The 80,849-nt window shown below is 42.6% G+C and carries 78 protein-coding genes (1 of these 78 only partly in view); 55 read left to right on the top strand and 23 right to left on the bottom strand.

Annotation, left to right across the window (positions count from 1 at the left end):
- The coding region (gene ahpF / locus ACS72_RS04290) for an alkyl hydroperoxide reductase subunit F (protein ID WP_048881331.1) at positions 1–1,467 on the bottom strand (1,467 nt) is incomplete at its 3' end.
- Positions 1,468–1,700: 233 nt separating this feature from the next.
- Here ahpF and ACS72_RS04285 point away from each other — a divergent pair.
- Together ACS72_RS04285 and ACS72_RS04280 are read left to right on the top strand one after the other, a co-directional pair.
- Complete coding sequence (locus ACS72_RS04285; RefSeq protein ID WP_048881330.1) at positions 1,701–1,919, top strand: DUF1653 domain-containing protein; 219 nt, start codon at positions 1,701–1,703, stop codon at positions 1,917–1,919.
- 30 nt (positions 1,920–1,949) lie between these two features.
- Positions 1,950–2,540, top strand: coding sequence for an O-methyltransferase (locus tag ACS72_RS04280; RefSeq protein ID WP_048881329.1), 591 nt, complete (start codon positions 1,950–1,952; stop codon positions 2,538–2,540).
- A gap of 24 nt (positions 2,541–2,564) precedes the next feature.
- Here the strand turns inward: ACS72_RS04280 and ACS72_RS04275 are convergent, their stop codons facing one another.
- Positions 2,565–2,771, bottom strand: coding sequence for a KTSC domain-containing protein (locus ACS72_RS04275; protein WP_004892722.1), 207 nt, complete (start codon positions 2,769–2,771; stop codon positions 2,565–2,567).
- Between the two features lie 311 nt (positions 2,772–3,082).
- Here ACS72_RS04275 and ACS72_RS04270 point away from each other — a divergent pair, with 311 nt between their 5' ends.
- Positions 3,083–4,174, top strand: coding sequence for a putative zinc-binding metallopeptidase (locus tag ACS72_RS04270; RefSeq protein ID WP_048881328.1), 1,092 nt, complete (start codon positions 3,083–3,085; stop codon positions 4,172–4,174).
- A 65-nt stretch (positions 4,175–4,239) separates the two neighbouring features.
- On the opposite strand, the gene ahpC is transcribed toward ACS72_RS04270, so the two are convergent.
- Complete coding sequence (ahpC, locus tag ACS72_RS04265; protein ID WP_004815527.1) at positions 4,240–4,803, bottom strand: alkyl hydroperoxide reductase subunit C; 564 nt, start codon at positions 4,801–4,803, stop codon at positions 4,240–4,242.
- A 715-nt stretch (positions 4,804–5,518) separates the two neighbouring features.
- Here ahpC and hrpA point away from each other — a divergent pair.
- The 5 genes from hrpA to ACS72_RS04240 all read left to right on the top strand — a co-directional run bounded on the left by hrpA (position 5,519) and on the right by ACS72_RS04240 (position 15,230).
- The gene (hrpA, locus tag ACS72_RS04260; protein ID WP_048881334.1) at positions 5,519–9,340 is read left to right on the top strand and encodes an ATP-dependent RNA helicase HrpA; all 3,822 of its coding nucleotides are present in this window, start codon (positions 5,519–5,521) and stop codon (positions 9,338–9,340) included.
- A 30-nt stretch (positions 9,341–9,370) separates the two neighbouring features.
- A complete protein-coding gene (locus tag ACS72_RS04255; protein WP_004892730.1) occupies positions 9,371–10,483 on the top strand; it encodes a beta-ketoacyl-ACP synthase III in 1,113 nt (370 codons plus the stop codon).
- Positions 10,484–10,498: 15 nt separating this feature from the next.
- Positions 10,499–11,266, top strand: coding sequence for a lysophospholipid acyltransferase family protein (locus tag ACS72_RS04250; protein WP_048881327.1), 768 nt, complete (start codon positions 10,499–10,501; stop codon positions 11,264–11,266).
- A gap of 149 nt (positions 11,267–11,415) precedes the next feature.
- Complete coding sequence (locus ACS72_RS04245) at positions 11,416–13,461, top strand: hypothetical protein (RefSeq protein WP_048881326.1); 2,046 nt, start codon at positions 11,416–11,418, stop codon at positions 13,459–13,461.
- Positions 13,462–13,514: 53 nt separating this feature from the next.
- Positions 13,515–15,230, top strand: a complete 1,716-nt coding sequence (locus tag ACS72_RS04240) for an AAA family ATPase (RefSeq protein WP_048881325.1) — start codon at positions 13,515–13,517, stop codon at positions 15,228–15,230.
- A gap of 359 nt (positions 15,231–15,589) precedes the next feature.
- Here ACS72_RS04240 and ACS72_RS04235 read toward each other — a convergent pair whose 3' ends face one another.
- Positions 15,590–16,042 carry a DUF441 domain-containing protein gene (locus ACS72_RS04235; RefSeq protein ID WP_048881324.1) on the bottom strand — a complete coding sequence of 151 codons (453 nt, stop codon included), beginning with the start codon at positions 16,040–16,042 and terminating at the stop codon, positions 15,590–15,592.
- Between the two features lie 140 nt (positions 16,043–16,182).
- On the opposite strand from ACS72_RS04235, the gene ACS72_RS04230 reads away from it, so the two are divergent.
- The gene (locus tag ACS72_RS04230) at positions 16,183–16,890 is read left to right on the top strand and encodes a pseudouridine synthase (RefSeq protein WP_004815537.1); all 708 of its coding nucleotides are present in this window, start codon (positions 16,183–16,185) and stop codon (positions 16,888–16,890) included.
- 10 nt (positions 16,891–16,900) lie between these two features.
- Here ACS72_RS04230 and ACS72_RS04225 read toward each other — a convergent pair whose 3' ends face one another.
- The 3 genes from ACS72_RS04225 to ACS72_RS04215 form a co-directional block, all read right to left on the bottom strand.
- Positions 16,901–17,344, bottom strand: coding sequence for a GNAT family N-acetyltransferase (locus ACS72_RS04225; protein WP_048881323.1), 444 nt, complete (start codon positions 17,342–17,344; stop codon positions 16,901–16,903).
- A 92-nt stretch (positions 17,345–17,436) separates the two neighbouring features.
- Positions 17,437–17,781 carry a type II toxin-antitoxin system RelB/DinJ family antitoxin gene (locus tag ACS72_RS04220; protein WP_048881322.1) on the bottom strand — a complete coding sequence of 115 codons (345 nt, stop codon included), beginning with the start codon at positions 17,779–17,781 and terminating at the stop codon, positions 17,437–17,439.
- Between the two features lie 114 nt (positions 17,782–17,895).
- Positions 17,896–18,798: a pseudouridine synthase gene (locus ACS72_RS04215; RefSeq protein WP_048881321.1), complete on the bottom strand. Its 903-nt coding sequence runs from the start codon at positions 18,796–18,798 to the stop codon at positions 17,896–17,898.
- A gap of 127 nt (positions 18,799–18,925) precedes the next feature.
- Here ACS72_RS04215 and tsaE point away from each other — a divergent pair, with 127 nt between their 5' ends.
- From tsaE to hfq, 4 genes are all read left to right on the top strand, one after another.
- Positions 18,926–19,405, top strand: coding sequence for a tRNA (adenosine(37)-N6)-threonylcarbamoyltransferase complex ATPase subunit type 1 TsaE (gene tsaE / locus ACS72_RS04210; RefSeq protein WP_048881320.1), 480 nt, complete (start codon positions 18,926–18,928; stop codon positions 19,403–19,405).
- The gene (gene mutL / locus ACS72_RS04205; RefSeq protein WP_048881319.1) at positions 19,395–21,386 is read left to right on the top strand and encodes a DNA mismatch repair endonuclease MutL; all 1,992 of its coding nucleotides are present in this window, start codon (positions 19,395–19,397) and stop codon (positions 21,384–21,386) included. The genes tsaE and mutL overlap by 11 nt, the downstream gene beginning before the upstream one ends.
- 6 nt (positions 21,387–21,392) lie before the next feature.
- Positions 21,393–22,337, top strand: a complete 945-nt coding sequence (miaA, locus tag ACS72_RS04200) for a tRNA (adenosine(37)-N6)-dimethylallyltransferase MiaA (protein WP_048881318.1) — start codon at positions 21,393–21,395, stop codon at positions 22,335–22,337.
- A 92-nt stretch (positions 22,338–22,429) separates the two neighbouring features.
- The gene (gene hfq / locus ACS72_RS04195; protein ID WP_004815549.1) at positions 22,430–22,951 is read left to right on the top strand and encodes an RNA chaperone Hfq; all 522 of its coding nucleotides are present in this window, start codon (positions 22,430–22,432) and stop codon (positions 22,949–22,951) included.
- 115 nt (positions 22,952–23,066) lie between these two features.
- Here hfq and ACS72_RS04190 read toward each other — a convergent pair whose 3' ends face one another.
- Positions 23,067–24,371, bottom strand: coding sequence for a peptidylprolyl isomerase (locus ACS72_RS04190; protein WP_048881317.1), 1,305 nt, complete (start codon positions 24,369–24,371; stop codon positions 23,067–23,069).
- Entirely contained in the window at positions 24,371–26,830 is a 2,460-nt protein-coding gene (locus ACS72_RS04185; RefSeq protein WP_048881316.1) for an LPS-assembly protein LptD, read from the bottom strand. The genes ACS72_RS04190 and ACS72_RS04185 overlap by 1 nt, the downstream gene beginning before the upstream one ends.
- Positions 26,831–26,951: 121 nt before the next feature.
- On the opposite strand from ACS72_RS04185, the gene ACS72_RS04180 reads away from it, so the two are divergent.
- The 29 genes from ACS72_RS04180 to ACS72_RS04040 all read left to right on the top strand — a co-directional run bounded on the left by ACS72_RS04180 (position 26,952) and on the right by ACS72_RS04040 (position 49,417).
- Positions 26,952–27,965, top strand: a complete 1,014-nt coding sequence (locus ACS72_RS04180; protein WP_048881315.1) for an aminoglycoside phosphotransferase family protein — start codon at positions 26,952–26,954, stop codon at positions 27,963–27,965.
- Entirely contained in the window at positions 27,966–28,655 is a 690-nt protein-coding gene (murU, locus tag ACS72_RS04175; protein ID WP_048881314.1) for an N-acetylmuramate alpha-1-phosphate uridylyltransferase MurU, read from the top strand.
- An 85-nt stretch (positions 28,656–28,740) separates the two neighbouring features.
- Positions 28,741–29,373, top strand: a complete 633-nt coding sequence (gene rsmG, locus ACS72_RS04170) for a 16S rRNA (guanine(527)-N(7))-methyltransferase RsmG (protein ID WP_048881313.1) — start codon at positions 28,741–28,743, stop codon at positions 29,371–29,373.
- Between the two features lie 25 nt (positions 29,374–29,398).
- Complete coding sequence (locus ACS72_RS04165) at positions 29,399–30,181, top strand: ParA family protein (protein WP_004815561.1); 783 nt, start codon at positions 29,399–29,401, stop codon at positions 30,179–30,181.
- The gene (locus tag ACS72_RS04160) at positions 30,178–31,065 is read left to right on the top strand and encodes a ParB/RepB/Spo0J family partition protein (RefSeq protein WP_004815563.1); all 888 of its coding nucleotides are present in this window, start codon (positions 30,178–30,180) and stop codon (positions 31,063–31,065) included. Before ACS72_RS04165 ends, ACS72_RS04160 begins: the two co-directional genes overlap by 4 nt.
- A 29-nt stretch (positions 31,066–31,094) precedes the next feature.
- Entirely contained in the window at positions 31,095–31,733 is a 639-nt protein-coding gene (locus ACS72_RS04155; RefSeq protein WP_048881312.1) for a MotA/TolQ/ExbB proton channel family protein, read from the top strand.
- A gap of 8 nt (positions 31,734–31,741) precedes the next feature.
- Positions 31,742–32,164, top strand: a complete 423-nt coding sequence (locus tag ACS72_RS04150; RefSeq protein ID WP_004815566.1) for a biopolymer transporter ExbD — start codon at positions 31,742–31,744, stop codon at positions 32,162–32,164.
- The gene (gene msbA / locus ACS72_RS04145) at positions 32,164–33,891 is read left to right on the top strand and encodes a lipid A export permease/ATP-binding protein MsbA (protein WP_004815568.1); all 1,728 of its coding nucleotides are present in this window, start codon (positions 32,164–32,166) and stop codon (positions 33,889–33,891) included. Before ACS72_RS04150 ends, msbA begins: the two co-directional genes overlap by 1 nt.
- A 2-nt stretch (positions 33,892–33,893) precedes the next feature.
- Entirely contained in the window at positions 33,894–34,898 is a 1,005-nt protein-coding gene (gene lpxK / locus ACS72_RS04140; protein ID WP_048881311.1) for a tetraacyldisaccharide 4'-kinase, read from the top strand.
- 12 nt (positions 34,899–34,910) lie between these two features.
- On the top strand, positions 34,911–35,672 hold the full coding sequence (kdsB, locus tag ACS72_RS04135; protein WP_048881310.1) for a 3-deoxy-manno-octulosonate cytidylyltransferase: 762 nt from the start codon (positions 34,911–34,913) through the stop codon (positions 35,670–35,672).
- A gap of 14 nt (positions 35,673–35,686) precedes the next feature.
- Positions 35,687–36,670 carry a hypothetical protein gene (locus ACS72_RS04130; protein ID WP_004815574.1) on the top strand — a complete coding sequence of 328 codons (984 nt, stop codon included), beginning with the start codon at positions 35,687–35,689 and terminating at the stop codon, positions 36,668–36,670.
- Between the two features lie 17 nt (positions 36,671–36,687).
- A complete protein-coding gene (locus ACS72_RS04125) occupies positions 36,688–37,029 on the top strand; it encodes a PilZ domain-containing protein (RefSeq protein ID WP_004892789.1) in 342 nt (113 codons plus the stop codon).
- Positions 37,030–37,055: 26 nt separating this feature from the next.
- Positions 37,056–37,829, top strand: coding sequence for a TatD family hydrolase (locus ACS72_RS04120; protein ID WP_048881309.1), 774 nt, complete (start codon positions 37,056–37,058; stop codon positions 37,827–37,829).
- 40 nt (positions 37,830–37,869) lie between these two features.
- Positions 37,870–38,484, top strand: a complete 615-nt coding sequence (locus ACS72_RS04115; protein ID WP_004892793.1) for a TetR/AcrR family transcriptional regulator — start codon at positions 37,870–37,872, stop codon at positions 38,482–38,484.
- A gap of 9 nt (positions 38,485–38,493) precedes the next feature.
- Positions 38,494–39,051: a type II secretion system protein gene (locus tag ACS72_RS04110; protein ID WP_004815582.1), complete on the top strand. Its 558-nt coding sequence runs from the start codon at positions 38,494–38,496 to the stop codon at positions 39,049–39,051.
- Positions 39,041–39,634, top strand: a complete 594-nt coding sequence (gspI, locus tag ACS72_RS04105) for a type II secretion system minor pseudopilin GspI (RefSeq protein WP_171249839.1) — start codon at positions 39,041–39,043, stop codon at positions 39,632–39,634. The genes ACS72_RS04110 and gspI overlap by 11 nt, the downstream gene beginning before the upstream one ends.
- Positions 39,631–40,266 carry a type II secretion system minor pseudopilin GspJ gene (gene gspJ / locus ACS72_RS04100; protein WP_048881308.1) on the top strand — a complete coding sequence of 212 codons (636 nt, stop codon included), beginning with the start codon at positions 39,631–39,633 and terminating at the stop codon, positions 40,264–40,266. Before gspI ends, gspJ begins: the two co-directional genes overlap by 4 nt.
- 9 nt (positions 40,267–40,275) lie before the next feature.
- Positions 40,276–41,223, top strand: a complete 948-nt coding sequence (gene gspK / locus ACS72_RS04095) for a type II secretion system minor pseudopilin GspK (RefSeq protein ID WP_048881307.1) — start codon at positions 40,276–40,278, stop codon at positions 41,221–41,223.
- 147 nt (positions 41,224–41,370) lie between these two features.
- Complete coding sequence (locus tag ACS72_RS04090) at positions 41,371–41,967, top strand: 6-carboxytetrahydropterin synthase (protein WP_048881306.1); 597 nt, start codon at positions 41,371–41,373, stop codon at positions 41,965–41,967.
- A 45-nt stretch (positions 41,968–42,012) separates the two neighbouring features.
- Positions 42,013–42,729 (top strand): uracil-DNA glycosylase, encoded by a 717-nt coding sequence (ung, locus tag ACS72_RS04085; protein ID WP_048881305.1) that lies wholly within the window; start codon positions 42,013–42,015, stop codon positions 42,727–42,729.
- Positions 42,726–43,850 carry an enoyl-CoA hydratase/isomerase family protein gene (locus ACS72_RS04080; protein ID WP_004892809.1) on the top strand — a complete coding sequence of 375 codons (1,125 nt, stop codon included), beginning with the start codon at positions 42,726–42,728 and terminating at the stop codon, positions 43,848–43,850. Before ung ends, ACS72_RS04080 begins: the two co-directional genes overlap by 4 nt.
- A 3-nt stretch (positions 43,851–43,853) precedes the next feature.
- Entirely contained in the window at positions 43,854–44,375 is a 522-nt protein-coding gene (tadA, locus tag ACS72_RS04075) for a tRNA adenosine(34) deaminase TadA (protein WP_048881304.1), read from the top strand.
- 51 nt (positions 44,376–44,426) lie between these two features.
- Positions 44,427–44,858: an SRPBCC family protein gene (locus tag ACS72_RS04070; RefSeq protein ID WP_048881303.1), complete on the top strand. Its 432-nt coding sequence runs from the start codon at positions 44,427–44,429 to the stop codon at positions 44,856–44,858.
- Between the two features lie 17 nt (positions 44,859–44,875).
- Positions 44,876–45,559 (top strand): (d)CMP kinase, encoded by a 684-nt coding sequence (gene cmk, locus ACS72_RS04065; RefSeq protein WP_004815601.1) that lies wholly within the window; start codon positions 44,876–44,878, stop codon positions 45,557–45,559.
- A 115-nt stretch (positions 45,560–45,674) separates the two neighbouring features.
- Positions 45,675–47,351 (top strand): 30S ribosomal protein S1, encoded by a 1,677-nt coding sequence (gene rpsA, locus ACS72_RS04060; protein ID WP_004815604.1) that lies wholly within the window; start codon positions 45,675–45,677, stop codon positions 47,349–47,351.
- Positions 47,352–47,514: 163 nt separating this feature from the next.
- The gene (locus ACS72_RS04055; protein WP_004815605.1) at positions 47,515–47,820 is read left to right on the top strand and encodes an integration host factor subunit beta; all 306 of its coding nucleotides are present in this window, start codon (positions 47,515–47,517) and stop codon (positions 47,818–47,820) included.
- Positions 47,821–47,835: 15 nt separating this feature from the next.
- Positions 47,836–48,201 (top strand): lipopolysaccharide assembly protein LapA domain-containing protein, encoded by a 366-nt coding sequence (locus ACS72_RS04050; protein WP_004815608.1) that lies wholly within the window; start codon positions 47,836–47,838, stop codon positions 48,199–48,201.
- Positions 48,202–48,451: 250 nt separating this feature from the next.
- Positions 48,452–49,132, top strand: coding sequence for an orotidine-5'-phosphate decarboxylase (pyrF, locus tag ACS72_RS04045; RefSeq protein WP_048881302.1), 681 nt, complete (start codon positions 48,452–48,454; stop codon positions 49,130–49,132).
- Between the two features lie 87 nt (positions 49,133–49,219).
- Entirely contained in the window at positions 49,220–49,417 is a 198-nt protein-coding gene (locus ACS72_RS04040; protein WP_004892820.1) for a hypothetical protein, read from the top strand.
- 154 nt (positions 49,418–49,571) lie between these two features.
- Here the strand turns inward: ACS72_RS04040 and ACS72_RS04035 are convergent, their stop codons facing one another.
- Both ACS72_RS04035 and ACS72_RS04030 read right to left on the bottom strand, forming a co-directional pair.
- Positions 49,572–50,480: a lysine exporter LysO family protein gene (locus ACS72_RS04035; RefSeq protein WP_048881301.1), complete on the bottom strand. Its 909-nt coding sequence runs from the start codon at positions 50,478–50,480 to the stop codon at positions 49,572–49,574.
- Between the two features lie 60 nt (positions 50,481–50,540).
- Complete coding sequence (locus ACS72_RS04030; RefSeq protein ID WP_048881300.1) at positions 50,541–52,025, bottom strand: NAD(P)/FAD-dependent oxidoreductase; 1,485 nt, start codon at positions 52,023–52,025, stop codon at positions 50,541–50,543.
- A 154-nt stretch (positions 52,026–52,179) separates the two neighbouring features.
- Here ACS72_RS04030 and ACS72_RS04025 point away from each other — a divergent pair, with 154 nt between their 5' ends.
- From ACS72_RS04025 to ACS72_RS04005, 5 genes are all read left to right on the top strand, one after another.
- Positions 52,180–53,187, top strand: coding sequence for an AraC family transcriptional regulator (locus ACS72_RS04025; RefSeq protein WP_048881299.1), 1,008 nt, complete (start codon positions 52,180–52,182; stop codon positions 53,185–53,187).
- 85 nt (positions 53,188–53,272) lie between these two features.
- Positions 53,273–54,424: a cell division protein ZapE gene (gene zapE, locus ACS72_RS04020; protein WP_048881298.1), complete on the top strand. Its 1,152-nt coding sequence runs from the start codon at positions 53,273–53,275 to the stop codon at positions 54,422–54,424.
- A gap of 361 nt (positions 54,425–54,785) precedes the next feature.
- Positions 54,786–56,951 carry a malate synthase G gene (locus ACS72_RS04015; protein ID WP_048881297.1) on the top strand — a complete coding sequence of 722 codons (2,166 nt, stop codon included), beginning with the start codon at positions 54,786–54,788 and terminating at the stop codon, positions 56,949–56,951.
- Between the two features lie 182 nt (positions 56,952–57,133).
- On the top strand, positions 57,134–58,579 hold the full coding sequence (locus tag ACS72_RS04010; protein ID WP_048881296.1) for an aldehyde dehydrogenase family protein: 1,446 nt from the start codon (positions 57,134–57,136) through the stop codon (positions 58,577–58,579).
- Between the two features lie 79 nt (positions 58,580–58,658).
- Positions 58,659–59,318, top strand: a complete 660-nt coding sequence (locus tag ACS72_RS04005; protein ID WP_048881295.1) for an SOS response-associated peptidase — start codon at positions 58,659–58,661, stop codon at positions 59,316–59,318.
- A gap of 93 nt (positions 59,319–59,411) precedes the next feature.
- Here the strand turns inward: ACS72_RS04005 and ACS72_RS04000 are convergent, their stop codons facing one another.
- Positions 59,412–59,876: a MarR family winged helix-turn-helix transcriptional regulator gene (locus ACS72_RS04000; RefSeq protein WP_004815629.1), complete on the bottom strand. Its 465-nt coding sequence runs from the start codon at positions 59,874–59,876 to the stop codon at positions 59,412–59,414.
- A gap of 825 nt (positions 59,877–60,701) precedes the next feature.
- On the opposite strand from ACS72_RS04000, the gene ACS72_RS03995 reads away from it, so the two are divergent.
- Together ACS72_RS03995 and ACS72_RS03990 are read left to right on the top strand one after the other, a co-directional pair.
- The gene (locus ACS72_RS03995) at positions 60,702–62,228 is read left to right on the top strand and encodes a transporter associated domain-containing protein (protein WP_048881294.1); all 1,527 of its coding nucleotides are present in this window, start codon (positions 60,702–60,704) and stop codon (positions 62,226–62,228) included.
- A gap of 426 nt (positions 62,229–62,654) precedes the next feature.
- Positions 62,655–63,386, top strand: coding sequence for a hypothetical protein (locus tag ACS72_RS03990; RefSeq protein ID WP_048881293.1), 732 nt, complete (start codon positions 62,655–62,657; stop codon positions 63,384–63,386).
- A gap of 26 nt (positions 63,387–63,412) precedes the next feature.
- Here the strand turns inward: ACS72_RS03990 and thiM are convergent, their stop codons facing one another.
- From thiM to ACS72_RS03970, 4 genes are all read right to left on the bottom strand, one after another.
- A complete protein-coding gene (thiM, locus tag ACS72_RS03985) occupies positions 63,413–64,240 on the bottom strand; it encodes a hydroxyethylthiazole kinase (protein WP_048881333.1) in 828 nt (275 codons plus the stop codon).
- Between the two features lie 32 nt (positions 64,241–64,272).
- Positions 64,273–65,433 carry a hypothetical protein gene (locus ACS72_RS03980; protein WP_048881292.1) on the bottom strand — a complete coding sequence of 387 codons (1,161 nt, stop codon included), beginning with the start codon at positions 65,431–65,433 and terminating at the stop codon, positions 64,273–64,275.
- Positions 65,434–65,587: 154 nt separating this feature from the next.
- Positions 65,588–65,845 carry a hypothetical protein gene (locus ACS72_RS03975; protein WP_004815641.1) on the bottom strand — a complete coding sequence of 86 codons (258 nt, stop codon included), beginning with the start codon at positions 65,843–65,845 and terminating at the stop codon, positions 65,588–65,590.
- 255 nt (positions 65,846–66,100) lie between these two features.
- Positions 66,101–66,547 (bottom strand): hypothetical protein, encoded by a 447-nt coding sequence (locus ACS72_RS03970; protein WP_048881291.1) that lies wholly within the window; start codon positions 66,545–66,547, stop codon positions 66,101–66,103.
- A gap of 223 nt (positions 66,548–66,770) precedes the next feature.
- On the opposite strand from ACS72_RS03970, the gene pepN reads away from it, so the two are divergent.
- Both pepN and ACS72_RS03960 read left to right on the top strand, forming a co-directional pair.
- Positions 66,771–69,377, top strand: a complete 2,607-nt coding sequence (gene pepN / locus ACS72_RS03965; RefSeq protein WP_048881290.1) for an aminopeptidase N — start codon at positions 66,771–66,773, stop codon at positions 69,375–69,377.
- Positions 69,378–69,577: 200 nt separating this feature from the next.
- On the top strand, positions 69,578–69,787 hold the full coding sequence (locus ACS72_RS03960) for a hypothetical protein (protein ID WP_026056698.1): 210 nt from the start codon (positions 69,578–69,580) through the stop codon (positions 69,785–69,787).
- A 61-nt stretch (positions 69,788–69,848) separates the two neighbouring features.
- Here ACS72_RS03960 and ACS72_RS03955 read toward each other — a convergent pair whose 3' ends face one another.
- Complete coding sequence (locus ACS72_RS03955; protein WP_004815649.1) at positions 69,849–70,295, bottom strand: universal stress protein; 447 nt, start codon at positions 70,293–70,295, stop codon at positions 69,849–69,851.
- Positions 70,296–70,418: 123 nt separating this feature from the next.
- Positions 70,419–70,862: a universal stress protein gene (locus ACS72_RS03950; protein ID WP_004892860.1), complete on the bottom strand. Its 444-nt coding sequence runs from the start codon at positions 70,860–70,862 to the stop codon at positions 70,419–70,421.
- A 267-nt stretch (positions 70,863–71,129) separates the two neighbouring features.
- Between ACS72_RS03950 and ACS72_RS03945 the strand changes: the two genes are divergently transcribed.
- Positions 71,130–72,155 (top strand): alpha/beta hydrolase, encoded by a 1,026-nt coding sequence (locus ACS72_RS03945; RefSeq protein ID WP_048881289.1) that lies wholly within the window; start codon positions 71,130–71,132, stop codon positions 72,153–72,155.
- A gap of 10 nt (positions 72,156–72,165) precedes the next feature.
- Here ACS72_RS03945 and ACS72_RS03940 read toward each other — a convergent pair whose 3' ends face one another.
- The 4 genes from ACS72_RS03940 to ACS72_RS03925 form a co-directional block, all read right to left on the bottom strand.
- Positions 72,166–73,338 (bottom strand): benzoate/H(+) symporter BenE family transporter, encoded by a 1,173-nt coding sequence (locus tag ACS72_RS03940; RefSeq protein WP_048881288.1) that lies wholly within the window; start codon positions 73,336–73,338, stop codon positions 72,166–72,168.
- Positions 73,339–73,462: 124 nt separating this feature from the next.
- Positions 73,463–74,113 carry a leucine efflux protein LeuE gene (leuE, locus tag ACS72_RS03935; RefSeq protein WP_048881287.1) on the bottom strand — a complete coding sequence of 217 codons (651 nt, stop codon included), beginning with the start codon at positions 74,111–74,113 and terminating at the stop codon, positions 73,463–73,465.
- Positions 74,114–74,180: 67 nt separating this feature from the next.
- Positions 74,181–75,164 carry a transaldolase gene (gene tal / locus ACS72_RS03930; protein ID WP_048881286.1) on the bottom strand — a complete coding sequence of 328 codons (984 nt, stop codon included), beginning with the start codon at positions 75,162–75,164 and terminating at the stop codon, positions 74,181–74,183.
- A gap of 88 nt (positions 75,165–75,252) precedes the next feature.
- Complete coding sequence (locus ACS72_RS03925; RefSeq protein WP_048881285.1) at positions 75,253–76,143, bottom strand: LysR family transcriptional regulator; 891 nt, start codon at positions 76,141–76,143, stop codon at positions 75,253–75,255.
- A gap of 98 nt (positions 76,144–76,241) precedes the next feature.
- Between ACS72_RS03925 and aceI the strand changes: the two genes are divergently transcribed.
- Positions 76,242–76,673, top strand: a complete 432-nt coding sequence (aceI, locus tag ACS72_RS03920) for a chlorhexidine efflux PACE transporter AceI (RefSeq protein WP_048881284.1) — start codon at positions 76,242–76,244, stop codon at positions 76,671–76,673.
- A 72-nt stretch (positions 76,674–76,745) separates the two neighbouring features.
- Here aceI and ACS72_RS03915 read toward each other — a convergent pair whose 3' ends face one another.
- Positions 76,746–78,260 carry an acetyl-CoA C-acetyltransferase gene (locus ACS72_RS03915; protein WP_004815659.1) on the bottom strand — a complete coding sequence of 505 codons (1,515 nt, stop codon included), beginning with the start codon at positions 78,258–78,260 and terminating at the stop codon, positions 76,746–76,748.
- Positions 78,261–78,500: 240 nt separating this feature from the next.
- Here ACS72_RS03915 and ACS72_RS03910 point away from each other — a divergent pair, with 240 nt between their 5' ends.
- On the top strand, positions 78,501–79,892 hold the full coding sequence (locus ACS72_RS03910; protein ID WP_048881283.1) for a 3-oxoacyl-ACP reductase: 1,392 nt from the start codon (positions 78,501–78,503) through the stop codon (positions 79,890–79,892).
- A 203-nt stretch (positions 79,893–80,095) separates the two neighbouring features.
- Positions 80,096–80,849, top strand: partial view of a MaoC/PaaZ C-terminal domain-containing protein gene (locus tag ACS72_RS03905; protein ID WP_048881282.1) — the 5' portion only. 101 nt of this gene lie beyond the right edge of the window; the window shows 754 of its 855 coding nt (coding positions 1–754); it begins with the start codon at positions 80,096–80,098; its stop codon lies off the right edge, out of view.

Raw genomic sequence — 80,849 nt, 5'->3', positions numbered from 1 at the left:
TAGATTCAAATCAAATACACCTTTCACATTGGTTTCATTGCGCTCGTTAATCACAATCTCACCGCGGTTGCTTAACTCAACTTTGGTTTCTTTCAGGAAATCCGTATTCGGTAACAAACCGATCTGAACGAAGATCCCTGCAAGTTCAACCGTATGTTCTTCATCGGTCGCACGGTCTTTATATTTCAGTGCAGTTACCTGTGAACCATCACCCACTACTTCTGTTGAAAGCGCATTCTTGATCACCGTGGTGTTCGGCAAGCTGTTGAGTTTGTCCTGAAGTACCTGATCCGCACGTAGTTTGGTATCAAATTCCACCAGGGTGACATGCTCAACAATACCAGCAAGGTCGATCGCAGCTTCTACACCCGAGTTACCACCACCAATCACCGCAACACGTTTGCCTTTGAACAGTGGACCATCACAGTGTGGACAGTAGGCAACACCACGGGTTTTGTATTCCTGCTCACCCGGAACATTCATCTCTCTCCAGCGTGCACCGGTTGACAGGATTACAGTTTTAGATTCAAGCTTGGCACCATTTTCTAAAGTCACTTCAACCAGACCGTTGGCAGTTTCATCTGCACCCTTGATGTCAGATACACGTTGCAGGTTCATGATGTCGACACCGTATTCACGTACGTGGGCTTCCATCTCGGCAGCAAATTTTGGACCTTGGGTCTTTTGCACTGAAGTAAAGTTCTCAATGTCCATGGTATCCATGACCTGACCGCCCATACGTTCAGCCACGATCCCGGTTTTGATGCCTTTACGCGCTGCGTAGATTGCAGAGGTATTCCCCGCAGGACCACCACCAATCACAAGAACATCAAACGCTTCTTTGGCATTCAGCTTTTCCGCATCTTTGGCAGCAGAATCCGTATCCAGCTTGGCAATGATTTCTTCCAAAGTCATACGACCCTGACCGATGTGTTCATTGTCCTGGAACACCATAGGTACAGCCATGATTTTACGTTCTTCAACTTCTTCCTGGAAGAAAGCACCATCGATCATGGTTGCTGTTGTACCTGGGTTATAGATAGCAATCAGGTTGAGTGCCTGAACCACATCCGGACAGTTATGACAGCTTAAAGAGACAAACACATCAAAGTCGGACTTGATTCCTAAACCTTTGATCGATTCAAGAACTTCATTCGATACTTTCGGTGCATAACCCGAAGTTTGCAGCAATGCCAGAATCAGCGATGTGAACTCATGACCCATTGGCAGGCCTGCGAAGAAAACACGAGGCTGTTCACCGGCTTTAGCCACACCAAAACTTGGTGCACGTTTGTTGGTACCATCAAAACGGGCAGTCACTAAATCAGACAGTGCAGCGATTTCTTCTACAAGTTCTTTGATTTTTGCAGATTTATCCGAAGCATCTAAAGTGGCTACCAGTTCGATTGGTCCTTCAAGGCGTTCTAAAAGGGTTTTTAATTGGGCTGCTGTATTTTTATCTAACATTGCTAACGTCTCCAAAGGAGTAATAATTTATTCGATGAAAGAATATTAAGTGAAATAGGGGAATAGGTAAAACAGGTAGTTTTTATTTATTCAATCGGAAATTTAGATGAAATGGAAATTTCATCATTAATATCAAGTTTATATCGGGCTAATAATGGAATTTTCAAGTGATCTAGCGATATTGTGATAATTTTCAGTTAAGATGAATCTGCTTTAATCGAGTGAATAAAATAATGGAACTTCAACGCGGAATTTATCAGCATTACAAAGGTCAATTATACCAGGTTCTGCATGTCGCCACGCATAGTGAGACTGAAGAAAAGCTGGTAGTTTATCAATGTCTATACGGTGACTATTCAATCTGGGTGCGTCCACTCAGTATGTTCACTGAGGTGATAACTTTAGATGACGACCGTGAATTAGAGCGCTTTAAACTGATCACAGCACTATAAAACCTAATCATTTGAATAAGAGGGTAGAGCGTGGAACACAAAAGTCATTTTCAAAACTATGTTCGTGAATTATATGCTCGCTTTAGTGCGCATGATGCTGATCTAAGTGATCGGTTACAGCGCTATCGTAATATCGAACCTGCATCGGCACAGTTTCTCTCTATACTTATTCGTGCACAACAGTCTAAATGCGTGCTTGAGATCGGAACATCTACAGGTTATTCCACTTTATGGTTGGCCGAAGCTTTATCAAGCACGCAAGGTCGCATGGTGACTCTGGAAATTGATGCTGAGCGCTCGAAAGAAGCCCAGTTAAATGCTCAATATTTAAAGCTGGACAGTTATATCGATTTTCAGGTAATAGATGCATTGGATTATTTACAATCCTGTCAGCAGCAGTTCGATTTTATTCTGCTGGATGCTGAGCGAGATGCTTATGTTGAATATTGGAGCTACCTGCCGCAATTGTTGCAACGGCAGGGTGGGTTACTTGTAGTGGATAATGTACTTTCTCATGCAGAGCAGGTAGCAGTTTTCAGGGCATTGGTCGATCTGGATAAGCGTTTTGTTTCTTCTACAGTGGATATCGGTGCAGGCTTACTCCTGATTACTTTTCAATAATAGTTTCGAGTAAATAGCCGGGTTTTAATCACTGTAAATTCGGGTAAAATTAAGATCATATTCCAGGTATTTTTTCACAAAGGCCGCCTTGTCATGACGCCTGAGTAAGTTGTCATAAATATATTCGGGCACTGGATGATAAAGCTCGGTTAAACCATTGTCATAGAAAATTTTAAGCTGGCGGCTTGAAGGATTATATTTCCAGGAAATTACTGTTAAAAGTAGAGCCATACTACACCTCCAATAGACAGGAAGATTTAGATTTAATTCTTATTGGTCTATCTCTTGAACTTAATTCAAGGGCACTGAGTTCTATATAGTTGCTTTGTAAATTTATTTTCTTTCTTAGCCTTTCCAGGATGATCAATTCAATCAATAGCTCAGGGTAAAATCTTCATCAAGAAACGATACATTTCAATTAAGCAAAAAATATGCAAACTCTGGATACCTGTTGCAAGAAAATGCTACAAAAAATTTAAGGTAGTTAAAAAAAACTGCTTTAAGATGAGGAGAAAACAAGAACGAAGCAGAGTTATTTATACATGCAATTATTTAAGTGCTCCCACTGCCATCAACCTGTTTATTTTGATAATAATTACTGTACTGCATGTCAACATCTGCTGGGGTTTGATAGCTCGACCATGTTGATGGTGGCTTTAGAATCCAATGCAGATGGATCAATACTGACAGAACCAGATACACAGGCCAAATACCGTTATTGTGCTAATGCCGAGTATGCGGTATGTAACTGGGTGATTCCGCAAGAAGATCCGCATGACTTCTGTCTGGCTTGTCGCCTGAATCGTGTGATTCCCAATTTAAATGAACCCCAGTATCGACTGCGTTGGCATAAAATTGAACTCGCAAAACATCGCCTGGTTTATTCTTTATTGCGCTGGAAGTTGCCGTTGCAGTCTCGGCAGGAAAATCCTGAATCTGGTTTAGCTTTTGATTTTAAGGCCAATCCAAATAATCCTGATGAACCTAAAGTCATGACTGGACATGATAATGGAGTGATTACCCTTAATATTGCAGAAGCAGATGATGTCGAACGCGCCATGGAACGCAAGAATATGGAGGAGCTTTATCGCACCTTGCTTGGGCATTTTCGGCATGAAATTGGGCATTATTACTGGGATGTACTGGTAGATAACACCGAATTTCTGGAGCCTTGCCGGCAACTGTTTGGGGACGAGCGCATGGACTATCAGGAAGCTTTAGATCGGCATTATCATCAAGGATCACCCGCAGACTGGATGGAGCGTTATATTAGTACATATGCCACCATGCATCCTTGGGAGGACTGGGCTGAAACCTGGGCACACTATCTGCACATCGTCGATGTGCTGGAAACTGCCGATTCCTTCGGCATGCAGATCCATCCACATGTAGTAGAAGAACGTGATGATCAGTTCATGACCTTGGTAAAGCGGATAAATCCTTATTACACCTGTAATTTTGATGAAATTTATCAGGCCTGGTTACCCGTAGCTTTTGCCATGAATAGCTTGAACCGCAGTATGGGGCAGGATGACTTTTATCCTTTCCTGATTAATCCGATCGTGCAACAGAAATTGAAATTCATCCATGATGTGATTCAGACGACAGCTGGTGCACAGCGTAAAGTTGCCTGATACTGTTCAAATAAAAAAGCCACGCAAATGCGTGGCTTTTTTTAATCAGTGCAATCTAATACAGATTAGATTTTACCAACTAGGTCGATTGAAGGAGCAAGAGTCGCTTCGCCTTCTTTCCATTTAGCTGGGCAAACTTCGCCTGGGTGAGCGTGTACGTACTGAGCTGCTTTAACTTTACGAAGAAGTTCTTGAGCATCACGGCCGATACCACCAGCGTTGATTTCAACGATTTGGATTTTGCCTTCTGGATCGATAACGAAAGTACCACGGTCCGCAAGGCCGTCAGCTTCGATTAGAACTTCGAAGTTTTTAGAAAGAGTCCAAGTTGGATCGCCGATTAATGGGTACTGAATTTTACCAATTACGTCAGAAGTGTCGTGCCAAGCTTTGTGAGTGAAGTGAGTGTCAGTAGAAACACCATAGATTTCCACACCTAGTTTTTGGAATTCAGCGTAGTTATCAGCAAGGTCACCAAGTTCCGTTGGGCAAACAAAAGTGAAGTCAGCTGGGTAGAAGAATACTACAGACCATTTGCCTTTAAGGTCAGCTTCAGTAACTTCAACAAATTGGCCATTGTGGAAAGCAGTTGCTTTAAATGGTTTAACTTCAGTATTAATCAAGCTCATCATTGTCTCCATGATTGAGGTTAGTCTTTAATTTTGAATAAGAGTATCGAACTTTGGGTCTTAGCTAAAATGGTATTTTTACATTACAAAAATCGGAAAAACCGAATTATGTAACTGACTGCCAGTTTACCCAAGTCATCTTTATGTACATTCGGCATAGCCAGAGCTGCCTGGATGACAAAACATGTTTGGTCATCAACCTGCATAAGAACATGATGTTTTACGCGACAAAATTCAAGGGTAAAGCTTAAAAAAATCTTATTTTTTTCAAATAAATTGATTTAATTTGAGAATCTGAAGACTGCGAAGCTCCTGATTTTATAAATATCTTGTAGTTTGATGATATGTGAAAAGTAAATCGTATCAGTCGTAAGCAAAGGTGTCTTTTTTAAATAGCCTAAGCATTTTATGGCTTATTTTAAAATTTTGACTTGAAATGGATAGCTCTGGGTTTTGACTTGAAATGGATAGCTCTGGGTATTGAGAGAGAAGCCTGAGTATTTACTTGCTGGCAATATTTTAAAAATACGAATCAGCTCCAGATCCGAGCGCAATGTAAATCATAGCTTTTAGTCACGCTGCAACAACCAAATTACGATCTAAGTGCGCATAAGTACATTGGGAAAATGTATGAAAGTGAGTAGAATAGTATGTTTTAGAATAGTTGTAGGGCGCTGACTTGGCTGCGAAGGGTTTAAATGTCGAAAACTGGGTGATGGCACGTGACCTCCACCGTTTAAATCGTTTACATAAGGGTAAGGATGCCAATGAAAAACAATACCAAGAATTATTCGAAAAATCGCACTTAAAAGTTCTAGAACGTGTTGAACGTATTCCGAATATTAAGCTGAATCAGGATCTGCCGGTTACCCAGTACACTGACAAGCTAATTGCCGCGATTCAAAAGCATCAGGTGATTATTGTAGCCGGTGAAACCGGTTCTGGTAAAACTACACAGTTACCTCAAATTGCCATGCTGGCCGGACGTGGTCTGACCGGTCTGATTGGTCATACCCAGCCACGTCGTCTGGCTGCGCGTAGTGTATCGCAACGTATCGCAGAAGAAGTTGGGGAAAAGCTCGGCGAGTCAATTTCTTTTAAGGTTCGTTTTAATGAGCAGGGTTCGCAGGATTCTCTGGTTCGTTTGATGACGGACGGTATCTTGCTGGCTGAACTGGCCAATGACCGCTTCCTGACCAAATATGACACCATCATTATCGATGAAGCACATGAGCGTTCATTGAACATCGACTTTATCATGGGTTATCTAAAGCAGTTACTGCCACGTCGTAAAGATCTGAAGGTTATCATTACCTCAGCTACACTGGATGTAAACCGCTTTAGTAACTACTTTAATGGTGCACCAATCTTTGAAGTCGAAGGTCGTAGCTATCCGGTTGAACTGCGTTATCGTCCAATTTCTGAAATGACGATTGGCGGTAGTGATGACGATGAATTTGATGATTTTGAAGAAAACCTGCCCCGTGCAGTCGTAGCCGCCGTAGAAGAATGTTTTCAGGATGCGCAAGAGAAAGGTCATCCTGAACATGCCGATATCCTGATTTTTGCCAGTACTGAACAGGAAATTCGTGAGCTTCAGGAGACTCTGATCAAGCATGGTCCACGACATACTGAAGTTTTACCATTGTATGCACGACTGGCTTTAGCTGAACAGCAAAAAATCTTTAACCCCTCTGGTGGTGGTCGACGCATTATTATCGCGACCAACGTGGCGGAAACTGCACTGACAGTGCCGAACATCCGTTATGTAATTGATAGCGGTTTTGCCCGTATCTCGCGTTATAACTATCGCTCACGTGTACAGCGCCTGCCAATTGAAGCGATTTCCCAGGCCGCAGCGAATCAGCGTAAAGGTCGTTGTGGTCGTATTGCGCCGGGTGTGTGTATTCGCCTGTATTCAGAAGAAGACTTTTTAAGTCGTCCTGAGTTTACTGAACCGGAAATCAAGCGAACTAACTTGGCATCAGTCATCCTGCAAATGCAGAGTCTGAAACTGGGTTCACTGGAAGAATTCGATTTTATTGAGCCACCAGATCACCGTTTGGTAAATGATGGTCGTAAGCTCTTAATTGAGCTTGGAGCAATGTCCGAGAAGAAAAATGAGCTGACCAAGATTGGTTATCAAATGGCAAAAATGCCGATTGATCCACGTCTGGCACGGATGATTCTCGGTGGAGCGCATTTCGGCGTTTTGAATGAAGTATTGGTGATTGTTGCTGCGCTGGCTGTCCAAGACCCACGTGAACGTCCAGCTGACAAGCAGATGCAGGCTGATCAAAAACACGCGCTGTTCCGTGAAGCAGATTCAGATTTCCTGTTTTATATCAAGCTATGGGAAACCCTGCACGCCAATCGTGAAAATATGGGCGAGAACAAGCGCCGTACTTTTGCGCGGAATCATTTCCTCAGTTGGCTGCGCTTACGTGAATGGAAAAAAACTCATGAACAGTTGGTTGACCTCGCTAAGGGCTTAAATCTGTCTTTTAATGAAAAGAAAGCCAGCTATGAAAATCTGCATCGTGCCTTATTAACCGGTCTGTTGTCTTTCATTGCCAACAAGACTGATGAGCGTAATGTGTTTATGGCGGTGCGTCAGCAGAAGGCGCGTGTATTTCCGGCTTCGACCTTGCATAAGACCAATACCCCTTGGGTAATGGCCTTTGAAATGGTAGAAACCTCACAGGTGTATTTACGGACGCTTGCCAAAATTGAGCCAGAATGGATTCTGCTCGCTGCACGTGATCTGGTGAAACACCATTACTTTGAACCGCACTGGTCTAAAAAAGCCGGCGTAGTAAATGCATATGACCAGATTTCACTGTTTGGTCTGATCATTGAACCTAAGCGTCAGATCAATTATGAGAAAGTAGATCAGGAAGCTGCACATGAAATCTTCCTGCGTGATGCCCTGACCACAGGTCATCTGGGAATTACGCCACCATTCTTGAAGCATAATCTGCTCAAGCTTGAAGAAGTGGAACGGGTTGAAGACAAGCTGCGCCGTCGTGATCTGGTAGTGGATGAAGAAACCATTTATCAGTTCTATGCTTCCAAAGTGCCGCCAGAAGTGGCAAGTCGCCGTAGTTTCGAAGACTGGCGTGCTACGGTAGAACCTCAAGATCCGCGATATCTGTTTATTGATGATGATGCATTATGGTTGAATGACCGTCCGACCACGCAGCAGTTCCCGGACTATTTGCGTAATGGTGAGTTACGTCTGGCAGCCAGTTATCGTTTTGACCCAAGCCATGATGAAGATGGAGCGACCGTTCGTATTCCACTACAGGCTTTGCCTCAAGTGGATGAAAATCTCTGGTCTTGGGGAATTCCAGGCTGGCGTCAGGACCTGATCGAAGCTTTATTAAAAGCATTACCAAAAGATAAACGACGTAATCTGGTACCAATTCCGGATACTGCACGTAAGTTAATGGCACGTATTGATGCGACAGATTTGCAAAAGCATATCTTTAGCTTTCTGGCATTCCAGTTGCGTGGTGAACAGATTACCGAAAAAAACTTTTCACTGGAACGCGTTGAGCAGTATCTATTGCCTTTAATTAAGGTGATTGATGAGAAAGGCCGTGTCATTGAACAGGGCCGCGATCTGGAAGAGCTGAAAGCTCGTTGCCGTACTGAAACACATAGTCCAGTCAAACAGCTGAAAGGTGAATACAAAACTTTCCCGGAAAGCTTTGTATTTGAAGCTTCGCAAAAAGTGACAGGTGTGGTGGTGAAACAATACCAGGCTCTGGTACCCACTAAAGACTTTGCTGCCCTGGAACAGAAAGATGAATCTGGTGTGGTGATTCAGACCTTTAATGATCAGGCTGAAGCGATTCGTCAGCATCGTGCCGGGGTAATCCGTCTGGTGCATATGCAGCTCGGTGATCTGATTCGCCAACTGAAAAAACAGATTTCTAAACCACTGGCATTGGCCTATTCACCCTTGGGTGATAAAGCTAAACTGGAACAAATGTTAGTTTATGCCACACTCCAGATGGCAATAAAAGAGCTTCCTGTCAATGCGCAAGAGTTCCAAAAGTTGTTAGAAGATGTAAAAAAATCTTTCCTGACTTATGGTCAAGCTGCTTTACGGGATATTACCGATATTTATACCCAGTGGCAGGAAATACGCCGGAAATTGTTGGTTTTAGACGGTTCTGTGTTTGGCAAGAACATTGATGACATTGAGGATCAGCTAGATTTGATGAATCTTTCTGACTTTGTTTATTCTGTACCAGCGGATGTCTGGATTGAATTTCCACGCTATCTCAAGGCACTGATTTTGCGTCTTGACCGTTTGCCAAATAATTTACAAAGGGATGATTCTGCCATTGATCAAATTGACCCTTGGATGGAAAAATTGTTCCAGTTTAAAAATGACGCTCGCCTGAAAGAACTGTATTTCATGGTTGAGGAATTGCGGATCTCTTTATTTTCACAACCGATGAAAACTAAAGCACCGGTTTCTCCGAATCGCCTACAAAAAGTATGGGATCGTCTTGGAATCAGTTAACATATAGGTAATTTCTAAAAGGAGTTTTACATGGGCATCCGCATTACAGGTACTGGTCTGTTTCATCCAACAGATTTCATTACCAATGAAGAGTTAGTTGAAAGTTTAAATGCTTATGTGGAACAGTATAACCTCGAGAATGCTGACAAAATCGCTGCGGGCGAAATTGAAGAATTGCGTGGTTCGAGTGCAGAATTTATTGAAAAAGCTTCTGGCATCAAACGCCGTTATGTCGCTGAGAAAACTGGTATTCTGGATCCAAAACGTCTTCGTCCTTTACTGCATGAACGTTCAAATGACGAATTGTCTATTCAGGCAGAGTGGGGCGTAGCTGCGGCGAAACAGGCGATGGAAAATGCAGGTGTGACTGCAGAAGACATCGATGTTGTGATTCTGTCATGTTCGAATATTCAGCGTGCTTATCCAGCACTTGCAATTGAAATCCAGACCGCTTTGGGTATTCAAGGCTATGCATATGACATGAACGTGGCATGTTCTGCAGCGACTTTCGGGATTAAGCAGGCCGCTGATGCGATCAAGTCGGGCGCGCGTCGCGTATTAATGGTAAATGTTGAAATCACCTCTGGTCATACCGATTTCCGTTCACGTGACTGTCACTTCATCTTTGGTGATGTCGCTACTGCTTCAATCATTGAAGAGACTGAAACTAAAACTGGTTTCGAAATTGAAGATATTGAACTGTTCACCCAGTTCTCAAACAACATTCGCAATAACTTTGGTTACCTGAACCTAAGCGAAGTGGATGCTGATATCGATAACAACCGTTTCCGTCAGGACGGTCGTAAGGTATTTAAAGAAGTTTGTCCGCTGGTTGCGAAGATGATCACCAAGCAGCTGGAAAAGAACCAGATTGAACCGACCAATGTAAAACGTTTCTGGTTGCACCAGGCGAACGTGAACATGAATGAGCTGATTCTGAAACTGATCGTAGGTAAAGAACACGCAAAATCAGAACTGGTACCATTGATTTTGGACGAGTTTGCAAATACATCTTCAGCAGGTGTCATCATTGCATTGCACCGTACGGCAAATGAAGTAAATGACGGCGAATATGGGGTGTTATGTTCATTCGGTGCGGGCTACTCTGTAGGCTCAATCCTGGTGAAAAAGCACGTCGCTTAAGCGGGAGCAGACATCTTGCAGGTTAAGCATGATGCAGCCTGGATCAAACACTTAAGCGGATTGTCCAAACTGTATTTTACGCCGACCTTTTTCGGTGCTGAGCACATTGATGCTTCGCGACCTGCAATGTATGTCGGTAATCATTCGATCTATGGGGTATTTGATTCACCCATGATTATTGATTACCTGTACAACGAACATAAAGTGGCTGTGGTCAGTATTGCGGACCACAGCCACTTTTATATTCCGCTCTGGCGTGAAATCTTCAGGAAGTTTGGCGCGATTGATGGTGTGCAGGAATATGTGCGTGAAGTTATGCGCCAAGGTTATTCGATTCTGGTCTTTCCGGGTGGAGGACGAGAAGTGCTGAAACGCCAAGGCGAGCAGTACCAGCTGATCTGGAAACAGCGTTATGGCTTCTTAAGGCTGGCGCAAGAATTTGACTACGATATCATACCGTTTGCTGCTCTGGGCGGTGATGAAATTTTCGAAATTGGCTTTGATGCCCGTCAGGTTGTAGAACATAAATACTTTCAGAAATTACTCAAAGTTTCAGCGCTCAATAAACTTTTGCGTAAAGGGGATGTCATTCCTTCCTTGCCGAAAAGTCTTTTTCCAAAACGGTTACCTTTCTATTTTCAGTTCCAGCCAGCTTTATCTGTCTCTCATATCCAAAGCCAAGAAGATATGACACTATTCCGTGATCAGATTCAGCAACAGATCTATCAGGCAATTGAAGAATTAAAAAATATCCGGGCATCCGAGCTATCACCTAAATCCTGAAAAATAAAAATGAACTGGGTTTAAATGCGGGCTGTTTATCTGATTTATTTTATTTTGTGAATTATTTTTCTATATGAGCTATTTTACTGGTCTGTGTCAGATGACTTGAATATGCTTAAATGAGTTTATAGTCCATTTTAGGTGCGTGTATGGAACAGGAGAGTTTAGTACCGCAGTATCAGCAGCTCGCCAAGCAGTTGCTTCGTATTTCAGATTGCTTGCATGATATTTATCAGGATCAGTGGGACATTGTGGGGAATTTAAATGCCCAGAATATGTTCAAGCTGGATCATGAAAGATATCGGATCGTCTTGGCAAATGGCCTGTTTCATATCCAGCTGCATACGCCTCAGCATATTCAGCAGGGCACAGCGCAGTTGCTGGCAGAACTACATTTTAGTGTGCAGCATCACAAGTCAGACACTCTGGAAGAGTTCTTTTTACAGGATATCCATTTCCTGACTGGTGATTTAAAACCCCAGCATTCCCTATTCTTGCGTGATAAAGCACAACAGTTACGTAAGCTGCTGATCGAACAGGTCTATCAATGGGTCAATGGGCCTGCACGTGTGCTGAAATTCGTGCAGCAGCTTTCCTCTGTGCAGGCAGAAATCATTGATCATCTGATGAGAAGAGCAGGTCTGTATACCACGCCAGTAATGAGTGACTGTATCTTATACGGAAAAGAACCACCTCAAAACATCTTGCAGCAAATGCAGAAGATTTTTTCCTTAGAATATTTAGCGCCCGCTGACTTTCTTTCGATTCAGGGACTTATGCACAGTCTGGATGAATTCTGTTTTAGCGCAGCACAATTTTTGCATCCGGCAATCTACCGTATTATGAGTTTGTCCTTTGAGGAACGCTTTAATCTGCATGAACTGAATGATCATGTAAACGATATTGAACTCCTGTTCAGACATGCCTTGGAGCATAGCAATATGCTGGGTTTCGTGCGTTTGATGAACCGTGATACCTGGGGACAGGATGATCTGCTGAGCAAGAAGCATTTTCTGGAAAATAATCATCAGTTATGGCAGAAAAAGGTCGCGAAACTGCCGTTGTTTGACTGTAATCGGGCGATCAACTGGCTGTTCAAGCAGTCTGCTGAAGTGTTGGACTGGATTAGCACGAATATTCAGCACAGTAGTGTACGCGTTACAGTCACGGCGATCAGTTTCCTGAATACTCATCAGGTACATCCACAGGTGCTGCTGGCGACCTTGCAATATTTTCAATATGCTTCAGCGCGGTTATTTATTCATAGTGTGCATCAGTATGCCATACAGCATAAATGGTTCACGCATCCGGATAACAAATCCGTAGTATTAAAAGGAACACGTCAGCCGATTAATGACCACCGGATCGCTATCAGTCCGTCAATTCTGTATCTGGACGAGTGGATCGGCCTGATGCGCGAAGTAGTCAAGATGGATGATTGCACCACCAAGAAGGTATATATGGGTTTAAGCCGGGTCATGCAGGCCTATATGCAGCATTTACATAAAGCAACTTCTCATCTGCCTGAAGCGGTACAGCAATATATCCGGCCAGCTACTCAACAAAATCGCGATTTTTATACCGAGTTGCAGCGTTATCGGATTCAGTTGACTGAGTTTCGACAGCTGTTTTATCTGCAAGATGCCAATGTGCGCGAATCAATTTTTGACAGTTATGTACGTGACTATCTGGCAGAATATTTTGCTTTACATAAAAATATTCCAAAAAGTCTGACCTGGAAGGGCTTGTTTATTCAGGCGATTGCCTGGCATGACCAGATTCAGAAGCAGGAAATTATTGCCCGACTGAAAAAGGACTTTGCACTTAAGGACTGGAAAAGTCTGACGAATGAAGCACATTTCTATTATTTTGACTGGAAATTTGAAGAGCTAAAAAATATAGACCAGATTATTGAGGAAGCTCGGATTTTTCAGAACTGTCTGGCCGCCAGTTATGCACAGCGGATCATAGAAGGGGAATACGTTGCTTTTCATGTCAGTCATGCAGAATTATCTACGCCACTGCTCTTGGGTTGTCATATACACGATCAGGAAATTATTTTCGATCAGTTGGAATATCCCCATAACCAAAAAGCAGATCCGCAATATATCGATATGGCAATTCATTTCACCAGCTGGTTTAACAGACGACTGCATACGTCGTGTATAGATTCTGATTTGGACCTGAATACTTAACTTTTGCCGGAAAAGTCGTTAGGCTATAGCCGTTCTTTCACGGTATAGGTCATATGAAACAGGAAACTGCACTTAAGTTACTTAAAGCGGGCGAAAATGTATTTTTAACAGGCTCGGCTGGTGCAGGGAAAACCTATACCCTGAATCAATATATCAATTATTTGAAAGCACGTAAGGTATCTGTTGCGATTACAGCGTCTACAGGTATCGCGGCAACGCACATGAATGGCATGACCATTCATACCTGGGCCGGTATCGGGATTAAGGACTTCTTGTCAGAAGAAGACCTGAAGCGTATGAAAGAGCGCAAATATCTGAAAGAACATCTGGAAAATGCTCAGGTACTGATTATTGATGAGATTTCTATGCTGCATGCCAAGCAGCTAAATCTGGTTAATCAGGTATTAAAGTATTTCAAAGAATCTGATGAAGCTTTTGGTGGTATTCAGGTGATTGTTGCTGGCGATTTCTTTCAGTTGCCTCCAGTGGGCAAAAATGATGAACGCAACCGGGATAAATTCTGCTTTATGTCAGATGCCTGGGTTGAAGCCAAATTTCGCGTTTGTTATCTGACCGAGCAGCACCGTCAGGGCAATGATTATCTAAATGATATTCTAAATGCGATCCGTGCACAGGCGATTGGTACAGAACATCGAAATGCCTTGCAAGGAACACGTCATCAGGAGATTGGCGACACTTATACGCGTCTGTATACGCATAATATGGATGTGGACAGTATCAACTTCCGGCATTTAAATGAAATTGATAATGAGCCGCGCCAGTTTGATGCCCAGTGCGACGGCAATGACAAGTTGATCGAAACGCTGAAATCTTCAGTGCGTGCGCCAGAAACCTTAACGCTGAAAAAGCATGCTAAAGTCATGTTTGTCAAAAACAACTTTGATCTGGGCTATATCAATGGCAGTTTGGGTGAAGTTATTGGTTTTGAAGAAGATGATGAATTTGGGGTATTGCCTAAAGTCAAACTCACAGATGGGACGACGTTGCTGGTTGAACCAGAAACCTGGTCAGTAGACAATGAAGCCGGTAAGACTATTGCCAGTTTCCAGCAAATTCCCTTACGTCTAGCATGGGCGATTACGATTCATAAATCACAAGGTATGACCTTAGAAGCTGCCGAAATTGACTTGAGTCATACTTTTGAAAAAGGTCAGGGCTATGTGGCACTTTCGCGTTTAAAAACTTTAGATGGTCTACGTCTAAAAGGTTTTAATGAGCAGGCATTGGAGCTGGATAGTCTGGCAATTAAGGCAGACCGCCGTTTTCAGGAGTTGTCGAGTGAAGCCGAAGAACACTTTGAAAATATTGATTTAACCAAGCAGCACAATGCCTTTATCCGTCATTGCGGCGGTACGCTGAATGAAACTGAAATTCAGCGTAATGAAAAAAAACTGGCGAAAAATGGCGGCAAGCAGAATTATGCTGCCGCAACGCTGGATGAAACGCGTGAACTGTTTGAAGAAGGTTATGATATTGCCGATATCGCCACTGAGCGTGGCTTAACACCGGCAACGATTATTAACCATTTAGGTCGACTGCATAAAGAGCAAGGTTTAGATATATCTGTCGCTCATCCGGGTGAGGAAGTGGTTGAACAAGTGCGTAAGATCTATAAACGTCTGACTAAGCGACAGGATACCGATCATTTCAATGATGATGGGTCTATTAAACTGCGTCCGATTGTCGAGTTAACCAGTCCGCGTATGGGCTATGACCAGGTGCGTTTGGCGCTATTGTTTGTTGAATAAGAAAAGCTATTTGATATAAAAAAACTTCTATGAGCGTGATGGATTTCTAGCTTGTAGGGTAATTGTAGTAATTATTATCATTTGCTTATTCTTAGTTAATAAGTTCAAGATTTGGCATGTTGTAATTACCTTACTTTTGACAGGCCATGAGAAACATCGTTTCGCAAGATAAAAGCCCTTTATTGATCTGACAGCATATCCTGAGCAAGCTTTAACTACTGCTTTATAGCTTGCGCAAGGCAATCAATGTGCGACCTCAATGCCGCTATTCATATGATTTGATATCGAAATATTTTTAGAAATCCTGGGAGAATGGATGTTTGAGTTAGGGTTAACTAAATAGAAATTTTATTTCAAACTTATTGCGTACTAATCAATAATGATAAAATTCCTGCGGCAATTAACGGCCCGACTGGAACACCGCGTAATACTGCTACACCTGCTACTGTGCCTAATAATAGTCCGGCTACCACATCTGGCTGATTGGACATCAGCTTCACTCCACGTCCTCCCAGCCAAGCGACAAAGACACCAATGGCGATTGCCAGCAAAGACTTCCAGCTCAGGAAAGATTTGAGAATACTTTCTCCTGAAATTTTGCCACTGGCAATTGGTGTCAGAACACCAATGGTCAGAATAATAATACCGATATTTAAACCATGCGCCTGTACATAGGGCAACAAACTGCTGAGTGGCGTGATTTTTAAAACGATTAACACCGCTGCAGCAATGGTGACGGCACTATTATGACTAAAAATACCGCAAGCCAGTAAAAGTAAAAGAACAATCAGATTCAGATCAAGTTGCGACATAAGTGGGAGAGATAGAGTGAAAAATAAAGTTATTGTAGAGCTTTTCAACGCATGATACCTAGAAAACAGCGGAAGAAAACAAAATCCTGATTGTTTCAGGATAGAATGCACAGGTCTTCACTCGATACAGGTATGAATAGATGCTATTGGAAAAAATGTTGCAGTCACAAGGTTTTGGCTCACGTAAGTATTGCCAGCAACTGATCAAGAATGGCGCTGTGAGCATTCAGGGTGAAATCATTGATAACCCAAAGCATAAACTGGATCTGGATCAGCTAGAGTTCAATGTATATGACGATACTTATCAATATCGGGAAAAAGTCTATATTGCCTTAAACAAGCCACAAGGTTATGAGTGTTCGCATCAGGCAACCCATCATTTTAGTGTCTTTGAGCTGTTTGATGACTTGCTCATGAATCGTGGAATCCAGTGTGTAGGTCGTTTAGACCAGGATACGACAGGCTTGCTGTTACTGACTGATGATGGTCAATTTTTGCAGGCATTAACTCATCCTAAAAAGCATGTTGCCAAGGTTTACCAGATGGATACCGCAGACCCTGTTACGGATGAGCAGATCAAGCAGCTAGAACAAGGTGTTGAGCTACGTAATGAAAAAGGTATGTATGCTGCTACAGATGTCATTCGTCTTGAAGAAAAGCGCTTGCAAATGGCGGTTCATCAAGGTGTTTATCATCAGGTGAAACGTATGCTGGCAGCTGTGGGGAATAAAGTTGAAAAACTGCATCGGGCTCAAATAGGTCAATTGACTTTGAATGATTTGCCAGAAGGTGAGTGGATTTATTTAACTGAAGATCAAGTGATTCAAGCTAAATACCGTGCCGAATAAAGCGCTGGATTTACTTGAGAAAACAATGAAAAGTGACAAATTCATCATCTCGCATAAATCCCATTGATTCATAGAGTTTATGCGATTGGTGGTTGTTTTTCTGGGTGTCCAGGCTAATACGCAGTGCATTTTCATGTCGGGCAAATAAAATAGCGGTATCAATCAGTTGTCGTGCAGCGCCATGACGGCGATACAGTGGAGTGATATACACATCATCCAGCACATAAAACTTTGAACAAGCTACTGAGGAAAATCTTAAATAAAGCAGGATAAATCCGGTAAAAATATCATCCTTGGTGTTGATAAAAATCACCGTCTGTTGGTCTTCAAATCGCTGTTTTAGGAAATGATATGAAAGTTCCTGATTTGAGGAAGCTCCATAAAACTGGCGATATTCATCAAATAAAACGGAAAGCTGTTGCAGGTCTTCTACCTGAGCACGTCGAACAAGCATTAATTACTCCATGTTTTATTATTATGTATTCATGGAGCATAACGAAGTTTGGGAAAGTGTAGCGTATGAAATTGTTTGAAAATGCGACAGTGTTAAATTTTGTCACTTTCGCCCAGAATGGCATTCAGTTCTTCAAATAAATCAAAATGATCATCATCAGCATGTAGATCCAATGCTGCCTGTTCTGTAGTGTCTGCAATCAGGCCGGCAGTTACAGGTTTGGATTCACTTTGCTTCAGTTTGCGCAGCTTGATTAATTGTTCAAGGTTAATATTCTGATTTTCAATGGAGAAGGGGATGGATTTAGTCAGCACTACCTGTTTGAAAAACAAGCGGACTGCTTGAGCTGGTGTGATTCCCAATTGCTTAAATACGGCAAAGGCTTGTTTCTTTTCTTGAGAATCCAGGCGTATTTGGTAGACTTCAGTTTTTCTCATAATATATTCAAGACTTTAAAATACTTAACTTTTCGCATTCATTTTAATCCATTACATTTGAAATACAATCCTTATACGAATCAATTCTGAAAATAAATCGTAATGACAGCTGCATTACAATGTTAGTACTTGCTCAGAAGAAAACTGCATCAATTGCTGGGTAATAGGGTCAATAAACTGGATATGTCGGGCCAATAACTGTAAGGGCGCAGAAAAATCATTATCTGCTTTATGTGCAACGCTAGGATAAAACGGATCATTCAGAATCGGTATACCCAAAAAGTTTAAGTGCACACGTAATTGGTGCTGCTTGCCAGTATGCGGTTTCAGTTCGTATTTGGCTAAATGATCTTGCTGTTCTAATAAGGTGATTTCGGTTTCACTATTAGGCTCACCTTCTAAAACCTGCATAGTATAGAAAGGCTGACCTTTATCCATGCGTAAACGCACAATTTGCGGAAAGCGAAGTTCTTCACGATAACCTGCAATCGCATGATAGGTTTTCTGTACTTGGCGTGTAGCAAACAACTGCTGATAAAGTCCACGCGATGCTACATTTTTAGAGATAAGCACTACGCCAGCCGTCTCCCGATCCAGTCGGTGAATCGGAGTTAGGTGCTCAATCCCGGTCTGTTTCTTTAGACGAACCAGCAGGGTTTCCTGTACATATTGTCCGGTCGGGCTCATGGTCAGAAAATGTGGTTTATCAATCACCATAAAATGTTCATTTTCGAACAGGATTTGGTGTTCGAAAGGAACATGCACTTCGTGTGCCAGAAAGCGATAATAAAAACAGTGGCTATTCGCCTGATAGGGGCTATTTAGATTTAAGCTATTTCCCTGTGCATCATAAACCAGGCCCTCCTGAAAACGGGATTGCCATTCACTGGTCTGGATATGTGGAAACTGTGTACATAAATAGTCATAGACTGTTGCAGCAGTGGACGGTTGCAAGAAAACTTTGCTGGCACTGACGCCGTTGATCATCGGTGGGATAAATTCAGCAGAAGTATTCATGTGGGGAAGTGGATCTCATTCAGGAAACAAATGCTATGAAAAAATACAGTTTCTCATGCGGCGGAATAGGCTTTTAAACTGCGGCGATGCTATCATATTTGTTCCTTTGAATCATGTCGTGAGTCATATGCCTTATTCATTTACCGTCACCTTAAATCATGAAGAAGATACCCAACAGCTGGCTAAGGTATTGGCCGCGAATTTTAGTACGGGAGTGATTTATCTGATCGGTGATCTGGGAGCAGGCAAGACGACATTAACGCGCTATTATTTACAACAGCTCGGTCATCAGGGTTCGGTCAAAAGTCCAACCTATACATTGGTAGAACCTTATAATATTCAAGGGAAGGATATTTTCCACTTTGACCTGTACCGTTTAAATGATCCCTATGAACTGGAACTGATGGGTATTCGGGATTATCTTGAAACCCCAAATGCATTATTCTTGTTTGAATGGCCGTCTAAAGGTGGTAGTGAAATACCTGAAGCAGATCTGATCATTGAAATTCTTAAATCTGAAGATGAGTTGACTCGTACTGCAACGTTGACTTCATCAAACTCAGTATTACAGAAGGCTTTGGAGCAGCAATTCCCACATGTCGAATGATTTAAGCGCACGCCGTATCCGTTCACTTGATCCTGCACTGGCGAACCAGATTGCAGCGGGTGAAGTGATTGAACGACCTGCATCTGTAGTGAAAGAACTGCTCGAAAACTCGATTGATGCTGGTGCGACTGAACTGGTGATTCGTGTAGAACAGGGCGGTAGTACACTGATCGAAATTATTGACAATGGTCGAGGAATTCACCCGGAAGATTTAGCGCTGGCGGTCATGCGTCATGCCACCAGTAAAATTCAGACAGCAGAGGAATTGCATGCCATCACCAGTCTGGGTTTCCGTGGTGAGGCGCTGGCTTCGATTGCAGCCGTATCGCGTCTAACCTTGACCAGTAGCCAAAGCGAAGATGGCATTGGTTATCAGGTTGAAGTGAATGGTACTGCTTTTGACCATCAGGAAATTCAGGTAGTTGCCACTTCACGTGGTACCCATATCCGGGTGCAGGATCTGTTCTTTAATGTACCGGCACGTCGTAAATTTCTGAAAAAACCGGGCACCGAATTTGGTCATATTGAAGAGATTGTACGTCGTCTGGCACTGACCCATTTCGATATCCGTTTTGTGCTGGAACATAATGAAAGTATCAAGCTGAATCTGCCTGTGGCAGACAGTGGAGCATTACGTTTCCAGCGTGTGCAGCAGTTATTGGGGCGCCAATTTACTGAAAATGCTTACTGGATGGATGCAGACAGTATCAACATGCGTTTGTCTGGCTGGCTCGGTCATCCTTCGGATGCGCGTGCGCAAGCCGATATGCAATATGTCTATGTAAATGGTCGTATCGTAAGAGACAAGACCATTTCTCATGCATTGCGTATGGCGTATGACGGCATTCTGCATGGACACCAGCATGCAGCTTATTTGCTGTTTCTGGAGGTGGATCCGGAAAATATTGATGTCAATGTACATCCAACCAAACATGAAATCCGTTTCCTAAATCAGCGTGAAGTACATGAGTTTGTACGTTATTATGCCAAAGAAACGCTAGCACAGTTCCAGACCGCAACAGCTAATCTGGCTGATGCAATGAAAACTGAGGAACCTGTACCACTTACGCCTCAGCCGCGTTATCAGGAACAATTTAGCCTGCATCAGGCTGCACCGCAGTCCCCTCCTGAACCTTATGCAGTTCAGCAGCATCTACATCCTCGTAATACGCATCAATATATAGAAGCTGAAGCTTCAGATGTGTTGACTGACTTTGAATCATCGCGTCCACAAACTGTGCATTATGTGCAGGATTATACCAAGCCTTATAGTGGTTCACAGCAGCTTAACAATGCCTTACAAAGCTATTTGGCACCACTTAGAGTAAACTCCGAAACTGAGCAGCTGAGCCCTGAGCAGTCTTTTCAGACACATGTGCAGGCCAAAATAGATGAGCATCCTTTAGGCATTGCGATTGCACAGCTGCATGGGATTTATATCCTTGCACAAAACACAGAAGGTCTGATTATTGTAGATATGCATGCAGCACATGAGCGTATCGTCTTGCAGCAAATGAAGTCTGCCTGGGATAAACCGGAGTTCTGGACGTCGCAGCAGCTTTTAATTCCTAGAGTGGTGTCTATCAGTCGTATGCAGGCCATGCGTGTAGAAGAGTTGAAGGAACAGCTGGCCCGATTTGGTCTGGAGATTGACCAGTATGGTGATGAACAGGTGATCGTGCGCGGAGTTCCTGCGATCCTGCACAAGGCAGATTTTGATGCCTTGATTCCTGAATTGCTGGATGATCTGGACCCAACGGATCAGGCGCAAGGCCTGTTGCAAAAGCGTGATCAGATCCTGGCAGGCATGGCCTGTCATGGTGCGGTACGTGCAAACCGTATTTTAAGTCTGTCTGAAATGAATGCCTTATTGCGTCAGATGGAACAAACTGAATTTGCCAGCCAGTGTAATCATGGACGTCCAACATGGCGTGCTTTCCCACTGGCTCAACTAGATAAACTTTTTGCTCGAGGAGAGTAGTGGTACATGTCAAATCAATTGCCGGTCATCAACTTAATGGGACCAACTGCAAGTGGTAAAACCGCTTTGGCATGTGAACTCTATGAGCAAGGAAATTTTGAGCTGATTTCCGTCGATTCTGCACTGGTTTACCGGGAAATGGACATTGGTACAGCAAAGCCAACCAAAGCAGAATTAGAGCAATATCCGCATCATCTGATTGATATTATTAGTCCTTTAGAAGCCTATTCAGCAGCCAATTTTGTCGAAGATGCCTGTCGCCTGATTGATGATATGCATGCACGTGGCAAAACCCCAATTTTGGTTGGTGGAACAATGCTTTATTTCAAAGCATTGTTAGAGGGATTATCTGATAATCTACCCAGTGCAGATTATAAGGTACGTGCGGAAATTGAAGCAAAAGCCGAACGGGAAGGGTGGGAAGCAGTCTATGCGGAATTATGTACTGTAGACCCAGTCGCAGGGCAAAAATTTAAAGTAAGTGACAAACAGCGTATTATTCGTGCCTTAGAGGTTTATAAGCTAACTGGCCAAGCTATAACAAAACTACAAGCAGAACAACCAAAAAATCAACCATATCGTTACAGTTTTCATAATTACGCGCTAATCCCAGACCGAGTAGAATTACACAAGCGTATTGAAAAACGATTAGAAATTATGTGGGAAATCGGTTTTTTAAATGAAGTGGAAAGCTTGATGAAAAAATACGATTTTGATGAAAATCTTCCATCCATGCGTTCCGTTGGTTACCGTCAGGCGATCGAATTTATAAAAAACAGTGATCGAAGTGTTGAAAAACAGCGAGAAATGGAAGACAAAGCATTGTTTGCAACACGACAACTTGCTAAACGTCAATACACATGGTTAAGATCTTTGCAAGATAAGCATAAATTTACTACATATTTTACCGCACAGCAGGCTCAAGAAGACTTGCGAAACTGTTACGGATAAAGCAAAATTTACAGACTATCTTTTTTATAATTTTTAATTGAAAAATAAAGATAGTTTTTTGCGCTGATTTTAAAATTTTTTGGAGTTATAACATGTCTAAAGGTCAAACTTTACAAGATCCGTTCTTGAATTCCCTACGTAAAGAACGTATTCCTGTTTCTATCTTCCTGGTTAACGGTATCAAACTACAAGGTCATATCGAATCATTTGACCAATACGTTGTATTATTAAAAAATACTGTAAGCCAAATGGTTTACAAACACGCGATTTCTACCGTAGTTCCTGCACGTAACCCACGTCCTGCTGGTGCTCCTGCTGGTCCTCAAGGTGCTGGCTTTGGCGGTCAAGGTGGCTTTGGTGGCGGCCAACCTGGTGGCTTCGGTGGTCAAGGTGGCTTCGGTGGCGGCCAACCTGGCGGCTTCGGCGGTCAAGGTGGCTTCGGTGGCGGTCAACCTGGTGGCTTCGGTGGTCAAGGTGGCTTCGGTGGCGGTCAACCTGGCGGCTTTGGTGGTCAAGGCGGCTTCGGTGGTCAAGGTGGCTTTGGTGGTCAAGGTGCTGGCTTTACTGATGATGCAAAATTCGAAGATTCTCAAGATGACGAAAACAACCGTTAATCTGATTTAAGAATTCAAAAAACCTCTCGGAAATGAGAGGTTTTTTTATGGTAATAGTCTTATATAGATAATAAAAAAACCGGCCAAAAGCCGGTTTTTTTAAAGATGCTGAATATTAATTCTTTTTACGGTCCAGTTGTGGATCTTTGATCTCAACAAAGGCATTACTGCGTGTCTCACGTAACCAGCTATCCAGTTCTGTATCAAACTGACGTTCGCCTAAAAGCTGGCGTGCCATACGTTCCTGATATTCTGAAGTCATATCCTGTTGGCGCGTATCTGTCACCTGTAGAATATGCCAGCCAAACTGAGACTGGAACGGTTCGCTAATTTGGCCCACAGGCGTTTTTTTCATACGTTCTTCAAATTCTGGGACCATCACACCTGGATTCACCCAGCCTAGACTACCACTGTCACGTGCTGAACCAGGATCATTGGAGAAGGTAGCCGCCAGTACGGCAAAGTCTTCACCATTTTTTAGGCGGGTATACAGACTGTCAATCATCTGTTTGGCATTTTCAGGACTCACTACTTCGGAAGGCTGAATCAGAATATGACGCGTCTGATATTGTTGTACGAGTGCACGCTTTTCACCCGTTTTACGATCAATTAGCTTAAGGATGTGAGTACCATCGCGGGCTTCAATCAGTTCAGAAGTTTGACCAGGCTGAAGGCTGGTTACACGTGATGCGAGCTCATCTGGAATATCTGAAATATTACGGAAGCCCATGTCAGCAGCTTCAACTTTGACACCATCTTTGGAGTATTTCTTCTCAATTGCTTTCAGGTCGGTAGAGCTTTCTAACTCTTTCTTTACCTCTGCTGCAACTTGAGCTGTATTGTCACCAGAAACACGGACATGTTGTACATGAACCTGATTGCCGAGTAATGCCTGACCTTGCGGGGTTTTCAGGAAGTTTTCTACATCCTGATCGCTGATTTTGATACGGGAAGTCACAATCTGTTGGCGTAAACGGTTAATCGCAAGGTCTTCTGCAATACGGTTACGTAGAGCAGCATAAGTATTTGGTGCAATTGAATCCAGCTTTTGCTGGAAAGCTTCCAGGCTGGAAGAACCAGAGTCGCGTGCAACTTTTAATACTGCATCATTAAGCGCTTTTTCATCAGGACGAACATTATAACGCTTTACCTGTTCAAGTTGAGCCTGACGCAAAATCAGTTGTTCTAAAGCTTGTTGTTGCAGGATTTGTTGTGACGGTGCAGGCTTCTTTTGCTTTTCGAGTTGATGAGAAATCTCTGCAATGCTTTGATCCAGGTCACTGCGAAGAATCACGCTATTGTCGACAACAGCTACAACTTCATCCTTGGTCTGTGCAACAGCAAAAGTAGGTATTGCTGCAGAAAGGCATAGCGCAAGTGTGGTTGCTTTAAAAAAATGTTTTAACTGTTTTGTCTTCATTAACGTTCTGTCCAAGTCTGATTGATATTATTAAAGCCCAGAATACGGTTTTCCAGTAGTGATGCCAATTTATTGTTGAATCCACCCAGGCCTCTCAGGCTGAGTTCTGCCATGATCATGCGTTTTGGTTTAACACCAGCTTCATTGATGTCATCCAGATCATTGTAATATGAGCGGCCATAGACGGAAACACCCCAACAGCATGACTCATAGTTCACGCCAAGTAAATATTCACGTGCAACGTTGTTTTCCAGATCGTATTGAGCATGACCAATCAGACGCCAGTTATTGAAAACAGGCTGAATGAATGAACCAACCACTTGATCATAGCTTTTTTGACGGTCAGTAATTTCATTGCGATAGAAATAGCCTACATTGTAGAGATTACCTTGTTCACCAGTGTAATAGGCTTGCACATCGCGCTGTGCATTCTGACCATTCGACATCCATGCTGAGTTAAAGTTGACATGGAAATTATTGGAAAGCTGGCTGGATAGTTGAATTACAGGACCAGTATGCGTTTCACGGTCATATTCATCAATATCCCGTTCTAAAGTCACGCGACGGTCTTCGAAGAAGAAACTTTGGCCTATACTGGCACGCAGGCGTTCTAAACCAACATCATTGAACAGGCTGTAGCTTAAGCCTACGGATGCAAAGTTATTGTCTTCTAAACGGTCATGACCATAGAAACGACGTGGGCTGAATAGCTGATCATAGCTGATCGAAGCATTCACTGAGTCAAAATTTGGCTGACCTTCTTGATTCTCGTAAGGTGCGTAAGCATAAAACAGACGAGGTGTTAGTGTCTGTAAATAGCGTCCTTCTTTTTCAAAAATCAAACCAGCATCGAGAGTGAATTCTGGCACTACAATAGATTTATCTTCACTTGAAGAATTAGTTTGGTTCTGGTCTAAAAGATCAATCGTGTCCTTGTCATAGAAGGTATTAATGTTGCGCAAGGACAATTGAGGAAGCAGGAATAAGCCAGGCGTTCGATGATTATAGCGAACTGCCAGATCGTTATAGATACGTGTACCACTCGGTTCGTAACTGCCTGTAGCTGGATTTATATTATTAACATCTTTTTTGAAATAGGCAGTATCGTGATTGGCTTCGAATTGCCAGCCGAGTGGGTTGCCCGTTTTATAGTTAACCAGGAATTGTGGCAAACGCGCATAAGGACGGTCTTCATCTGCAACTTCTGGGTCTAGGGTCTGGAAATCTTCTACTTTTAACTGTGCTTTTAAGCCAGGAATACCATTTTTATAGTTAATTTCCCAAGCACGACGTAAATTCAGATCAGTTTTAGAATTTGGGTTGTTATTTAGATCTGAGAAGAAATCTTTATCTGAAGCATAGTTATATTCAAGATTAGTTGAGAACTGCTCGTTAATCTGCCAGTCATGACGGAAATGCAGGTCTTTACGGTCTTGATCGTCATAGCTACGATCTGAAGGTAAAATGCCCCCCCAGATTTGACCATAGCCAAAGTTCTCGGTTAAGTAACGGAACTGACCATCCAGCATTGCACCACGGTCAGCGATATAACGTGGTGTAATGGTAGCATCATAATTTGGTGCCAGATTTAGATATACTGGAACGCCTAGTTCTAAGCCACCATCATTGGTAAAACCAAAACTAGGGGTCAGAATTCCGGTGGTGCGACGATCATCAATCGGGAAGTTAAAATAAGGTACTGCAAGAACAGGCACATCTTTAACGTATATTTTGGTATTACGAGTTTCACCACGACCTGTTTCCTGATTCAGCTTGATGCGATCCGCCTGAATTTTCCAGGTTGGCTTCTGTTCAGGTGGGCAAGTGGTATAGGTTGCATTTTCCAGCTCAACTGTTTCAGTGGAAGTTCTGGCGATTTTTTCTGCACGCCCATGCGCATGTTGTTCTTCTGCAATATAAAAGCTGTTATTTAAGTCGCCTTGTTGGGTTTTTAGGTTGTAATTAATATCATCACTTTGTGAGAGCAGACCTGCTTGTGCCAGCTGTACTCGACCTTGAGCTTTGGCGTAGGTCTGGGTCTGGTCAATAGTCACTTGATCTGCACGAATCTGACGACCTTGCTGATCAATGATGACATTGCCTTCTAAGTAGGAATCGCCATTCGGATTATAGTGGCCATAGTCAGCAGTAACAGTAGAGGTTGCTTGATTTGGAGCAACTGCTTCAACTTCAGGTGAAACCGGAGTAATCCAGGTGCCTTGACAATAGGCAGAACTTAAATACTGTCCCTGTCGTTGTTGTGCTTCAGGCGTGGCTTTGTCAACATAATATTGAGAGAAAAATGCTTCACCAGGATAGGTTTCCTGTAAGCTTTGTTTAAGCTGCTGATTGTTGCTGTTGGATGAGTCATTTTCTGCAGCATAGCTTGAAATTGAGCTACCACATAACAAAGTTAAGATCGCAGTCGCTAAAGGATTATATTTAAACTGATGCTTCATTTGTCTCATTAACCAATCATGCTTTTATCGCAATTAATTATTGTCGCATCATAGAGAAAAAGTTGATAAGTAGCTACACTTAGTACTTTAAAAACTCAGCCTGTACTAGAATTTATTGCAAATGAATACTCAACGCGAACAATTGATACAATCTTGGATTGCTTCTGTACTCGGTTCAGATCAATTTGAAACTCATTTTTTAGCAGGCGATGCCAGTTTTCGTCGTTATGCACGAATCAAACTGAATAATAAAACATTTATGCTAATGGATGCACCACCAGAAAAAGAAGATTGTGTGCCTTTTGTGACGATAGATGAATTTTTTGATGCGAATGGTGTTCGCGTGCCGCACATTGTGGCGAAGGATCTGGAAAATGGTCTATTACTGCTCGAAGATTTCGGCAATGTGATGCTGTCTGATCTGCTTGATGACGCCACTGTCGATGCTTATTATGAACAGAGTTTTAAACAGTTAGTTCAGTTGCAGTCTATTCAAGGTATAGGGCATTTCCCTGAGTATTCTTATGAAAAACTGATCTCGGAAATGGAATTGTTAACTGACTGGATGTTACCGGCTTTAAAAATCATTCCGACCGCAGCAGAAAGTGCGCTGATTAAGCGCACCTTTGCCATTCTGGCGAATGCAGCATTAGCTCAACCTCAAGTGATTGTGCACCGTGATTTCCATAGCCGTAACCTGATGCAGATTGCAGGTGAAACAGATCTGGGCGTGATCGATTTTCAGGATGCCGTGATTGGTGCGGATACCTATGATCTAATCTCGATTACCCGCGATGCCTATGTGCAGTGGAATGCTGACCGTGTCTATCGCTGGTTTGAAACTTTCTATAACTTATTGCCGGCTTCTGCCAAAGAGGGTCGTGATTTTGGTCAGTTCAAGAAAGATGCCGACATGATGGCCATTCAACGTCATATCAAGATTTTAGGTATTTTTGTGCGCCTGTTTGAGCGTGATGGTAAATCGGGGTATTTGAAAGATTTGCCGCGTGTGATGTGGTATCTGCTGGAAGAAAGTAAACCTTATGCAGAATTGCAGCCATTTATGCAATTTATCAATGAGCGCGTATTGCCAGCCTTTGAAGAAAAATATGGTTCATATGAGGTGGCTGCATAAATGAAAGCGATGATTCTGGCTGCAGGCCTAGGTAATCGCATGCGCCCTTTAACCCTGCATACACCAAAGCCACTCTTGGAAGTGGGTGACAAGCCTCTGATCGTCTGGCATATCGAAAAGCTGGCGGCGATCGGTGTGAATGAAATTGTCATCAATACCGCATGGCTCGGTGAAAAGCTTGTGGAAGCTTTGGGTGATGGTTCGCAGTTTGGTGTCAAGATTTTATGGTCACATGAAGGTGAGGGGCTGGAAACTGCTGGTGGTATTATCAACGCTTTGCCTTTATTAGGGGGGCAGCCTTTTATTCTGGTGAATGGTGATGTCTGGACCACCATGGATTTTGCGCCATTATTGACAGTGGAGCTGGGTGAAAACTTGGCACATCTGGTATTGGTACAAAACCCACCTCAGCACCCACAAGGTGATTTTAGCCTGGCTGAAGGTAAAGCCTATACCTTTGATCAGAATGTTCAGGGTGAAAGTCTGACCTTTAGTGGTGTATCTGTGATTGCTCCGAAAATGTTTGCAGGTCTGGAAGCAGGTAAGCGTCCACTGGCGCCATTACTCAAAGAGGCGATGCTGGCAAATCAGGTTGCTGCATCAAAGCTGATGGGTAATTGGGTTGATGTAGGGACGCCAGAGCGTTTAGCTGCACTGGATGCTGAAATTCGTGAAGGGAAATATGCTTAAGTGAATATTCACTAAGCACTCCCTACTGTGCCAATATAGAGAAAGCGGTATACTTTCTTCTAATTTTTTCGAGCGTTAATTGTTTATGCATACGTTTTTTCAGGAATTAAAGCAGGGTAGCCAGGCTTTAGGTTTAGCATTGGGTGATGAAACTTTAAATTTATTACTCAAGTACCAGGACGCTTTGGTGCTGTGGAATAAGGCATACAATCTGACTGCCATTCGTGACCCGAAAGAAATGCTGGTCAAGCATCTGCTAGATAGCTTAAGCATTTTAAAGGATCTGCCATCAGGCCGTCTGCTCGATATTGGTACCGGCGGCGGGATGCCAGGCATGATCATTGCATTATGTCAGCCGGAACGTAACTGCGTACTATTAGATTCAAATGGCAAGAAAATCCGTTTCCTGAAGCAGTTTATTGCTGACCTGAAGCTAAAAAATGTGATTGCGGTGCAAACACGCGTTGAAAATGAAGACAGTATTAATGAGCTCGGTCAGTTTGATGTGATTACCAGTCGTGCCTTTGCATCATTGACCGATTTTGTAGACGCATCGAAACCTTATATGCATGAGCAAAGTATTATTGCTTCCATGAAAGGTCTGATTCCACAAGATGAAGTTAGTGCTTTAAAAGATGAATTCAGTTGTGAGATTATTGAACTAAAAGTTCCGCGCTTAGACGAACAACGTCATTTACTTTTATTAAAACGTATTTAAGATTTTCAAAGGAATTGGGGTCAACATGGCACAAATTATTGCGATTGCAAACCAGAAGGGTGGCGTTGGCAAAACCACAACCGCAGTAAATTTGGCGGCATCTCTCGCAGTATTAAAAAAACGTGTGCTGCTTGTGGATATGGATTCACAAGGTAATGCTACGATGGGCTCGGGCATTCAGAAAAATGACTTACTTTATTCAGTAACAGATGTGTTGCTTGGTGAAGTGCCGATTGAAACGGCAATTACCAAGGCGGAAGTTGGATATAAAGTATTAGGCGCCAACCGTGATTTGGCTGGTGTAGAGCTGGCAATTGCCGAACAGGAAGGCCGTGAATTTATTCTGCGTGATGCCCTACAGGAAATTGAAAAATCATTTGATTATATTATTGTAGATTGTGCACCAAGTTTAAGCTTGATTACCGTAAATGCTCTGGCTGCCGTCGATGGCGTGATTATTCCAATGCAATGTGAGTATTATGCATTAGAAGGATTGGCTGATTTGACTCAGACCATTGACCGGATTCAGCAGGCTTTAAATCCTGATCTACAAATCGTGGGTGTATTACGTACCATGTATGATGCGCGTAATGCACTGACACGTGATGTCTCTGAAGAATTACAACAATATTTTGGCAAGAAACTTTACGACACCGTGATTCCACGTAATATCCGTCTGGCTGAAGCACCAGCACATGGCTTGCCAGTGATTTATTTTGAAAAAAGTTCCAAGGGTGCAGTTGCTTACCTCAATCTGGCGGCTGAAATGTTAAAGAAAAGCAAAGTGAAAAAAGGAAGTAAAGCATGACCGTGAAGAAACGTGGACTCGCCAAAGGTCGTGGTTTGGATGCATTACTGGGGTCAATTCAAAAAGAAAAATTACAGCTTGAAGCACAAGGTCTGGATCATGGTCAGCTGAAGCAGATTGATGTGAATCTGTTGAAACGTGGCGAATACCAGCCACGTCGCTATATCAATGAACAGGATTTGCAGGAACTGGCTGCTTCAATTGAGAAGCATGGCATCATGCAGCCGATCGTCATCCGTCCGGTAGATGATGAACGCCATCCTTATGAAATTATTGCGGGTGAGCGTCGCTGGCGTGCAGCACAATTGGCAGGCCTCACTGAAGTTCCTGCGATTGTGCGTGATCTGAATGATCAGGTGGCAATTGCGCTGGCTTTGATTGAAAATATCCAGCGTCAGGATCTGAATCCAATTGATCAGGCGATGGCGCTGCAACGTTTCCATGAAGAATTTGGTCTGAGCCATCAGGAGATTGCCGATACTGTAGGCAAGGCGCGTACGACAGTCAGTAATTTACTGCGTTTGCTGACCTTAGCTGAAGAGGTCAAAGACTTTATGCAGCAAGGGCTGCTTGATATGGGGCATGCCCGTGCGATCCTGACTTTGAAAGCCAAAGACCAGCTGAAAGTGGCTGAAATGGTAATTGAGAAGAGCCTGTCCGTACGCCAGACTGAGCAATTAGTGCGTGATTTTAATACTCCAAAACAGGATAAACCAAAGCCAGTCGTAGCGCCAGATATTCAACAACTGACACAACGTCTGTCAGAACGTTTTAGTGCAGAAGTAAAAATTGATTATAACAAGCAGGGCAAAGGCAAACTGGTCATTAGCTATCATTCACTGGAAGAGCTAGACGGTATTCTTTCGATCCTGGATGACGAATAAAACTTGATTCTTGATTGGGGATAAATCAGATGTGGGAATTGGTAAAAGCAGGTGGGTGGCTGATGCTACCCCTCGTATTATGTTCGATTTTCATGGTGGCCATCTCATTAGAGCGATTTATTCGCCTAAAAAAGAGCCTGATATTACCTAAAGCGCTTTTGATGGGTCCCGGACAAAATGCCAATCAGGTGATGCAAAAACTAAATATGGATAAATCCCTGCAAGGGAGTACATTAGGCCGTGTTTTTGCAGCAGGTGCTGCCAGCCAGCAACAGACCGAGCAATATGCACGTGCCCAGATGGAAGTCGTTGCTTCGCAGGAAATTGGTTATCTGGAAAGAAATATTAATTTTTTAGGAACTTTAAGTGCAGTTGCACCTTTGCTGGGTTTGCTCGGTACAGTGATCGGAATTATTGAATCTTTTCTTATGATTGACGTGGGTACTACCAGTGATCCAGTGCTGATGATGCCGGGGATTTCCAAGGCGTTAATTACGACAGCTGCCGGGATGCTGATCGCGATCCCTGCCTTATTTGCACATCGTTATTTCCAGCGTCTGGTACAGGAATATGTGGCCGAGCTGGAGCAGCAGGCGACTTTATTTCATGCTGACCTGTTTTATTCGCATGCTTCAGAAGCGGATGAAAGTCTTCAGAAGGCGAGCTGAGGTGAGTCATGAAATTCAAACGCAATCAGGTTGAAGATGTTCATATCAACCTCACTCCGATGATTGACTGTCTGTTATTTATCTTGGTATTTCTATTGCTTTCTACGACTTTCAGTCAACTCAGCCGTATGAATTTGACCTTGCCAGACGCGCAAGGAGTTCCACCGAAAAACTTTGATCAAAAGGTTGAAGTCACTGTGGATGCAAATGGGCACTATGCAGTGAATGGGCAGTCATTGGCGAGCAAAGAAGTGGCTGATTTAAATACCGCAATTAAACAGATTTCTAACGAACGACGTGATTTAATGTTCGTGATTGCTGCTGATGCAAAAGCAGCACATCAGGATGTGATTCGCGTTATGGATGTTGCAGGGCAACTTGGCTTTGTGAACATCAACATCAGTACGAAAGTACCTACCCGAGGTTATTAGTGAAGCAAGATTTAAAAGTCTATTTACGTCTTCTCAGTTATTTAAAACAATTTTGGGGATTGGCCTTATTGGTTATCCTGGGTTTCGCCATCAATGCTGCAACAGAAGTCTCCGTTGCCAAGTTGCTGGAATATATTATTGAAGCGATTCAGACTCGTGATCAGGGTTTTACAACGATCTTCCCGTTTCTGGTGGTCTTGCTGATCTTTTTTCGCGGTGTAGGTTTGTTTTTGGGTGGCTATTTTACTGCAGTCATTTCCCGAAATCTGGTCTTTAATATTCGTCAGGAAGTCTTTGCCAAGCTGATGCGTCTGCCTTCGCAATATTTTCTGGATAATACCAGTGGTCACATTACTGCTAAAATTATGTATAACGTTGAGCAGTTGACTGCTGCCTCAAGTGATTCACTTAAGGTGATTGTGCAGCAAGGTCTGATCACAATCGCGCTGATTGGTTATCTGCTTTATACAAACTGGCGTTTAACGTTAATTATTCTGATTTTTGCACCGATCATTGGTCTGCTTATTCGCAAAGCTGCACAGCGTATGCGTAAGCTGTCCAAGCAAGTGCAGAACACCATGGGTGATGTGAACCATGTGGTACAGGAGTCTGTAAATGCCAATATGGTGGTAAAAGCTTTTGGCGGTCAAACGTACGAGCAGGAACGTTTTAGAAAGCACTCTCTAGAAAACTTGCGTCGTGGCTTGAAAATGGTTGTAGTGAAAGAGCTCAATAGCCCGATCGTACAGCTTATTATGTCTATTGCGTTGAGTATTGTCATGTTTCTGGCTTTGCGCCCGGAAATCTTGCGTGATACGACTGCTGGTGAATTTGTTGCTTATATTACCGTGGCAGGCATGTTGTCCAAACCGATCAAGGCACTCACTGAAGTCAATGAAAAAATTCAGCGTGGTATGGCGGCAGCTTATTCAGTGTTTGAATTACTGGATATGCCGGAAGAAAAAAATGCAGGTACTTTTAAAGATACTTTAAAAGGCAATATCCAGCTGAAAAATGTGAACTTGACTTACTCTGATGGGTATCAGGCATTAACCGATCTGAATCTTGATGTAAAAGCCGGACAAACAGTGGCATTAGTAGGTCGCTCAGGTGCAGGTAAAACTTCACTGGTAAACCTTTTAATGCGTTATCAGGAAGCAAGCTCCGGTCAAATCCTGTTTGATGGCAAAGACATTAAAGATTTTGAGCTGAATGCTCTGCGTACCCAGATCTCGATGGTAAACCAGCAGGTGGTGCTATTTAACCGTACCGTGCGTGAAAACATTGCTTATGGTCAGTTGGAAGATGCTGCAGAAGAAGATATTATTGCCGCAGCTAAAGCTGCTTATGCCCATGACTTTATTATGGCTTTGCCAAATGGTTATGATACTGAGCTGGGCGCACAAGGTCTGAATCTGTCTGGCGGTCAGCGCCAGCGTATTGCGATTGCGCGTGCTATTCTGAAAAATGCACCAATTTTAATTCTGGATGAAGCAACCAGCGCGCTGGATAATGAATCTGAATACTTCATTCAGCGTGCTTTTGATGCGGCAATGCAGGATCGTACCACTATCGTTATTGCTCACCGCTTATCTACGATTGAAAATGCCGACAGTATTGTCGTCATGGATCAAGGTCGCATTCTGGAGCAGGGGACCCACCAGGAATTGATCAACCGCAAGGGTGCTTATTACCAGTTGCATCAACGCAACTTCGAGGAACAATAAGTATGTCACTGGCACAGGTCATTCAGGATGCCTGGAATACACAGGCTAAATGGCTGATTGTATTTCGACCATTGTCCTGGCTGTACCAGATCGGATTTAGCTTAAATAAAGCCTTATATGATAAAGGTTTTAAAGCAAGTTATACCGCACCTGTACCTGTGATGGTTATTGGTAATATTACTGTGGGTGGGAGTGGGAAAACTCCATTACTGATCCATTTGGTTGAATATCTAGAAAAACAAAATGTCCGGGTTGGCGTGATCAGCCGGGGTTATGGAGGTAAAGGTCCATTTCCTTGCTATGTCGATACGCAGGCGACCGCAGAAAGTGTGGGGGATGAACCCGCACTGATTGTCCAGTCGACGGGTGTACCGATGGCTGTTGGTCCTAATCGTCAGCAGAGTATAGAGCTGCTATTGTCCAAACATAATCTGGATTTGATTATTTGTGATGATGGTTTACAGCACTGGGCTTTGAATCGTCAGATTGAGTGGATTGTGCTGGATAATAATCGTGGTCTGGGTAATCAGAAACTTCTGCCTGAAGGTTATTTACGTGAGCCGGTTGAACGTCTAAAAACTGGTACTGTAATTGAGCATGCGGCTCATCCGCAATCTGACTTGCATATGCATTTGGCTCCCTCACAGCCGTATTTACTCAATCGGGCAGGGTCGCAGACTTTTGATCCGAACTTACCTTTTTATGCCGTCGTCGGGATTGGTTTTCCACAGCGTTTCTATCAGACCTTGGAAAGCCTGGGTATTCAGCAATTCCAGTGCCATGAATTTCCAGATCATCATGACTATGAAATTGAAGATCTGCAGTTTGAAGATAATTATCCGATCATTACCACTGAGAAAGATGCAGTAAAGATTATGACTTTACTCAAACAGAATCTGGAATTTAATCGTGATATCTGGGTGGTGCCTGTTGAGGCAATATTATCGCCAGCCTGTTATGCGATCTTGCAGCAACAACTTGGTGAATACGGTATTTCTATTTCTTAAGGTTTATTCATTATGAAACACATTGTCATTCCTGCACGCTTTGCCAGCTCACGTCTGCCGGGTAAACCTTTATTAGAGATTCATGGTCGTCCAATGATTCTGCGTGTGGTCGATCAGGCGCGTAAAGTAAAAGGTTTTGATGATCTATGTGTAGCGACAGATGATGAACGTATTGCAGCCGTATGTCGTGCTGAAGGTGTGGATGTTGTCATTACTTCACCTGATCATCCATCGGGAACCGACCGCCTAAGTGAAGTAGCAAAAATTAAAGGTTGGGCAAGTGATGATATTATCGTTAATGTCCAAGGTGATGAGCCGTTATTACCTGCGCAACTGGTTCAGCAGGTGGCTCAGCTACTGGTCGATCAGCCAGAATCGTCTATGTCGACACTTTGTGAGTCGATTCATCAGCTTGAAGAATTTCAGCGTGACAGTATCGTGAAAGTGGTGATGTCAAAGCACAATCAGGCGCTGTATTTTAGCCGTGCAACGATTCCTTATGATCGTGATGGAGCAAAACAAGCTGAGCAGAAACTGCATGACCAGGCCTATCGTCATTTGGGGCTGTATGCTTATCGGGTGAAGTTGCTTCAGGAATATGTAACCTGGGAAATGGGCGTTCTGGAAAAGCTGGAATCTTTAGAACAGTTGCGTGTGCTGGAAAATGGTCACCGTATTGCCATCTCTGTTGCTGAAGTGAGTTTGCCCCCTGGTGTAGATACCCAGCAGGATCTGGATCGTCTGAACCAGCTTGATCCATCTGTATTCGCCTAATTTGAGAATTTAGCATGCCGCTTGATGCCACCGCACAAATTTATCCTTGGCAACAACAAGTCTGGGATACGCTTACTGGGCGTTTTCCCCAGCTTGGGCATGGACTACTGTTTTATGGCAAAAAGGGTTGTGGTAAGGAAGCTTTTACCCAGCAATTTCTAGCATGGGTATTATGTCAAAATCGTCATATGCGCAATTTGCCATGTGGTGAATGTGGCAGTTGTCAGTGGCTTAAAGCAGATACTCATCCCAATTATGTTTATATCAGTACCGATGAAGAAAACAAAAAACAGAATGCCAAAATCAAGATTGAAAAGATCCGGGATTTATTGCCATTTGTGCAGCAAACTGTTGATGGTTGGCGTGTTATTGTCATAGAGCCTGCTGAAGCACTGAATATTGCCTCTTCCAATGCTTTGCTGAAAACCCTGGAAGAGCCAGGTGAAAATATTGTTATTATTCTGCTGGCTGATCATTACTTAAAATTACCCGCGACAATTCGCAGCCGTTTACAGCATTTTGCTTTGGATCGCATTACATCAGATCAGGCCACAAATTATTTAAATGAATATTTACCAGATGCAGGATCTTCCCAACAGCAATTATTAATGAATCTGGCCAATCAGATGCCGTTACAGGCGATTGAAGTGGCTCAGAGTGCCTGGATGCCGATGCGTCAGGATTTTTTGCAAGACTGGAAAAAACTGGTCATAGAAAAAAATATGCCGATCGCAATTGCGACGCGATGGAACAAAAGCCTGAACTTTAGTGATTTCGGGCAGATGTTTGAATACTTGTTGTCGGATTTGATTTGTGTCAAGCTAAATCAAGCCGTTAAAAACATCGATTTGGAATTTGATGTATTGGCTGAACAATATTCATTAGAACAGCTTTTTGATATTTATGGGGAATTTCAGCAGTCCAAACAGTATCTGGAGCAGAATGTACAAAGCAATCTGGTTCTGGATCAGCTCTGTATTCGACTGATGAATCTTTAACGAACAAGGAGAAGAATATGCAATCACGTATGGGGGGTATTATTCAAGCGAATATTCCTGATATTGAAACTCTATTTGCCAGCTATATGCCATTTGTTGCAGGCGGCGGTCTTTTTATTCCTTCCAATCAGACAGTAAAGCTCGGGGATGAAGTTTTCGTCCTGACTACTTTACCTGAACAATCACAAAAAATTCCTTTAACCGGTAAAGTCATCTGGGTATCACAAAAACAAAATGGCATTAAACCACAAGGTTTTGGCATCCAGTTAAGCGGTGATAAAGGCGTTTTCTTTAAAAATGAGGCCGAACGACTGATTACGGGGCTTAAATCTGCAGGGCGTAGAAGCTACACTATGTAATTCTCCCTGCTGAAAAGGACTACACCGTGTTTGTAGATACGCATTGTCATTTAACTTTACTCGACTTAACACCTTACAGCGGTGATCTGGATCTGGCATTGGCACAGGCACGTGAAGCAGGTGTTTCCAAGTTTATGAGTATTTCGGTAGATCTTGATGATCATATCGAACTGGCCAAGATTGCGGCACGACATACTGATGTAGGCTACACCGTGGGTGTGCATCCTTGTGAAGATGCTGCAACCATGGCGCGCGCAACTACGGATTATCTGGTTGAGCTGGCACAGCCAGGAAAAGTTTGGGCTTTAGGTGAAACAGGTCTAGATTATTTCCATAGCACTGATTTTATCCAAGAACAGAAAGAATGTTTTGCACGCCACATCCATGCTTCACAAGTCGTGAAAAAACCGGTGGTGGTCCACACCCGTTCAGCCAAGCATGACACAGTAGATATCATTCGCGCTGAAAAATCTACACATGGCATCTTGCACTGTTTTACCGAAGACTGGGAAACAGCCAAAGCAGTTCTTGACTGTGGTTATTATGTTTCTTTCTCAGGCATTGTTTCTTTCAAAAATGCGCAGGATTTACGTGATGTGGCGAAACAGGTTCCACTGGATCGCGTGTTGATAGAGACAGATAGTCCTTATCTGGCACCCGTGCCTTATCGGGGTAAATCAAATGAACCGAAATACGTTCCATTTGTAGCCAAAGCCTTATGTGATGTATATGATAAGAGCTTGGAAGAAATGGCTGCAATCACAATGCAGAATTTTGAAAATCTTCTAAGTTTTAAGTAATACGAATTAAATAAGAGCAGAAGAGAGTTATAGGGTGAAGATGGATCGTCAGGCTCAGTTTCGAGCAAGAGAAACCTTGATTTTTCAAGTGGCAGAACAGCTGCTACTTGAAAATGGTGAAGCCGGTATGACGCTAGATGCGTTGGCTGCAGAACTGGATTTGGCTAAAGGCACACTCTATAAACATTTCCAAAGCAAGGATGAGCTGTACATGCTGCTCATCATCCGTAATGAACGTATGCTGCTGGAAATGATCCAGGATGCTGAAAAGGCTTTTCCAGAACATTTGGCTTTCTTCATGTTGCATCATTTGCATCATCCGGAGCGTACGGTACTGTTTCATCAGATTGAGGAACGCTTATCGACGACTGGGGTAGGTATTCAGCAATTATTTACTGAGCTTTACCAAATCCGAAAACAGCGTTTACGTCTGATTATTCGTATGACAGAAAGCTATCTCGAATCAATTCAAAGCAGTATGCCAGTACGTGATTATCTTGCTTCAATTTGGTCACTGACTCATGGTGCAGCTGCAATCCTGAACTCCAGTTTCTATCAGCGTTACCTTGGTTCTCGTGATACTTTACGTGTGGCCTATATCGACCAGGCTTTGGCTTTACCCAAGAAAATTAATTCGGTTGAGCAATTTGCTTAAAGGCATTTCATGAAAATCCAGTCTCTATCATCAAATCGTGGTTTTACACTCATTGAATTGATGGTGGTGATTGTTATTATGGGAATTCTGGCATCTCTGGTGATGCTGAATATAGGTGGGGTAGATCAACGTAAAGCGATGCAGGCACGTGAAGTGTTTATGCTGGATTTACAACGTATTTTACGTGAAGCGAATGATCAGGCGCGTGTACTCGCCTTGCAGACCCAGCCGGCAACGGATGTCAGCCCATTTCAGTACACTGTGGTGGAATATCAAAAAAATCCCACCAATACCGATTTTAGCTTAAGTAGCACATCACAGAAATGGATTCACTATACTGAATTTAAGACCCAAGCTTTGCCAGATAAAGTATCTTTGCAGATTCAACCCTTGGATCAGCGTTATGAAAATGCACAAAACCGGGATTTGACCATGCAGGATGCGCCAAAATTGATTTGGCTCGGCAATGGGGAAGTGAAGCCGGTACGGATTCAGTTTTATCTTGATAATAATGAAGTCGGTTCTGCGATTGAAATCGACCACCTGGGTAAAAGCAATGAAATTTAAATATTTCAAGCAGAGTGCTGGAGCTGATGCAATCAAGTCATTTAAGGCGAGTGCTGATCGATTTCATTATGTGTACCTCGAGCATAGCTCTTTATCTTACACAGCGGTGAAGCAGCATTACACTCATCGCAGCTCCTCAAGCACAGCTTTTGAACTTTCTTGCGCGACAATGCCGCTCAGGTCGAGTGTTACTCGACTTAATCGTGCCTCAGGTTTTACTTTGCTGGAAGTCATGGTCGCACTGGCAATCTTTGCTACCGCAGCCATGGCACTGACTAAAGTAGCAATGCAATATACCCAGTCGACTTCCCATGCCATCTTACGCACCAAAGCTCAGTTTGTTGCTTTAAATGAAGCAGCACAAATGGAAATCAATCAGGAATGGCTAACAGGAACTTCATCCCGGCAAATTACCCAGCAGGGTGAGTCCTGGCAGATTGATAAGAAATCTGAACCAACCATTAGCCCAAATGTACAGCGCGTTGATATTCAGGTCGGTATTGTCAATGCCGATACCGGACAATTGGAATCTGGTGTCAGCAGTCTGGTGTTTTTTAATCATCGGGTGAATCAGACACAATGAAAAAAAATGGATTTACCCTGGTCGAGCTTCTGGTTGCGATTGCGATCTTTGCCGTATTGTCTGCATTGGGATGGCAGGTCTTTGATCATATCCGGGTCACGCGCGATCAAAATACCCTTCATGAACAAAAGTTAAATCAATTACAGCAAGGCTATCAGCAGATTCTGCGTGATATGGTGCAAACAGTACCCTTAACCGCAAATGTAAATGGTGATATTCAGCCAGCTTTAGTATTGCAAGATGGTCGTTTTAATTTTAGTAAGACTGGTGTTACGGATCCACTGGAACAAGGCATCGCGCCGGATGAGCGGGTGGAATATCAATACCGGGCGGATGAGCAAAAAGTCTATCGGCTTAAATTCAGGAACCTGAACCAGACCGGACGCGATCAACCTGAATCGAGCATATTGCTAAGTGATGTAGAACAGTTTCAAATTACTGCACTGAATCCAAATGAAATCACACAATGGCCGGAAAGTGGACTAGATTTAAATCGTACTGAAAACAAGCAGCTTTTACCGAAAGGTATCAAGATCAATCTGACTGTACAGGGTGTGCAATATGAATGGTTGTTCAGTCTGCTGAACACAGATTATCTGTCAAATAATACCAATAATATAGGCAGCTCATAGGATCGAAGTATGAAGCAGCAACAGGGTATCGCATTAATAACCATTCTGGTCATGGTTGCACTGGCAACCATCCTGGCGGCAACGATTGCCAAACGTCAGGCTGCGACCGCGGAAAGTACAGCTTATCTGATGCGCCAAAATCAGTCCTTGATGTATGCCAAAAGTGCTGAAGCCTTCTTTTCCGAGTTGCTTGTAGATGATGCTGAAAATGCCGCTGATATTGATCATCTGAACGAAACCTGGGCACAACAGATGCCACCTTTTCCTGTGGATGATGGCTATATTGCTGGCAGGCTAGAGGATGAGTCGGGCAAGTTTAATCTGAACAGTCTGGTGGCTGAAGATGGAACCGTAAATGAACCGGCGAAAAAATGGTTTGAACTGATTTTGAAACGGGTTGGATTACCGGAACAATTAAGTGAAGCAGTGATTGACTGGCAGGATCAAGATGAACTGCCAATTGGTGCTATGGGAGCAGAATCCATTCATTATCAAGGTTTGCCAAATGCTGCATTGCCACCCAATGCCAATTTTCATAGTATAGAACAACTCAAGCTGGTACGAGGTTTTGAAGAGAACCGCTATAAACTGCTGCTGCCATACGTAACGGCAGCCCCGCTAAAGGATACGCAGGTGAATATCAATACGGCACCAGCGGCTTTGCTGGCAAGTCTGGATGACAAGCTGGATGTGAATGCTGTGCAACAAGCTTTGGATCTTAAATTTGGTAAACAGGAGCACTTTGCTAATATATCTGAACTTTGGCAAGTCGCTCCTTTTGATCAGGTAGCTGCTGAAAATCGTAACCAGTTTGCCACGCTATTGGGCGTAAAGTCCCAGTTCTTTAAAGCACGGATTGAAGTGATGCTGAGTGAACGTAAGCGTCAGTTTAGCAGTGATCTGATACGGCAAGATAAGCAGGTCTATGTCTCGTATCGCAGTATGGCGCCATTTTAAATTATCTTCATACTTCAGCCAGAGTGCGTAGAAGCTGTATATGATCCGTTTTGTCTATTAACGTGAACTGCAAAATTAATCCTCCTTCTTCTAGTTTTGCTTTATAATTGTAGTGAATTCACCTATTTTTTGACGACATTACGGCACATGTTAATTCGTAAGCTATTTAAGTTTGAAAATGCTCATATCGTGCGAAATTGCACATCGGATCGCTGTAAGCGTTCGATCCATGGTCATAGTTATAAAGTAGAATTATTACTGAAAGCCTCTAAGCTCGATCATGGTCAGATGGTATATGACTTTGGCTTGCTAAAAGGTGTCATCAAGGACTTTTTTGATTCATTCGATCATGCTATCTGCTTTTGGCAGGATGATAATCCCGAATACATTCAGGCCTGCAAGAATTTTAGTGCACGTTGGGTGTCATTGCCAGTATCGCCGTCTGCTGAACAGTTCTCGCGTATTTTCTTCTTTTTAGCGCAGCAGGTGCTGGCTTCAACCATTACCCAGAATGGTGAAGGAGATGTTGAGGTGTATTCCGTGATTGTGCATGAAACCGATACCGGTTACGCGCAAAGCTTTTTGGAAGATATCGAAAATGAGCAAATGGGGCTACTTAACCTGGATCAGATTGAATTTTCTGAACAGGTACAAGCTGAATGGACCGATCCTGATATGTTCAACAAGTTGAAACAGGGAATTCCATTCCACAACCCAACCGTAGACTTACAGGTAAAAGTTTAAGCTGTTTCAGTTTTAAACTGCATGACATCAATTTAGGATGAAAAAATGTCTTTATTAACTGAACAGCAAATTGCAAAACTGAATAAAGTCCAGCTGGATGAAAGCTGGAAATATAGCCTGAGTGATTTTTTACTCGGTGCAAAAATGGATGCACTTAAAAATTTTCTGATTGAAGAAAAGAAAGCAGACAAAGTTATTTATCCACCGAATCATCTGATTTTTAATGCGCTAAATACGACACCGCTGGATCAGGTGAAAGTGGTGATTTTAGGACAGGATCCTTATCATGGCCCGAATCAAGCACATGGCTTGAGTTTCTCGGTGCAAAAAGGGGTTGTATTGCCTCCATCTTTGCGTAATATTTTTCATGAGTTGCATTCGGATCTGGGCGTGCCTATTCCTAAACATGGCAACTTGACCCATTGGGCAGAGCAAGGTGTATTGCTCCTGAATGCAGTATTAACCGTAGAAGCGGGCCAGCCGACTTCACATCAAAAACGTGGCTGGGAAGAATTTACTGATCACGTGATTGATGTCATTAATGAACAACGTGAAAATGTAGTCTTTATTCTTTGGGGTGCTTACGCGCAGCGTAAAGGACAACGCATTGACCAGAATAAACATCTTGTACTTAAAGCCGCACACCCGTCGCCGTTGTCGGCAAACCGTGGCGGATTCTTTGGTTGTAAAGTATTTTCCAAAGCAAACAATTATCTTAAACAACATGGCATTGAGCCTATAGATTGGCAGCTGGACGCATGACATATTCTCCTGTATCAAAACAATATCACTCGGATTTGATTGTCGAAGAAGCCCAAAATGGATGGCGCATCGTTCGATTAAATCGTCCGAAATCACTACATGCACTGGATGAAACCATTGCATCGGCCTTGCTTGAGGTTTTTGAAGATTTTCATCACGATGACAATGTAAAAGCAATTTGGTTCGATTCGACCACCCCTAAAGCATTCTGTGCAGGTGGAGATGTACGTAAATTGCGTCAGTTAGTCATCAATGATGAAGTTGCAACTGCGAACAAATTCTTTGAGCAGGAATATGCTTTAGATCTGTTGTTACATAACTATGCCAAACCAGTGCTGGTATGGGGCGAAGGTTATGTGATGGGTGGTGGTCTAGGTTTATTTATGGCAGCACCGTTCCGTCTGGTAACGCCATATTCCCGTCTGGCAATGCCTGAAATCAATATCGGTCTGTATCCAGATGTTGGTGCAACGCGTTTCCTGGCAGACCGTGGTGCGATTGGTTTATTTACCGGTTTAACAGGTTCAATCATGACCGCGGCTGGCGCGTATGGTATTGGCTGGGCTACCCATATCTGCGATATGCAGCGTGATGCTGTTCTGCACAAAATGGTCAATGTTGACTGGGAGCATTATCCGGCGGGAGATTTCCGCGCTATTGATGATACGTTAAACAGTATGCATCGTCCTGTAGGGCCTGGACCATTGCAAAATTCACTTGATGTCATTCATAGTGTCTGCCGTGGCGTTAACTTTGAACATGATTATGAAGCGATTGTTGGTTTAAGAGATGCGCGTAGCGACTGGTTGCGTCAAGCCAGTGAAAATCTTCAAAAAGGTTCTCCAGCGACTGCTGCCTTAACTTGGTTATTATGGCAATGGGGTAAACAGGTACATTCCTGGAATGAAGTTTTTGAGCTGGAAATCCAGATTTCCGATTGGAAAATCCGTCATCCGGACTTTGTCGAAGGTGTGCGGGCACGTCTGGTCGATAAGGATCTATCTCCGGAATGGGAGAAAGGTACTGACCTGAGTCTGAAAGGTATCTTTGGCAATAATCCACCCGTCACTCAAATTGACAGCTGGAATGCGTTATTAAGACAGTATGGTGTCATCAGCTGATTCATGACTGAACATATTAAAACCGATGCAGAGTGGATGCAGTTTGCCTATGAGCAGGCTGCATTAGCGGCAGCGCAGAGAGAAATTCCTGTGGGTGCAATTATTGTTAGTGATAACCAGATTATTGGTCAAGGCTTCAATTCTCCAATTTCATTGAATGACCCTACCGCACATGCAGAGATTGTAGCCATTCGTGAAGCCTGTCAGGCCATTCAAAACTACCGCCTGCCTGATGATGCAGTTCTCTACGTGACTTTGGAGCCTTGCACCATGTGTGTAGGGGCACTGGTACATTCACGGATTTCTCGCGTGGTTTTTGGTACCACAGAGCCGAAAGCAGGCTCACTGATCAGTGCACGTAAGCTCTTTGAAACTGGCTACTACAATCATGTTTTTGAGTTTGAGTCGGGATGCCTGCAAGCGCAGTGTGCCGGGCAGCTCAGCGATTTCTTTAGAATGCGCCGGGAACAGAAAAGACAATTAAAGTTACAAGAAAAGCAAATGAATGATCAGAATCAGGCCTGAATTCTGTTTAATATTAGCCCTTAAAAATAACAACCCTAACCAGGACTTATGATGAACGCCATACAAGTAAAAAAAGAATTTCCTGCACCTTTAGCGCAGGTGTTTGACTTGTTGTCTAAGCATGCAACTTATAATGTAGCCTTTGCACCTATTCAGGTGGAACGTATCAAGGATTCTGCGGATCCTGAACGTCCTGATGGTCTGGGGTCAATTCGTAGCCTGGGTATTGGGCCGATCAAGCCGTTAAAGGAACAGATCACACTACTTGAGCCGAATTCGCGGATTGAATATAAAATTATTAAAAATCCGCTGGTGAAACATCACTTGGGTATTATCGAGTTTGAAGCAGTTTCAGCTGATAAGACACTGGTGACCTATACCATTGAATTGCAGGCTCGTGCACCCTTTGTCAGCAAATTAATCCTTGCACAGCTAAAAGCAGGGATTAAACTAGGCTTCGCGAAACTCGCAAAATCTGTTTAAACAACAATGGAAAAGCAATGACAGTTCAAATTATTACCATTGATGGACCAAGTGGTTCGGGCAAGGGGACACTCGCTGCGAAAATTGCAGCTCATTATGGTTTCCATCTGTTAGATTCAGGTGCGTTATATCGCTTGCTTGGATTGTCATTGCAGCAGCAGGATTTGCTGGAATCATTAGATAGTGAACTGGAAAAATGCGTACACATTGCTACAAATTTAGACATCCAGTTTACAAGTACTGCAACCGGAATACAGGTATGGTTAGAAGGTGAGGATGTGACCCACACCATCCGTACTGAACGTGTTGGTGAGTTTGCCTCAAAAGTTGCTGCAATTCCTGAACTTAGAGCTGCATTAGTCGGCCGCCAGCATGCTTTTGCACAAGCACCAGGTCTGGTGGCAGATGGTCGTGACATGGCAACCAGCATCTTTCCGAATGCCCAAGCCAAGATATATTTGACCGCATCGGCTGAATCACGTGCGAACAGACGAGTAAAGCAGTTGCAGGGCATGGGGCTGGATGCTAAAATAAGCGACATTTTAGCAAATATACAGGCTCGAGATAAAAGAGATATGGAACGCACGGTCGCTCCGCTCAAGCCAGCAGCAGATGCTTATATTATCGACAGCTCAGAACTGGGTATCGATGAAGTATTTAATCTGATGACCGCTTATATCGACAGCCAGTTAGCTCATTAACCGAATTATCAAATTCAGCAGACGCATAGCTCGATCAGTTTTATATGGGACTATGTAGACGCTTAACTAAACCGGCCTTGTCTGATCCAAGACCGCTGACTTTATCGGAAATATCATGACCGAATCTTTTGCAGCCCTCTTTGAAGAAAGCGAATTAAACCTCAACGTTGAAAAGGGTGCAGTCATCCAAGGCGTTGTAGTAAGCATCGACTCTGACTGGGTAACTGTTGACACTGGCCTTAAATCTGAAGGTGTTGTTGACCGTGCTGAGTTCTTAAATGAACAACGCGAACTTGAAGTTCAAGTTGGCGACACTGTAGACGTAGTTGTTGAAGCACTTGACAACGGTATGGGTCAAACTGTTCTTTCTCGCGAAAAAGCTAAACGCGCTGAGACTTGGACTAAACTTGAAAAAATCTTTGAAGACGGCGAAATCGTTACTGGTGTTATCTCTGGTAAAGTTAAAGGCGGTTTCACTGTTGACATCGGTCCAGTACGTGCGTTCCTTCCTGGTTCTTTAGTTGATACTCGTCCTATTCGTGATACGACTCACTTAGAAGGCAAAGAGTTAGAATTCAAAGTAATCAAGCTTGACGCTAAACGTAACAACGTTGTTGTTTCACGTCGTGCTGTTATGGAAGCTGAATCTTCAGCTGACCGTGAAGCGCTTCTTGCTCAGCTTGAAGAAGGTCAAACAGTTACTGGTACGATTAAGAACCTTACTGACTACGGCGCGTTCGTTGACCTTGGCGGTATCGACGGTCTTCTTCACATCACTGACATGGCTTGGAAACGTATCAAGCACCCATCAGAAGTTGTTGAAGTTGGTCAAGAAGTTACTGTTAAAGTACTTAAATTCGACCGCGAACGTAACCGCGTATCTTTAGGCCTTAAACAATTAGGCGAAGATCCATGGTTAGCGATCATGAGCCGTTACCCTAAAGGTTCTATCGTTAAAGCTCGCGTAACTAACCTAACTGACTACGGCTGTTTCGCAGAAATCGCTGAAGGCGTTGAAGGTCTAGTACACGTGTCTGAAATGGACCACACGAACAAAAACATCCACCCATCTAAAGTTGTTCAGATTGGTGACGAAGTTGACGTTATGGTTCTTGAAGTAGACGAAGAGCGTCGTCGTATTTCTCTTGGTATCAAACAAACTCGTGCTAACCCATGGGAAGAGTTTGCTAAGAACCACGACAAAGGCGAGAAAGTATCTGGTACGATCAAGTCTATCACTGACTTTGGTATCTTCATTGGTTTACCAGGCGGTATCGATGGTCTAGTTCACTTGTCTGACATTTCTTGGAATGAACAAGGTGAAGAAGCGATTCGTCGTTACAAGAAAGGTGACACAGTTGAAGCGGTTATCTTGTCTGTAGACGCTGAAGGCAACCGTATCAGCCTTGGCATCAAACAATTGAACAGCGATCCATTCAACGATTTCTTAGCTGCTAACGAACGCGGTGCGCTTGTTAAAGGTACTGTAACTGCTGTTGACGCTAAAGGCGCTACAGTTAAGTTAGCTGACGAAGTTGAAGCGACTCTTAAAGCATCTGAAATCAACCGCGACCGCGTTGAAGATGCAACTAAGTTCCTTGAAGTTGGTCAAGAAGTTGAAGCTAAGATCATCAATGTAGATCGTAAATCTCGCTCTATCAACTTGTCTATCAAAGCGAAAGACGAAGCTGAAGAGAAAGAAGCAGTTGCTAACTTGAAAACAGCTGCTGCTGGTCAAGAAAATGGTCCTAAGACTATTGGTGACCTGATCAAGGCGCAAATGAGCAACTAAGTAAGCACAGGAAATGTATTGTTAATGTAAGTTAACTAATATTTTCTGAACGATTACTGTAAACGGTAGCGTAGTATTTAATTATTGCGCTACCGTTTTGTATTTAAACAGGTTATTATCGCCATAGAGAGTCCAAGTAGCTTGATAATTAAAGAGGTCGCAGATGACTACTGAAGCACTTAATAAGTCTGATTTAATAGAGCGTATTTCCCTAAAGAACCCGCATTTAGCTGAGCCTTTAGTTGAAGAAGCTGTGAAGATCATGATCGATCAAATGATCGAAGCATTATCGACAGACAACCGTATTGAGATTCGTGGGTTTGGCAGCTTCGCATTGCATCATCGCGAGCCACGTATTGGTCGAAACCCGAAAACCGGTAAGTCTGTTGAAGTCGCAGCAAAAGCGGTTCCACACTTCAAACCAGGTAAGGCACTACGTGATGCTGTAAACGAATCAGCAAACAAATAATTCAAGGGGCGTGTTATGCGTTACGTACTCGTCGTTTTATTACTCGTTGTATTTGGGTATTCACTGGCACTGGTATTGCAAAATGGAACTGAACTATCTGTAGACCTGTTATTTACTCAGGTTCCTGCAATGCGTTTAGGCCTGTTATTGTTGTTGACACTGTCATTGGGTGTCATTCTTGGCCTATTGCTGGGTGTACAGGTATTTAAAGTTTTCCAAAACAGCTGGGAAATTAAGCGATTGCGTAAAGACATAGACCACCTGCGTAAAGAGCAGCTGAATACAGCGAAACTGATGGCAGCAGAAGCAGCTGCTCATTCACGCCATGAAAAGACAGTTGTTGATATCCATCCTCAGGATCGACCTTCGACACCTTTATAAGGATGTGATGTCATAACTTTGACTATTTAAACTTCTCCTGATTATATTTAAAGCACTCTGAGTCTTGCTCAGGGTGCTTTTTTATGCTTTAAGTTTTATAAACCCATTAAAAATAAAATTAATTAAAAAAAATGTTTTACAAATAAGAGATTTAAATTGAATTAAGAAACAGTTTTCATAATTTATATATTTGTTCATACAGCTGAAATCCGTATAATGCCTTAATTTTGTCAATTTAAAGGGTCTTGTTATGAGTATTATCGTTGCCTTGGATGCAAAAAGCCAATATGACGCATTAACGATTGCCGAGCAATTAGACCCTGAGCTTTGCCGTGTAAAAGTTGGTAAAGAGTTATTTACCCATGAAGGCCCATCAGTCGTCAAAGCACTGCAAGATAAAGGTTTTGAAGTGTTCCTTGATTTGAAATTTCACGATATTCCAAATACTACTGCGCAGGCAGTATGTGCAGCCGCAGACTTGGGTGTATGGATGGTGAATGTACATGCTTCTGGCGGTCGTAAAATGATGGAAACCTGTGTCGAGCGTCTTAAAGCTGGGAATTATAGTACCCAGCTGATCGCGGTAACGGTATTAACTTCAATGGGCCGTGAAGATTTAAAAGATATCGGTCTGGATATTGAACCCTTTGAGCATGTGAAACGTCTTGCTGCTTTGACCAAAGACAGTGGTCTAGATGGTGTGGTGTGTTCTGCGCAAGAAGCAAAAATGCTGCGCGAAACAATTGGTGCAGACTTTGCATTGGTAACGCCGGGGATCCGTCCGGAAGGCTCAAATGCTGATGATCAAAAACGTATCGTAACGCCAAAGCAGGCAATGCTAGATGGTTCGACGCATTTGGTGATTGGTCGTCCAATTACCAAATCTGAAAATATGCGTCAGACTTTAAAAGATATTCTGGCAACCTTGTAATTCTATCAATCCGATAAAAAGCCTTTCAAACGAAAGGCTTTTTTTATACATTGAAAAAACAATATAAAAATAAAAAAGGAATTTACAATGAAAACGCGAGAACAAAAATTACTGGAACAAAATCATGAATTGGAAAAAATAGCAGATCAGCTTGAACAGCAACGACTCCAGAAACAGTATAACTCTGCGAGTTCATGGAACTGGATGTCGCGTCTTGATGGTGTTGATATTGTAGAGCTGGCTTCAGAGATGGTTGATACAGTAGAAGAGCTATCAGGAGATTAACTTAAGTATTTGAACATGATTCTTCAATATTTTCCCTCACCCTTGTATACTCAAAATATATTTTGAGGCTCTTCATTTCCCAAGGGGGGCTTTATTCTATTATTTTAAGCTTCGCTTCTCTCCCTTTGGGAGAGATTTAAAGAAAGTTAATGAATTAGATGGCTGCTAAAACACTGACCATCACCGGTGCCAATACCGACAAAATAAAGCCGCTCAACATGGCATGCGGAATAAAATCATTACCACAGGCCTGTTTTACCATCGGTAAGGTGACATCCATAGATGTTGCACCTGCAGCTGCAATTGCAGCACGTGGATAGCGCCAGCCAAGACAATACATCAGTAGAATTGCAAAGATCTCCCGAAACAGATCATTCATCAGTGCAATACTGCCCAATTCAGCATTCCTGAGTTCAGTCACCACAATACCGCTCATCGAGTAGAAGCCATAACCTTGCGATAGCATAATCAGGTCTTGAAGTCTGATATCAGATTGCCATATGCCATAGAGCAGTACACTCAGTAGTGAACCGAGAATACAACCGAGTGGTACCAGCAGAATTTTCCAGTTTAGCCATGAGCGGTCGAGTGGAGAATAGGCAAGATCGACTCCAATCAGGAACATAAACACAAGCAATAAATGCCAGTTACTGATTTGTGCCTGAATATTTAAGCTACCTAAACCCGCATGCAGTAAATAACCCATGCCGAGCGCAATAAAGGCATAACCGATATTGATAAGTGATTTAATTACCAGTTGTGTAGAAACCCGTCCTGAGGAAGGTTGATAACCTGCCCACTTAAACAGCAGATAACAACAGGTAAAGGCACCCAGTGAAGTGATCGCTGCAATACTGAGAGAGGTACTCAGAATTTGATAAGGGTGCTTTAGTTCATCGAGAAGTTGTGAAAACTCAAAAGCAATCGCGATCAGTAGCACATAACTAAAATAGGGTAGAACGGCAAAAGAGACTTTAAAAACAGTTTGAGGCAACTTTCTGGCACACAGAAAGCCGATCGCCAGACAGAACAGCAATTGGAAAATAAGCCAAGAGGATTGCATAATCAGGAAAAATAAAAATTTTCCATATTATGCCATCCCTTTAACGAATATGTTGTTGCTTTAACTGGCTTTACTCAGTAAATGGTAATCTGATGGATTAGCCCACTTGGTTTTCAGCCAGTATTTCCAGGTGTAGGTAGGCCATAAGGCAAAATTTTTGCCGCCATCCTGTTGATACCAGCTCACGCAGCCCGATTGCCAGACAGTATTCTCCATCATGTGTTGTACCTGTGCGTTAAACTGCTCATGTACTTCATCTTTGACCAAGATCGCCTCAGTATGCGATTGTTCAACTATCTGGATTAACTGCAGGATATATTCTACTTGTGACTCGATCATAAACAGCACCGAGTTATGCGCCAGCACAGTATTTGGACCAAGCAGCTGGAACAAATTCGGGAAACTCTTGATACAGATACCATAATAGCTTTCCGCACCAGCTTTCCAGACCTCATTGAGCTTGATACCATTTAGACCAGTGCATTCAAAGTTTTTCAGATAAATACGTGGATCAGTAATAAAACCTGTGCCATAAATCAGGCAGTCAATCGGCCGTTTTATACCATCTGCAGTAATAATGCTGTCTTCTGTCAGTTCCTGAATCGTGTCAGTGACCAGTTCGACATTAGGTCGATTAAAGGTGGGGAAATATTTATTGGAAACCAGAATCCGTTTACAACCCATGATGTAATCTGGGATTAACTTTTGGGCAACTTTATTATCTTTGACCTGATAGCGGATATAAGCTTCAGCCAGTTTCTGTGTATATTTCATCACGGTCGGTTTTACGATAGGGACGACACGGGATTCATTCGACCAGTACAGACGAATACGATGTAATTTTCGAAACCAGTCAAAGCGTGCAAAAAGCTTCTTTTCCAAATCATGATACAGCCGCTTATCACGTGGAATCACCCAGGCTGCAGTGCGCTGCATCACATAGAGCTGTTTGCATTGTGGAGCGATTTCTGGAATGTACTGAATGGCACTGCCACCTGTTCCAATCGAAGTGACATTTTTACCAGTGAGGTCATAGCTGTGATCCCATTGAGAGGAGTGGAAGACTTTACCTTTAAATTTTTCGATTCCGCTAATCTTCGGAATTTGCGGGACATGCAAAGGACCGGATGCAAAAATGACATATTGTGCTTCCAGCTGTTCATCTTCATTTAAAGTTAATGCCCAGTGACAACGCTTTTCATCATAATGTGCAGCTTTAACTTCGGTATTTAGACGGGTAAATGCAGGAACATTGAATTCTTTGACCAGTTGTTGAATATAGACAAAGATTTCCGGCGCTTCTGCATATCTTTTTGACCAGTCAGCTTTCGGTGCATAAGATAGAGAATACATGTGAGATTGCACATCACAGGCTGCACCCGGATACTGATTTTCACGCCAAGTACCGCCAAAATCATTGGACTTTTCAAGAATTATAAAGTCTGTAATTCCTTGTTGTTGCAAACGAATGGCCATTGCAATTCCGCCAAAACCTGCACCAATAATAGCAATTTTGGTTGTGTTATTTTTCTTTGTAATATTCATGCTGTGCAATCCGTGCATATCCAGATTTATTAGAATATTGTAAAGTTCTAAGATCAAACATGATTAATAAGACGACAAAATTGATCAAAACGGCAATAGAGAATTTGTAAAATTTATAGTAAAACAGGAACAATCCTATTAAATTCAAATCGCAATGAAGAGATCGATACTCAGTTTGATGTACTTGATTCAGGGGATGCGCAAGGCAGGCATTGCATTGGAGCATAAGCTGGACAATATCGGGCTGCGTATAGATGACCTTGATCCTACGTCGATCATTCATCCCAGTCTGGAATATGATGTACTCAAAGTTGTAGGTGAGGGGGTTGCACCAGAAAAAGGGATCTTGATCGGACAGCATTATGCACTGGCGGGATATGGCCCGCTGCTCATGTTACTGGTGACTAGCCCTACCGTGAGAGATGCACTAGTTCATGGTATCCGTTTTCAGCAGTTAACCCATCTGACTGGGGAAATGAGTTTCAAGCAGGCTGGGCATCGCATTGCACTTTGCTATCGTCCGAGTAATTTGCAGGATCAATTAGGTCAGCTGGTCGCGCAGGCTGAAATCTCTGGGACTTACAAGTTTATTCAGGACCTATACAAGATGATGGGACTTTCGGTGCCTGAAGTAAGGATTGAATTGCCATTTCCAAAGCCGGAAGAGTTAAAACAGTTACAGCTCTACCATGATTATTATGGGCATCAGGTACAGTTCAATGCCGATCAGGCCGCTTTCTGGTTTGATGAAGCGGTGTTAAATGTCAAGATTCCTTCAGCAGATGAGATGACCTTCAAGCTGTATGAAAAGAAGTGTATTGCTGAACTGGAACGATTGCGTGAAGATGAAAAGACACCTTCATTAATCCAACGAGTGCAGGACTATTTGGAGCTGCAAAGTGGAGGAATGCCGACCATGGCAGAAACTGCGCAAGCCTTGAATATTCCGGAACGGACCTTACGGCATCAGCTACAGCAGCTGAATACCAGTTATAAGCAGATCCGTGAGGATATCATTAAGGATAAAGCCTTAAGAATGATTGAATATAAACAATATTCAATTGAAATTATTGCAGAATTGTTAGGATATTCTGAACCGGCGGCATTTAATCACGCATTTAAACGCTGGTTTGGTCAGAGTCCGCGCCAATATGTAAAATAGCCTAAGTTTGCTAATGCCAAAGTGTTATGGCTTGAAGTTAAATCTTCGCTATAATTTTTTATGAATCTCAATAGTAATGAACCTTATGTCCGACTTAAATTCACATCAGCATAACGCCTTTAGCCCCTTATCTCCTGCAGAACGTTATGCACAGGCACTGTCTTCGGGGCAGTTTATGCCGGATGATGCACAAGCGATTGCAGTACATGAGCTAGACCGTGTCTGGGTGGAGTTAATTCAACGCTTTAAGGCTTCCAAGAAAGCATTCCGCCGTTTCCGCCGTCAAACCTCACCGAAAGGTGTGTATATGTGGGGTGGTGTAGGTCGTGGTAAAACCTGGCTGATGGATCAGTTCTACGATTCCATTCCATTTCGCCGTAAAATCCGCATGCATTTTCACCACTTTATGCAGCATGTGCATCGTGAGCTGAACAAATTATCTGGTCAACGTAATCCGCTAGATTTGGTGGCAGACCAGATTTATAAAGATGCCGTGGTCATCTGTTTTGATGAATTTTTCGTATCGAATGTAACCGATGCCATGATCCTTAGTGATCTGTTTCAGAAACTGTTTGAGCGCGGCATTACCTTGGTCGCGACCTCGAATATTGCCCCAGATGGCCTATATAAAAATGGCATCCACCGTGACCGTTTTATTCCGACCATTGAGCTGGTAAAAAAGAATTGTGTAATTCTAAATGTCGATGCAGGTGTGGATTATCGTTTGCGTGTACTCAAACAGGCACAGTTATTCAAGTTCCCGTTAACGCATGATAATAAAAACTGGATGGCACAGCGTTTTAGCGCACTAACCCAGACCCAGCAGCATTCTGATGAACCGATCATCATCAATAACCGTATTGTCGAAACTGTGGCACATACCGAAGATGTATTATGGTGTGAATTTGCAGAACTGTGCCTGAAACCGCGTAGTCCGGCTGACTTTATTGAAATCGCCAATATCTATAATACTGTGCTGGTCAGCAATGTGCCGCACCTGACCGACTTCTTGAATGATGGTACACGCCGTTTCATTTACCTGGTAGATGAATTCTATGACCGTGGTGTGAAATTGCTACTCACTTCTGAAGACAATATCATTGACATCTACCAAGGTGAAAAACTGGCTTTCGAGATTGAACGGACCCGTTCACGTCTGCTGGAAATGCAATCAGATGAATACTTGCATTCGGAGCATCGCCAGATTGAGAAAATTGCCTCCAGCAATACTGAATAAAGCTTCAAAAAGCGTCGGTTAACCGGCGCTTTTTTTTTATGCAAAATTACTGGGCAGTTTATCGACAATAAGCACATTTCATGGCTTAATCGGACTTCAAGAATGACAATGTATATGGAAATGCGTGATTTTTGTGCGAAAATCTGAACTTAAGTCTAATTTCTACATTTCGAAAACTTTATACACTGTCATTAGGGTATTTAGTGAATTGATAACGAAACATTCCGATCAATATTAGCGGACATGAGGGTGACGCTAAATAAAATGATCATTATTTAGGAATGTGATAGTACTATTCAGCTAAATTTTAATCGTTATACTAGAATCTCTTGTATAAAAAGTAGCAATATCAGGAAAGACAATGACTGCACGTATTCAAAAAGGCAAGTTAGCGATTGCTAAAGAACTTTACGATTTTATCGAAAATGAAGCACTACCAGGTTCTGGTTTGGACAGCGAAACATACTGGAAAAACTTTGAACAAGTCGTTGTTGATCTTAGCCCTAAAAACAAAGCACTTTTGGCTAAGCGTGATGACATTCAGGCGAAAATCGATGAATGGCACCGCAATAACACATTTGAATTACAAGCTTACAAAGCTTTCTTGACTGAAATTGGCTACTTGCTACCAGAAGTAGAAGATTTTCAAATTACGACTGAAAACGTAGATGAAGAAATTGCACTATTGGCAGGCCCACAGTTAGTGGTACCTGTACGTAATGCACGTTACTGCTTAAATGCGGCAAACGCACGTTGGGGTTCTTTATACGATGCACTTTACGGTTTTGACGTAATCTCTGAAGAAGATGGCGCAGAAAAGGGTAAAGGCTATAATCCAAAACGTGGCGAAAAAGTTATCGCATTTGCGAAAAACTTCTTAGACGAAACTTTCCCATTGGCAAATGGTTCACATGCTGATGCAACCAAATATGCGGTTGAAGGAAATGCGCTTGTTGTAACGCTAAAAGATGGCTCTACAACAACTGTTGCAGATGCATCTAAATTCGTCGGTTATAACGGCGAAGCTGCTGCACCGACAGAAGTTGTACTTAAAAACAATGGTCTACATGCAATCATCCAAATTGATGCAGCAAGCGCAATTGGTCAAACTGATGCAGCTGGCGTAAAAGATGTAGTTCTTGAAGCTGCTGTAACGACAATCCAAGACTTGGAAGACTCAGTTGCAGCCGTTGATGCAGAAGAAAAAGTAGAAGGCTACCGTAACTGGTTAGGCTTGATGCGCGGTACGCTTGAAGAGTCAATTGAAAAGAATGGTAAGACAGTTACCCGTAAACTGAATGCTGACCGTACCTTCAAAAATCTTGAAGGTGGTGAGACTAAAGTTCACGGCCGTTCATTGATGTTACTTCGTAACGTAGGTCACTTGATGACTAACCCGGCGATCTTGGTAGATGGCGAAGAAATCTATGAAGGCATCATGGATGCATTGGTTACTCCGCTTCTTACGATTGCTGACATTCGTGGTGAAAACACGATCAAGAACTCACGTAAAGGTTCGATGTACATCGTGAAGCCTAAAATGCATGGTCCAGAAGAAGTTGCATTTGCGGTTGAGCTGTTTGAACGTGCTGAACAGGCGCTTGGCTTACCTGTGAAAACCCTGAAAATCGGGATTATGGATGAAGAACGCCGTACTTCGGTTAACCTGAAAAACTGTATTGCTCAGGCCAAAGACCGTACCATTTTCATTAATACTGGTTTCATGGACCGTACAGGTGATGAAATCCATACCTTCATGGAGGCAGGTCCATTCGTTCGTAAAGGCGAAATCAAAGGCCAAAAATGGTTCCCAGCTTATGAGAACCGTAACGTGATGGTAGGTCTGCAAACGGGTCTACGTGGTAAAGCACAGATTGGTAAAGGCATGTGGCCAAAACCAGACATGCTTTTAGACATGTACAAGACTAAGACTGAGCACCCTGAAGCAGGCGCGAGCTGTGCATGGGTTCCATCTCCAACAGGTGCAGTAATTCACGCGATTCACTACCATCAAATTAATGTAGCGAACCGTCAGCAAGAATTGCTTGCAACTGAAGCATTGCCTTTAGATGATCTATTAACACCACCTCTTGCGACTGATACCAACTGGTCTGAAGAAGAGAAACTGAAAGAACTGGAAAATAACTGTCAAGGTATCTTAGGTTATGTCGTTCGTTGGGTTGATCTAGGTGTAGGTTGTTCTAAAGTTCCAGACATCAACGATGTAGGTTTGATGGAAGACCGTGCAACTTTACGTATCTCTTCTCAACACGTTGCAAACTGGTTACGTCACGGTATCGTAAGTCGTGAACAGGTTGAAGAAGTGATGCAGCGTATGGCAAAAATTGTGGATGAGCAAAATGCCAATGATCCATTCTACACGCCAATGGCAGCTGACTTTGACAACAATATTGCATTCCAGGCTGCTTCTGACCTGATTTTCAAGGGTGGTGAGCAACCTGCAGGTTATACAGAGCCTTTACTTCATGCAGCGCGTTTAAAATTGAAAGGTTATACAGGTGACTAATCCTGTCTGATCTAAAAAAGCCTCTTCGGAGGCTTTTTTGTTGGCTATCTAAAATGAATCAGTTATTAAAAATAGAGAACATATAAATTTGTCGATAAAAGCGTAACAATTCGTCGCTCAGCTCTGATCTATAAAATTGTTCTGATAAAGTAGAGAAAAATTCACAAGTTGTAGGGATGGAAATGACAGCCTATCAAAATCTAGATCAACAATTTATTGGCGGGCAATGGCAGCAAGGCAGCTCGATCCACACGATTCAAAATTTTAATCCCTATACTCAACAGGAAATTTTTACCTTGCAGGCAGCAAGTACTGATGATGTAGATAGTGCTTATCAGGCAGCGCTGGCAGCGTTTGAGCAAGGTGCCTTAACTTCGGTTCAGGTGCGTAAAGGGCTGATCCAAAACCTGGCCAATATCATTCAGCGACGCCGTGAAGAGATTGTAGACTGGTTGATCCAGGAATCTGGTAGTACGCGCTTTAAGGCAAATCTTGAAGTAGATGCATCGCTGGGAATCATTCAGGAAAGTGCCAAATTCCCGGATTTAATCCAGCCAGAAGAGCTGGAAAGTCGAGATCCTGCACGTAAAAGTATTGTGATACGTAAACCGCTTGGTGTGATTGCAGTAATCAGCCCTTGGAATTTCCCTTTTCATTTATCCATGCGTTCAGTTATTACCGCAATCGCTTGCGGAAATACGGTTGTGCTCAAGCCGGCCAGCGATACGCCGGTCACAGGTGGAACACTGCTTGGAAAATTATTCGAAGAAGCGGGTACGCCACATGGTGTCTTTAATGTGATAGTCGGTACTGGCAAAGAAATCGGTGATTATTTTGTCGAACATCCTATTCCAAAAATGATTTCATTTACCGGTTCAACTGAAGTTGGGCAGGGTGTGGGAAGTAAAGCACTGTCAAGTTCGCGTATGAAACGTCTTGCACTGGAATTGGGTGGTAATGCACCACTAGTAATTCTGGATGATGCGGATCTGGATCTGGCAGTAGAACTTACTGTTATGGGACGCTTTATGCATCAAGGACAGATCTGTATGAGCACCAATCGGGTCATTGTTGATCAGAGCTTGCATGATGCTTATGTAGATAAACTGATAGAGCGCGTGAAAACCATCCCTGTGGGTAATCCAGACTTGCCAGAAACCATCATTGGACCAATTATTAATCAGAGCCAAGTTGAAAAGCATCGCAAGATTATCGAACATGCCAAACAACTAGATGCACAGCTGGTCTATGAAGGCGGTATAGAAGGAAATGTAGTGGCACCGCATATCTTTACTCATGTCGATCCTTACTTTGAAATCGCTCAGGAAGAAAGTTTTGGTCCGATTCTACCGATCCTAAAAGCAGATGATGAAGAACATGCACTGAATTTGGCAAATAACTCTCGCTTTGGGCTTTCCAGCGCAGTCTGTACCTCAAATATTGAACGCGGTGAACGTTTTGCTGCTCAAATAGATGCGGGTATGACGCACATTAATGGAATTACGGTTGCAGACCAACCGAATGCACCATTTGGTGGGGAGAAAAACTCAGGTCTGGGGCGTTTTAATGGACGTTGGATCTTTGAGGAATTTACCCGTACACATTGGATGACCTTGCCAAAACAATAGTCCTGTTAGCAAAAACACACAGGTCTGTGATCACCGAAGTATTATAATATTTCGGTGATTTTTTGTTTTTAAAGATTTTATGTGCGCTAACTTTAAACCGCTCACCTTACAGCAACTGCATGACCTTAATCTTCCTGAAATTCCGTTTGAATATCCGGAAGAAGTCTATCCCAATTATCAGCTGCCTTTGTTATTCAAGTCAGAATTTGGTTTGGAATGGCGCTCGGTGAATTTTGGTTTGATTCCAAAATGGGCTGAGGATAAAACCATCGGAACTCGCACCTATAATGCTCGTAACGAAACCTTGCTGCAGAAGCCTAGTTTTGCCGAGGCAACAGCGAAATGTAAATTTGGCGTAATCCCGGTAACAGAGTTTTATGAGTCTAAATATTTTGATAATAAGCCACAGCGCTGGGGTGTAAGACGTAAGGATGGGAAAGCATTTTATATTGCTGCCCTATATGAAATTGCACGTGTGCAGGATGAGATCGTACGTTCAAGCACCATGATTACCATGGACGCAATTGATCATCCTATGATGAAGGATTTCCATGAACCGGGAAATATCAAGCGTTCTGTTATTGTGATTCCACATCAGCGTATGGATGAATGGCTAAATCTGAAATTATCGAATATACAGTCTTTTGTTGAGGGATTTCCCGTAGAAGAGTTTGAGTGTTCACATGTACCCAAGGAGGTGATCAAAAAAATCAGTCCCCAAATGAATTTTTTTGAATGATTCCTGAAGAAGCAGAAAGATAAAGCTAGCCTATGAATTCATCTTTCTGCTTAAGTCACGCTAGTGCCTGATCAGTTTTTTATAGTTTTTAGATCAGCGCGCAAGGTTTTTGAAGATGTGACGTAAACTTTCCATAGTTTTTTCGATTTGAAGTGGTGTTAGGCCTTCAAATGACTGTTCCAGAACAATGTTAGTCAGGTCATTAATCTTATGGAACATCTCATGTCCTTTTTCTGTAAGAACCACACGCGTAATACGTGCATCGTCTTCACAAGAATAAGTATTAACCAGGCCTTCGTCTTTAAGACGATAGACGATTTTCGTGGTGGTCGACATTTTAGAAACCACCATCTCGGAAAGATCAGACACGCTCGCATGTGGTTTCGCTTTTAAGGCAAGCAGAATACGGCGACGTGAATTGTCAACGCCATATTTCTTGAGCGCGTGGTCAACATTTAAAACATATTGTGCGTGGACTTGAGTAACCCAATAGTAGGGAAAATTTTCTAAAGTAAATTCTTCTGTTGAAGGTAAAAACTTCGCATACTTTTTAGTCATGGTAGATTCCTTGTATTTATTTTTGTAAGGCAGTTACATTCTATGAAAATGTTTATATAAGTTTCAACCATTATTTTTAAAAAATGCGACAAAATGTGAATCAATGTTTTTAATAATGCTAATAATTGACACAAATTACCGGCTGGTCGAGAAAGACCTAAGTTTACCTATTTTTAACTCATCTGTTACCTATTCACTTCTGCCATACATCGGGAAATTTGTTATGAATTTTGATCCAATTATAAATAAAATTATATGAAAGAAAGATTTAGTAGTAAGATTTAAACTTGAAGGTGTATTTAACCCGATGAATGTCACTTTAATTTTTAAAATAAAATAAGGAAAGCGTGGGGAAGATCAGTGATTGGAGGATAGTGGCGTCTTTATTAAGTCATTCTTCATTCCGATATGAAGAAATTCGTTACTAAAACTATTTATGAAAATATCTCTAAGCGTTATCTCTATTTAGGGATATATCTGAGAAAAGCTGGTACTGATATTGATGATGAGAGGGTGATTGTTTACGAAAACTGATGAGTGACTTGGAAAGCAACGCTTTTTTCGCATATCAGCTAAACTAATACGACGACAGGGGTTAAGTGAAGCACTGAAGAACAATCCTGGCTATTAATCATTAACCAGTTTGTATAGACTTCTATATAAACAAGTATTTACGGAATTAATATAAAAAGACCATTACAAATTAAAAGCTTTGTGCATAATAAGAGAGTCTTAAGTCAAAAAGGTTACTTTTATGGATCCGTCGCCGTGCGCAGGTCTACTTTATATTTCGATTTCAGCTAACTATCTCGGAGATATGAACTAATGGAGTTTTTATTAGATCCGGGGATATGGGTTGGTTTGATTACGCTTATTATTCTAGAAATCGTATTAGGTATTGATAACCTAGTCTTTATTGCAATTCTTGCAGAAAAATTACCCCCAGAACAGCGTGATAAAGCCCGTGTCATTGGTTTATCTTTAGCGTTACTTATGCGTTTAGGATTGTTATTTGCAATCTCTTGGTTGGTTACTTTAACCGAACCGTTAATTACCATATTTGAAAAAACCTTCTCAGGACGTGACCTCATCCTTTTGGGAGGCGGTTTATTCCTTGTCTATAAGGCAGTAGGAGAACTACATGAGAAGATGGAAGGTAAACCCGAAGTCAAAGTCACGACAAATGTAGTTTATGCAAGCTTTACCGCAGTTGTAGTGCAAATTATTATTTTAGATGCAGTTTTTTCTTTAGACTCAGTCATTACCGCAATTGGTATGGTCGACAACATCTATGTGATGATGGTGGCAATGGTTGTCGCAATGATGGTGATGTTGCTTGCATCTAAGCCTTTAACTGCCTTTGTCAATCGTCATCCAACCGTCGTGATTTTGTGTTTAAGTTTCTTACTCTTAATTGGTATCAGCTTGATTGCAGAAGGTTTTGGCTTCCATATTCCAAAAGGCTATATCTATTCAGGTATTGGTGTTGCTATTGCTATTGAGGCATTTAACCAGTTTGGTCAGCGCAATGTTGCAAAACATGAAGCAAAAATTCCATTACGTCATCGTACTGCCGACTCAATTTTAAAATTGATGGGTGGCCGAGTAGAAACCAGCAGTCCAGATATGAATGCTGAAGCACAAGAAACCTTTGCAGATGAAGAGCGCTATATGATCGGTGGCGTGCTCACTTTAGCGGAACGCTCTGTAGCATCTATTATGACACCGCGGGGCCATATTTCTTGGGTAAATCTTGATGATAGCCCAGAACAGATTCGTGAAAAAATCTTGTCGGTACCGCATAGTCTGTTTCCAGTCTGTCGTGGCAGTCTGGATAAGGTGATCAGCGTTGTTCGTGCTAAAGAATTGCTGGATGTATTGGAAGAACCAGAAGCGTTAAAAGCACTGATTAAGCGTCATCGTCCTATCTTTATCTTTGAAAATATGAAGGTTATTGATGCAATTAATACCTTGCGGACTTCTAAAGGTTCTTTGGTTCTGGTGAGTGATGAGTTTGGTCATGTACAGGGTCTGATTTCACCACTAGATGTATTTGAAGCGATTGCAGGGGAATTCCCGGATGCAGACGAACAGCTGGATTTAGTTCGTGTGGATGATACGCATTGGATTGCTTCAGGCATGCTGGATTTGTATCAGCTGGAACTAGAGCTAGGTATGCTGGATCTAATTGAAGAAGATGCTGGTTATATCAGTGTTGCAGGTCTGATTCTGGATAAAACCAATGGTCATGTAGAAGTTGGTACAACACTGGAGCATCAACAGGTTACTTTCCAAGTGACTGAAATGGAAAACAATCGTATTAAGTCGGTGAATATCCATTACCAAGGTTAAGTTTGATGTTCTGACTTAAACTGGTTTATCTAGGAAAAGCCAGCAAGTAGTTACTTGCTGGCTTTTTTATGCCTAAATACTGTGATACAGACAGTAGAATAATTTTAAGCTTGGAAATTAGTCAGTCAGCTAAAAACTATAAAAATTGCTTATTTTCTTCAAAAAAATCGAGGTTAAAAATACATAATTAAATAAAAGCTTGATACAGGTCTCATAATTTATATATAATAACTATTAAATTCAATAACTTAAATTTATAGTGAACTATTTGGTAAATGATAAGTCTGATATTGTGTATAAGAACTTAAAAATCCTATGCTAATCTGCCAAATCAGAAGATTTACTAATCACACGCTTTTAGCTCGGAATCAGTAGAAAAGTATCATGAATTAACTGATCTGCCTGCCGCTTCAATGGATGACATACATGAAAATCAGAGAAACCATCATTGATTTTGCAACTTTGCCAGCCCAGCAGAAACATGATTTTTTTCAGCAGATGCTGGAATTTGATCAACTCATTTTTCCCTTTGCGTCTGTTGAACAGCTATATCAATATGTACATGATCCAGAAGCAGTCTCTGTACCAGTCATACAGTATTTCGTCGGAGAGCAGCTGATTGGCCAGAATATTATGCCAATTCTCAAATTGCAGCTGCAGGACAAACCTATTTTTGTGGTGACTTCACGTGCCGGAGTACTGGAACAGTATCGTCGTAGTAATCTGACTTTAAAGACTGCCATTCGTGTGGCTTTGCGCTATCGTTTACGTTATCCGGCCATTCCACTTTGGTTTGTCACCACCTTGATGCAACCGAAGGTCTACACCTTGTTTGCCTCACGTAGTCGTTATTTCTATCCAAGAAAAGGTTACACCATGCCGACTGCTCATCAATCCGTACTTGAGCTGATGCACAGATACAAGTCTCGGGTAGATAAACGTGGACAGGGTATTTATGTTGCACCGGCACTGATGCCTAAAGTCACGCCAGATCAGTTAATTCGACTGCGCAAACGCAGTGATGTTCATTACCAGTTCTTTATGCAGCACGTGCCAGACTATTTTGATGGGAAAGGATTGATGTGTGTTTGCCGCTTAGATTTCAAAACAATTTCTGAAACAATTATGAATCTGGCTTTCGGGAAATCTGTGCACTAGACACAGCTTTCCTTAATGATAATAAATCAAAGCAGCTCAAAATCAGCATATTGTTGAATAATTTCAGGATTCAACAGATGAATCTGATCGATAAAGGCAACATTAAAGCTGCCCAGTGTAGAGGTAATTTCAGCAGCCCTTTTACCGGCAATCGCGAAATGCAGATGTGCAGCAGTTGCCGCAATTACTGGGTTAGCCACAGCACTATAAGCTGCAATCAATGCACCCAAGGCACAACCTGTTGCAGTCACACGTGGCTGTAATTCTGATCCGCCCATCACCTTAATCACAGGATAATCCTGGGAGATGATGTAATCTGATTCTCCGGAAATGGCGATGCACTGGCATTGTGCCAGCAATGATTTAGCTTGTTGGTAGACTTCTGAGCTGTCTAATGTCGTACCTACACCTTTGCCTGTAACCTGTTTGCCTGCCAGAGTACCGATCTCGGAGGCATTGCCACGTACAATAGTTGGCTGAAATGCCATTAATTGGTCAGTCACTTCTGAGCGCCAGTGCAGAATTGAACCATAACCAACGGGATCCAGCACCCAGGGTTTTTTAATCGCATTCGCAGTCTGTGCAGCAATCAGCATGGCCTGAACTTGTTCAGATGTTGGTGTTCCTAGATTCAAACTGACGGCTGCTGCAATTCGGGCAAAATTTTCAGCTTCAAAAGGATTGTCAATCATGGCAGGTGCAGCATTCGCAGCCAGTAGAACATTCGCTACATAATTACTGGCAACAGCATTGGTCATGATATGCACTAAGGGTTGCTGTTGTTGTAATGCTGTCCAGGCATTACAAACACCCTCCAAAATGTCATGGTGCAGTTGAGAAAGATTGGTATTCATATTGATATTCACAGTGCGTCTGGCTGAATCCATCAGCGGGTAAAATAATGGTCTTGATGTTTGCAGTTGCGGCAGCAGAGACTGACATAGTCCGTGGCATCATAATCCACGGTCAGTTCCTCGGACCCACAATGCATACAGCGTTTATTGGAATAGAATTTTAAACGAGGCTCAATCTGCTGCCATGAACGCCAGATTGGCTGGAAGAAAATATTTTCATTATAGCCAAGAAAATGAAAGAACAGAATTGCACTCATTTTGCTTAAAGGCAATTGTGGTGGGCGCGGCAGGGTAGAGGTTTCCCATTTTTCGTTGATGGCACGTTCACGGTACTGCTGCAGGGTTTTTTTCAGTAAATTCGTATTGATGAAATTTTCATTGCGGGCTTGCAAGGCTTTCTGTTTGTATAAGTATTCCAGCGCCGTTTGTACTAGATAATAAATCTGGCCGACTGCCAATACATCGAGCATGCGGTAGCAGAAAGTCTGAAAACTTTTATTACCTGCAATCTGAATGCCCCAGCTACGACAATAAAACTGGGCAAATTGAATCACTTCCTGATACAGCAGAAAATATAGGGTTTCTTTAACTTCATCTGCACTTTTAAAAGGTACGCCTTTGCTTAAGTTCTCAAAGAACCAATGGCGTAATTGCTGGGTAATGCTGAACAGGCTCGGCTCTGAATAACCATCCAGACGCACATTAATATAATAGTGCTGCTGATCGGCATTAAAGTCTTTCAGACTCAGAATATTTTCCTTGCTGAGGCGTTTAACCAAAGCATTTTGCATCAGATAATTTGGACTGATGTTGTGATATTTGATCTGATCCCAGTCCATATATTCAGCGTGCTGGCTGTGCTCATGTACATGATCATCCAGAATCGCCAGCAGAAATAACTTGTTTAAAAAGCTGAGCTGGCCTAATTCATATTGATGTACATCTTTTTTACTTTGATGCTGGCGATTTTCCTGCAGACGTGTTTCCTTCATTTGACGTCTACGATTGGCCAGACATTTTTCACAGAAGCAATTATGTTTTTGGTCAGGATAAAGCTGATGATGACAGTGACTGCATTCGTGATAATTCAGTTCCTGATCAAATTGTTCTGCCTCGACCCAGTACATTGCTGCCTGACACAAGGGACATGCGGTACTTTCATCAAGCTGTTTCTGCAAAACATTAAGCGTCATATCAACTAGCAATCGTAAAATGAAGAAGGAAAATCATTATACACAGTGCAGCTTGGGCAAGTGTGGTTCAGGCTAAAGTTTTCATCATGAGCTGATAATCAAACATGCAAGAGGACCACTTAAGTGGCCCTCTATGTATTGTTGAAAATGGTCTTTAGACTGGGCAAGGCAGGGTTTCGTCCTCTTCACCCAAATGTTTGGCATTAATTAAAGCCTGGACTTTTTTAGGCTGAACCTTTTTGGAACCAAGTGCATTATAGCTGTTCAGAATAGCACCCACTTCATAGGCTTGCATCTTGATGCCCTCACAGCTCATAAACAGTGCAATTACTTTATGGTCAATATTGGCTTGATCGAGTGCTTGCAGGGTCTTGATGTTTTCAACACGTACGATATGTTCTTTAAGATACATAGTTTACCTCATTTTTTATTGTAGATATAGTTGTGTAATCTGCACGTTTAAATAAAAGCAAGAAGTATGCACAAAACAATTTTTTATGTGCTGCATTTTTTAAATGCAGAATAAATTGAATTTATGATATTGATTTATTTAATATTAGAAATATTTAAGATCATTATTAAAATGAATAGTTTCTGGCTTGGAGATACTTAATTCCATATTAATGTGCTTTTCAATGCAGCCTTGTGCATGAAAATGTGCATAGACTTAAATACATGCACGCAACCGATTGGCTAACTTACGATTCAGTGCTTCCTTTCTTGCCAGATTTAGCTGTATTCCAAAGGAGATTGGCATGCTCAGTTGTGGGCTGGTATACACGGCAAAAAGAATTTTATTGTCTTTATTTACAGCAAAAGTATATTCACCTGTCTGTTTTTCTCTGAGCATTTCAAAGTAATTATAATGTATGAGAGAGGGCGGATTCCCCACACCCATAGCAGAATCATACGATAAATCAATCTGCTTTAAATGTGGAAAATACATCACATCCTGAATCTGGTCAGGTTCAGAGTTGGCGACACTGATCATTAGAATTGTATTGGTTTGTGTGGAAGCCAGACATTGATAGGGCATTTTCCCTGAATAGTTTGCAGCCTGAACAGAAGCGATATGGAAAACAGAAAAGCCGACAAGCATTAGAATTTTTTTCATATTTATTTTAGTAATATCTTAAGACGGCATATTTTTGTTTATTGTTTAAATATAAGTCAATTACTTTCAGTAATTTAAATACCTGAATTGAAATAACTCCAGTTTAGTCCCATATATAAAAACACAATGAAATGCACAGACAGGCAGAATAAGTTGTCGTATGATCAATATGATTAACATTTTTTGCTTTACATAAGCGGTGTAAAAAGATCAGGACATTAATATGAATATTGCGGCTAATCCAGCGATTGAAGCAGATCAAACCATTTATTTAAAAGACTATCAAAAACCTTCTTATATCGTTGACTCGGTTGAGCTCAATATTCAGGTTTATGCAGATCATACGCTGGTCAGCGCTACACTGGTAATGCAGCGTCAGACTGAAGGTGAGCTGGTTTTACTCGGTCGTGATCTGGAATTACAATCAATTCATGTTAATGGTAAGCCACTTTCTGAAAGTGAGTACAAGCTTGATACTGAACAGTTAGTGATTGGCAATGCACCGGATCAGCCTACGATTGAAACTGTTGTTCGTATTCATCCTGAATCCAATACCCAATTAGAAGGCCTGTATCAAGCCAGTTCGGATCTGTTTGTGACTCAGAATGAACCAGAAGGCTTCCGTAAAATTACCTTCTATCCGGACCGTCCGGATGTCCTGTCTGTTTTTACTACACGTGTTGAAGCAGACAAGAAATTCCCGGTACTTCTTGCCAATGGTAACCTGATTGAAACGGGTGAAGCGGGGGAAGGCCGTCACTATGCAATCTGGCAAGATCCAACCAAAAAACCAAGTTACCTGTTTGCCTGCGTGATCGGTGATCTGGCGGTGATGAAAGATCACTATACCACTTCTGAAGGCCGTGATGTAGCACTTGAAATTTATGCTGAAGAGAAAGACATCCCAAAATGTAAAATTGCCATGGAAGCCTTAAAGCACTCTATGCGTTGGGATGAAGAACACTATGGTCGTCCTTATGATCTCGATAATTACATGATTGTTGCCACGAGCGCGTTTAATATGGGCGCAATGGAAAATAAAGGTCTGAATATCTTTAATACTTCATGTGTACTGGCAGATGAAGAATTTACCACTGATGCTGCAATCATGCGGGTACAGTCAGTGATCGCACATGAATATTTCCATAACTGGACCGGTAACCGTATTACCTGCCGTGACTGGTTCCAGTTATGTTTAAAAGAAGGTTTGACTGTCTTCCGTGACCAGTCTTTCTCTGAAGATCTGCAGTCTGCAGCAGTGCAGCGTATTGATGATGTTGCAGTGCTTAAGGCGCATCAGTTCCCTGAAGATTCAGGTCCATTGTCGCATCCACCACGTCCAGACCATTTTGTAGAAATTAATAACTTCTATACTGCAACAGTGTATGAAAAAGGCGCGGAAATTAACCGTATGATGGCGACCTTGCTCGGTAAAGCTAAATTCCGTATGGGTACAGATGAATATTTCCGCCGACATGATGGTGAGGCAGTGACGGTGGAAGACTGGGTTGCAGCATTAAGCGCAGGTTCTGGTGTCGATCTATCTAGCTTCCTGATCTGGTATAACCAGCCAGGTACCCCAAAGCTGGAAGTGCATGGTGAATATGATGCAGAAGCACAGACCTATTGCCTGAACTTTAAGCAAAGCCTGAAAGCACACCCGAAATATCCAAATCTGCAAGCTGTCCCGATTCCGGTGGCATTGGCCCTGTTTGATATAGAGAGTGGTGAACAACTGACTTTGAATTCAACAGCGCTGTTTAAAAATGGTGTCAAAGATGGGGTGTACCTGTTTGATCAGGAGCAGGCACGTATCGAATTTACTGGGGTAAAAGCAAAACCAGTGGTGTCATTACTGCGTAACTTCTCGGCACCAGTCAATCTGGAATTTAACTATTCGGATAAAGAGCTGGCCTTTTTGCTACAGTATGAAACCAATGGTTTTAATCGCTGGCAGGCGACCCAGACTTTACTTGAGCGTATTCTCCTGAATGATCAGCCTGCGGACATTTATGTGCAGGCGATGTTGAATACCTTGCCGGGTGTGATTGAACAGGATCCGTTATTGGCATCTCGTCTGTTTGATGTGCCAACTGAGGGTTATCTTGGCAGCCGGATTGATGTGGACTATCGTCCAAGCAAGATTCAGGAAAAACGTAATGCCTTGCTGAATAAATTGGCACGTGCTTTTGCTGACACTGCCAAAGAAATTTACCTGTCACTTGATCCAGATCTGCAATCTGATTTCTCTCAGGCAATGGGTACCCGTGCATTAAGAAATATCATGCTCACCATGATCGCACGCCAAGGGGATGACTCTGCTTTTGATTTGGCTTATGAGCAGTATCATACCGGGAACATGTCTGAACGTCTGGGAGCGCTTAAAGTCCTGGTCTGGAATGATGCACCACAAGCCCAAGAAGTTCTAGCAGACTTCTATAGCCGTTTTGAAGATGAAGCTTTATCTTTAGATCAATGGTTTATGGTTCAGGCGGCGCATCCTCAAGCAACTGCTGAAACGATTGCTTATCTGACACAGCATCCTGATTATGATCTGGCTGTGCCGAACCGTATTCGTGCTGTAAGTGGGGGTTTGAATGCAAATCCGGTCAATACCTGGGGTTTTGGTGTACAGCACTATATTACTTTGGCGAAATATCTGGATGAGAAAAACCCGATTGTCGGTTCACGTCTGCTTCAAGTTCTCTCTCGTTGGTATACTCTGGCTGAACCGCAACGTAGTGAAGTGAAAGCTCAGCTTGAAGCTCTGAAGCCCTTGGTAAAATCTAAAAATGTTTGTGAAACCTTGAACAGTATGCTCAGTGTTTAATTAACCCATGTTGAAAAAGCCGGGTTTAATATCCGGCTTTTTTATTTAGAACATCAGTAATATTTATTCAATATGTTATTAAAGAAAGTATGTATTAAATTTTGCTTTACTATAGCAACACATATCGAAGTATGTGTGACGCCAATTTCAGGCGCTCACAATGTAAAGATCAAGATGATCTGATAATTGGGCAAATTCAAATGTTATTTAAAATTGAGGATGGATTTTATTTAAATACTCAACACATTATTGCTGTGCGAGTCATCAAGGACAGTACGCGTGGAGTATTCGAACTTCATCTGGAATACACGCCAAATTCGGTACAGAAATCTGGTGAATATATCAAAGTGTTCAGCTCCCAGTTGGAAGCGGAAATGTTCCTCAACCAATTGAACCAGAAAATTCGCTAGTTTCTAGAAAATCAAAAAGCCTGTCATTAAGACAGGCTTTTTGATGAGCAAGGAAGGGCATTTATTCTTTAACGATGAGTATTGGAGTTTCAGCCAAGCCGAGTACATTTTGTGCCACGCTGCCTAAAATCAGTTTTTGTAATCCTTTACGCCCATGTGAACCCATCACAATCAAATCTACAGGTAATTCATGGCTGGTTTGCAGAATGCCTTCCGAGGGTGACATGCCGTGTAGAATCCGAATATCCAGATCTATACCTTCACGTGTAAAGGTATGTTTTAGATCATTAAGCCTATCCAGTGCATTTTGCTCGGCCTGCATAAAATAATCGGTAACAGCTGGGGCAACCTTGTAAAAATCTACTCCAGAAAAAGGATCAACCGCAATGACGCTGATTAAGGTCACTTTGCTGCCAAAAACTTTTGCAATATCGAGCGCATGTTCTGCAGCCGCATAAGAGATAGGCGATTCATCAATTGCGACCAGGATATGTTGATAATGCTTCATAAAAATTCCTGATAATGATGCACGCTTGGAAACAGAATACAGCTGTAGCTGGCGTGATGAATAATAGCAATGCTTTAAAGCATGATTTATTGTCATGCGCATCAAGGGATGCGCAGAACCAGATTATTTTTTAATGATCAGCACTGGAGTTTCCGACACACCCAGAACATCTTGTGCAAAGCTGCCCAGAATGATCTTCTGGAAGCCTTTACGACCATGTGAACCCATCACAATCAAATCTGCGCCAGTTTCTTCTGCAGTATTTGCGACATGCTCGGCATTCACCAAACCAGTCACAATATGTGTTTCGGCTTCCACACCTTCTTCTTGGGCAATGATGCTTGCTTGTTTCAATGCTTTTTTGGCATTGGCATGTGCTTCAACAAAATATTCTTTCATAATGGCAGAGCTATAGTAGAAATCTGCCTCAGTAAAAGGATTTTCTGCAATCAGACTGACGAGTGTCAGTCTGCTACCAAAAGCTTTCGCAATTTTTGCAGCATGACGTACTGCTGAAAAGGAAATTTCTGAACCGTCCACAGGGACTAAAATATGTTGATAGGCCATCTTATTTATACTCCGGTTTCGTTTTTGTCTTGCTTTAAACTATTGATAGCACAGTGATGGAGGTGGTTCAATTGCAAAATATAAAAAAATCTGAAAATTCATTAAATTACAGTGATATATTTACAAAAAACTGTAGACTGATTGGCAGATAAAACAGACTGGAATACCCGGATTTTAAGCAGGTTTGCTCAATCTCTATTAAGCTGGTTGGGTTAAAATATATAGAGCGTTGAAACTTGGAAAATAATTAGTGGAAATATTCAAGATATGGTGAATACACATATAGTCAAAGCTGGAAAAGGGTTATTAGGCTTAATCTTTTTATGTGGGTTATATGGCTGTCAGAGTACGGCACAGAACAGTAAAATTATTGCCACTGCTTTTAATATGACGACAGCCGTACAGCAGAAAATCATGGATCGTTATGCACCGGATGATGTCATTGTGCAGCAAAATATTCTCTATGATTCTGATCGGCGGCTGGGTTTGGACTTATATCATCCACAAAATATGACTCAACTGGAACAGCGCCCAACAGTGATCTGGATTCATGGCGGTGGCTGGATTTCCGGATCTCGCGAACATGCACGAGGCTATTTTAAACTGCTGGCATCAAAAGGTTATAACGTGGTGTCTGTGCAATATCAGCTTGCTCCTCGGTCAACTTATCCAAGCCAGCTACAGCAAATTAATATGGCATTGGCTTATCTCCAGACGCATGCTTCTCAATACAAGATTGATCCAGATCAGCTTTATCTGGCTGGCGATTCTGCCGGTGCCAATCTCGCCAGTCATTATGCGGCCTTGTTAACCAATCCGGTTTTTGCCCGCAACTCTGACTTTGTGCCATCAATCCAGCCTGCACAGCTTAAAGGGCTAATTTTACACTGTGGCATTTATGACCTGAACGCGTTTGTGGATACGGCACCAGAAAAAATCAAACTGATTGAATGGGGAGTTCATAATATGGTGCAGGCCTATACAGGCGATCGCCGGCATGATGCGGAGTTCTTGAAAAAGATCTCACCTATTCAGCACATCACTCCAAATTATCCACCAGTGCTGATCAGTGGCGGAAACAAGGATTTTCTCACAGAAACGCAGTCCTATCCATTTGTGCAGGTTTTGAAAGCGAATCAGGTGCCGGTAAAGGAAATCTTTTATCCAGAATCAAAAGCCTGGCTGATTCATGAATATCAGTTTTATATGGGTAAAAAAGAAAGCCAGCAGACCTTTGAACAGACACTTCAATTTCTGCAATCACCTACTGGTGTGTTATCCAACCTTAATTAAAATAAGACTCTTAATAAGTTTTACGCCATTTAAAGAACAGATGTACCACCAGGCCAAACAACAGTCCCCAGAATGCTGAACCGATGCCTAGGAATTGCACTCCTGAAGCACTAAACAGGAAAGTTAATAATGCCGCCTCGCGTTCATCCATGTGGCTGAAAGCAAGTGTAATGTTATGTCCAATGGTGCCAAACAGAGCAATCCCTGCCAGTGCAGTAATAAAAACGGCAGGGAAGGCTAAAAGAATACTGGTCAGTGTGGCTGCAAATAAGCCCATGAGGATATAGAAGAAACCACAGCTCATACCAGCGATATAACGTTTCTTGCTATCCGGGTGGGCCTGATCATCCAGGCTGATCGCGGCGCTAATCGCCGCAATATTGACGGCAAAACAGCCAAAAGGAGCCAGTAAGGTCTGAGCAGTGCCGGTCCAGCCAATCAGCTGATTAACATGTGGCGTATAACCATAACTTTTAATCATTGCCAAGCCTGGTAAATATTGCGATGCCATATTAATAACAAAGAGTGGCAAGGCCAGACCAAGAATCGCAGTCCAGGAAAATTCAGGGCTCACCCAGACTGGATGAGCCAGTGACCAATGCAGCCTCGGTGGATTAAAGTCCAGAAATATGGGACATAGGGCGACACCAGCAATCACGGTAACCACAATGCTATAACGGGGCGATAGCCGCTTGGCAATGATATAGGCAGCGAGTAGACACAGGATAAAGCCCAACTCATGTTGCAAGCTGGCAAACAGACCAATCCCGAATTTAAGTAAGACTCCTGCCAGCATTGCGCTGGTTAGACTTTGCGGAATCGCATGCAGAACTTTCTCAAAAATACCTAAAAACCCCAATACGGCAGTGACAAGGCCGCACACCAGAAAAGCGCCCAAAGCTTCAGGCAGGCTATAGCCTGTGCCGGTTGCCAGGATTAAGGCCAGACCTGCGGTTGACCAGGAAGTTGCTACTGGATATTTAAACTTCCAGGAAAGAATAAGCCCACAAAGACCAATCCCGATCCCTAGGGCCCAGAACCAGGAAGTAATTTCAGCTGTGTTCGCGCCTAAGAGCTGTGCAGCCTGAATTACCAGCACAGAGGAAACACTGATCCCAACTAAAAAAGTAATAAAACCGGCAAATGCTGCGGGTAGGGAGAAGTCTTGAAGGAGTTTTTGCATATCCGTTGCAGAGATAATCAGTATGAGTGAAAAGTGCACTTATCATACGCGCTTCAGTAATGCTGTTAAAGGTAAAAACAACCTAAATCACGTAGGGTTATAAGTTGTTGGGACGTCATGCATTTCATAAAGTTGAAGTCGCCAGTTTTAGCCCAAAGCCACAAAACAGGATTGCCACACTGGCTACACAAAGTGAAGTCAGACGGTAATGATGCCCAAAGAATTGAGCCAGCGTAGCACCTGAAAAAATCAGAATACTGAGATAAGACATGCTGATGATCTGCAAAATAATTGCCAGAATCGTAAAAGTCAGTGCAGGGTATGGATAGGATGGATCAACAAACTGCACAAAAAAAGAAAGATAAAACAGAATCGCTTTGGGATTCAAAATGCTGATGGTCATCGCCGTACGGAAGGGATGTAATTGCTCCAGATTCTGCTCGGCTTGCTGGATCTGTGCATTGCTATGTACGGTATTCCAGGTGTGGTAAGCCGCAATCAACAATTTAATACCCAGATAGCTCAGATACACCGCACCAATAATTTTCAGAATAGTAAACAGGACCGGAAAAGCATGCAGTAAAGATGCTGCACCGAGTGCGGTCAGGAAAATTAGAACCATATCTCCGGCATAGACACCGAATGCCGCCCGATATCCAGTTTTAATCCCGTAGCGAGAAGCTACCGACATGACGTAGAGGGAATTCGGTCCGGGTAACATCACAATTAACGCTGTTCCAATGATAAAGGTCGTTAAATCAGTGATACCAAACACGCAAAATCCACATACAAAAAAGCCGATGCGGCATTATACCTGCATCGGCTTAGAGCTGAATTAAGATTTAAGCCTTAATTTCTGAATCTGTTGTAAAACTTTGGCTTAACAGGGTAGATAGCTGTTCACGTGCTTTAATAAAGCCCTGAATACCCGCTTCCAGTAACTGGGATGCCATTGGATCTTGTTCTAGTTGCTGTTTAAAGTCTTCCTGGCTAATTGGAGTTAAAGTCCCTTGCTTTGGCACATGGTCCGAAGACAACTGCGGCTCAACAACACGGTTATCCTGTTCAAGCTGATCGAGCAGGTTGGGTGCAACAGTTAACAGGTCGCATCCAGTCAGTCCCAGTACCTGATCAATACTACGGAAGCTGGCACCCATCACTTCAGTCTGTATAGCGTGTGATTTGTAGAAGTTATAAATACTTTTTACCGATAACACACCTGGATCTTTTTCAATTGGATACTGATCTACACCTTCAGCCTTTTTGTACCAGTCCAGAATACGGCCAACGAATGGCGAAATCAGGGTAACTTTAGCATCTGCACAGGCATGTGCCTGATGCTGACCAAAGAGCAGGGTCAGGTTGGTATGAATGCCTTCGGCTTCCAGCGCACGTGCGGCCTGAATACCTTCCCAGGTCGATGCGATTTTGATCAGGATACGATCTGAAGCAACGCCGTACTGTGCGTACAGTGCCAGTAATTCTTTGGCTTTGGCAATCGTCGCTTCAGTATCATAAGATAGGGAGGCGTCTACTTCAGTGGAAACACGGCCTTCAATCAGTTTAAGAATTTCCACACCAAATTTAACCGTAAGAATGTCAATAGTACGTTCAATCAGCTCATTACCCACAGAACCTTCGGTTTTAGCCTGCGCATAGGCGTCTGCAATCAGAGCTTTGTTTTCAGATTGATTGGCTGCAGCAGTAATCAGTGAAGGATTGGTGGTTGCATCGAGTGGACGGAATTTTTCAATCGCAGCTAAATCGCTGCTGTCCGCAACAATGGTGGTGAATTGTTTTAGTTGGTTTAACGCACTTTGTGTCATTTGGATCTAGTTCTTAGGTTATTGCTTATGCATTCTGTTATATCACAAAGTGCTTATTTCCCAAGTGTTCACCGACTATTTTCAGTAACTAATCTGTGTTTTTGCGTTGATTTCTGATGTGATTAATCAAAAAATGTGCAGCCTGACCGAGTTTTGTTTCACGACTCCAGACCAGATCGACAAAATAATCAAACTTTGGGGTGAAATCATACAGATCCAGAATATGCAGTTGTTCCTGAATATGTGGATGTTCATGCAGCATTTCCATCGGTAAAATTCCCCAGCCCAAACCCTGTTTAATTAATCGATAGGCGGAGTGATGGTTGTCGGTACGCCAATAGTTTCTGGAAAATAACAGTTCTGGCTTGATCTGATGATCACGGCTGGCAACTACAATCTGGCGACTATTCAGAATCTGCTCATAGCTAACCTGATCAAGCTGACTTAAAGCATGGGATTTCGCGGTAACGGCAACCAGTGTTTCTTTTTTCAGCTCGACAAACTGCTCCCGGGTCTCCAGTTGCTCTCGTTCAAACATCAATGCAAGTTGGGCAGCACCTTCAAATAGCAGTCGGTGAGCATCTTCTTGCGGGGCAGAAAATACATTGATTTGTAAATCCGGAAACTGCTGTTCTAGTAAGACTACATAATCAGTCCAGCGCGTGTGTAGGAGCTCAGATACGATGACAATATTCAGTTCAGATTCTAGCCCTGAGCTTAATGCTTGAGCATGTTGCTTCCACTGATTCATTTCTACCAATAGTTGTTCAGTCTTTTTATACAGCACTTGAGCTGCTGTTGTAGGCTGTGGCTCACGGCCAATCCGTTTAAAAAGCTGTAAATCCAGATCAATTTCCATGTTGGCAATGGCCATACTTACAGCAGAGGGCACTTTGCCAAGCTTGCGTGCGGCTGCCGAGAAGGAGCCAGTCTCTATCACTGCTTTAAACAGCAGTAATTGTTCCTGATTAATATTCATATTTTAATCTGTCAATATTTTTGAAAGATTCTAACTCGAATAATCAAATAATAGGAAATAAACTAGGCACTATTATTAATCTATTTGAGTAAGCAGAAATGTTAATTTCAAGCAGAAGGATTGTGCATGCATTGAGCTATGAGGTCATTCTGTTAATCATTATTGCCATTGCCCTGAGTTATATCTTTCAGTTGCCAATGGAAGTTACCGGAACTTTAGGTGTTGCCATGGCAGTCACTTCCGTAGTCTGGAATATGCTGTTTAACCATTATTTTGAAAAAATTGAGGCAAAACATCAGCTGAAAAGAACCATTAAGGTGCGTATTGCGCATGCCATCGGGTTTGAAGGTGGCTTGATGCTGGCGACCATTCCGATGGTAGCATATGCCTTAGAGATGAGCCTATGGCAGGCAATTTTGACAGATTTGAGTTTAACGCTATGTATTCTGGTCTATACCTTTATTTTCCAGTGGTGCTATGACCAGATCGAAATAAAAATGGGAATTCGCACTGAATATGCTAAAAGTTGATGTTTGTTAAAGCATAGCGTGACCAATAAAAAAGCACCTCATATGAGGTGCTTTTTTAATCAGATGTAAAGATTATTTTTCAATAATCGCAGTCACACCTTGACCACCAGCCGCACAGATTGACACCAGTACACGACCTGAACCTTTCTGGTTTAATAGTTTCGCAGCAGTCGCGATGATACGGCCACCTGTCGCAGCAAATGGGTGACCCGCTGCCAGTGAAGAGCCTTTTACATTCAGTTTGGCACGGTCGATTGAGCCCAATGGTGCATCTAGACCTAAACGCTCTTTACAGAATTTCGGATCTTCCCACGCTTTTAAGGTTGAAAGTACTTGCGATGCAAATGCTTCGTGGATTTCATAGTAGTCGAAGTCTTGAAGTTTCAGACCAGCACGCTCCAGCATACGTGGAACGGCATAAGCAGGTGCCATCAACAGGCCTTCTTTCTTCTCTACAAAATCAACTGCCGCAGTTTCCTGGAAAGTTAAGTAAGCCAGTACTTCATGACCATTGGCTTTCGCCCATTCTTCAGACGCTAGCAGTACACAAGATGCGCCATCCGTCAGCGGAGTAGAGTTACCCGCAGTCATGGTACGTGCATCGCCCTTACCGAAAGCAGGTTTCAATTTTGCCAGTTTTTCAACTGAAGAATCTGGACGCAGGTTATTGTCACGCTCAAGACCTAGGAATGGTGTGATCAGGTCATCAAAGAAACCTTCTTCGTATGCTGCTGCCATTTTCTGGTGTGAAGATGCAGCCAGTTCATCCTGTGCTTCACGAGAAATGCCCCATTCCAGTGTTGTGATTGCCTGATGGTCGCCCATAGACAGGCCGGTACGTGGCTCACCATTTTTCGGTGCATCCATCAGGTCTTTCACATTAATTTTGGTTAAAGCTTTCAAACGATCTTTTGCTGTTCTAGCAATGTTCAGTTCAAGTAAAGCTTTACGTAAACCATCACCAAATGCGATTGGCGCGTCAGAGGTAGTATCTACACCACCAGCCACACCGACTTCGATTTGACCTAATGCAATTTTATTGGCAACCAGGAATGCAGCTTGCAGACCAGTACCACATGCCTGCTGAATGTCATAAGCCGGAGTTTCAGGTGCAAGGGCAGTGTTCAGTACGCACTCACGCGTCATGTTAAAGTCACGGCTGTGTTTCAATACTGCACCAGCTACGACTTCACCCAGGCGTTGACCTTGTAAATTAAAACGTTCAATCAGGCCATTCAGGGCTGCGGTGAACATATCAGTATTGGATGCCGTAAAGTAAGCACCGTTAGAACGTGCAAATGGAATGCGGTTACCACCGATAATAGCAACGCGGCGAACTGTATTTTGGCTCATGTTTTGGTCCTGTTGAACAGAAATCTGTGTTTTTGGTGTTAAGGTTTTATTGCTTGAAGTCGTATTTTCCGCACGATTAGACGCAGCACGGGGGCGAGTGGTTTTCGTCGGACTTTTTTCTGCAGACGTTGCGCTCGTCGTTTTGCTTGTGCGCTTGCGTGCTGTTGATGGTTTTGACACGCTTTCGGCTACAGGATTCTCGACCGCTGGATTTTCTTGAGTTGTTTTGCTCATAAGGCTTTACCAGGCAAATTGATCATCTTCTTGGTCGCTACATTAGCATAGAAGGCTATAGGCTGAATTGACTAGAATGACATTACAGCGTGCGCTTAGGTCAAGTCATCTGTTTATTATCTCAAGTATTATTGACCGGAATCTGATGGATCTATTGAATTATAAGTATCTGACATCATATTGAAGTTAAAGCATAACTTTAGATCGATCAAAAATTAATTTGTATGAGAGATAATAAACATGACTGACCAGTACCAAGCGTTCGCAAAATCTCCTATTGGTAAATTTGTCATTAAAAACCTAGGTCTTCCATCCCCAACCTTCCTTGAGCGCTATGACTCTGCAACTCCTGTAGTCAAAGGCGCCGTTTTAGTAGGTGCTGCACCTGGCAGTACTTTGACTGGTTCAATTGCACAGGTTTTGGCAAATATTCATGCCAATAGCTATGCGGGAAATAATGCTGAACTGCAACAGGCAGCTGCACAAGCGGGTCTGAACCTGGGTGCATTTAACCAGGGCGACAAAGAATCAAAATTCAAAGTAGCAATTTTTGATGCGTCTGGTATTCAGAATTCGGACGATTTAAAAGCGTTATATGATTTCTTTAATCCAATCGCGCGTCAAATCCAGGCATCTGGTCGTGTGGTGATTGTAGGAACCACTCCTGAATCAGCAACTTCAGTGAAGCAGGCAATTGCACAACGTGCGCTTGAAGGTTTTGTAAAATCAGTGGGTAAAGAATTCAAAAAAGGTATCGCAGCGAACCTGATCTATGTGGACAATGGGGCTGAAGCAAATCTCGAATCTGCACTCCGCTTTGCGATTTCTCCACGTTCTGCCTATGTGTCTGGTCAAGTGATTCGCGTATCTCAAGCAGCGACTCAAGATGTAGACTGGACTAAACCTTTGGCAGGCAAGACAGCTGTAGTAACAGGTGCTAGCCGTGGTATTGGTGAAGCGATTGCTCATGTACTGGCACGTGATGGTGCACATGTGATCTGTCTGGACGTTCCGCAACAGCAAGCAGATCTTGACCGTGTAGCAGGTGAGATCGGTGGTTCTACCTTGGCAATTGATATTACTGCAGCTGATGCTGGTGAAAAAATCAAAGTGGCGGCAGCTGCGCAGGGCGGTTTAGATATTATCGTGCATAATGCCGGTATTACCCGTGACAAGACTTTGGCAAACATGAAGCCTGAGCTTTGGGATCTGGTGATTAACATCAACCTGTCAGCGATTGAACGTGTCAATGATTACCTGTTGAATAATCACGGTCTGAACGCTAACGGCCGTATTATCTGTGTATCTTCAATCTCTGGTATTGCAGGTAATCTGGGTCAAACTAACTATGCAGCTTCTAAAGCGGGTGTAGTCGGTATTGTGAAATATACAGCCCCAACTTTAAGCAATGGTATTACCATTAACGCCGTTGCTCCTGGTTTTATTGAAACTCAAATGACAGCTGCAATTCCTTTCGCAATTCGTGAAGCTGGCCGCCGTATGAATTCAATGAGTCAAGGTGGCTTACCAGTCGATGTCGCTGAAACGATTGCAATGTTCGCTTCAACTGCATCTACAGGCTTGAATGGCAACGTGGTTCGTGTCTGTGGTCAGAGTCTTTTAGGAGCTTAATTCTTTCTGAAAAGTTCTTTTCTCTCTGTACGTTAACCCGTAGAGTAGATCAAGAATTCCCTCTCCTCGTAGGAGAGGGTTAGGAAGAAGTTAAATAAATTAAATAGAAGGCAGGATGAGATATTACCCTTATCCCAGCCTTTTCCCAAAGGGAGAAGGGGCTTTCAATCCAAATTGAAATAAAAATATTCCAAAGGTTCAGTATGCATACTCGCCATTTTAATCAACTTCCAAAGCCGTATCTTGCTTATCCAAAAATCATTCAGGGCCTCATTTCAAAAAAGCCAAAGGGTGAAAAGGTCCTGCCGCAAGTTGAATACGTGGTAGATTCATTCAAGGTCGATCAAAAGCATTTAAAAGCTTACAACGCCGTCTGTGGTTTTAAGAACAATGGTTATATCCCGGCGATCTATCTGGCAGTACTTTCACAAAGTCTGCAAATGCATATGATGACCTCGGAAGCTTTCCCATTTCCAATTCTAGGGTTGGTGCATATCCGCAATCAGGTCAAGCAATACCGTAAAGTGGGTGTGAATGAACAGCTGACTTTATCTTGCAAGTTTGGTGAGTTGCAGCCACATGATAAAGGCGTACAGTTTGATTTCATTACTACAGTGAAAGTCGGTAATGATGTTGTGGTTGAAGCATTAACCACTTATTTGTCACGTCAAAAAACTGATGCAAAAGCATCTGCAAAAACCACAGAAAGCAAAATACCGAATTATGAAGTGAATGCGGAATGGGACATTTCTGAAAATACTGGTCGTCGCTATGCTCTGTCTTCAGGTGACTTTAACCTGATTCACATTCATGCACTAACAGCTAAAGCTTTCGGTTTTAAACAGGCGATTGCCCATGGCATGTGGAGTAAGGCGAGAGCTTTAGCCAGCCTGACCCTGCCAGATGCCTATGAAGCGGACGTGTGGTTTAAGCTACCGATGTATTTGCCATCTAAAG

Origin of the sequence: Acinetobacter sp. VT 511 (genome assembly GCF_001077515.1) — a bacterium.
Lineage (GTDB): Bacteria > Pseudomonadota > Gammaproteobacteria > Pseudomonadales > Moraxellaceae > Acinetobacter > Acinetobacter schindleri.
This window is presented reverse-complemented; position numbering and strand designations above follow the sequence as displayed.

What these genes read in the sequence shown, in the direction of transcription:
- ACS72_RS03960 (WP_026056698.1), top strand. Translation starts at nt 69,578, where the DNA reads ATGTTATTTAAAATTGAGGATGGATTTTATTTAAATACTCAACACATT.
- gspI (WP_171249839.1), top strand. Translation starts at nt 39,041, where the DNA reads ATGAAATTTAAATATTTCAAGCAGAGTGCTGGAGCTGATGCAATCAAG.
- ACS72_RS04150 (WP_004815566.1), top strand. Translation starts at nt 31,742, where the DNA reads ATGAAATTCAAACGCAATCAGGTTGAAGATGTTCATATCAACCTCACT.
- ACS72_RS04015 (WP_048881297.1), top strand. Translation starts at nt 54,786, where the DNA reads ATGACTGCACGTATTCAAAAAGGCAAGTTAGCGATTGCTAAAGAACTT.
- rpsA (WP_004815604.1), top strand. Translation starts at nt 45,675, where the DNA reads ATGACCGAATCTTTTGCAGCCCTCTTTGAAGAAAGCGAATTAAACCTC.
- ACS72_RS04090 (WP_048881306.1), top strand. Translation starts at nt 41,371, where the DNA reads ATGTTAATTCGTAAGCTATTTAAGTTTGAAAATGCTCATATCGTGCGA.
- ACS72_RS04180 (WP_048881315.1), top strand. Translation starts at nt 26,952, where the DNA reads ATGAATACTCAACGCGAACAATTGATACAATCTTGGATTGCTTCTGTA.
- ACS72_RS04000 (WP_004815629.1), bottom strand. Translation starts at nt 59,876, where the DNA reads ATGACTAAAAAGTATGCGAAGTTTTTACCTTCAACAGAAGAATTTACT.
- pyrF (WP_048881302.1), top strand. Translation starts at nt 48,452, where the DNA reads ATGAGTATTATCGTTGCCTTGGATGCAAAAAGCCAATATGACGCATTA.
- ACS72_RS03910 (WP_048881283.1), top strand. Translation starts at nt 78,501, where the DNA reads ATGACTGACCAGTACCAAGCGTTCGCAAAATCTCCTATTGGTAAATTT.
- ACS72_RS04080 (WP_004892809.1), top strand. Translation starts at nt 42,726, where the DNA reads ATGACATATTCTCCTGTATCAAAACAATATCACTCGGATTTGATTGTC.
- ACS72_RS04040 (WP_004892820.1), top strand. Translation starts at nt 49,220, where the DNA reads ATGAAAACGCGAGAACAAAAATTACTGGAACAAAATCATGAATTGGAA.
- ACS72_RS04055 (WP_004815605.1), top strand. Translation starts at nt 47,515, where the DNA reads ATGACTACTGAAGCACTTAATAAGTCTGATTTAATAGAGCGTATTTCC.
- ACS72_RS04030 (WP_048881300.1), bottom strand. Translation starts at nt 52,025, where the DNA reads ATGAATATTACAAAGAAAAATAACACAACCAAAATTGCTATTATTGGT.
- aceI (WP_048881284.1), top strand. Translation starts at nt 76,242, where the DNA reads ATGTTAATTTCAAGCAGAAGGATTGTGCATGCATTGAGCTATGAGGTC.
- kdsB (WP_048881310.1), top strand. Translation starts at nt 34,911, where the DNA reads ATGAAACACATTGTCATTCCTGCACGCTTTGCCAGCTCACGTCTGCCG.
- ACS72_RS04240 (WP_048881325.1), top strand. Translation starts at nt 13,515, where the DNA reads ATGAAACAGGAAACTGCACTTAAGTTACTTAAAGCGGGCGAAAATGTA.
- ACS72_RS04165 (WP_004815561.1), top strand. Translation starts at nt 29,399, where the DNA reads ATGGCACAAATTATTGCGATTGCAAACCAGAAGGGTGGCGTTGGCAAA.
- ACS72_RS04225 (WP_048881323.1), bottom strand. Translation starts at nt 17,344, where the DNA reads ATGCTTGTTCGACGTGCTCAGGTAGAAGACCTGCAACAGCTTTCCGTT.
- ACS72_RS04245 (WP_048881326.1), top strand. Translation starts at nt 11,416, where the DNA reads ATGGAACAGGAGAGTTTAGTACCGCAGTATCAGCAGCTCGCCAAGCAG.
- ACS72_RS04235 (WP_048881324.1), bottom strand. Translation starts at nt 16,042, where the DNA reads ATGTCGCAACTTGATCTGAATCTGATTGTTCTTTTACTTTTACTGGCT.
- ACS72_RS03950 (WP_004892860.1), bottom strand. Translation starts at nt 70,862, where the DNA reads ATGGCCTATCAACATATTTTAGTCCCTGTGGACGGTTCAGAAATTTCC.
- ACS72_RS04070 (WP_048881303.1), top strand. Translation starts at nt 44,427, where the DNA reads ATGAACGCCATACAAGTAAAAAAAGAATTTCCTGCACCTTTAGCGCAG.
- ACS72_RS03980 (WP_048881292.1), bottom strand. Translation starts at nt 65,433, where the DNA reads ATGACGCTTAATGTTTTGCAGAAACAGCTTGATGAAAGTACCGCATGT.
- ACS72_RS03975 (WP_004815641.1), bottom strand. Translation starts at nt 65,845, where the DNA reads ATGTATCTTAAAGAACATATCGTACGTGTTGAAAACATCAAGACCCTG.
- ACS72_RS03940 (WP_048881288.1), bottom strand. Translation starts at nt 73,338, where the DNA reads ATGCAAAAACTCCTTCAAGACTTCTCCCTACCCGCAGCATTTGCCGGT.
- ACS72_RS04220 (WP_048881322.1), bottom strand. Translation starts at nt 17,781, where the DNA reads ATGAGAAAAACTGAAGTCTACCAAATACGCCTGGATTCTCAAGAAAAG.
- ACS72_RS04005 (WP_048881295.1), top strand. Translation starts at nt 58,659, where the DNA reads ATGTGCGCTAACTTTAAACCGCTCACCTTACAGCAACTGCATGACCTT.
- miaA (WP_048881318.1), top strand. Translation starts at nt 21,393, where the DNA reads ATGTCAAATCAATTGCCGGTCATCAACTTAATGGGACCAACTGCAAGT.
- rsmG (WP_048881313.1), top strand. Translation starts at nt 28,741, where the DNA reads ATGCATACGTTTTTTCAGGAATTAAAGCAGGGTAGCCAGGCTTTAGGT.
- ACS72_RS03970 (WP_048881291.1), bottom strand. Translation starts at nt 66,547, where the DNA reads ATGAAAAAAATTCTAATGCTTGTCGGCTTTTCTGTTTTCCATATCGCT.
- tadA (WP_048881304.1), top strand. Translation starts at nt 43,854, where the DNA reads ATGACTGAACATATTAAAACCGATGCAGAGTGGATGCAGTTTGCCTAT.
- zapE (WP_048881298.1), top strand. Translation starts at nt 53,273, where the DNA reads ATGTCCGACTTAAATTCACATCAGCATAACGCCTTTAGCCCCTTATCT.
- hrpA (WP_048881334.1), top strand. Translation starts at nt 5,519, where the DNA reads ATGGCACGTGACCTCCACCGTTTAAATCGTTTACATAAGGGTAAGGAT.
- ACS72_RS04035 (WP_048881301.1), bottom strand. Translation starts at nt 50,480, where the DNA reads ATGCAATCCTCTTGGCTTATTTTCCAATTGCTGTTCTGTCTGGCGATC.
- ACS72_RS04115 (WP_004892793.1), top strand. Translation starts at nt 37,870, where the DNA reads ATGGATCGTCAGGCTCAGTTTCGAGCAAGAGAAACCTTGATTTTTCAA.
- ahpC (WP_004815527.1), bottom strand. Translation starts at nt 4,803, where the DNA reads ATGAGCTTGATTAATACTGAAGTTAAACCATTTAAAGCAACTGCTTTC.
- murU (WP_048881314.1), top strand. Translation starts at nt 27,966, where the DNA reads ATGAAAGCGATGATTCTGGCTGCAGGCCTAGGTAATCGCATGCGCCCT.
- ACS72_RS04275 (WP_004892722.1), bottom strand. Translation starts at nt 2,771, where the DNA reads ATGGCTCTACTTTTAACAGTAATTTCCTGGAAATATAATCCTTCAAGC.
- ACS72_RS04110 (WP_004815582.1), top strand. Translation starts at nt 38,494, where the DNA reads ATGAAAATCCAGTCTCTATCATCAAATCGTGGTTTTACACTCATTGAA.
- ACS72_RS03995 (WP_048881294.1), top strand. Translation starts at nt 60,702, where the DNA reads ATGGAGTTTTTATTAGATCCGGGGATATGGGTTGGTTTGATTACGCTT.
- cmk (WP_004815601.1), top strand. Translation starts at nt 44,876, where the DNA reads ATGACAGTTCAAATTATTACCATTGATGGACCAAGTGGTTCGGGCAAG.
- ACS72_RS03945 (WP_048881289.1), top strand. Translation starts at nt 71,130, where the DNA reads ATGGTGAATACACATATAGTCAAAGCTGGAAAAGGGTTATTAGGCTTA.
- hfq (WP_004815549.1), top strand. Translation starts at nt 22,430, where the DNA reads ATGTCTAAAGGTCAAACTTTACAAGATCCGTTCTTGAATTCCCTACGT.
- tsaE (WP_048881320.1), top strand. Translation starts at nt 18,926, where the DNA reads ATGCCTTATTCATTTACCGTCACCTTAAATCATGAAGAAGATACCCAA.
- ung (WP_048881305.1), top strand. Translation starts at nt 42,013, where the DNA reads ATGTCTTTATTAACTGAACAGCAAATTGCAAAACTGAATAAAGTCCAG.
- ACS72_RS03955 (WP_004815649.1), bottom strand. Translation starts at nt 70,295, where the DNA reads ATGAAGCATTATCAACATATCCTGGTCGCAATTGATGAATCGCCTATC.
- thiM (WP_048881333.1), bottom strand. Translation starts at nt 64,240, where the DNA reads ATGAATACCAATCTTTCTCAACTGCACCATGACATTTTGGAGGGTGTT.
- ACS72_RS04255 (WP_004892730.1), top strand. Translation starts at nt 9,371, where the DNA reads ATGGGCATCCGCATTACAGGTACTGGTCTGTTTCATCCAACAGATTTC.
- gspJ (WP_048881308.1), top strand. Translation starts at nt 39,631, where the DNA reads ATGAAAAAAAATGGATTTACCCTGGTCGAGCTTCTGGTTGCGATTGCG.
- mutL (WP_048881319.1), top strand. Translation starts at nt 19,395, where the DNA reads ATGTCGAATGATTTAAGCGCACGCCGTATCCGTTCACTTGATCCTGCA.
- ACS72_RS04230 (WP_004815537.1), top strand. Translation starts at nt 16,183, where the DNA reads ATGCTATTGGAAAAAATGTTGCAGTCACAAGGTTTTGGCTCACGTAAG.
- ACS72_RS04285 (WP_048881330.1), top strand. Translation starts at nt 1,701, where the DNA reads ATGGAACTTCAACGCGGAATTTATCAGCATTACAAAGGTCAATTATAC.
- ACS72_RS04185 (WP_048881316.1), bottom strand. Translation starts at nt 26,830, where the DNA reads ATGAAGCATCAGTTTAAATATAATCCTTTAGCGACTGCGATCTTAACT.
- pepN (WP_048881290.1), top strand. Translation starts at nt 66,771, where the DNA reads ATGAATATTGCGGCTAATCCAGCGATTGAAGCAGATCAAACCATTTAT.
- ACS72_RS04010 (WP_048881296.1), top strand. Translation starts at nt 57,134, where the DNA reads ATGACAGCCTATCAAAATCTAGATCAACAATTTATTGGCGGGCAATGG.
- ACS72_RS04130 (WP_004815574.1), top strand. Translation starts at nt 35,687, where the DNA reads ATGCCGCTTGATGCCACCGCACAAATTTATCCTTGGCAACAACAAGTC.
- ACS72_RS04155 (WP_048881312.1), top strand. Translation starts at nt 31,095, where the DNA reads ATGTGGGAATTGGTAAAAGCAGGTGGGTGGCTGATGCTACCCCTCGTA.
- ACS72_RS04025 (WP_048881299.1), top strand. Translation starts at nt 52,180, where the DNA reads ATGAAGAGATCGATACTCAGTTTGATGTACTTGATTCAGGGGATGCGC.
- ACS72_RS04215 (WP_048881321.1), bottom strand. Translation starts at nt 18,798, where the DNA reads ATGAATACTTCTGCTGAATTTATCCCACCGATGATCAACGGCGTCAGT.
- gspK (WP_048881307.1), top strand. Translation starts at nt 40,276, where the DNA reads ATGAAGCAGCAACAGGGTATCGCATTAATAACCATTCTGGTCATGGTT.
- ACS72_RS03915 (WP_004815659.1), bottom strand. Translation starts at nt 78,260, where the DNA reads ATGAGCAAAACAACTCAAGAAAATCCAGCGGTCGAGAATCCTGTAGCC.
- ACS72_RS04160 (WP_004815563.1), top strand. Translation starts at nt 30,178, where the DNA reads ATGACCGTGAAGAAACGTGGACTCGCCAAAGGTCGTGGTTTGGATGCA.
- lpxK (WP_048881311.1), top strand. Translation starts at nt 33,894, where the DNA reads ATGTCACTGGCACAGGTCATTCAGGATGCCTGGAATACACAGGCTAAA.
- ACS72_RS04125 (WP_004892789.1), top strand. Translation starts at nt 36,688, where the DNA reads ATGCAATCACGTATGGGGGGTATTATTCAAGCGAATATTCCTGATATT.
- ACS72_RS04190 (WP_048881317.1), bottom strand. Translation starts at nt 24,371, where the DNA reads ATGAAGACAAAACAGTTAAAACATTTTTTTAAAGCAACCACACTTGCG.
- ACS72_RS03925 (WP_048881285.1), bottom strand. Translation starts at nt 76,143, where the DNA reads ATGAATATTAATCAGGAACAATTACTGCTGTTTAAAGCAGTGATAGAG.
- ACS72_RS04270 (WP_048881328.1), top strand. Translation starts at nt 3,083, where the DNA reads ATGCAATTATTTAAGTGCTCCCACTGCCATCAACCTGTTTATTTTGAT.
- ACS72_RS03990 (WP_048881293.1), top strand. Translation starts at nt 62,655, where the DNA reads ATGAAAATCAGAGAAACCATCATTGATTTTGCAACTTTGCCAGCCCAG.
- ACS72_RS04050 (WP_004815608.1), top strand. Translation starts at nt 47,836, where the DNA reads ATGCGTTACGTACTCGTCGTTTTATTACTCGTTGTATTTGGGTATTCA.
- tal (WP_048881286.1), bottom strand. Translation starts at nt 75,164, where the DNA reads ATGACACAAAGTGCGTTAAACCAACTAAAACAATTCACCACCATTGTT.